Annotated in this window: 97 protein-coding genes, 1 riboswitch and 3 other annotated features (1 of these 101 cut by a window edge); of the genes, 22 read left to right on the top strand and 75 right to left on the bottom strand. The window is 30.8% G+C overall.

All coding sequences use genetic code 11. The features are described 5' to 3' along the window. Both J3477_RS23300 and J3477_RS23295 read right to left on the bottom strand, forming a co-directional pair. Positions 1-416, bottom strand: partial view of a leucyl aminopeptidase gene (locus tag J3477_RS23300; RefSeq protein WP_206872638.1) — the beginning only. It extends 1,069 nt beyond the left edge of the window; the window shows 416 of its 1,485 coding nt (coding positions 1-416); its start codon is at positions 414-416; its stop codon lies beyond the left edge, outside the window. Between the two features lie 169 nt (positions 417-585). Continuing rightward, positions 586-1,413, bottom strand: coding sequence for a VanW family protein (locus J3477_RS23295; RefSeq protein WP_206872637.1), 828 nt, complete (start codon positions 1,411-1,413; stop codon positions 586-588). A gap of 276 nt (positions 1,414-1,689) precedes the next feature. On the opposite strand from J3477_RS23295, the gene J3477_RS23290 reads away from it, so the two are divergent. After that, positions 1,690-2,589, top strand: a complete 900-nt coding sequence (locus J3477_RS23290) for an alpha/beta fold hydrolase (protein ID WP_206872636.1) — start codon at positions 1,690-1,692, stop codon at positions 2,587-2,589. Between the two features lie 99 nt (positions 2,590-2,688). On the opposite strand, the gene nrdG is transcribed toward J3477_RS23290, so the two are convergent. The 4 genes from nrdG to J3477_RS23270 form a co-directional block, all read right to left on the bottom strand. Next, positions 2,689-3,198, bottom strand: coding sequence for an anaerobic ribonucleoside-triphosphate reductase activating protein (gene nrdG, locus J3477_RS23285; RefSeq protein WP_206872635.1), 510 nt, complete (start codon positions 3,196-3,198; stop codon positions 2,689-2,691). 32 nt (positions 3,199-3,230) lie between these two features. Next, positions 3,231-3,878 (bottom strand): HD domain-containing protein, encoded by a 648-nt coding sequence (locus J3477_RS23280; RefSeq protein ID WP_206872634.1) that lies wholly within the window; start codon positions 3,876-3,878, stop codon positions 3,231-3,233. Positions 3,879-4,198: 320 nt separating this feature from the next. Next, positions 4,199-4,939: an NADPH-dependent oxidoreductase gene (locus J3477_RS23275; RefSeq protein ID WP_206872633.1), complete on the bottom strand. Its 741-nt coding sequence runs from the start codon at positions 4,937-4,939 to the stop codon at positions 4,199-4,201. A gap of 208 nt (positions 4,940-5,147) precedes the next feature. Beyond that, positions 5,148-7,268: an anaerobic ribonucleoside triphosphate reductase gene (locus J3477_RS23270; RefSeq protein WP_206872632.1), complete on the bottom strand. Its 2,121-nt coding sequence runs from the start codon at positions 7,266-7,268 to the stop codon at positions 5,148-5,150. A 308-nt stretch (positions 7,269-7,576) separates the two neighbouring features. On the opposite strand from J3477_RS23270, the gene J3477_RS23265 reads away from it, so the two are divergent. Then, positions 7,577-8,605 carry a DUF3048 domain-containing protein gene (locus J3477_RS23265; RefSeq protein ID WP_206872631.1) on the top strand — a complete coding sequence of 343 codons (1,029 nt, stop codon included), beginning with the start codon at positions 7,577-7,579 and terminating at the stop codon, positions 8,603-8,605. Positions 8,606-8,779: 174 nt separating this feature from the next. Here the strand turns inward: J3477_RS23265 and J3477_RS23260 are convergent, their stop codons facing one another. After that, positions 8,780-9,892 (bottom strand): sensor domain-containing diguanylate cyclase, encoded by a 1,113-nt coding sequence (locus J3477_RS23260; protein ID WP_206872630.1) that lies wholly within the window; start codon positions 9,890-9,892, stop codon positions 8,780-8,782. A gap of 252 nt (positions 9,893-10,144) precedes the next feature. Here J3477_RS23260 and J3477_RS23255 point away from each other — a divergent pair, with 252 nt between their 5' ends. The 5 genes from J3477_RS23255 to J3477_RS23235 all read left to right on the top strand — a co-directional run bounded on the left by J3477_RS23255 (position 10,145) and on the right by J3477_RS23235 (position 13,162). Continuing rightward, positions 10,145-10,987, top strand: a complete 843-nt coding sequence (locus tag J3477_RS23255) for a DegV family protein (RefSeq protein WP_206872629.1) — start codon at positions 10,145-10,147, stop codon at positions 10,985-10,987. 8 nt (positions 10,988-10,995) lie between these two features. Further along, entirely contained in the window at positions 10,996-11,448 is a 453-nt protein-coding gene (locus tag J3477_RS23250) for a PadR family transcriptional regulator (protein ID WP_206872628.1), read from the top strand. 288 nt (positions 11,449-11,736) lie between these two features. Beyond that, complete coding sequence (locus J3477_RS23245) at positions 11,737-11,946, top strand: hypothetical protein (RefSeq protein ID WP_206872627.1); 210 nt, start codon at positions 11,737-11,739, stop codon at positions 11,944-11,946. A 29-nt stretch (positions 11,947-11,975) separates the two neighbouring features. After that, a riboswitch (TPP riboswitch) is annotated at positions 11,976-12,077 on the top strand. Between the two features lie 77 nt (positions 12,078-12,154). Further along, positions 12,155-12,859, top strand: coding sequence for an energy-coupled thiamine transporter ThiT (thiT, locus tag J3477_RS23240; RefSeq protein ID WP_206872626.1), 705 nt, complete (start codon positions 12,155-12,157; stop codon positions 12,857-12,859). Positions 12,860-12,871: 12 nt separating this feature from the next. Next, a complete protein-coding gene (locus J3477_RS23235; RefSeq protein ID WP_206872625.1) occupies positions 12,872-13,162 on the top strand; it encodes an MTH1187 family thiamine-binding protein in 291 nt (96 codons plus the stop codon). 48 nt (positions 13,163-13,210) lie between these two features. Here the strand turns inward: J3477_RS23235 and J3477_RS23230 are convergent, their stop codons facing one another. From J3477_RS23230 to J3477_RS23185, 10 genes are all read right to left on the bottom strand, one after another. Next, entirely contained in the window at positions 13,211-13,399 is a 189-nt protein-coding gene (locus J3477_RS23230) for a ferredoxin (protein ID WP_206872624.1), read from the bottom strand. A gap of 177 nt (positions 13,400-13,576) precedes the next feature. Beyond that, the gene (locus tag J3477_RS23225) at positions 13,577-14,419 is read right to left on the bottom strand and encodes an Mrp/NBP35 family ATP-binding protein (protein WP_206872623.1); all 843 of its coding nucleotides are present in this window, start codon (positions 14,417-14,419) and stop codon (positions 13,577-13,579) included. Positions 14,420-14,436: 17 nt separating this feature from the next. Next, positions 14,437-15,270 (bottom strand): YhfM domain-containing protein, encoded by an 834-nt coding sequence (locus tag J3477_RS23220; protein ID WP_308483214.1) that lies wholly within the window; start codon positions 15,268-15,270, stop codon positions 14,437-14,439. 161 nt (positions 15,271-15,431) lie between these two features. Further along, positions 15,432-16,016: a hypothetical protein gene (locus J3477_RS23215; RefSeq protein ID WP_206872622.1), complete on the bottom strand. Its 585-nt coding sequence runs from the start codon at positions 16,014-16,016 to the stop codon at positions 15,432-15,434. 140 nt (positions 16,017-16,156) lie between these two features. Next, positions 16,157-17,467, bottom strand: coding sequence for a DUF7922 domain-containing protein (locus J3477_RS23210; RefSeq protein ID WP_206872621.1), 1,311 nt, complete (start codon positions 17,465-17,467; stop codon positions 16,157-16,159). A 391-nt stretch (positions 17,468-17,858) separates the two neighbouring features. Further along, positions 17,859-18,710, bottom strand: a complete 852-nt coding sequence (gene rsmA, locus J3477_RS23205; protein ID WP_206872620.1) for a 16S rRNA (adenine(1518)-N(6)/adenine(1519)-N(6))-dimethyltransferase RsmA — start codon at positions 18,708-18,710, stop codon at positions 17,859-17,861. Between the two features lie 4 nt (positions 18,711-18,714). Next, positions 18,715-19,269, bottom strand: coding sequence for a ribonuclease M5 (gene rnmV / locus J3477_RS23200; protein ID WP_206872619.1), 555 nt, complete (start codon positions 19,267-19,269; stop codon positions 18,715-18,717). Positions 19,270-19,470: 201 nt separating this feature from the next. After that, positions 19,471-20,490 carry a resuscitation-promoting factor gene (locus J3477_RS23195; protein ID WP_206872618.1) on the bottom strand — a complete coding sequence of 340 codons (1,020 nt, stop codon included), beginning with the start codon at positions 20,488-20,490 and terminating at the stop codon, positions 19,471-19,473. A 309-nt stretch (positions 20,491-20,799) separates the two neighbouring features. Beyond that, positions 20,800-21,579, bottom strand: coding sequence for a TatD family hydrolase (locus J3477_RS23190; RefSeq protein WP_206872617.1), 780 nt, complete (start codon positions 21,577-21,579; stop codon positions 20,800-20,802). 156 nt (positions 21,580-21,735) lie between these two features. Continuing rightward, a complete protein-coding gene (locus tag J3477_RS23185; protein ID WP_206872616.1) occupies positions 21,736-23,259 on the bottom strand; it encodes a DUF445 family protein in 1,524 nt (507 codons plus the stop codon). 276 nt (positions 23,260-23,535) lie between these two features. On the opposite strand from J3477_RS23185, the gene J3477_RS23180 reads away from it, so the two are divergent. Further along, on the top strand, positions 23,536-24,219 hold the full coding sequence (locus J3477_RS23180) for a Crp/Fnr family transcriptional regulator (protein ID WP_206872615.1): 684 nt from the start codon (positions 23,536-23,538) through the stop codon (positions 24,217-24,219). 248 nt (positions 24,220-24,467) lie between these two features. On the opposite strand, the gene metG (J3477_RS23175) is transcribed toward J3477_RS23180, so the two are convergent. The 4 genes from metG (J3477_RS23175) to J3477_RS23160 all read right to left on the bottom strand — a co-directional run bounded on the left by metG (J3477_RS23175) (position 24,468) and on the right by J3477_RS23160 (position 32,807). Next, positions 24,468-26,096, bottom strand: coding sequence for a methionine--tRNA ligase (metG, locus tag J3477_RS23175; RefSeq protein ID WP_206872614.1), 1,629 nt, complete (start codon positions 26,094-26,096; stop codon positions 24,468-24,470). A gap of 134 nt (positions 26,097-26,230) precedes the next feature. Continuing rightward, entirely contained in the window at positions 26,231-28,165 is a 1,935-nt protein-coding gene (gene metG / locus J3477_RS23170; protein ID WP_206872613.1) for a methionine--tRNA ligase, read from the bottom strand. Positions 28,166-28,332: 167 nt separating this feature from the next. Further along, positions 28,333-28,576 (bottom strand) — a binding site (T-box leader). Between the two features lie 58 nt (positions 28,577-28,634). Continuing rightward, positions 28,635-29,396, bottom strand: coding sequence for a DUF1189 domain-containing protein (locus tag J3477_RS23165; RefSeq protein ID WP_206872612.1), 762 nt, complete (start codon positions 29,394-29,396; stop codon positions 28,635-28,637). 192 nt (positions 29,397-29,588) lie between these two features. Continuing rightward, positions 29,589-32,807 carry an SNF2 helicase associated domain-containing protein gene (locus J3477_RS23160; protein ID WP_206872611.1) on the bottom strand — a complete coding sequence of 1,073 codons (3,219 nt, stop codon included), beginning with the start codon at positions 32,805-32,807 and terminating at the stop codon, positions 29,589-29,591. A 300-nt stretch (positions 32,808-33,107) separates the two neighbouring features. On the opposite strand from J3477_RS23160, the gene J3477_RS23155 reads away from it, so the two are divergent. Further along, positions 33,108-35,969, top strand: coding sequence for a penicillin-binding transpeptidase domain-containing protein (locus tag J3477_RS23155; RefSeq protein WP_206872610.1), 2,862 nt, complete (start codon positions 33,108-33,110; stop codon positions 35,967-35,969). 44 nt (positions 35,970-36,013) lie between these two features. On the opposite strand, the gene J3477_RS23150 is transcribed toward J3477_RS23155, so the two are convergent. The 7 genes from J3477_RS23150 to J3477_RS23120 all read right to left on the bottom strand — a co-directional run bounded on the left by J3477_RS23150 (position 36,014) and on the right by J3477_RS23120 (position 42,002). After that, complete coding sequence (locus J3477_RS23150; protein ID WP_206872609.1) at positions 36,014-37,621, bottom strand: ABC1 kinase family protein; 1,608 nt, start codon at positions 37,619-37,621, stop codon at positions 36,014-36,016. A gap of 55 nt (positions 37,622-37,676) precedes the next feature. Beyond that, positions 37,677-38,039, bottom strand: coding sequence for a phasin family protein (locus tag J3477_RS23145; protein ID WP_206872608.1), 363 nt, complete (start codon positions 38,037-38,039; stop codon positions 37,677-37,679). 19 nt (positions 38,040-38,058) lie between these two features. Beyond that, a complete protein-coding gene (locus J3477_RS23140) occupies positions 38,059-38,499 on the bottom strand; it encodes a hypothetical protein (protein WP_206872607.1) in 441 nt (146 codons plus the stop codon). Between the two features lie 140 nt (positions 38,500-38,639). Further along, on the bottom strand, positions 38,640-39,884 hold the full coding sequence (locus J3477_RS23135; protein WP_206872606.1) for an aminopeptidase P family protein: 1,245 nt from the start codon (positions 39,882-39,884) through the stop codon (positions 38,640-38,642). A 119-nt stretch (positions 39,885-40,003) separates the two neighbouring features. After that, positions 40,004-40,444 carry an ACT domain-containing protein gene (locus J3477_RS23130; protein WP_183279349.1) on the bottom strand — a complete coding sequence of 147 codons (441 nt, stop codon included), beginning with the start codon at positions 40,442-40,444 and terminating at the stop codon, positions 40,004-40,006. A 395-nt stretch (positions 40,445-40,839) separates the two neighbouring features. Beyond that, entirely contained in the window at positions 40,840-41,127 is a 288-nt protein-coding gene (locus J3477_RS23125) for a hypothetical protein (RefSeq protein ID WP_206872605.1), read from the bottom strand. A gap of 143 nt (positions 41,128-41,270) precedes the next feature. Next, positions 41,271-42,002 carry a LytR/AlgR family response regulator transcription factor gene (locus J3477_RS23120; protein ID WP_206872604.1) on the bottom strand — a complete coding sequence of 244 codons (732 nt, stop codon included), beginning with the start codon at positions 42,000-42,002 and terminating at the stop codon, positions 41,271-41,273. A gap of 450 nt (positions 42,003-42,452) precedes the next feature. On the opposite strand from J3477_RS23120, the gene J3477_RS23115 reads away from it, so the two are divergent. Beyond that, positions 42,453-43,793 carry an MATE family efflux transporter gene (locus J3477_RS23115; RefSeq protein ID WP_206872603.1) on the top strand — a complete coding sequence of 447 codons (1,341 nt, stop codon included), beginning with the start codon at positions 42,453-42,455 and terminating at the stop codon, positions 43,791-43,793. A gap of 85 nt (positions 43,794-43,878) precedes the next feature. Here J3477_RS23115 and J3477_RS23110 read toward each other — a convergent pair whose 3' ends face one another. The 5 genes from J3477_RS23110 to J3477_RS23090 form a co-directional block, all read right to left on the bottom strand. Next, positions 43,879-44,091 (bottom strand): hypothetical protein, encoded by a 213-nt coding sequence (locus tag J3477_RS23110; RefSeq protein ID WP_206872602.1) that lies wholly within the window; start codon positions 44,089-44,091, stop codon positions 43,879-43,881. A gap of 236 nt (positions 44,092-44,327) precedes the next feature. After that, positions 44,328-45,998 carry a putative ABC transporter permease subunit gene (locus J3477_RS23105; RefSeq protein WP_206872601.1) on the bottom strand — a complete coding sequence of 557 codons (1,671 nt, stop codon included), beginning with the start codon at positions 45,996-45,998 and terminating at the stop codon, positions 44,328-44,330. Next, positions 45,991-46,716: an ABC transporter ATP-binding protein gene (locus tag J3477_RS23100; RefSeq protein ID WP_200270152.1), complete on the bottom strand. Its 726-nt coding sequence runs from the start codon at positions 46,714-46,716 to the stop codon at positions 45,991-45,993. Before J3477_RS23100 ends, J3477_RS23105 begins: the two co-directional genes overlap by 8 nt. A gap of 255 nt (positions 46,717-46,971) precedes the next feature. Further along, positions 46,972-47,496 (bottom strand): spore maturation protein, encoded by a 525-nt coding sequence (locus J3477_RS23095; protein WP_206872600.1) that lies wholly within the window; start codon positions 47,494-47,496, stop codon positions 46,972-46,974. Between the two features lie 9 nt (positions 47,497-47,505). After that, entirely contained in the window at positions 47,506-48,081 is a 576-nt protein-coding gene (locus J3477_RS23090; RefSeq protein WP_206872599.1) for a nucleoside recognition domain-containing protein, read from the bottom strand. Between the two features lie 214 nt (positions 48,082-48,295). On the opposite strand from J3477_RS23090, the gene J3477_RS23085 reads away from it, so the two are divergent. Further along, positions 48,296-48,478: a hypothetical protein gene (locus J3477_RS23085; RefSeq protein WP_183279358.1), complete on the top strand. Its 183-nt coding sequence runs from the start codon at positions 48,296-48,298 to the stop codon at positions 48,476-48,478. Between the two features lie 468 nt (positions 48,479-48,946). Here J3477_RS23085 and J3477_RS23080 read toward each other — a convergent pair whose 3' ends face one another. From J3477_RS23080 to J3477_RS23070, 3 genes are all read right to left on the bottom strand, one after another. Then, entirely contained in the window at positions 48,947-50,287 is a 1,341-nt protein-coding gene (locus J3477_RS23080; RefSeq protein WP_206872598.1) for an MATE family efflux transporter, read from the bottom strand. 1 nt (position 50,288) lies between these two features. Beyond that, the gene (locus J3477_RS23075; protein ID WP_206872597.1) at positions 50,289-50,732 is read right to left on the bottom strand and encodes a MarR family winged helix-turn-helix transcriptional regulator; all 444 of its coding nucleotides are present in this window, start codon (positions 50,730-50,732) and stop codon (positions 50,289-50,291) included. A 235-nt stretch (positions 50,733-50,967) separates the two neighbouring features. Beyond that, entirely contained in the window at positions 50,968-51,654 is a 687-nt protein-coding gene (locus J3477_RS23070) for a M48 family metallopeptidase (protein WP_206872596.1), read from the bottom strand. Positions 51,655-51,980: 326 nt separating this feature from the next. Between J3477_RS23070 and J3477_RS23065 the strand changes: the two genes are divergently transcribed. Beyond that, positions 51,981-53,189, top strand: a complete 1,209-nt coding sequence (locus J3477_RS23065) for a DUF5050 domain-containing protein (RefSeq protein ID WP_206872595.1) — start codon at positions 51,981-51,983, stop codon at positions 53,187-53,189. A gap of 20 nt (positions 53,190-53,209) precedes the next feature. Here J3477_RS23065 and J3477_RS23060 read toward each other — a convergent pair whose 3' ends face one another. Next, on the bottom strand, positions 53,210-54,208 hold the full coding sequence (locus J3477_RS23060; protein WP_206872594.1) for a LacI family DNA-binding transcriptional regulator: 999 nt from the start codon (positions 54,206-54,208) through the stop codon (positions 53,210-53,212). Positions 54,209-54,738: 530 nt separating this feature from the next. Here J3477_RS23060 and J3477_RS23055 point away from each other — a divergent pair. Continuing rightward, positions 54,739-55,032 (top strand): rhodanese-like domain-containing protein, encoded by a 294-nt coding sequence (locus tag J3477_RS23055; protein ID WP_206872593.1) that lies wholly within the window; start codon positions 54,739-54,741, stop codon positions 55,030-55,032. Positions 55,033-55,519: 487 nt separating this feature from the next. Here J3477_RS23055 and J3477_RS23050 read toward each other — a convergent pair whose 3' ends face one another. Continuing rightward, complete coding sequence (locus tag J3477_RS23050) at positions 55,520-55,666, bottom strand: hypothetical protein (RefSeq protein WP_206872592.1); 147 nt, start codon at positions 55,664-55,666, stop codon at positions 55,520-55,522. A gap of 579 nt (positions 55,667-56,245) precedes the next feature. Continuing rightward, entirely contained in the window at positions 56,246-59,353 is a 3,108-nt protein-coding gene (ileS, locus tag J3477_RS23045) for an isoleucine--tRNA ligase (protein ID WP_206872591.1), read from the bottom strand. 169 nt (positions 59,354-59,522) lie between these two features. Beyond that, positions 59,523-59,782 (bottom strand) — a binding site (T-box leader). Positions 59,783-60,390: 608 nt separating this feature from the next. On the opposite strand from ileS, the gene J3477_RS23040 reads away from it, so the two are divergent. Then, positions 60,391-60,615, top strand: coding sequence for a (2Fe-2S)-binding protein (locus J3477_RS23040; RefSeq protein WP_183279367.1), 225 nt, complete (start codon positions 60,391-60,393; stop codon positions 60,613-60,615). Positions 60,616-60,719: 104 nt separating this feature from the next. Here the strand turns inward: J3477_RS23040 and J3477_RS23035 are convergent, their stop codons facing one another. The 9 genes from J3477_RS23035 to J3477_RS22995 form a co-directional block, all read right to left on the bottom strand. Then, on the bottom strand, positions 60,720-61,325 hold the full coding sequence (locus J3477_RS23035; RefSeq protein ID WP_206872590.1) for a CHAP domain-containing protein: 606 nt from the start codon (positions 61,323-61,325) through the stop codon (positions 60,720-60,722). A gap of 27 nt (positions 61,326-61,352) precedes the next feature. Then, complete coding sequence (locus J3477_RS23030) at positions 61,353-61,973, bottom strand: DUF1643 domain-containing protein (protein ID WP_206872589.1); 621 nt, start codon at positions 61,971-61,973, stop codon at positions 61,353-61,355. 170 nt (positions 61,974-62,143) lie between these two features. Further along, the gene (locus tag J3477_RS23025) at positions 62,144-62,377 is read right to left on the bottom strand and encodes a hypothetical protein (RefSeq protein ID WP_206872588.1); all 234 of its coding nucleotides are present in this window, start codon (positions 62,375-62,377) and stop codon (positions 62,144-62,146) included. 300 nt (positions 62,378-62,677) lie between these two features. Then, a complete protein-coding gene (locus J3477_RS23020; protein ID WP_206872587.1) occupies positions 62,678-63,079 on the bottom strand; it encodes a hypothetical protein in 402 nt (133 codons plus the stop codon). 27 nt (positions 63,080-63,106) lie between these two features. Then, complete coding sequence (locus tag J3477_RS23015; protein ID WP_206872586.1) at positions 63,107-63,844, bottom strand: LytR/AlgR family response regulator transcription factor; 738 nt, start codon at positions 63,842-63,844, stop codon at positions 63,107-63,109. Between the two features lie 180 nt (positions 63,845-64,024). Further along, positions 64,025-64,405: a hypothetical protein gene (locus J3477_RS23010; protein WP_206872585.1), complete on the bottom strand. Its 381-nt coding sequence runs from the start codon at positions 64,403-64,405 to the stop codon at positions 64,025-64,027. 43 nt (positions 64,406-64,448) lie between these two features. Beyond that, the gene (gene floA, locus J3477_RS23005; RefSeq protein WP_206872694.1) at positions 64,449-65,411 is read right to left on the bottom strand and encodes a flotillin-like protein FloA; all 963 of its coding nucleotides are present in this window, start codon (positions 65,409-65,411) and stop codon (positions 64,449-64,451) included. 45 nt (positions 65,412-65,456) lie between these two features. Continuing rightward, positions 65,457-65,948 carry an NfeD family protein gene (locus J3477_RS23000; RefSeq protein WP_206872584.1) on the bottom strand — a complete coding sequence of 164 codons (492 nt, stop codon included), beginning with the start codon at positions 65,946-65,948 and terminating at the stop codon, positions 65,457-65,459. A 131-nt stretch (positions 65,949-66,079) separates the two neighbouring features. Further along, on the bottom strand, positions 66,080-66,982 hold the full coding sequence (locus tag J3477_RS22995; RefSeq protein ID WP_228731350.1) for a sensor histidine kinase: 903 nt from the start codon (positions 66,980-66,982) through the stop codon (positions 66,080-66,082). A 332-nt stretch (positions 66,983-67,314) separates the two neighbouring features. Between J3477_RS22995 and J3477_RS22990 the strand changes: the two genes are divergently transcribed. After that, complete coding sequence (locus J3477_RS22990; RefSeq protein WP_206872583.1) at positions 67,315-68,490, top strand: class I SAM-dependent rRNA methyltransferase; 1,176 nt, start codon at positions 67,315-67,317, stop codon at positions 68,488-68,490. Positions 68,491-68,713: 223 nt separating this feature from the next. Here the strand turns inward: J3477_RS22990 and J3477_RS22985 are convergent, their stop codons facing one another. The 4 genes from J3477_RS22985 to J3477_RS22970 form a co-directional block, all read right to left on the bottom strand. Further along, positions 68,714-69,661 carry a PucR family transcriptional regulator gene (locus J3477_RS22985; protein WP_206872582.1) on the bottom strand — a complete coding sequence of 316 codons (948 nt, stop codon included), beginning with the start codon at positions 69,659-69,661 and terminating at the stop codon, positions 68,714-68,716. Positions 69,662-69,673: 12 nt separating this feature from the next. After that, a complete protein-coding gene (locus J3477_RS22980; protein ID WP_206872581.1) occupies positions 69,674-70,783 on the bottom strand; it encodes an ABC transporter ATP-binding protein in 1,110 nt (369 codons plus the stop codon). 82 nt (positions 70,784-70,865) lie between these two features. Next, complete coding sequence (mnmL, locus tag J3477_RS22975) at positions 70,866-71,807, bottom strand: tRNA modification radical SAM protein MnmL/YtqA (RefSeq protein WP_206872580.1); 942 nt, start codon at positions 71,805-71,807, stop codon at positions 70,866-70,868. Between the two features lie 405 nt (positions 71,808-72,212). Then, positions 72,213-73,310: a hypothetical protein gene (locus tag J3477_RS22970; RefSeq protein WP_206872579.1), complete on the bottom strand. Its 1,098-nt coding sequence runs from the start codon at positions 73,308-73,310 to the stop codon at positions 72,213-72,215. 180 nt (positions 73,311-73,490) lie between these two features. On the opposite strand from J3477_RS22970, the gene J3477_RS22965 reads away from it, so the two are divergent. After that, positions 73,491-74,540 (top strand): YkvI family membrane protein, encoded by a 1,050-nt coding sequence (locus J3477_RS22965; RefSeq protein ID WP_206872578.1) that lies wholly within the window; start codon positions 73,491-73,493, stop codon positions 74,538-74,540. A gap of 309 nt (positions 74,541-74,849) precedes the next feature. Continuing rightward, positions 74,850-75,740 carry a radical SAM protein gene (locus tag J3477_RS22960; protein WP_371876616.1) on the top strand — a complete coding sequence of 297 codons (891 nt, stop codon included), beginning with the start codon at positions 74,850-74,852 and terminating at the stop codon, positions 75,738-75,740. A 99-nt stretch (positions 75,741-75,839) separates the two neighbouring features. Here the strand turns inward: J3477_RS22960 and J3477_RS22955 are convergent, their stop codons facing one another. The 12 genes from J3477_RS22955 to J3477_RS22900 all read right to left on the bottom strand — a co-directional run bounded on the left by J3477_RS22955 (position 75,840) and on the right by J3477_RS22900 (position 93,770). Beyond that, positions 75,840-77,018: an MFS transporter gene (locus J3477_RS22955; RefSeq protein WP_206872576.1), complete on the bottom strand. Its 1,179-nt coding sequence runs from the start codon at positions 77,016-77,018 to the stop codon at positions 75,840-75,842. Positions 77,019-77,377: 359 nt separating this feature from the next. Then, positions 77,378-79,660: a sensor histidine kinase gene (locus J3477_RS22950; protein ID WP_206872575.1), complete on the bottom strand. Its 2,283-nt coding sequence runs from the start codon at positions 79,658-79,660 to the stop codon at positions 77,378-77,380. Then, positions 79,632-80,333 (bottom strand): response regulator transcription factor, encoded by a 702-nt coding sequence (locus J3477_RS22945; protein WP_206872574.1) that lies wholly within the window; start codon positions 80,331-80,333, stop codon positions 79,632-79,634. Before J3477_RS22945 ends, J3477_RS22950 begins: the two co-directional genes overlap by 29 nt. Before the next feature lie 293 nt (positions 80,334-80,626). Next, entirely contained in the window at positions 80,627-82,414 is a 1,788-nt protein-coding gene (locus J3477_RS22940; RefSeq protein WP_206872573.1) for a heme NO-binding domain-containing protein, read from the bottom strand. A 228-nt stretch (positions 82,415-82,642) separates the two neighbouring features. Continuing rightward, positions 82,643-84,004 (bottom strand): peptidoglycan-binding domain-containing protein, encoded by a 1,362-nt coding sequence (locus J3477_RS22935; RefSeq protein WP_206872572.1) that lies wholly within the window; start codon positions 84,002-84,004, stop codon positions 82,643-82,645. A gap of 107 nt (positions 84,005-84,111) precedes the next feature. Further along, positions 84,112-88,029, bottom strand: a complete 3,918-nt coding sequence (locus tag J3477_RS22930; RefSeq protein WP_228731352.1) for a S8 family peptidase — start codon at positions 88,027-88,029, stop codon at positions 84,112-84,114. 102 nt (positions 88,030-88,131) lie between these two features. After that, on the bottom strand, positions 88,132-88,821 hold the full coding sequence (locus tag J3477_RS22925) for an XRE family transcriptional regulator (protein WP_206872570.1): 690 nt from the start codon (positions 88,819-88,821) through the stop codon (positions 88,132-88,134). Further along, the gene (locus J3477_RS22920; protein WP_206872569.1) at positions 88,822-89,187 is read right to left on the bottom strand and encodes a DUF3783 domain-containing protein; all 366 of its coding nucleotides are present in this window, start codon (positions 89,185-89,187) and stop codon (positions 88,822-88,824) included. A gap of 38 nt (positions 89,188-89,225) precedes the next feature. Then, positions 89,226-89,738, bottom strand: coding sequence for a peptidylprolyl isomerase (locus tag J3477_RS22915; RefSeq protein WP_206872568.1), 513 nt, complete (start codon positions 89,736-89,738; stop codon positions 89,226-89,228). 345 nt (positions 89,739-90,083) lie between these two features. Beyond that, positions 90,084-90,353, bottom strand: a complete 270-nt coding sequence (locus tag J3477_RS22910) for an STAS-like domain-containing protein (protein WP_206872567.1) — start codon at positions 90,351-90,353, stop codon at positions 90,084-90,086. 314 nt (positions 90,354-90,667) lie between these two features. Next, positions 90,668-91,444, bottom strand: coding sequence for a glutamate racemase (gene murI / locus J3477_RS22905; RefSeq protein ID WP_371876615.1), 777 nt, complete (start codon positions 91,442-91,444; stop codon positions 90,668-90,670). Positions 91,445-91,682: 238 nt separating this feature from the next. Beyond that, on the bottom strand, positions 91,683-93,770 hold the full coding sequence (locus J3477_RS22900; protein WP_206872565.1) for a glutamine synthetase III family protein: 2,088 nt from the start codon (positions 93,768-93,770) through the stop codon (positions 91,683-91,685). A gap of 390 nt (positions 93,771-94,160) precedes the next feature. On the opposite strand from J3477_RS22900, the gene J3477_RS22895 reads away from it, so the two are divergent. Next, on the top strand, positions 94,161-96,068 hold the full coding sequence (locus J3477_RS22895; RefSeq protein WP_206872564.1) for a type I glutamate--ammonia ligase: 1,908 nt from the start codon (positions 94,161-94,163) through the stop codon (positions 96,066-96,068). 347 nt (positions 96,069-96,415) lie between these two features. Further along, on the top strand, positions 96,416-97,534 hold the full coding sequence (locus J3477_RS22890; protein ID WP_206872563.1) for an HD-GYP domain-containing protein: 1,119 nt from the start codon (positions 96,416-96,418) through the stop codon (positions 97,532-97,534). Between the two features lie 264 nt (positions 97,535-97,798). Here J3477_RS22890 and J3477_RS22885 read toward each other — a convergent pair whose 3' ends face one another. The 3 genes from J3477_RS22885 to carA form a co-directional block, all read right to left on the bottom strand. Beyond that, complete coding sequence (locus tag J3477_RS22885; protein ID WP_183279395.1) at positions 97,799-98,074, bottom strand: YciI family protein; 276 nt, start codon at positions 98,072-98,074, stop codon at positions 97,799-97,801. 315 nt (positions 98,075-98,389) lie between these two features. Continuing rightward, positions 98,390-101,599: a carbamoyl-phosphate synthase large subunit gene (carB, locus tag J3477_RS22880; protein WP_206872562.1), complete on the bottom strand. Its 3,210-nt coding sequence runs from the start codon at positions 101,597-101,599 to the stop codon at positions 98,390-98,392. 33 nt (positions 101,600-101,632) lie between these two features. Next, positions 101,633-102,682, bottom strand: a complete 1,050-nt coding sequence (gene carA / locus J3477_RS22875; protein WP_206872561.1) for a glutamine-hydrolyzing carbamoyl-phosphate synthase small subunit — start codon at positions 102,680-102,682, stop codon at positions 101,633-101,635. 1,051 nt (positions 102,683-103,733) lie between these two features. Between carA and J3477_RS22870 the strand changes: the two genes are divergently transcribed. Continuing rightward, positions 103,734-104,252, top strand: a complete 519-nt coding sequence (locus tag J3477_RS22870) for a hypothetical protein (RefSeq protein WP_206872560.1) — start codon at positions 103,734-103,736, stop codon at positions 104,250-104,252. A 223-nt stretch (positions 104,253-104,475) separates the two neighbouring features. On the opposite strand, the gene J3477_RS22865 is transcribed toward J3477_RS22870, so the two are convergent. The 3 genes from J3477_RS22865 to hisS all read right to left on the bottom strand — a co-directional run bounded on the left by J3477_RS22865 (position 104,476) and on the right by hisS (position 108,488). Continuing rightward, positions 104,476-105,099 (bottom strand): DNA-3-methyladenine glycosylase, encoded by a 624-nt coding sequence (locus tag J3477_RS22865; RefSeq protein WP_206872559.1) that lies wholly within the window; start codon positions 105,097-105,099, stop codon positions 104,476-104,478. A gap of 99 nt (positions 105,100-105,198) precedes the next feature. Continuing rightward, the gene (gene tyrS, locus J3477_RS22860) at positions 105,199-106,410 is read right to left on the bottom strand and encodes a tyrosine--tRNA ligase (protein ID WP_206872692.1); all 1,212 of its coding nucleotides are present in this window, start codon (positions 106,408-106,410) and stop codon (positions 105,199-105,201) included. 317 nt (positions 106,411-106,727) lie between these two features. Continuing rightward, positions 106,728-106,987, bottom strand: a binding site (T-box leader). Between the two features lie 187 nt (positions 106,988-107,174). Continuing rightward, complete coding sequence (gene hisS, locus J3477_RS22855; protein WP_206872558.1) at positions 107,175-108,488, bottom strand: histidine--tRNA ligase; 1,314 nt, start codon at positions 108,486-108,488, stop codon at positions 107,175-107,177. A 487-nt stretch (positions 108,489-108,975) separates the two neighbouring features. Between hisS and J3477_RS22850 the strand changes: the two genes are divergently transcribed. Then, positions 108,976-109,209 (top strand): DUF2164 domain-containing protein, encoded by a 234-nt coding sequence (locus tag J3477_RS22850; protein ID WP_206872557.1) that lies wholly within the window; start codon positions 108,976-108,978, stop codon positions 109,207-109,209. Positions 109,210-109,398: 189 nt separating this feature from the next. Here the strand turns inward: J3477_RS22850 and J3477_RS22845 are convergent, their stop codons facing one another. The 5 genes from J3477_RS22845 to J3477_RS22825 form a co-directional block, all read right to left on the bottom strand. Further along, positions 109,399-110,586 (bottom strand): ABC transporter permease, encoded by a 1,188-nt coding sequence (locus tag J3477_RS22845; protein ID WP_206872556.1) that lies wholly within the window; start codon positions 110,584-110,586, stop codon positions 109,399-109,401. Continuing rightward, the gene (locus J3477_RS22840) at positions 110,583-111,269 is read right to left on the bottom strand and encodes an ABC transporter ATP-binding protein (RefSeq protein WP_206872555.1); all 687 of its coding nucleotides are present in this window, start codon (positions 111,267-111,269) and stop codon (positions 110,583-110,585) included. The genes J3477_RS22845 and J3477_RS22840 overlap by 4 nt, the downstream gene beginning before the upstream one ends. Beyond that, a complete protein-coding gene (locus tag J3477_RS22835) occupies positions 111,247-112,338 on the bottom strand; it encodes an efflux RND transporter periplasmic adaptor subunit (RefSeq protein ID WP_228731349.1) in 1,092 nt (363 codons plus the stop codon). The genes J3477_RS22840 and J3477_RS22835 overlap by 23 nt, the downstream gene beginning before the upstream one ends. Positions 112,339-112,504: 166 nt before the next feature. Beyond that, positions 112,505-112,984 carry a stage II sporulation protein M gene (locus J3477_RS22830; protein WP_206872554.1) on the bottom strand — a complete coding sequence of 160 codons (480 nt, stop codon included), beginning with the start codon at positions 112,982-112,984 and terminating at the stop codon, positions 112,505-112,507. A gap of 45 nt (positions 112,985-113,029) precedes the next feature. Continuing rightward, positions 113,030-113,665 carry an ATP-binding cassette domain-containing protein gene (locus tag J3477_RS22825; protein WP_206872553.1) on the bottom strand — a complete coding sequence of 212 codons (636 nt, stop codon included), beginning with the start codon at positions 113,663-113,665 and terminating at the stop codon, positions 113,030-113,032. A gap of 272 nt (positions 113,666-113,937) precedes the next feature. Between J3477_RS22825 and J3477_RS22820 the strand changes: the two genes are divergently transcribed. Further along, entirely contained in the window at positions 113,938-114,189 is a 252-nt protein-coding gene (locus J3477_RS22820; RefSeq protein ID WP_206872552.1) for a hypothetical protein, read from the top strand. The last annotated feature ends 1,154 nt before the right edge of the window (positions 114,190-115,343 follow it).

The following is a 115,343-nucleotide window of genomic DNA, read 5'->3' as shown; positions in this document are numbered from 1 at the left end:
TTTTTTTCACTCTTGTACTTATTAAATTTATATGAGCTAAGTCCAGCGCCCTCAACCATGGCTTTTACCACTAAGTTTAATTCAACTTTGTCCGTATCTATAAGTCTCATGAATACTTTCTTATTTTTTAGTTCTGTAGCTTTCTTTAAAGCTTTTCCTATAGCTCTTCTAATTTTTTCTCCATCGATAGCTTCTTCTTTTCCCAAGCCAACTAAAACCATATCCTGAGTTTTGCCATCTATTGTTCTAACGAAGTTATATATTTCACCGAATTTTCCTAAAAAGCTTCCTTTGTTTTTAGCATATTCTAATATAGTATTTACATCACTATTAGGAGTCTGTAATCTATCTTCAAAAAGAGAAATTATAGCTGCCTCACCATCAGTGCATCCAAATTTTTTAAATCCAATATTCATTGCTTTACACCTCTTTCTTGATAATAAGTTTACTTTTTAAATACAAAACTTGCTTCCTTAATTATAATTAAGATTATTATAATCATCTATATTGAATCATTATTACTTAATAATATACCATAAATAGATAATTATAGATAGTTGTAGCAGATTTTAATATAAAATAATTTTATCGTTTAATTAATTCGCTGTCTATATACTTACTATCGTACATAACCTTTGAATGATTTTTTATTAGCAATCTCTCTTCAATTATGTTACCATCAATTTTATTAATTATTCTCCTAAACACTTTGTTATTCCTATAATAATCATTACCTTCTATAGAAAAGTGCGCTTCTTTTTCAACTATATGATACGAATATTGCTGCTCATGTAGGCATCTTAATTCCCCACATAAATGAGTATCTGTAGTATATGTTATTATTTGATAAGTGTTGTTGGTGTTATTTTTAACTTGATAATCAAGGTAATTGTATACTATAGATGTACCTGTCCCAAAAGGAAGAGCTCTATTATAGTCTGGGAATAGATCGAATTCATTATGATGATGATGCTCTACTATAGTAAGATCACTATGAAGAACCATCCAATGTATCAGATTTGTAAATTGGCACATTCCTCCACCTACTCCACTGCTTGTACCGCTATTATTTATAGTAAGTCCTTCTAAATAGCCTTTTGCTTTAGTGCATTTCCCTACAAGCTTCCAAAATGAAAATGTCTCCCCAGGCTTTATCAAGACACTATCAATTTTTGGAGTTGTCAGCATTAAATTGGTTGCCTTATTTTCTTGTAACGTCTGATCAACGTTACCAAGCTTTCTCCTTATTAATGACTTATGTTCATATACCAATACTGGAAGTTTACTATAACTTTTTTCCTTTGCATATATTTGTCCACCAAACCACCATTTAATATACCTTTTAATTTGTTCTTTACATACGGAAATTCTATATGTTAAAGGACTTATCTCACAAAATAACCTTCTACCCATTTTAATTTATAACCTCTCTTCAATATACTTACAAGAATTAATACGTATCATTTCATAAAAAGTTCTGTTATGTTAATCATATACTATTTTACTTTATATTCCAATTAATTTTAAGCTTATCCCATATTTAGACGATTATTTAACTACATCATATAAATTTGGTATAATTAGCTTATACTAACTTTATATGATATAGTTCTAATGCGTTATTAAACAGTACTATCTAGTACATATACATGAATTTTCATTTTTAATTATTACTCAGGAGGATACTTGATGAAACGTTGGTTAAAATCAATTAGTCTAATTATTATATTATCGCTTATATTAATTCTTGCCATAAATTATCTTCAAACATTCATAATTGATAATTCTCTTGAAGCGATACCAAATAACATTGCTAAAATAGATAATGTAAATATAAATTATAAAATCACTGGGAACCAAAGTAACCCACCTATATTATTAATACACGGATTATTCTCATCTTCTGATGATTATAATAGTTTAGCAAAAAGGCTATCAGATAAATATAGAGTAGTTTCAGTGGATTTAATAGGCTTTGGATTGTCAGATAAAAGAGATGACTTAGATTATAATACAAATACTGTCGCCAAGTTATGTAAGGACCTAATGAATAACCTAGGATACAAGAAATTCTCTGTATTAGGTCATTCCATGGGTGGTGGCATCGCACTATTGATGGCGCTTAATCATCAAGATTCTATCGATAAACTTATACTAGTAGATAGCACTGGTCTTGGAGAACATATTCATATTAATCCTCCAAAATTCATAATAAAAGCAGGAATGCTAACTTATTTTCCTCAGCTTGCTATGTATAGTCTCAACTTTAATAATCTTAAATATATCAACTATGATACCTTTGAAAAAAATTTATACTATAATAGACAATTAGATAGTAACACAGTACAAAAGTTATTGAATAATTGTAAATCCATTGATAATTTAAAAGATAGGTTGAAGGATATACACTCTAAAACCTTAATAATTTGGGGTGCTAAAGATAATGTTTTACCTGTAGACAATGCCTATACCTTTAATGATGAAATCAAAGACAGCAAGTTGTCTATAATATCTAATTGTGGACATATGCCATTTGCAGAATCAGAAGATTTATTTGTAAATGAACTTCTCTCATTTATGTCAAGTTAGTACAATCACTAATAATAAAATTTTATAATTTCCTTTAAAGTAAAGAAACCATTCAAATAAAATGGTTTCTTTATGCATATTTTAGCTTATTTAATTATGCTAATATAAAGTTATAATTTCGTCACCACTCAGTGAACTCTTAACATCTATAACTCGTTGATTTGATGAACCTCTATATTTTATACTTTCATCTCTTAATGTTATCTCAAATCTTCCATCAACCAATACATCTATATTATTTATAAGCCTATCCCAGGCTTCATTATCTTTTAGGTTGCTTAATATGTATTCAAACTTATAGCCAGTATAGCACCATATATTAAGTCCTAGAGCTTTTATTTTTTGCGCCATATAAGAAAACTTATCTGCTTGCTCAAAAGGATCGCCACCACTAAAGGTTACACCGGTTATTATTGGATTGCTTTTAAGATCTTCTATAAGCTCATCCATGTTTCTTAGCTCTCCACCATCGAAGTTATGGGTTTCTGGATTAAAGCACTCCTTACAATTATGTTTACATCCCTGAGAAAAGAAAACTCTTCTTATTCCTGGACCATTTACTAAACTTTCATGTATTATACCTGAAAGCCTTATCATATTATCTTCCATTACTAAATCAACACCTCAACTTTTTTTGAGCACTATAGCTCTCCATTCCACTCTTTGTAAAATTGATCTAAAAATAGCTGCATAAACTTATGTCTTTCATCTGCTAGCACTTTTCCACGTTCTGTATTCATCATATCTTTTAGCAGAAGAAGCTTTTCGTAAAAATGGTTTAGAGTGTTACTTTCACTATTCTTATATGCATCAAAACTATCGTGCATTTCATATCTTACATTAGGATTGTACATCTCTCTTCCTTTAAATCCGCCATAAGCGAAAGCTCTTCCAACTCCTATAGCCCCTATAGCATCTAATCTATCTGCATCTTGGACTATCATACCTTCAATGGAATTCATTTGACCAACAACTTTCGCTCCTTTAAAGGTTACATTATCTATAATATAACATACTTTAACTATAGTCTCCGAATCTACATCTAACCCTTCGAGCCATAACTTCGCAGCTCTACTACCTGCCTTTTCATCTCCATCATTAAACTTCCAATCAGCGATATCATGTAGCAATGCAGCTAATTCAACAATGTCTTTATCGCATTTCTCAAACGCCGCTATATTTTTAGCATTCTGCCAAACTCTATATATATGCCACCAATCATGGCCACTTCCCTCACCACTGAACTTTTTTTCTAGCATTTCTGCAGTTTTTTGTATTATTTGCGTCATTACTTACCTCCATTTTTATCAGGAAATTTAGTATTGTGTAAAAACCTTTGCTCTTAACCTTGATAATATAAAAATAATAAACATCAATTATTACTACATACTAAATTATAATATATATTGCTAATTAAAACATATGCCAACAGCTAAATAATTTTTTCCTATAACAAAACTTAATTATCTTTAGATTTATCTAGATTATAATTTATTAAAAAATAAAAACTCGCTTAAGCGAGTTTTTAAATATATGCATTTCCAAATGCATGTTAGAAAGATCTAATAGTCTATATATTATTTTTCACAAATTAGCTACTTATCTAATACTATTTATCATTCTTAAATCCTTGTTGAGCCATAGTATCCTTAACCTTAGGATAATAGACAGTTTGATATAAAGAAGAAGTTAAATCACTCCAATTACCTTCCTGCTCTCTTCCTATTTCTTTAAGATATTTTTCCATATACTCATCATACTCATCTATCTTAGTTCTTAATACTTCTTTATTATATCTATCTATATGCTTAAATGTTTCAAATGGCAATCTAGGTTTTTGTTTAGATTGATTGTCTGCATACCCTAGAACTAATCCACATACTGGGTAAGTAAATTCAGGTAGCTCCAAAAGATCTATAACCTCTTCTGGATTTCTTCTTATACCACCAATAGGAACTACTGATAGCCCTAATGACTCAGCTGCTATAATTGCTGCTCCCATAGCTATACCAGCATCAAATACGCCTGCTGCAGTGCCTTCAACACTTTCGTGGATAACCTGCTTTCTTCCATGCTTCTCAGCACCTAAATTCGTTTTATAAAAGTCCATTACAAATACTAAAAATACTGGCGCTTTATCTACATACACTTGATTACCAGTCACTTCGGAAAGTTTCTTTTTCTTTTCCTTATCTCTAACTACAATAATTGATGTCTGTTGCCCATTGATAGAATTTGGCATAGCCTGAGCAGCTTTGAGTACTTCATCAACTAATTCTTCCGATATATCCTTATCCAAGTACTGTCTTATTGATCTATGTTGTTTTATTATATTTATAGTTTCGTTCATATTTACACCTCTTCAGATAATTATTGTCTACTAATATTATATATCAACAAAATTAAATTGTAAACAATCTATTATATTATAAAACGAATAAAATTTTCCTATTAAAATAGAAGTCATGCATATATAGGAATACATATCCTTACATGCATGACTTCTCTATTAATCAAAATCTACAAATATTATCTTTTTGAACCTTATATCAAAATTTTTATTTTTCTATAAAGTAATTATGCTTATGATTCTCAGTATGAGTAACTCTGTCTTCTCTCTCCTCATACTTTCCTGGACCAAATCTTTCATCAAGGCTTAAGTAACCTGTAACTCTTGAAACACCTTGTATATCATGACTTCCACAACTTGTGCACTTTGACTCGCCATTATTTAGATAAGTTCCACAGTTCTTACAATATCTTATATGGAAGTTTATGCCTAAGTAACTAATGTTGGTGTTCTTATATGCATAGTTAAGTATATTCATTATAGCTTCTCCATCAGGAGTTCCATCTACTTCAAGATATGATATATGTCCACCATTACAAATCTTATGGTATGGCGCTTCTATCTTTATCTTATCTATTATTGATATAGGGAATCCTACTGGCACATGATAACTGTTTGTATAATACTCCTTATCAGTAACCCCTTTAACTATCCCAAATATCTTTTGGTCTTGCTTTATGAACTTTCCGCTTAATCCTTCTGCCGGAGTAGCGTAACAGCTCCAATTAAGGTGAGTCTCTTCTTTTAGCCTATCAGTATATTCTCTGATATATGATACTATTTTAATACCTAGTTCTGTTGTAGCTTCATCTTCACCATGATGCTTTCCAACTAAAGCAATTAAAGTTTCAGCAAGTCCTATGAATCCTAAAACCCAAGTTCCTTGTTTTAGAATCGGTTCAATATTATCATCTGGACTTAAGCCCTCTGATCCTTTCATAAGTCCTTGACCTGCTACAAATGGAAGATCTTTAACTCTTAAGTTTTTAAGAACTGAGTATCTATGCATTAGAGATTCTTTAGCAAGTTCCATTCTACTTTGAAGTATTTCGAAGAATTTATCAACGTTTCCTTTTGCTTGTAGTCCTATTCTTGGCAGATTTATTGTTGTAGGGGCAATATTACCTCTTCCCTTACAACCATGATCACCATTTATATTATTCATAAGATATGTTCTACATCCCATTGTTGCAGGCATATATCCCTTATCGTAATACTCTTTGTTAAAATCTGCATCTATATTCATAAATGTAGGATTCATTCTTTTAGCAGCTACTCTACATGCTAATTCAAAAAGATAGAAATAAGGATCTTCTTTTTCCCTATTAACCCCTTCTTTAACTCTAAAAATTATGTTAGGGAATATAGGTTGCTCTCCTTTTCCTAACCCCTTCTCATATTCAAGTAAGAATATTTCACATACAAGTGCAGCATCTTCATTATAAGGAATTCCTAGATTAATAGATGAGAATGGCACCTGAGAACCTGCACGAGAATGCATTGTATTTAAATTATATACAACACCTTGCATAGCTTGATGAACTCTTTCTCTAAGCTTCGTGTCTACAAGTTTTTCAAGTTTCTCTCCTTCTATTCCATACTCTATAAGCTCTTCCTTAATTTCTTGCCTAGTTGGTTCAACAAATATTGACATGTCATTATCAAAATCAGGATGTGATTGTCCTCCAAACATATCATTTTGAGTTGACTGAAGCAATATGCAAGAAAGCTCTGCTGCTGTCTCTATTCTTCTTGGATTATTAATGGTTCCATATCCAGTGTTAAAACCATTTTCTAATATTTCTTTAGTTGGTATATGTAAGCAGTTTGTAGTCAAATTATAACTGTCTAAATCATGATAATAAACATCACCATTTTCATGAGCTTTTGCCAAATGCTTCGGCATTGAGGCAAGGTTATGCCACTTATTTGATTCCGACGCTATTCTAAGTAGCTTTGATGAGAAATTATTTCCTACATTTGCATTATCTCTATCTGTTTCAACTCCAATTTTCCCAATTGCTCTCATTAAGTCTGATTTTATTTCTCTGACTTTAGTTCTTTCGTTTCTGTAAGTTGAATATGCTTGCGCTATATTCTTAAATCCATTATCACTTAAAGCCTTTTCAACTAAGTTTTGAATTTCTTCTACAGTGACATTTGATTTTCCAGACATTTCGATATAATTGATCACCTTTTGAATGGTATCAATTACTTGACTCTCTTTTAAACTTTGACCAATTTCTTCTGCTGCTCCCTTAATAGCTTTCCCTATCTTTTGAGCATTGAAGCCAACCCTTCTTCCATCGCGCTTCACAACATCTAGCACATCGACGACCCCCATTACACTATATCTTGTACTGACTTATTATACTTCACTAGAAATTTAAAGGCAATTCTAAATTAAACTTTATCTTAATAATAGCAAAGTATACGTCATTATATCTCTTATTTTTAAACTTTTTTACAGTATTTCTAATGTTGACATTAGGAATATTTAAGAAAATACTGGCAAATTAATATCACTATTTTTGATTTTCGTCTAAGTTTTAATAATATTAATAGGTTGTCGCATATATATTTAAATATAATGTACAAGCTTATATGCTAACCACATTAAATTGAGGAGGTGAGTTCATGAAAAAAATCACTTTTATTATACCCTTGTTATTATGTATTTCTATAGTAGGTTGCAGTTACACTGATACGAAATCTAGTTCCACTAAACCTTTTAAAAGAGAATCTCCACCTGTAATTGACGTTTCAAGCAACGATACTGTTACAAATGATTGTTGCTATACTGGCGAAAAATTAACTGAAACAGAGAAATCTAATATTCCTTTTATGGCCATAATAGAGAATTCAAAAGATGCAAGGCCTCAGAGCGGTTTAAGTGAGGCCGATATCATATTTGAGACTATGGCTGAAGGTGGAATACCAAGATTCATAGCATTATTTCACAAGAACACCCCTAAACAGATTGGTCCTATAAGGAGTGCCAGGCCTTACTTCTTATCTATTGCTGAGGAATATAACTTACCTTTTGCCCATTGCGGAGGAAGCGATGAAGCTTTATCAACTATAAAAACTGACTCTTCTATAAAGAGCATAAATGAAATAGTCAACGGGTCATATTTTTATAGAGATACCTCTAGAAAAGCTCCTCATAATCTATATACTTCTGCTGACAAGATACGTAAGTATATAACTTCTAAAAATATAAAAGCAGATATAGCATCAAATCTTTCTTTTGACAATTCCTTTTGGAAAAATAAAGATTTATCTAATGCAACTGTAGTAAACTTAAAACTGAATAATTTCTATGTAACTAATTATAAGTTTGTTAACGGTAAATATGAGAAGTATATGGATGGCGTCAAATCTATCGATAAAAATAATAATTTACCTCTTACTTTTTCCAATATAGTTGTACAACAAACCCCTATAAAGATTCAATCTGATAATCTACATTTAGATATAGCTATGATTGGAAAAGGCTCTGGGTATTTATTTTCCAATGGTAAAGTTGAAAAAATTCTCTGGTCAAGAAGTACTTCTAATACCCAAACTGAACTGACCACTGAGGATGGCAATAAAGTTTATTTATCAAAAGGTAACACAATATGGCATATAATTGATAACTCAGTCACACCAGCTTATAATTAAAAATCCCTAAGGAAACCTTTTTCAATATCTGTCTTTGCAAATCTACATGAAATAAATTTGGTACTTTCCTATACTATAAAAAAGTTGACGAACTACATATTCGTCAACTTTTTTATTATAAATACATATACTATCTTTTATCACTTAAAAATATTTCTAGATATATAAAATTGCTTACGTACACTCATTTTTGCACTTCTTCTCTCTTTTGTCTTCATACATATTTCTATCTGCTATAGACAGAATTGCATCTATACTTAAATTATTTACGCCATCTATCTGAACTAATCCGTAACTAAAATCTATGCGATTCTTTTCTGTACAGTTTCTTAGTAAGTAATCTTTTATGCTCATGATTTTCTCTATAGCCTGCTTATGTGTACTATTTCTAAAAAGTATTACAAATTCATCTCCTGACATTCTGGCATAGAGGTCATTGTTATTCAAGTTAACCCTTAAAGCATCAGACATTATTATAAGTGCCTTGTCCCCCTCACTATGGCCATAATTGTCATTGATAAACTTAAAATCATCTAAATCTATAAGAGCCACCTGTGATATATGTTTTTTTCTTTGTATCTCTAGAATTTCTCTACTAAAGTAGTCTTTGAAACTCCTTCTATTATAAAGATTTGTAAGCTCATCATGCGTTGCTATATATCTGAGCTGCTCTTGAGATAGGAAATTTTTAAGAGCAAGCTCAAGTTCATGATTTATATATTTCATTTTGCTGATATCAGCTTTGTTAAACAAGGCATCAGGTGCAGTACTATCTAAATTCACTATAGCTACGACTTCATTATCTATATAAATAGGTGAAAATAAAACACTTTTGATATTAGTTCCCTTCTCTAATAACTGAATTTCACTAGATATACTATCATTGAATATATCTTCTTTGTCATTGAATGGCATTTTAAGAATACAAATATCTGCTAGTCTATTATACTTATAAAGATACACATCTTCTCTTTTTATCTTCATGTTAAATAGATCTTTGGGATATCCTTTAATAGCCCTATAGTGAAAATAATCATCTTCTTCTAATACTAGCACACTGCCTCTATTAGCTTTGCTAATTATAGACATTGCTGAGTCCAGCATAATTTCATACACTAAACCTCGACTATCAGTAGTGCTTATCTTTTTTCCCATACTATATATTTCTTTCTTTATTTCTTCTATCTGCATAATATTATTTTTCAGTTTAATATTTCTTATAATAAGAAATATTATAAAAAATAATTGAAAAGACAATACTATATATATCAGAAAATCTTTTTTCAAAATCTTCACCTCAAAAATAAACTCAATATAAAAAACTTAAAATTATAATTAGCTTTACGTACAACCTGCTCCTATAATTATAATTAATTTTTTATTTTTTTTAAATATCTGATTGAATAATTTAATACTTATTCAAAGCGATATATGTCTAATATCCAAATGAGCAATTTTTTTTCTTCAACTATATCAGTATTGATATAGTTATCACTTGTGATATAATTTAATCATAATAGATCTGAGGAGGAATATACCTTGCAAAAAATAGCTTTAATTACTGATAGTGGCTGTGATTTAGATACTGAAGTTTTAAATAAATATAATATGTTTTTTTTACCTTTAAGAATTATATATAAAGATAATGATTACCTAGACAGGCTAGAAATAACCCCAGAAGAGTTATATCTATCTCTTGAAAAAGAAATACCAAAAACATCACTTCCTGATGGACAATATATAGAAAATACCTTGAACCAAATTGAAGCTCAAGGATATACACATGCTATATCTATAAGTATATCATCAGGGCTTTCTGGCACTGCAAATAGTTTAAGAATAATAGCTGAAAATCATCCAAATCTAAAAACATATATCTTTGATTCTAAGACATTAAGTATGCCTCAAGGTTCTATAGCTTTAATAGCTGCAGAGATGATAGAATCAGGTAGTACTTTTGAAGATATAATCGAAGTTCTACCAAAAATTAGAGAGAAAACTGATGGTTATTTTACACTTAACACCTTAGATTACTTAAAAAAAGGTGGAAGAATTGGAAAGGTTTCTGGAACTATAGGCGAAATGTTAAACATAAAACCAATAATTTCTATAAATGATGATGGTATTTATTTCACTCATTCTAAGGCAAGAGGTAGAAAGCAAGCTATAGGTAAGTTAAGAGAAATATTAGATGAGCATCTAAGTGTCGCTAAATGTAAGGTTTGGATACTACAAGGTGGTGCATTAGATGAAGCAAAAGCTTTCTTTGAAGTTGTAAAGGATTTACCAAATATAACTCATATAAGTATATCAACTATCGGGCCAGCATTAGGGGTACACGCCGGACCTGGACTCTTAGGCCTTGCTATACAAAGGGATTAGTCATTATAGTGGACGAATTTAAATTTAGTAACATAGAAGATATAAAAGCTGAAGAAAAACGCCTGTATGAGGAATATAAACAAAAGCTCAATGAGCTAAAAAAAGTTCAAAAAGAAAAAGAGGCCGTAGGACAAGTACTCACTAAAGGTCTTCTCCCAATATACGTTCTTTATATATTAAGTTTAGCTCCTACAAATGGAAATGATATATCTCATAAAATAGGAGAAAGAACTAACGGCTTATGGGTTCCTAGCACTGGCGGAATATATCCTTTACTAAAGAAGTTTGAAAAAGAAGATCTTATACTCGGCGAATGGGATGATCCTAAGAAAAAATTTATGAAAATTTACACTCTTACAGATACAGGTTTCAAAGAATTTAATAACAGAAAATCTCTCCTAAAAATTAAGATAGAAGAAGCATTAGATGTCTTTAAAATAATTTATTCTGATTTATACTAGAAGTATTTATAAAATCAGACTCTCAACTTTATGTACTGATTTTTCGTCAAAATAAAAAAAGTAAGGCTTTTATAAGTCTTACTTTTTTATTCTTTATAAATTTATAATTCAATTAGATAAGGCTATGTTTAAGAATATTGTTGAAATTAATTGGTTATACAGTAGACGCTATATGCCTGAGCTATTAGAATTAAATGATTTTTTCAGTATAAATATTTATTAAAAGTAAAGACTAGTGTTTATAAAAAGGTTTTTTAATGTATATAAATTTAGTAAAGAGGTGATCTTTTGAAAGGAAAAGTTTTAGACATGAACAAAACCGATGCCTTCATATCTTTAGAAGATGGCAGCACTATAGACCTAGATGTATCTCGACTGTCTCAAAATGTTAAAGTTGGTGATACCGTTGATATACCCATAACTATGAGAAATTCTGTTGATATAAATTCATTCTCCCATGATAAGTCTAACAGCAATAAACAAATTGATTTTTTCTAAAATTTGGAGTATAATAATCCTAAATTAAAACAGTGTGCTAGGGGTGCCTTAAGGCTGAGAGATGACTTCGTTCATTAACCCTCATACCTGATCTGGATAATACCAGCGTAGGAAAGCGTTATTGATAGTATATCAACCGTATTCCAGTTCTGGAATACGGTTTTTTTCTCTCACTTTTCGCTCCTTAATCACTAAAAGGGGGATTATTATGATTAATTACTTTAATCAAATTATCAAAGACTTTTTTGAAGGGCTAGCTAAATTTGGCAGTCTGCCAAAAAATGTAGTAGATATCTTTACAAATCCTATGAATGTTATAGCCTTATTAGGTTGTGCAATATTGATAGGAGTTTTTGCAGCATCAAGGAAAATTAAATTTGATGCAAAACTTATAGCAAGAATCGCTTTAGCACTTGCTCTAGCTACTATTCTACAAGCACTTAAACTGTATCATTTTCCACAAGGTGGTAGTGTTACTCCAGGAAGCATGATTCCTATAATACTTGTCGGGCTAATTTATGGTCCATCCGTTGGACTGTTAACTGGATTTTTATATGGTCTAATAAATCTTCTTACTGATCCTTATATTGTTCATCCAGTACAATTACTATTTGATTATCCTTTAGCTTTTACCGCTCTTGGTTTATCCGGTTTCTTTAAAAACAGTAAGGCTCTAGGTTCAAGCACAAAATTGTTAGCATGCATAGTTGCAATTTTCGGAAGGTTCTTATGCCACTTTATATCTGGAGTTGTATTCTTTGGTGAATATGCACCTGCTGGTACATCTGTATGGATATATTCTTTAACTGTGAATGGATTAATAATGGGTGCAGAGGCAATCATCTGTATTATAATACTTTATTTTCTACCAGTTGAAAGGCTTGTTAAACAAGCTTCTCTAAGCTCATATTAACGAGGTATTAATATGGTTATAGCAGATATCGCAGTAATGCCCTTAATTCCATGTGTAAATGAAGATGAGATGTATAAAGTAGTAGATAAGGTAATTGAGTATATAGAGCACTCAGGCTTAAAATATGAAATAGGTGCCATGAGTACAACCATTGAAGGTGAATTTGACAAAGTATTTGAAGTAGTAAAAAAAGCTCACAAAATACCCTTTGACTTAGGAATAGAACGTGTAGTAACCGTAGTTAGATTTGATGAAAAATATGGCGGTATTTCAATTGATGAAAAACTAAAAAATCATAGGTAATGCAGTAAAAAGGCAGTGCTAAAAAGCACTGCCTTTTCAATATAACACTTATTCTACTGCAATTGCATTTACAGGGCAGCCTTCTTCAGCTTCCTTAGCTGAATCCTCTACTTCTGTAGGAACATCAGGATTTACTGCAGCAGCTTTTCCATCATCCTCCATATCAAAAACCTCTGGACAAATAGATGGACAAAGTCCACATCCAATACAAGTATCCTTATCAACTTCAGCTCTCATAAAACTTCCTCCTCAAAAATAATTAACATCTATATTATCTCCTAAAGGTTTCATTTTATGTCTATTAAATGATAAATTAGCAATAAAACTTGAAGCTCTATATAATAGCTTAATTAAAGACTTGTGTTGAAATTAATTGGTTAACCATCCGATGCTTTAATGAGCTTACGCCAAGAATTAATATAGTGCTGAAAATAACAACTCATATAAAGCATTATCAGCTACATAACCTTCTGCTTTTCCTTCTTCTAAAGCCTCAGTTAAATCAACATTTATCGGTAACTCACATATAAGTGGCAGACCTAAGTACTCTGCATGCTCTTCTGCAGATTTTTTAGAAAATACTCTCATCTTTGTACCGCATCCATCGCATTCTATGTAAGACATATTTTCTACAACGCCTTTTATTTGTACCCCAACTTTTTCAGCCATGATAACAACCTTCTTAACGATCATTGAAACCATATCTTGAGGAGTTGATACAACCACAATTTCTGATATAGGAAAACTTTGCATTACCGTAAGAGCTATGTCACCAGTTCCTGGTGGCATATCTATCAGCAAATAGTCTAAATCATCCCATACAGTATCAGTGTACATCTGATTTAAAACTCCAGTTACTACAGGGCCCCTCCATATAACAGGCTGAGCTTCTTCAGCTGTAAGCAAATTCATTGATATTACCTTTATCCCCATCTCTGTTTCAACAGGAATAAACTTAAAATTGTTATTATCATCTAATGGTATCATTTGTGCTCTCTTTTCATTGATCCCAAAGAATCTTGGCATTGATGGCCCTGTTATATCAGCATCTAACACTCCAACTTTATACCCCTTTTTTCTCAAATGAGTAGCCATTATACCAGTAACAGTAGATTTCCCTACTCCGCCTTTTCCACTTATAACACCAATTATATTTTTAATATTTCCATATTTAGGCATAACCTTAACGCATACATTTGTACCGCTTTTAGCACTTGAACATTTATCTTTACTTGAACATGTTGAACAATCTCCCAATTATAGTACCTCCATTTTTACCAAGTATCTGGTTTTTTATCTAATACGTTTATTTGCCATGCATTAAAATCATCATACTTACAATCTACATAGTAATTAGTTTGAGAATTATCTTTTTTATTTGTTATAGTTACTATAGTTTTAAATGTTTTAGTCTTATATCCTTGATTCTTAACGCTAATTATTACATTAAACTTATCTGAGTTTTTATCTACCAACTCACCATTTGAAATTATAGATTTTATATCTCTTTTGAACTGCTCCAAATCAGTAGATAATATGTACTGTGCACAGTCTCTATCATCAGAAATATCTATACCTACGCTTCCATCATCTTTCATCAACCCATCCTTACTCTTTTTTATAACCTCTAATATAGAAGAATAATAAACATTTTCAAATTCTCTAGGCTTTCTTATAAAAGATAAGTTTTGTATTATATCATTATCTAATCGCTTTGGAACTACGTATATAGATTTATCATCATAAAAGTTGCCAGTTTTCTTGTCATATATACCAACAACATAATTAAATTTCTTTACTTCCTTTCCCATTTGCATCTCAAATACATAATCTGGCGCAAGAGTGGATTTTTCATTTACTGCTTTTGCAGAAGATAATAAATCATATATCTCTGATATGGTACTTTTGTCTGTTACAACAAATCTAAATCCGGTATCTCTAGTGCTCTGAATAACTATTTTATCAACTTTATTTTGTTTTATATATTCGAAATCTTTATTTTTATTTCCAAATTTACTTTGTATTGCTTCAGTTACACCGCATGATACAAATAACGCTGACACTAAAACAAATATCATTAATAAAATAATGCTCTTTCTACTATTCACTTTGTACCAAACTCCCTTATAGATATAATAATTATAATTAAATTCATTCTCAAACTAAGAACAATACATAAAGGAGAAGTTTTATACTTCTCCTAACTTACTCTAACTTAAATTATAATACTATAGGGTTACTAACTCAACCATTAATTTATATCGTTGCATTATTTATTCTGGATAAAACTCTCTACAATAACATCAAATACAGAATTTAAACTTTCCTTATATTTATCTTGTCCTATGCTAAAATCCACCTTGAAAACTATTCCGTTTGCTTCACTAACATAGTATGTATTGTGGTATACTAGTTTTCCTTGATTTAGTTTTTCCTTATAGTCAATCTTTCTGCATTCTTTGTCTTTTATCTTTGTACTTACTATCTTATAGTCTAATATTTTTTCATTATTCAGCCTAGCTTTATCTTCTCCAGATATCTTGTCCAAGTTTTCTTTTGAGTTTAATAGTTGAGCATATCCTATTACCCCTAATTCATCATTTTTAAAGTTATTGGAGTAAATTATATAATTTCCTGGATACGATTTCTGTTCTGCAACCCACTCGCTAGGCAATTTATACTGATACTTCCCATCATTTATTGAGTATTTTTTGAAATCAGTTATATTACTGTTCATTAAAGACACTATCCTCAATCTATCATTAAACCCTATTTGGACTACAAAAAGTACTGCCATAAGACTTATGAGAATCAGCATAACTCCCAATTGCTTTTTGTTCATAAACGCTTTCACTTTTTACCCCCTGTAATATAGCATTTTATACTTTAGTATATTATAGGTACAAGCCTTTTATTACAAAATTAAGGTGGTGAAAAGATAAACTATTACACTTATTTGTTATAAGCAGTTTATCAAACTACACCACCTTGATTCTATTTCATTGGTACAACTATCATGGAATTTTTAAAATCATAGAACATTAGCCAATAACCATAATCCTTACCCTTTTTAGAATAAGGCATCCAAGTTACGAATCCTGACTTACCGCCATATGGTTGCTCTAACTTATCTTTAGTTCCAGGTACTGCATAAACCAAGTACTTAACTCTACCCTCATCATCACATTTAAATCCAGTCATAAAGTATCCATATTTTTTGATGTATGGATAATAATTTATCATAGGATAATATACTACTGTGTATTTATTGTAGTTTGATATGTTGCACATAACGTCTAAATCCTTCACTGGAACCTTGTACCACTTACAGTACTTTATGTCTCTGAATCCACCAACCTCTTCAAAGTCCTGAACAACACCTTGGAAGAACTCTCCTATACTACCTCTTATCTCGAAGCTGTTTTCTATATCTTCATCGCTTTCTTTTACGTCAACAATAGATCTTTCATATTCATCAAATTTATGGTCAGTAGAATCTTCTTGATCTTCTCTATCGTTTATTTTATCTAAGTAATTCTCTACAGACTCATCCTTTAGCGTACTTCCATTAGTTTCATCTTCAACTCTATTTACTTCTTCTTCTACTTCTAACTTTTTATCAACTTCTTCAACAACTACCTTATCTTCTTGTAGAACTATTTCTGGTTTTCTAGGGTCTTCTTTAATTTCTTCTAAAATCGGTTGCTGTAACATTCCTTCTACTTCTTCTTTGATTTTTACTTTAACTTTTTTATCTTGCTCGTACTCAATTTTTTTATGTTCATCTTTATGATGATGTTCATCTTTACTACTTTCTTTTACTTCTACCTTTTGTTCTACTTTTTCTTCTACTTTCATTTCTGTCTTAATCTTTGCATTGATCAATTTATAGGTTTTCCAATCATCACTTGGAGACTCCCCATTCATAAACCCACCTAGTACAAAGGCCAACTTTCCATCCATTTCTTTTGCAAGAGCTGCTCCTGAGACTTTATCAAATAATATTCCTGCTCCACCAACATCATTTGCTAAATACTCACAACTTGTCTCAGCCTTACCTTGTTCAGATATGTTCACAGGTCCTAAGTTTATTAATTGCTTATTATCTTTCTTTGAACAGATAAGGATCATGCACAACTTCCCATTATCTTTTTTTAAGTTCTGCGCATAGAAGGTTATCTTGCATTTATCATTTTTAGCCTCAATCTTTGCATAGCCTGACAAAGGCTTATCAGATGATACAGAATGACCTCTTTCATCTTCTTGAAGTATAATAAAACTCCTATATAATTTTCCGTGTGACAACTTAATAGTCCCTCCACATTATATTTATTCCTTATATTATATGTGCAAAGTCTTATAATATGATTGAAAAGGCTTCTATACAGTTGTCCCATTTTAAAAAGAAAAAAGTCGCTGAGGCGACCTTCTTCAGCGAGCTTTTTTTGCGCATCTGCCTTTCCGAATGGATATGAGGAAAATTTGGCAGGCGAATAAGTTTTATTTTTTTACTGTATAGCCATAAAAAACTTCTAAAACCACTTAAATGTCTGTATTTACCCAGTTTGAAAATCATATATCTTTCTATACAGTAAAAAACCTCTGTTCTATAACAGGGTTTTTCTAAAAGATTAAGTAATTTATTTGTATTAGCACGCTTAAAGCTTAATTAAGCATTTTTATGTATACATATCTCTTAACTATTATTTTTTTCTTCATATATTGAATCACTAAGCGCTGCAAATTCAGCAATACTTAAAGTTTCGCCTCTTCTTTTAGGGTCTATTCCACTATTTTCAAATGCCTTTTCCATATGCTCTTTTGATAGACCTACACTTTTAACAGTATTCCATAAGGTCTTTCTTCTCATATTAAATGAACCTCTTACCACCTCAAAAAATAGTTTTTCGCTTTTCAAATCTACTCTAGGTTTTTCAAGTCTATCTAACCTTATAACTATTGATTCAACCTTCGGCCTTGGAATAAAGCAATTAGGTGAAACATATCTTACTATCCTTGTATCGCAATAGTATTGCACAAGAACAGATATAGAACCATATTCTTTACAATTAGGTTCTGAGTTTATTCTTTCTGCAACCTCTTTCTGAATCATTATTGTTAGAGATTTAAAGTTGTACCCTTCATTCAAAAGTCTTACAATAATTGGAGTAGTAACATAATACGGAAGATTCGCTACAAGCTTTACACTCTTCTCTTCACCTATCAACTCATTAAAATCAACTTTTAATGCATCTTTATGAATTAACTGAAACTTTGGGTTATCTCCAAGTTCATTTTGTAGTATCGGTACTAGTTCATCATCTAGCTCTATTGCAATTACCTTCTTTGCCTTTTTAAGAAGTTCTGCTGTTAGAGTCCCAACTCCTGGACCTATTTCTATAACTAAGTCATCCTCAGTTATTTCAGCTCCATCAACAATGTCCTGTAACACTGAATCATCTACAAGAAAGTTTTGTCCTAAACTTTTAGTAAACTTAAAATTATACTTTTTCACTAATTCTTGTGTCTTTATATCTTTTATATCCATAAAATTATTCTCCTATACTTAACTTTTTATCAACCTTTTTCATAGCTTCCACAAATTCTTCTTTAGTTATTCCATAATTATTTAATCTGGAAAGTAGTTGGTTTGCATTCCCGTACCCAATGCTAAGTTCTTTACCTAAAAGAGCTCTCCTATTTTTAGAAGCTCCATCACCAACTAATTTAAAATATAAAAGATCTTGAATACTAAACTCTTCCCTTTTTTCCTTTTGATTTGCCTTTGCTTCAGTTAATGCTCTTATTATAACCTCAGGAGTGGCATTTTCTACACCAATGTCACCATCCTTTGTTCCGTCTTCCCTTGCTATATAAGCATGTTTTATTCCTTCTACTCTCTTAGATATTATGCGTCTTATCTTTTCACCAGCAAAGTCCGGATCAGTTAACACTATTACACCTTGTCTTTTCTGTGCTTCTTTAATTCTATTTATAACCTTAGCGTTTATCCCAAATCCACCTACTGCTATAACTTCTGCATCTACAGCCTTTTTTACAGCAGTAACATCGTCTCTTCCCTCAACCACAATAACTTCTTTTATCACAAAAAGACTTCCTTTCCTTTTTAAATCATAATCTTAATTTAACCAGTTACGCTTCTTCTGTCAACTTTATAGGATCTTTTATTAAAGTTCTATATTAAACTACTTGTTAATAATAAATCTATTATGAATCAAAATACTATCCATATCCGAATTGCTTACAAAAGAAAATAGAGATAACTAGCCGTTATCTCTATTTCTTCATTATCCCTGACCTGGATAAGCAATAATATAAACATCTACGTTTCTTACACCCCACGAATTTGCATCACTACTTGAATTCATATAAAGATCTACCCTATTATTTTTAATTGCACCGCCAGTATCATGTGCAACAGCAAACCCATAACCAGGTATATAAACCTTTGTTCCTAAAGGAATTACCCTTGGGTCTACCGCAATAGTACTAGTTCCATTTGCATTTCTCTTAGGTGTGTTGCCTGTAGCTGTACTTCCACCTCCAGTGTAAGCAGTTGCTAACACTGAAAGTTTTTTCTTATAAGCAATTGAATCTCCTCTAGACAGCGCAAGAGTATTCATCGTACCCTTGACAACTACTTTATTCTGAGGATCCTTTACCACTTTTTCAGCTACTACTTTCTTACTTACCTCTTTGCCATTTTCAACGATAACTCTATAAGTAACTTCTTTTTCTCCAGGAACACCTTCCTGAACCGTTTTTACAACGCTTCTGTCTAGATTGTCATCATTATTGACAACAGTACTATAATCCAACTGTTGACTTTCCTTTACAACCTTAGACTCCACTCTTACAACTTCTATTTTCATTCCTGCTGTTATTTGGGTGTTTATTGCTGGAGATATCTTGTCGTATTCTGCAAGTTGTATCCCTTCAGCACTCAACATTTCATTTACGTTACCTTCGGCGGTTTGTATCTTTAGCTCTTTTCCATCAACTGCAACCTCTACATCAACTGCCTTTGTTATATTAATCTTTATATTACTCTTCACAGATTGATCTAAAGATGGTTGAATTTTGTCCTTAGGGCCTAGAACTATACCGTTATCGTGTAATGCCCCTTTAACAGTCCCTTTAAATGTCGTTAATGTCTGTTCATTACCGTCTATACTAACTATTACAGTCTTTCTCATGTTGCATATCACTATAACCAAGCTTGTTGCAATAACAAGCCCCAACACGATTTTTGCCTTAGGACCATTAGAAAAAATCTTTCTTAGATTGATTTTCATTTTTTCTACCATTTATTTTCCCTCCTTTGGCAAGAGCGTCTGTAGCATTATAACTTAAAATATCGATTTTTGTCAAATTTTAACCTCTTGCTTTTTTTGTTGACTGTCTAGAAATGCACCATCTGCATATTTTAAAGTAAATAATAATTAAATAAAATGAGAGCATTAGTGAGGAAACAGTCACTTTGGGGAGTATTTACAGATAAATGGCCCAAGTTTATTACTATATATATATATTAAATTCATCTTTTAGTTATTACTATTATTTTTATTTTCTGTTCCCATAATATGTAAAACCATAGAATATATTTTACCTTATTCCTATAGTTTTAGCAACTGTTTAATATTTTTTATAAATTGATCATTTATTTCTTTAGGATCTAATCCTTTTATATCTGCTAATTTTTCAACGATATATCTGATATAATCTGATTGATTTCTTTTTCCTCTAAAAGGTACTGGAGCCATATAAGGACAGTCTGTTTCAACTAACATCCTATCTAAAGGTACCTCATTAGCAACTTCTAATATCTTCTTAGCATTTTTAAAAGTAACTACTCCAGTAAAACCAATGTAGTACCCAAGTTTCAAACACTCCTTAGCAAATTCCACACTACCAGAAAAACAGTGTACTATACCTTTTACATTCATAAATTCCTTCATAATTTCTAGGGTATCTCCATGTGCCTCTCTGTCATGTATTATAACTGGTAATCCAAGTTCTTCTGCTAGCTTCATATGTGCTCTAAACACATTTTTTTGAACTTCTCTTGGAGGATTTTCTTCCCAATAATAATCTAATCCTATCTCTCCAATAGCTTTTACTCTTTTATTCTTGGCTAATTCCTTTATTCTTTCAAAACTACCTTCATTAAATTCATCAGCATTTTCTGGATGTATCCCTACTGCAGCATAAAAAATATCATATTGCTCTGATAACTTAACTGACATTTCAGCACCGTATAAAGAAGAGCCGCAATTAAGTACTCCGATTACACCGTTGTCTTGAATATCGGTTATAACCTTTTCTCTATCATCATCAAAGGATTTATCATCATAATGCGCATGGGTATCAAATATGTTAAATGCGAAATCACCCATAAATAGCCACCTCTCAAAATTTAATATATAAATTATTACATAAGATGTACAAGCTGTCAAACTAAGTTTTCAAATTATTCCATCAATTTGATCACATGTAAAACCATGTTATATCTAATTATTACCATATTTATATATATTTATACAATTATCTCATTAATTTCCTATACCCAACAGTATTGTCAGTAAGATTCCTAATCCCCCTCCTAAAGTTGGCCCTAGCCATGTAAGGGTAGAAAGTTGCCTCCTTGCTATATCCACTATTATTTTTTCAGCATAATCTACCTCCAAGAAATTGATTTGACCTTCTATAATTTTTGGGGTATCAATTATATGTATAATATTAGAACCTTCTTCATTAATGAATTTATCATATATGCTTTCCATTAAATTATATACTTCATTATTAAGGCTTCCATCATAACTATATAGCAACTTTGTTATTGAAGTATTAGATACTTCTTTAATAAGCACATCTGTAGCACTATATATCTTTTCTTCAAATGTTCCACTCATAACAAATGTTTTAATCGCACTTTTTATGTATTTTTCTATTCTATCTTCATAATTTTCAGCTAAAAGTATCAATATGTGATGATACGATTCAAAGCCATCTATCTTATCTAAAATCAGTTTTAATCCGCCTTCTAATACATCAGTAATTATTAGCTTTTCCACTGCTGAAGCAAATAATATGTCTATTAAGTTTTTTCTTGAATCTTGTGGAATGTCATAAAGTACATCTTTAACTTGCTTTTCTCCAAAGCTATAGATCATGGTTCCTATACAAGAAACCAATAAAATCTTATTATCATCATCTTCAAGATAACCGTCTATGACTTGTATAAACTTATCATAAACTGAATCTACATTTAAAACCATTGATACTAATGGATTCATGCCATACAAAACATCATTTTTTATTGCTTCTTTAAGCTTTTCCACTACTTTATCTTCCCTAAGTATAGATTGCAACTGCTTAGAAATAGCATTTCTTTCATTATAAATATATGTATTTATGGAACAGAAAACTTCTAACGGAACAATATCTTCTACCTTCATACCTTCACTAACCAAATACTCTAATGATTGATTAATATTATTATTAATATATTTCGCAATTTTAGATTTATCAATTACTTTTGGTATGTCATTAAGTACGTTATTGTAGAATCCATTTCCTGAAAACAATTCTTTTAGCATATTAGGTTTTTCTAACAAGGTTATATTAATTTCATTCATAATTACTTTAGATACTGAATCTATAAATTCTTCATTTCTAACTTTACTAAGCGCATACTTTGATGCTTTAACTTGAAGTCTAATCTTTAATTTTTTGTAATACTCTCCAATCTTATTTTCTAGAACTTCACCTATACTTTTATCCAGACTCTTAGCAGTGCCTATCTTTTCTTCAATCATATTCTTTAAGTGCTTTTTTATATTATCATCTCCTAGAGCACTTATAATAACATCATTAGTAAGAAGATGATTTCCAACAGTTTCGCCAACACTTCTAGAAATCCTCGCTTTTTCTTTAGGTATAAGCCCTGATTTAAAAGGTAGCTTAATACCAAATAGCCTTTTTTCATAGTGTGTTCTGAAAAGCATTTGTATAGCTACCCAATTTGTTATATATCCAACTATAGCTCCTATTAAAACTCCAAAAAAGTATCTCATATTAATCCTCCCTTACTAGAACTTATGAATTGAAGTTGTATATGTATATTACTTTAGTTATAATAACTATAATATATAGATGAACCACTTCATAATTAAATTTATATTTTCAAATTCTCCTCTAAGAACCCATAGGAGTTTTGAAAATAGATTTCTGATTGAAATGTTTCATCTTTAGATGAACTAAGTTTTACATATGATACTTTTTTATAAACTTTATCTTGTAAATAGTACATCTATTATGATTAACAATTATTTTGTATGGTTGGTGATATTATGAATGACACAGGTTCAATAATTATAAAGCTTCAAAAATGCAAGTTATTCTCACATTTTACAGAAGAAAATCTTAAATCAATTTTATCAAACAACAAAACATCTCTGAAGTCTTATACTGCCAATGATGTTATATTTATAGAGGATGAACCTTGCAATCATCTTAGTGTAATATTATCTGGAAAAATTGAGATACAAAAATTTGATTCAGACGGTAATGTTCTAATTGTTTCGACCATGGAAGATGGAAACGTATTTGGTGAAAATCTATTATTTGGAGATAGAAACCAATACCCTATGTCAGTTATATGCAAAGACGTTTCTGAAGTACTACATATATCAAAAGAAAAGGTATATGAACTTTGCGAAACAGATCACATTTTCATGTTGAAATTTTTTAGGATTCTTTCAAACAAAGCAGTTGCCCTAAGTTCAAAGCTTAAGCAAGTGAGCATGAAATCTCTCCGTCAAATGATCTGCCACTTTCTAATGGTTAAATATAATAAGTCGGAAATTTCTTTGATTCAATTGAATATGACTAAAAAAGAGTGGGCTGATAAACTTGGTGTTCAGAGACCATCTTTGTCTAGAGAACTAATTAAAATGAAAGAAGAAGGACTTATTGACTATGACAGAAAATCAATAACCATATTAGATATTGAGGCTATTGAAGCTGAAAGTTAATAGATCAGTTCATAATTTCTTTATTTTTTTGACATCAAATCGACATATTAGAGGAGTATATTTATATATGTAAAGTAGCTAAGCGCTAAATAATTTACCCCTTAAAACCATTTATAAATAGGCTAAAGCCCTTGAAAGTTTGTTCCCCTTACACAGACTTTTAAGGGTATTTTTTTACTGTATAGGAAGTATACAAATTTAAAACTATTGAAATCTAAAGATTTCAATAGTTTTAAAAGTTTTTAAGCTTATAGCCTTCCAGATTTTAATCTCATTACTTCATAGTCAATTGTCTTTTTATCAATTCTTTCGAATAATAATTCCAAATCATTTAACTTAATATCTTTTAACTCCTGAAAACTCCAATTAGCTTCTTTTATACCTAAAAATCCTCTGAGCTTTTCACACGAAAAAGGTATTATTGGATTTAATAAATTAGCTAGATTAACTATAATCTGAACACAATTATATAAAGTTTGTCTACACTTCTCTTCGTCTTCTTTAATAGTTATCCAAGGAGTTTCCTCATCAAAGAGCTTATTTCCCCTTTTCACTAGAGAAAATATTGTATTTATTGCATCTTTAAATTCACCATTTTCAATGCTTACTCCAGCATTTTTATACGTTTCCTCTATCTCTCTCTTTATTCTAGGATTTAATCCACAATTAGTTATACTTCCTTTATAATTTTTGTGGATGAAAGTTAATGTTCTGTTGATAAAATTACCGAATCCGCCTAAAAGTTCACTGTTATGTGAATTAATAAATTCCCTCCATGAAAAATCAGAATCCCTCTTTTCAGGCCCATTAACCATCAAGAAATATCTTATAGAATCCGGATTGTAATGTTCTATTATATACGGAACCCAAACAGCCCAATTTCGGCTGGTTGAGAACTTTTTTCCCTCCAGATTTAAATATTCACTAGAAATAATTCTAAGATTTACATCATCAAACCCAAGAGCAAAAAGTATTGATGGAAAAATAACGGTATGAAATGGAATGTTGTCCTTTCCATGAATTAAATAAATCCTACTATCCTTACTGTTCCAGTATTCATCAAGTAAATCTTTATTTCCGTTACAGCATTTAAGTGATGCAGAAAGATACCCCAGTACTGCTTCTATCCAAACATATATCTTCTTATCTTCAAAACCTTCCAAAGGAACATCAATTCCCCATTCTAGATCTCTTGTAACTGCTCTATCCCTTAGACCTTCATTTATATATCTTTCTGTCAGTTTTACAGCATTATCTCTCCATCCATGCTCTAAACTTAATAATTGCTTTAATTTATTGCCAAAGTTTGAAAGCTTAAAGAAAAGATGTCTACTTTCTTTAACCACAGGCTCTGAACCGCAAATTTTACACTTTTTATCTATTAGGTCTTCTGGATCTAGTATTTCAGAACATTGCTCACACTGGTCCCCTCTAGCTATTCCTCCACAATGTGGGCATATTCCTTCAATATATCTATCTGGAAGAAATTGATTACAACTTTCACAGTAAGTTTGCGCTACCAACTTTTCATATATATATTCATCTTCGTATAACTTCTTTATATAATCCTTTACTACCTTATGATGATTTATACTATCAGTCTTGGCATACAAGTCATATGATATTCCTAAAGAACTGAAGCAATGTTCAAATTCTCTGTGATAGTAGTCTGCAATCTCTCTAGGAGCTTTCTTTTCTTCTTTTGCTTTAATTGCAATAGGTGTTCCATGACAGTCGCTGCCAGAAACAAATATAACTTCGTCTCCTTTTGCTCTATGATATCTCGCAAGTACATCTCCAGGAATTACAGATGCTAGCCTTCCTAAATGTAATGATCCATTGGCATAAGGCCAAGAATTTCCGATAACTACTTTCATTAATATAAGCCCCCTTTATTAATAAACTCCTTATTCAATTACACATAAAGCTAAGTTATTGCTATTACGATTAACTTAAGTTAAAAACTCGCCTAACTATAGACGAGTTTTTAGTAATTTATAGATAAAAAATTTTATCTAACAACACTTCCTGTTTCAAGATTGCCTGGATCAACTACAAACAGCTTACCATCATCATCGGTAGCAGCTGCAAGAATCATCCCTTGTGAAAGCTCTCCTCTTAGTTTTACAGGTTTTAAGTTTGCCACAAGCACTATACTTTTACCAACAAGTTCTTCTGGTTTATAGTACTGAGCTATACCTGATACCACTTGTCTTTCTTCCCCACCTAAATCAACTTTTAGTTTCAATAGTTTTTTTGCACCTTTTACAGGTTCACAGCCTATTACTTTTGCAACTCTTAAATCTATTTTCTCAAAATCTTCAATAGTTATTTCTTCTTTTATTGGTTTCATTTCTTTCTTTTCTGTAGCTTTTAACTGCTCTTGTCTTAATGCTTCTAATTCAGATAGTTTAGCCTCTACATCTATTCTTGGGAATATAACTGCTCCTTTATTAACCTTAGTGCCTGCACTAGTTCCATCAAAAGCAGATAAACTATTCCATGTAGTTACTTCAGAATTTATTTGTTCATTAATCTTACTGCTAGTTGTTGGTAAGAATGCTGATATCATAACAGAAGCAAATCTTAAACTCTCTACAAGATTATATAAAACCGTTCCTAATCTCTCTTTCTTACTTTCATCCTTTGCAAGTATCCAAGGAGTTGTTTCATCTATATATTTGTTAGCTCTTCCTATCAAATCCCATATTGCCTCTAATGCTTCTGGAATCTTAAGATCATCAATTGCAGCTTGAACTTTAACTGGAGTAGCTAAAGCTAAATTTATTAATTCATTATCAATATCTTCCTTTGCAGTTGGCGCAGGTATTACACTATCAAAATACTTCTCTATCATAGTGATAGTTCTTGATAAAAGATTTCCTAAATCATTTGCAAGATCTGAATTTATCTTCTTTATAAATATTTCATTATTAAATAATCCATCAGACCCAAATGGTATCTCTTTAAGAAGATAGTATCTTACTGGATCCACTCCGAAGCTGTTTACAAGAGCTACTGGATCAACTACATTTCCTTTTGATTTTGACATTTTTCCACCATCTACAAGAAGCCAGCCATGACCAAATACTTGTTTAGGTAGTGGTACTTCAAGAGCCATAAGCATAATTGGCCAGTAAATTGTGTGGAATCTTAAAATATCTTTTCCAATTAAATGTACATCTGCAGGCCAAAATCTTTCATACAATGATGTATCTTCATTGCCATAACCTAAAGCTGTTATATAGTTTGAAAGCGCATCTATCCATACATATATTACGTGTTCGTTATCAAAAGTTACTGGTATTCCCCAGTTAAAACTTGTTCTAGAAACACAAAGATCCTGTAACCCTGGTCTTAGAAAGTTATTTAGCATTTCATTTTTTCTTGATTCCGGCTGTATAAACTCTGGGTGGTCTTCGATATGCTTTATAAGCCTATCAGCATACTTACTCATCTTAAAGAAATAAGCTTCTTCTTTAGCCTTTTCTACAGGTCTTCCACAATCCGGACACTTTCCATCAACAAGCTGAGTTTCTGTCCAGAAAGATTCACATGGTGTACAGTACCAACCTTCATATGAGTCTTTATATATATCACCTTGATCATATAATTTTTTAAATATATCTTGAACAGCTTTTATATGGTAATCATCAGTGGTTCTTATAAATTTATCATAACTTATGTCCATGATTTCCCACAGACTTTTTATACCTGCAACTATTTCATCAACATATTCTTTAGGTGTAACCCCTTTTTCTTCTGCTATTCTTTGAATCTTTTGTCCATGCTCATCTGTACCTGTAAGGAACATCACATCATATCCAGTAAGCCTTTTAAATCTCGCAAGAGCATCTGCTGCTACTGTAGTATAGGTGTTCCCTATGTGTAAATTTGCAGATGGATAATAAATTGGTGTAGTAATGTAATATGGTTTTTTGCACATATTTATTTCCTCCTAATGTATATTATTTAGTTATAGTATTTCCTCTATTATTCCATAAATCTTTATTATGATAAGAATAATTTTAAAAAGGAAGTTCCCTCTCAAGTTATCTTGTTATGATAAAAATTTATAAAACAAAAAACCTCTGCATAGACAACTCATGTCCATGCAGAGGCGAATTCACGCTGTACCACTCTACTTCATATCTATCTCACAATAGATACCTTAATAAGTGACTCCACTAAAAAGTTTTTATCACCTTGCAATATAACGGTTGCTACCGTACCTTCTTAAAAATTCAGAAAGCCTGCTCCGAGTCCATATTCATGAAACTTTTTGTCACTGGCTTTCACCTGGCCCAGCTCTCTTTTAGACAATCCATATCATTACTCTTCTCTTCAATGCATTTAAATTATTTCTATATATTATATTAGTTTACATTAAAAACAATGTCAATAATTTTCTTATTTTATAATCCATCAGCTAGTTCTTGTAGTTCACTTTTATTTATACCTTTAATCCCCAAGAATAAATACACAAGTCCTAACACAAATAAAAGTATACTTGAGCCTGTAAAGCTTATTCCAAATAGAGAAAATAGTGCACTTATAGCTACAGAAGGCGTTGTAGCGTATAAGCTTAGTTTAAATCTTTGTCCAAAAGTTGTTTCACCCTTAAATATTGTTCCTATTATCGCAACAATCAAAGCTCTAAAATACAAACCTATTACGAATCCAAAAGCTAATATTGCAAACATAGCACTTGATATAGCACCATGAGAATCTAAAATTCCACCAATATCGTTTTTACTAAAATCCATGTTTAAGGTAGAATATTTTTGTTCTAAAACAACTGTTCCTTCCGATTTAACTATTACAGTATCTCTACCAAAGATTAGGCCTGATTTATATTTATCTGCCAAAAGCTTTATATCTGAAGTATTATCTAAAACAAAAGTCCCACTGTCTCTAACTATTTCAGAATTTTTATTGTTAGAAATCTCTAGCTGTCCATTTTTAATTTGGAAGTCTGGAATCTTTTCATTATACTCTATTGATAGGTCCTTCATTGTACTATTTACCTTGTAAGCAGGATATGCAAATGCTACTATTGAAAAAACTAACGCTAGAATTATACTATATAAGAATGACTTTCCAGCAGACTGCTTTCTGAAAATAGCATAACTCTTAAAATCGTAAAAACTTTTGATAAATCCCTTAAAAATATTCATTATTATACCACCCTTTTTCTAAATCTATACTATCATTCTAGACCAGAAAACTTAAGTTCATCTTAAGATAAGTTAATATCTGTCTTAAACTTACATATTTGTTACTATATTTGAAATGCTTCAAAGCTCCCATCAATAAATGTGGGAGCTTCAAGCTTACCATTAATAATCAGCCATAGTTACTACTATGATTTATTTAAATAAATCCTTAAGATTCTCTAACGACATCTCCTTAAGTACATTGTATTCATTGATATCTTCACCAATTATCTTCTCTATAACTTTTTTCTTTCGTCTTTGCAAGTCATATACTCTTTCTTCTATTGTACCTCTAGTTATGAGCTTAATTACTTCAACGGTATTTAATTGACCAATTCTATGAGCTCTATCAGTTGCCTGCTCTTCTATTGCAGGATTCCACCAAGGGTCATAATGCACCACAACTTCAGCACCAGTTATATTAAGTCCTGTTCCTCCAGCTTTAAGGGATATAAGAAAAACTACAGAATCTCCATTGTTAAATTCTTTAACTAATTCTGTTCTCTCTCTTATAGCAGTGTCGCCATCTAGATATAGGTAATCTATGTAATTGTCTTTTAAATGAAGTGCTATATTTTTTAACACTGTTGTAAACGAAGAAAACACTAAAACCTTCTTACCGTTTCCTCTTGCATTCTCAATTATATTCATTAATGCTTCTAGCTTACCATTTTGTCCTTTATATCCTTCTACTAGGACTGAAGGATCGCTACAGATTTGTCTAAGTCTTGTTAACGCTCCAAGAACTTTAATCTTTGGCACATCTATGCCTTGTTTTTCAAATTCTCTTAATGCCGCCTTTGAGTAAGCTGCATATATTTTCTTTTGCTTATCTATCATATCTACAGAAATCGAATACTCAATTTTAGGTGGTAGTTGCTCTAAAACCATATTCTTTGATCTTCTTAGTATAAATGGTTTTATCTTTCTGTTCAGTTCTTCTAAAGCACCAGTATCTCTATCCTTCATTATAGGAGACTCATATCTAGTGGAGAAATTCATCTTATTCATAAGATATGAAGGCATTACAAAATCAAATATAGACCACAAGTCTCCTAGATTATTTTCTATTGGAGTTCCAGTGAGTGCAAATCTTGTGGTTGCTGTGATTTTCTTTACACTCTTTGCATTTTGTGAATTATAATTTTTTATATTCTGAGCTTCATCAATTATACACACAGAAAATTCTTTATCATCATAAAGTTCTATATCTCGTCTTAAAAGAGCATATGAAGTCACAATAGCATCATATTGCTTATATTCATTAAGGATACTCTCTCTAAATCTTTTGTCACCTTGAATCACTGCAACCTTCATATCTGGTGCAAACTTTTCAAATTCATCCTTCCAATTATATACTAAGGAACTAGGTACAATTATTAAAGAAGGTTCTTTCATCTGCAGAGAAGACAAGAAAGCTATAGTTTGAAGAGTTTTACCAAGTCCCATTTCATCAGCAAGTATACCTCCAAACTTAAAGGAATGAAGCATATTAAACCATTTAAACCCATCTTTTTGATAATCTCTCATTACAAAATCAAATTTGTCTGGCATATTAAAATCAGATATATCCATACTTTTAGTCTTTGAGTACAACCTATCAAAATCTATGGTATTTTCTATGAATCCTAGATTATTTTTTTCTATAATGTCTCCTATGTAATATCCTTTATAGGTTGGAACCTTGAAGCTACCACTAGTAAGTTCATCTTTTTTAACCTCTGCATAATTAATTATTTCTTCTAGCGCTTTTAATTCTTTCTCCTGAAGAGTTATGAAATTACCATTTTTAAGTTTATAATATTTCTTTTTCTGTTTTATGGACGTAAATATATGCCATAATTCTCTGTTATCAATACCTTCTATTGAGAAGTATATTTCTAATAATCCTTTATCACTTATTCTAATGGCTCCCTTATAGCTATTAGGAGTATATACCTTTAAACTCTTAAAACTCTCCGAATAGTATACCTCTCCAAGATCCCCCAAGGTTACTACTCCCCATCTTAAGAATCCTACTATCTTTTCTTCATCTTTTAGAACCAATCTTTCTTCAGAAACAAAACCATAACTATATACCTTCTGAAGAATTTGCTGTTCTTTTATTCTATCTCTAATAACCTCTTTATAATCATCTGTTTGTTCAAAAGAATCAAACTCGTCTTCACCGTAGCAAAAGTGCACATCTAAAAATATATCTTCATTATCCCTATCAATATAAAACTTAACTTTTAAAGGCAGTACACTAAGTTCTCCCTTAGAAATTTCATCTATATTTACAGTACCACTATGCTTGTTTAACATTGGTAACACTGTAGACATAAGATTATTTTTATCTCCCTTACCAAAGGTTATATAATCTTCTTTCTTTAAAATATCAATTATAGGTCTAAGAACTTTTATACTTTCCTCATCAGGAAGATATATATTATTATTTAAATATAAAATATCACCTTTAGAGGTTAACGCTTGTGGTATACTTTCACCATAAGATAATCTTATTGTATCTTTATGAGAATTTAATACAAAATTCATAGGATTATTTTCTTTAACAACCCTTACATCACTATATTCCCGGCCATTAATTGTGCAATCAACACACTCATCACTCAATATGCTAAGAACTCTTTTTAATTGAGTTAAAGATAAATACACTCTTCTGCCTTCTATCAGTCTCATATTGGGTGTAGTGTAATTATATAAACTTCTAGTGAGCCTATCGTTCTCATCTATTTCTTTAATAACATCTATAATAGCTTTGTGTTTATCAGAGAATAGATGAATGTCTCCACAAAAATCGAAATTCTTAGCAACACTTATCTTTTTCCTATTGTCATAAGCATCTAAAAAGTCTTTTATATCTCTTACTAAAAAATGCTTTTCCCTGCCAATTTTAATTTCCATTGAACTTTCAACTAAGCTGCTTTTATTAAACTCAAGCTTAACCTGTAAATTAAGCATTTCTTTTTCTCTACTCTTACCAGATAATAAATTCATTTCACTAATAATTCTTTGAACTTGAATATTACTTTTCTCATAAGCTATGTCTTTCTGCTTTTCTCTAAAATATTTTACCATTACAGCAGCAATATGTTCACATATACCTTTTCTTCTATAATCATTATGAAAGAAATTACAGTTGCAATTGAAGCTTGTAAAACCAACATTGTCATTTAGAGAAATACGTATATTATATCTATCTTTATTAACTTTTGACTTAACAAAAGTTTCTATAAAATATGAATTAACTCTATTGCCTTCTGAAGATTTTATATTAATAGCGAATTCCTCAACTAGCCCAGCTTCATAATGTTGTATTCCTTTCAAATATTGTTTTTTGTCACCGTAACTTAATATAGATTTTTCTTCCATAATTATAGCTATTCTCCGTTCTAAGTTTTATATCATATTATTTTCTTATTTTACAAAAACTTAAGTTATATTGCCTTGAAAATCATACATTTACGCCCTTCATATATCTTTAACAGCATTATACTTTGAATAAAGAAAAAAATATACTAATTATTTGATGAATATTTCTAGATATTATTCTAAAAATATACTATTGTTACCAAATAACTCTAGAAAAATATCGTATTTTATGTAAGAATAATAATTATTAAATATAGTATAATTTTCCTTTTAAAATAATAACTTGAAAGGCGGTATTCTATGAGGGAAAAAAAAGAGAAAAAATTTAAGCTATTTAATAGATTTAATTCAATCATAATTATTATGCTTATTATTTTTGTATGTATAATATCCAGATTGATATATCTTCAAATATTTAAATATGATTATTACACTGACAAAGCTAATACACAGGCTAGAAGATCTCTCCCTGAAAAAGCTCCTAGAGGAAAGATCTATGACTCAAATGGAAATATATTGGCTGATAATAAAACTGTATATAATCTTACCTTCACTACAACTGATGACTCCTCCAAATATTTTTACGATACTATGAAAACGGTATTTAAATTATTAGACGAGCGAAAAGATGAACAACAAGACAATTTCAATTTAAAAATAGATAACAACGGTAAACCATATTTTGATTTTAGTGGTAATTCAGACGATACAAAGAAAGCTCAAGAAATACGATTTAAAAGAGATCGTGGACTTAATGATGTCGCAAAAAGAAGTATTCCTGAATTAAAAAACAAACAAGAACTTACAGATGCCGATGAAGATAAAATAAATCAAGAACTGCTTAAAATCAATGCTGAAGATACTTTTAACTACCTTCTAAAATTTTATACCATGTATGATATATTAAACCCAACTGCTAAAGAAAAACAAAACTATAAACAGTACTATACAAATAAAGAAATAGCAGACGTGTTGCTGAAGAAATACTCTATAAAAGATTTAAGAAGGTTTATGATTGTTAAAGATGCCATAAAGATGCAGAGTTACTCTGGTTTCAAACCAGTTACTATAGCATACAATATCCAAAAGGATAGTTCCTACATATTCTATCAAAAGCTTAGTGATCTACCTGGCATAGATATATCTGTAGAGCCAATGAGAACCTATCCCTATGCAACTGACTATAACTTAGCCTCTGGAGTAATAGGTTATGTATCCTCTATAGATAGCAGCAAGAAGGATCGCTATGAGGAAAAAGGATATGATCTATCCACTGACCTAATTGGTAAAGCAGGCATTGAATCCTCATTCGAGTCTGTTCTTAAGGGAAATACTGGAGAAACCGTAGTAAAGGTAAATTCTCAAGGCAGAAAAACAGAAGAACTCTTTAAATCTGAATCTAGTCCTGGAGAAAATGTATTTTTAACCCTAAACAAAAACATCCAATACTCCGTAGAACAAACCCTTAAGGATAGATTAAACTATGTAGCTACTCAATATGTTGATCAACAGGAAAAAAAGAGCAACTTCAATGCTACAAGAGGAGCTGCCATTGTACTTGAGGCTAAAACTGGAAGAGTACTTGCTTTATCAAGTTATCCTGGATACGATGCAAATATAATTTCTGACCCTAATGCACTTACTCCTGAAATATCTAAACAATATTTCTCACCTGACTATGATAAGCTTGGTCAAGAGTTTATCAATAAGCATCATTTAAATAAAACCGTAGATGAGTTATTTCCAAAGGATAAGAATGGTGTTAGACAGGATAAGTATGATCTTTTACCTAAACCATTTTATAATTATGCTACCATGGGACTAATCCCACCTGGATCTACGTTCAAACCTCTAACTTCATTAGCAGGACTTCAAGAAGGAGTTATAGACTCACGAACAACAGTTAACGACAGTAGTCAAGTTTATACAAATAAACTATTAGGGACTCAGCAGTTTAAGGATGATGGAGTACATGGTACTGCAGTAGACATAAAAAAAGCCCTCGCAGCTTCCTGTAATATTTTTTATTACGAGACTGGAATGAGATTGTATGAAAAGAATGGAACTAATATAACTGCACTAGATAGCCTCGCAAAATACGCTTGGCAGCTTGGTATGGGAAACGATCCAAACAGTAAAACAAAAGGAAGCACTGGAATAGAAATTGGTGAAAGCTTTGGTCAAACTTATAATTATCAGTATAATAAGGATCAGACCTTAATGTATGGAAGATTTGATCTTGTAGAGGCTCTCGGAGCAGGAAACTATGGAGGCAGAAGTTTTGTTGCTCTAGACATAGGTAATAAAGATGATGATAGCGATGAATTAAAAGCAACAAAGCAAAAATTCAAAGACTACATTTTTGATTATCTAAAAAATAATAAAGGTTCTACCCTTACTGGAGTAAACCAATTTATAAAAGGCTTAGATCCTCTATTGGATCAGCTTCAGAAGGATTCTAAGATATTTAGTGATAACATAAAAAAATATAATGAATCAGGCAAAAAATATTCTAATGCTAATGTAAAAATTGCTATAGAACAATTCATCTATAATGAAAACGCTCTAATCAATACACCTGCCCAACTAGTTTTAGCTTCCATAGGACAGGGCGTTAATAACTTTTCTATAGTTCAAATAGCAAATTATCTAGCTACAATAGTCAATGGGGGAACAAGATATAAGGTTCATTTAGTAGATAAAATAACTGATTCAACTGGCAAAGTAGTTCAAGAATTTAAACCTGAAGTACTAAATAAAATAGATATAAGTCCTACTAACTTAAACTTGATAAAGAAAGGTATGGAAATGGCAAATACAGATGATTTAGGTACTGCAAGTTTAGTATTTAAAAACTTTCCAATCCCTACTGGAGGTAAAACAGGTACTGCTACCTACAATGAACAGCTTCAAGATCAAATAGGAAGAAGTGCTTATGGAGTATATATCTCTTGCGCTCCTATAAATGATCCTGAAATTGTTGTTGCTGTTGTAATGTATGATGGAGCACATGGTTTCTTAGGTGCCGATGTAGCAAAGGCTGCTTATGAAACATATTTTAAAGATAGACTTCAAAAAGATTATCCGAACTATCAGCCAGCTTTCCCTTATACTTTTAACTCACCAGTACCTGATAAAAAAGACGATACCGTGACTAAATAAAAAAACAGTCTATATCATGAAATCATCTTATGATATAGACTGTTTTATTTTAAGTTACCTGACCTTATTATAGATATTAGAAGCCATAAAGCAAAAATCCCTGATGCAAAATACCCCGTTATTCCTATAATTGATATATCTCTTATTCTAGGTCCAACATTAGAGCCAGTTATTATTGATGATCCAATAATCATTCCTGCTACTATGAGACCGAAAACTAATCTATTTATCATCTTATTTAAATAATCCACAGATTTTCCCAAATCAGGAATCTGAAGATTAACCTTAGCTCTCCCTTGTATTACACTATCAGAGAGTTCAACTAGCTTTGAAGGGATTTTAATGCTATCTCTTAGTATAGAATAAGCATTAATTGCAAAATCATCACTAGTCAATTTATTTAATATATAATATTTATTCTTAGACTTAACAAAAGGTATAGCCACATCTAATATATTCATATCTGGAGCAATCTCAGCTATTACTCCCTCCAATATAACCATTCCTCTAACAAGGATCACAAGTTCAGTTGGTAACTGTATATTATTTCTTTCAGCAATATCAAAGACTTCTCTTAGCAGAGTTGATATTTTTATATTTTTCAGAGATGTAGATAGGTAATTTGATAGTAAATATTCTATATCGGTATATAATATATGTTTATCTACCCTATCTTTTTTTACTCCTACGGTCATTATAAAATCTATTATCTTATCTATATCTTTTAGAGCGATAGCAACCATTGCATCGTTAAGAGAATCTCTTATAGAATCTGCTAATTCTCCCATAAGCCCAAAATCAATAAAACATATCTTCCCATCTCTTATGAGAAGGTTGCCAGGGTGTGGATCAGCATGAAAGAATCCATCATTAAATATCTGTTTACAATATGATAGAGCCAGTTTTTTTGCTATATCTGTACGGTCATATCCTTCTTTAACTATACTATATATATCATTAATCTTAAAACCTTGTATATTCTCCATAGTAAGTACTCTTGTTGAAGTAAATTGTTCAACAACATACGGTACAGACACGCACTTAACTTCTTTATTTAATTGTCTAAATCTATCAATATTATCCTTTTCTCTTTCAAAATCCAACTCTTTGCCAGTTGCATCCATAATTTCATTCAATGCTTCTACTGGATCGATAAGCATACCATTAAATTTTGTCTTAGTTAACTTTACAAGTCTCTTTAGAATAGATATATCAAGTTCCATCTTTTCACGAATATTTGGTCTTTGAATCTTTATAACAACTTCTCTTCCGTCTTTCAAAACCCCTTTATGTACTTGAGCAACTGATGCTGATGCTAGAGGGACGCTTTCTACATATAAAAAAACATCATCCATGCTTAGGTCAAACTCCTCTTGAAACACCTTTGCAATAACGCTAAAAGCCTCCCAAGGTACTTCATCTTGTAGTTTAGAGAGTTCTTTTGTATATTCTTCATCTAACAAATCAGTTCTTGTACTGAGTATCTGACCAATTTTTATAAAAGTTGGTCCTAGTTCAATAAAAGCTTTTCTAAGATTTTCAGGAGACTTATTATCAGACGGCTTCATTGCACTATTAACCAAGAAACCAAAGCCATAGTAAGCAAACACCTTTATTATTTCCCTAAACCTTTTTAGCGTTTCTTTTCTCATAGTTCACCTCAATGTTATAAAGGTAAATGGAGGTTAATAACCCCCATTGTTTTATTTATTCTTCTTTGCCCTCATCAAGCTTTTCCATAAGTTCCGAAAGTTTAGACTCTAAAAATTCAACCCTATCCTTTAGACTGTCAAATTCCATTCTAGTAGGAATATCTCTATCCTTTAAATCTGAATTTAACTCTTGTTTAGTAAGTGGTCTAATATCATCAATTTTGTCCATAACCTTATTAGTTGTAGTTGAAGCTTTTCCTTTAAAATCTCTCATTAACTCTTCCGATAATTCTTTACCTTCATCTACTGTTATTTTTCCCTTTTCGACCATTTCATTTACGATCTCATTAGCCTTTTCATAAGTGGTTGCTACTGCACCCACTCCAGCTAGCATAACCTTTTTTAGTTCATTAAACATATAACCATCTCCTCATAAATCAAGTTTTCATTTTAAACTCATTAGAGCATTTTCTACAAGTCACAACTATCTTCCCTTTTCCTTTTGGAAGCCTTAACTTTTGACTACAATTAGGACATTTTACTATTTTGTAATTTTTTCTTTCGTTGTACCACGCAGATGCCTTATTTCTATAATTGCCAAAACTAAAGCCTTTATTACCATATGAACTTCTATTTCCATAATTATTTCTATTATTAATCAACTTTCCTAACTTACTTCTTAAAAAGCTTTCAAATCTTAGTGCCTCGTTGCTCCTTTTTGTTATATCTCTTGAGAAAGCTCTGTAAAAGCCATATCCTATCAAAAGCAACCCCAACCCATACGTAATCACATTATGCCATAGAGAAAACATTAGTCCTAACAAAACTAATATTTTAGACAAAAGATCAAAACCATATCTTCCCTGAAAAAAGCCCATAAAATTTCCTCCTATAAGCAAGCAGCTAAAAGTTTCATATATTTAAAACCACTTAGCTGCAATTCATCTCACTTGTTATATTATTTATTTGTAATATAAATTTATCATATTGTATTAATTGATATTATATATTTGAAGTTTTATCTATTACTCATAAACCTCTCAATATCTTCCACTGATTTTATCATAGCTTTAGTAAGAACCTCATTACCATTTTTTGTTATTAGCACATCATCTTCTATTCTTACCCCAATGCCTTCCTCTTCTATATATATTCCTGGTTCTACTGTATATACCATACCAGGTCTTAAGTCTACATTTCTCTCACCAACATCATGTGTATCTAATCCTAGTCCATGACCTATACTATGCCAATAGTAGTTTTTAACATCTTTTTTATCTTTTATAAGTCCTAACTTAATACATTCTTCTGCTATCAAATCAGTAGCTTTATTATTTATTTCCCGGAAATTCACACCTGGTTTTAATGCCTCTATGATTGCTTCATTAACTCTAAGTACAGCTTCATAAACAGCCTTTTGTCTTTCAGTAAACCTTCCGCTTATAGGAAAAGTTCTAGTAATATCTGCATTATAATAATTATATTGAGCACCTAAGTCGAATAATATAAGATCATCTTCATTTATAGTACTATTATTTTCAACATAGTGCAGAATTGTTGCATTTTTCCCTGCTGCTGCTATTGTCTTAAATGCAAAATCTTTAACACCATTTTTCTTTAAATGGAAGTCAAAGTATGCTTCAAGTTCATATTCCTTTAAACCTGACTTTGCATTTTTCATAAGTGAGTTTACACCTTCTATAGTTATATCAATGGCTTTTTTCATCTCTTCAATTTCTTCAGGAGCCTTTATAGTTCTAAGCTCTGAAATTAATCCATACGCATTTTTTATAGTTATATAAGGATATCTTTTTGATATATCCTGGCCAAACTCTTCTGATATGGTAATTCTGTCTTCAAAACTTCTTCTTTCCAAGTCTAGATAAAAAGCTTTTACCTTTCCTGAAGATAACTTTTGATTTATAGTGCTATTAAAATCTTCTAAATATAAAACTGTTTCAATCCCTGACAGCTCAATAGCTTCAGATTCTCTTACAGTCTTGCCAACCCATTTTTCTTTAACTGGATCTGGTTTTTGTATAAATAAAATTTCCTCTTCAACCCCATTTGCTTTGAAAAGCACTACCTTATGTTTTTCTTCATTTATTCCAGTAATATAATAGAAATTTCTATTTGGAGTAAATGGATATATTTCATCAGCTGTTTTTTTAGGTGCTTCTCCAGCTAAAAGTACAACCATTGCTCCATCTTCAAGTTTATCAAAAAGTCTCTTTCTATTATTTATAAAAATATTTTTCTTCAACCAAATCACTCCTCTTGCAATTAACTTTAACTATAAGTAACCAATCAATATCCCAATTAAAATTTCTGAATATTTAAAGTTAACTGATAATCTTATATTTATTGTAATTATATCACAAATTATTCCATAGCAAATAGTTTTACCTTAATAACCCCTTTTAAACAATCTATTTGCTTTATTAGTGCTTTTACATCAATTTCAAGTCCAGATATGTCAACAGTTATGGTGGCAATAGCAATCATATTCATAGGTATGTCTTGATTTATTGTAAGAACATTACCCTTCATCTCTGCTATCTTATCTAAAACCTTCGATAATATTCCAGCCTCGTGACTCATGCTAACTGCAAGAGTTATCTTTTTTGAATTGATACTTTCACTCATCGGGAACACATGATCTTTATACTTATAGTAAGCACTTCTACTTATCCCAACTTGCCTTATACCCTCAGTAATATCCTTTACTTCTCCTGTATATAAAAGTTCATTTACTTTTAAAACCTTTAAGAATATTTCCGGAATCACTCTTTCACTGATCACATAGTATATATCCCCTGCCATATGCTCCACCTTCTTTATATTATATATTTACAATTATAGCATATAAGGACGATATTTAACAAAATTCATATATATATCAATTTAAATCTTATATTTTCTTAATAAATTTCCACATTTTTTATAAGATTAATTTTCATATACAACAAAAAAGCCTCTAATACATAAAAATTCTCGTAAGTTATACGCCTACGAGTTACTCTTGATTGGATATTTTATAGCTTTTATAGATTTGTTGATGTTTCTTTTTTCTATGCTATTAAATTATAAAATAATAATAAGCAACTATCACAAAAGTAGCTAAAACATTGAGTGATAAATTTAATAATGCTTTAAGGCTTGACATATTTACCTCCATTTTTCAATTCTAAAATTAGATCAAATAAATATTAAGTTGTCTATCCATAAAAACAAATACTTATCAATGCATTTGCTAATCCAAATAATACTCCATAACTAATATAACTGAGATTATACTTATCATTTATTAAGGTAATTACCATAAAAGTACATATAAAAGCAATTCCGCTGTACATGCTCTTTCTTTTCAATCTATTGATGAACCTCTGTATAGGAATGAATAATTTTAGAATACTCCTATTTAATGTAGAAAATATCTTTGAAAAAATAACTGTTGAAAGGGTTACTGTAATCATTAATTTTAAACATAACACAAATATTTCCATACTATACCTCTTAATCTTTTAATTTTACCTACGCCATAATAATACTAACTTAATGCTATCAAATTAATATAGGTATTGATATTTTTATATACTGAAACATACAATTTCACTTCTAACCGGATCGTAAGCTATATAACTACTTATCATGTTTTAATTTTTTCTAATAAATCTTTTACATAAGTTTTTGATAAGTAACAAGTCTGTCCATTTTTCATATAGATAAGCTTTTCTTTCTTGTTTACTAAATCAATATTATCCGTATTCACAATGAAAGATTTATGGCACTTAATAAAGCTTTCATCTAAACATTCCTCTACATCTTTTAACTTACTATAAAATTCTTTACATCTATTAATACAGTTAACCTTAAGTTTATTTTTAATTGCCGTAGTTTCAAAGAATAATATGTCTTTAAACTCAATCTTTGTTATAGACTTTCCATCTCTTATTATAAAAAACTTTTTATTTTCGTCTCCCCCAAGAGACCTTTTTTGTATCTTTATTAAAGCATCTTTTAAATCCTTAAACAGATTGTCTCTCGAATCCTTAACTAAATAATCAAAGGCTTCTACCTTATATTTAAATGTTAAGTAGGCAAGCTCCGAATGACTAGTGATAAATATTAAGTAAGATTGTGAATCCTTATTTCTTATTTTATCAGCCAATTCTATTCCGTTTATGTTAGAATTAAGATTTACATCTAATATGTATAACTTAACTTCTGAACTTTCATCAGCAATCTTTAAGACATCATGAGGGCTATCTGTAGACATATAAATATTCATCTCTAGATTATTTTCTTTTATTATATAATCTATATTCCTCAATATATCTATTCTTTGCTTCTCATCATCTTCACATAATATTATATTCATATACTTTATTCACCAGCCTTTCTTGCACTCTTAACTTTAATTATGTTACAGTATTTAACTTAAAGACATAACGCCATATATTATTTATATCCCTATAGCTTTCCTGTATGATTTCTAAGGATACGATAAAAATTAATCAAGAAGATAAGGCATAAGTAATTATCTTAAAACTTAAAAATAGTATAAGTAAACTTCAAATATACAGACTTTATCAATGTTAATCCAATACAATTATATTAATAATTTTATTATATGTAAATATATGTTACACTTAGTATCACCATTTTATAAATCAAAGCTCTATGATTCAAATTTATAGACTACTCTTCTGGGTCTTAACTAGCTTTATTGGTATCTCTTAAACTTCAACAATACGTTTAATTTAACTCCACCACTTAATTATAAGTACTGTGATATAATTATTATGATTTTTTATGAGAGGAGAGTTATATGAAAATATATAAAAATACTATTATAGATGTATTGAATATAGCCTTACCGGCAGTAGGTGAAATGATTCTGTATATGATGATTGGTGTATTTGATACTATGATGGTAGGAAAATATGGTGGCAATTTAGCTGTAAGCAGTGTAGGACTTGGCAGTGAAATAATATATACCTTTTCTAATATACTTGTGGCCAATGGAATATCAATAGGTATATCTTCTTTGGTTGCAAGAAAAATAGGCGCTAACAAGCTTGATATGGCTGAAGAATACGCAACTTTGGGCTTTTTAACTTCAGTAATAATTTCAATATGTGTTTTTGCTTTTCTTTTCTTTAGTTCCTCATTGTTGTTTAGAATAGTAGGGGCTGAAGAAAATATCATACACCTAGGTACTCCTTATATGAAAATAGCCTCTATAGGCATTACCTTTAATATGTTTATGAATAGCCTCAATGCTTCCCTAAGAGGCTCTGGAAATACTAAAACACCTTTAATAGCTTCTATAATAATAAATATAATAAATATATCTTTAGATTATATTTTAATCTTTGGTAAGCTTGGCCTACATCCTATGGGAATTATGGGCGCAGCAATTGCAACTACTTCTGCACAAATTGTAGGTTTTATTTTTATACTATTTTATATGTACAGATATTCTGAAATAAAAGTAAGATTTAAATATATAAGGCAATTAAACTATTCAATGTTCAAAAGTCTTATGACTTTGTCCATTCCTTCCGCGCTTCAAGAGGGCGCTTTTAGTATAAGTAGGCTTTTAAGTAATTTCTTTATAGTTTCCTTAGGAAGTTTTGCTTTCGCAGCTAATCAAATAACAACATCTATAGAATCAATATCCTTTATGCCTGGATGGGGTTTTGCTGTTGCAGCCACAGCCTTAGTTGGAAAAAAAATTGGCGAAAGAGATTATAAAAAAGCCAAAGAATATGCTTATTGTTCTATATTTTTAGCTACACTTATTATGCTAATCTGCTCCATATTATTTTTAGTTATTCCTAGATTTTTAGTTTCTCTATTTATAGCCTCAAGTGAAAAATTTGTTATAAACGAAGCTATTATTTGTCTCATGTTAGCATCAATAGAGCAGCCATTTATGGCTTTATCTATGGTTGCAGGAGGAGTTTTAAAAGGTTCAGGAGATACTAAGACACCTTTTAAAGTATCTATGTTCTCCAGTTGGGCCATTAGGCTTCCTCTAATGTTTATAGTAATTCATATCTTTAAACTGCCTGTTACATACGCTTGGCTAATTACAGGTATACAATGGGTCGTTGATGGTTCTATAATCTTCATATTATTTCGAAGACGTTTTAGTGCGTTATAGATGAATTACTTCATAATTAACTTAATAGAAAAGGATACTAGAAATAAATTTCACTTCTAGCATCCTTTCTTAACCTTTTTAGCAGTCAATCTTTTTTAGTTTCAACAATTTTTTTGTATATCGAATATATTCCAGATACGATGATACCCAGTACTCCACCTAAAGAGAACCCTAGAGGAGGGTTACTTATAAAGAAACCCAGAATCAGTCCAATAGTAGTGCCTGATCCTATACCGTATGCTAAATATCTTATATCATCATCTGTAACTGATAAAAGTTCTTTTAATTTCTTTTCCATAAACTCACTCCTCTAGATCTCGGTAAACTACAAAACTAAAACATCTAACTTTCCTTTTACAGAATTCCTAGCTCAACTATTAATTTATGCATGCACGAAAATCCCCAGAAGCCGAGATTTTCGAACAAGTATAAACTAAGTTTCGCTATATAAACTCTTTATATATATAGACGTAGAAAAGATACTAAAAGTTTCATCATTTTTATATTCTTAACAAACATTTAACAAATGTATTTTTAATCTGTTAGGTTGCTAAACATCTTAACACCTACAGTACTTAGTATTTTATATAATACAATATTTAATACCAAAGTTATTAATGCCAACGCAAAATATGATATTAAATAATTTGCACCTATAAATATAGTTGCTACTGCTCCAACTCCACCAATAACTAACCCTATAAGTACACATTTTAATGGGTTCAAATTTTGTTTTACAGCCTTTTGCTCATCATCCCAAACAAGCTTTGGCGACTGTAGATCAATCAATATTCCCAGCATTGAGAACATAAATATCTCCAATATTGCTAGAATGAATATCAACAATAGCAAAGTAATTGGCACACCAACAACTATACCTGCTATCATAAACATAATCACTAATAGACTATTTATTAGCACTGATATTAATACCTTAGCCATAATTTGTGTCATAAAGCTTACTGGCAAGAACTTTGATATATAAAGATTATCACCTTCTCTTGAAATAGAAGTTGATGCTGTAGGGTTAGTTGCAGTAAAGAAGATAACAACTGCAAAAGCCACTCCGATTATTATGTTAAAACTATGTGTATCAGCTAGTACTGATTTAGCGGTCTCATTTATCTTACCTATTCCACCTTGAGCAATCATAGGCATAGCAAAGGCAACAGGTATTATTATAACAGTAGAAATACAGTTCAAAAGATATGCTGGTGTTCTAAATAAAAGTAGAAGTTCTTTATTGAACCAAGTCATAAGCTGAGACTTTTCTTTTGTGCTCTTATCCAATGCTTCTTTCTTTAATTCTTTTCTACCACCAAAACTTTCGGAATTTCCAACTGCGCCCTTAAGGTATAATTTATCAGCAATTACTATAAACACAACCAATGCTAAAGCATTAATTAATACAAATAAGACTAGGTTAACAGCCATCTTTGAAGTGCTTTCTGCTATTGTGGCATAGGTTCCTATTTTTGCTGTTATAAAAAAGCTAGAAAGCCCAGCTACTGCTGAATTCTTATTTGCAATTAAGTTATTTATAAGCTGCTGTGCATCCCCAGATGAACCTGCTCTTGATCCTAACGTATTTGAAAAGATATTAATTCCTACAGCTATAAATATAGCTATTAGACCAGTTACAACTCTAAAGGCATCTTTATGCTTTGCAAGGTTTGTGAATCTCATAAGTAGCATAGCTATAAGCGAGCAATATGTCACTGGCAATATAGGCATAAATATAAAACATATTATTGAAGCTAGATAGAAGCCTATACCTGCTCCAGTCTTAAAACCATATATACCTATTGCAGGCAATAATACAAATACTTGTATCATATATTGATATATTATTACAGTTATAAACTTAGCCAAAGATATCTCATGTGCTTTAAAAGGAAGTGGCAGTACAAAATCTATATCTTTTGAGAAATAAAAAATACTTATTACAGACATTATTCCAAATATAAATATTACTACAGAAATCAAGTTATATGCCATACCAATTAAAAGCCCTTCTTGATTAAGCTGATGAAGAACTTCGAATATACCAAAGGTCATTCCTCCAATACCAAACATTATCATTGGTACAGTAAATAATAAAATTAATGCATTTACTATCTTAGAATTAGTTTTTCTTTTACATCTTCTTGTATTTCCAAAACCTGTTTTCAAGAATATCTTTGTTAATAATAGTACTCTATTCATTTTCAGTCATCTCCAAGAACATCTGCTCTAAGGACTCATTAGTTTTAAAGTGCTCTTTCATCTCAGTTAAAGTTCCACAGAACAGTATTTTTCCTTTATTTATGATTGCAACTCTATCACAGACTTTTTCAGCCACATCTAGTACATGGGTTGAAAAGAATACACTCTTGCCTGAATTTGTGTGTTCTCTCATCATTTCTTTTAGTATATATGCAGATTTTGGATCCAACCCAGTAAGAGGTTCATCTAATATCCACACCTCCGGATCATGTATTAAAGCTCCCATAAGCACTATCTTCTGCCTCATACCATGAGAATAGGACTGTATCTGATCGGTTAGGGCTGTAGACATCTCAAATCTCTTTGAAAGTTCTTCAATCTTTTTCTTTCTCTGCTCCTTTGGAACATTATAAACATCAGCCATAAAATTAAGGTATTCTATACCTTTTAATCTCAAAAACATATCTGGACTATCTGGTACATAAGCAAAATGCTTTTTAGCTTCTAGTGGATTATCAGTTATGCTTATACCATTTATCTTTACATCACCTTTACTTGGAGCTATTATTCCAGTTATCATTTTTATAGTGGTGGTTTTTCCTGCACCATTAGGACCTAAAAATCCAAATATCTCTCCATCGTTTATCTTAATATCTATACTGTCTACAGCATTGTTTATCTTGTTGTAGCTCTTAGAAACATTCATTATTTCAATCATCTTTATCTCCTCCTTTTATAGAAAAATTTTACCATACTTATCTTAATTTGACCTTAAGATTATTAAAATCTATCTTAAATATATAGGCATGTTTTCAACAAATTATACTTATTTTAAAAATTTAATTTATAGTTGCTATTAATGCGCCGTATTTAAATTATAAAACAAAATACTCCGTCACCAATAATTGTGATAAGCCTATATTTATATTGCCTATCATAACAAATTAGTATCGAAGTATTCTTTGATAGATATTTAGAAAAATAAGACCCTTACCACTGTAACAGCAACTATAATAGCTGTGAGATCTGCCATCAAAGCAGCCCATAATGTATGTCTTATCTTTTTAATTCCAACTGCTCCAAAATATACAGTGATTGTATAAAAAATAGTTTCAGTACTTCCCATTATTACGGAACCAACCAATCCAATAAAACTATCCGGTCCATATTGTTTTAATATATCTGTAAGTACACCAAGAGCTCCACTCCCTGAAAGAGGTTTAACCAATATAAGAGGGATAAGTTCCTTTGGTAATCCTATAATAGAAGCTACTGGTGCTAAGATATTATTTAACATATCTAAAAGCTTAGCTTCTCTAAATATCTTTACTGCTATTATCATTGATAATAGATATGGGAATATTCTATAACATACATGTAATCCTTCTTTTGCTCCTTCTACAAACCATTCATAAACTTTTCTTCCCTTTATCATTCCGTAGATTAAAATAACTATAAATATTATTGGTATTATGCTTTTTAATAGATAGTTAAACATAAAATCCTCCTAGAAGTATTTTTGCAGAATCTTGCAACAAGTAACCCCCATTATTGCTGCACATCCTGTAGCAATAATGGTCGGTATTATTATTGCACCTGGATTACTCGAACCAGCTGCAGCCCTTATTGATATTACTGTAGATGGCACAAACTGAACACATGCTGCATTTATAACCAAAAACAAAGCCATATCATTTGAGGCAATGCTTTTCTTAGGATTAAGCTTGTCCATTTCTTCCATAGCTTTAATCCCAAAAGGCGTAGCAGCATTAGATAAGCCTAGCATATTTGCTGTTAGATTCATAACTATTGAACCTAAAGTTTTTTCATCTCTAGCCGCATCTTTAAATAAAAGCCTTAATATCGGTTTTAGTAGATTTGCTAATACATTGGTTAATCCGCTCTTCTCTGCTACCTTCATAGTTCCGCACCAAAAGCACATCACACCCAAAAGACCAAGAAGCAAATCTGTTGTTGATGCTGTTGAATCTACTATTGCTTTTGAAATTAATTCTCCATTTCCAGTAAATACACCTACAGCTATTCCTAAAAGTAACATGAAAAACCATATGTAATTAATCATATATTTCCTCCATTTCATATTTAAGATTTTCAAGCAACTTTTGATAATTAATCAATTCATATAAGGCTGGAACGCACTTAATCATGAATTGATAGATTTAAATCTGTCACCCTTCACATCTATACAATATATGCCTTGCACTGATGGTTTAGTAATGATAACATTAAACTGTACCTTATAATATTTTTTATGACTGGAACAAAGGAGATTACTTATGGATGAAAATAACCTTAAGCTTGCTCAACAAGATATCGAGGAAGCATTAGCAGCTGTAGAAGAAATCGAAAGAAGTATTGACGGAAATGAATCTACCGATGGACTTAAAAAGAAATTTATTAAGTTAACAGAAAAAGTTCAACAGCTTGAAGATATATTAAAAACAGAAGGAATCATATAAAAAAATTCGCTAAAGCGATCTTCTTCAGTGAATTTTTTTTTGCGCATCTGCCTTTTCTGAACGTATGTGAAGAAATTCTGGCAGGCGACATATTTTTCTTTTTTATTCTTTAACTTATACTATGTCTTAAGTCTGTTCGCATAATTATCAACAGATATAATTGAGATATAATTTCCTAAAGAATAAAAAAAATTAAGACCAGATAAATTCTTAAAAAGAATTTATCTGGTCTTTTTATGTTAAGATACTATGTTGAAATTAAGTGGTTAGTCATCCGATGCTTTAATGAGCTTACGCAAAGAATTAATATGATTTTTTCATATTCCATGGCTAAAACTGTAAACTCACTACGTTCGAACAGTACAGTTTCCTTACGCCATTCCATCTGAAAAAATCATTTAATTCTAATAGCTCGCTCATATAGCATCTCCTGCATAACCACTTAAATTTAATAATATAGCTATCAAATTACTCTTTCAATGACTTTACATCTTTATAAAATACAATTGCTGTTATAAGTGCTGAAAGTCCGTCAGATATAGGACCAGCAAGCCAAACGCCAGTAAGACCTAAAAATGTAGGAAGTATAATTAATAACGGTATTAAAAGTATTACCTGTCTTAACATACTTAAGAACATTGCCATTTTAGCCTTACCTATACTTTGAAAGTAATTTGCACTTATAGCCTGAAATCCTATTACAGGCAACATAAATAAGAATATTCTAAGACCGTTGCTACCTACTCTTACAAGCTCTTCATCGCTGTTAAATATAGTTATTACAAAGTGAGGAACGATCTCTACTACTAAGAATCCAATTACAACTATTGCTGTTGCTGCTATAGATCCTTTCTTTACAGCTTCTTTAACCCTTGAATATTTCTTAGCTCCATAGTTGTAACCTATTATAGGTAATGAGCCTTGGTTTATACCGAATATAGGCATCATGAATATCATTGCTACAGAACTTATAATTGACATTGCAGCTATAGATACATCTCCTCCATAAGTTCTTAAGGCATTATTAGATATAATTTGAACAACACTCGCAGCTATTTGCATTGCAAAAGGAGAGATACCTATTGCAACTATACTTAATACAAATTCTTTCTTTAACTTAAAGTTTTTAACTCTAAGCTTTAGTATACTATTTCCTTTAGTGAAATATCTTAATATCCATAGCATAGATACAAACTGTGCAATAACTGTAGCAGCAGCTCCACCCCTTACTCCTAAATGAAGAACAAAAATAAATATTGGCTCTAATATAGTATTTATTATAGCCCCAATAAGCATTGTAAACATAGCTATTTTAGGATTACCGTCCGCTCTTATAGAATGATTTAAGCCAAATCCAAGCACATTAAATATAGAACCTATAAATATTACCTGTATGAATTGCTTTGCATACTTTAAGGTCACTTCACTAGCTCCAAATGCATTTAATACTGGATCCATTGTTAAAAGCCCTACTATTGTTATAATTACACCAGTTATAATCAAAAGCATAAAAGCATTTCCTAAGATGTTTTCTGCCTCGTCTTTCTTTCCCTGTCCAAGTCTTATGGATATAGCCGTAGCTGTACCTATTCCTACTAACATACCAAAAGCCATTATAATAGTCATTATTGGAAGAGTTATTCCAACCCCTGTTAATGCATCTTTTCCTATTCCAGGAATATTTCCTATGAATATTCTATCTACTACATTGTAAAGTGCATTGACTAGCATTCCTATTATAGCCGGTACTGAAAATTTTAAGAGTAGAGACCCTATATGTTCTTCACCTAATCTCTTTTGTCTATCCATGTTATTTCTCCTTTCCTGCACATATCCTTTGATTTTTTGCGATCTTACTCATTAGCTCAAGAGCCATTTTTTTCTCGTCCTCAGTTAAATCAGAAGTAAGTTTATCATTCCAATCATATAAAATATCTCTAATATGCGGTTCAATTTCCTTTGCTTTATCAGTTACAGATAACTTATACGCCCTTCTATCAGAAATATCCTTAATTCTTACTACATATCCTTGTTCCTCAAGCTTCTTTATAGCTCTGGCTGTAGTTCCTTTATCTATATGTAGCATCTCAGCAAGCTCTTCTTGGCACATGCTTTCATGTTTATACAGCTCTACTAAAAACATAAACTGTCCATAACCTATATTAAACTTTGATAATTCTTTAGTAATAAATGCACTACCCAATCTATATAACTGAGATATATAACGTCCAAGCATCTTATCTTTCTTATTCATAAAAATTCTCCTATTATACTGGATACAATTTTTCGATGCAAAACTTAGTATAATAAAAAATAGTTGCAAATGCAACTACATAATTATCCAAATATTAAAAGAAAACGTACTCACTTTAAAATTATTTTTTTCTATAAATGAATAACTTCACATTTAAATTTATATTTTCAAATTCCCCTCTCAGAGCCCAGAGGAGTCTTGAAAATAGATATCGGATTGAAGTGTTTCATCTTACTTACCAATTACAATATTTTGAACTATTGTTTTTAAGAAAACTCCTTCTCTGTTTATAATCGGGTATTATCTCTCCAACTAACCCCCAAAACTTCTCAGAGTGATTCCTTTGAACTAAGTGACATAACTCATGTATTATAACATAATCAATAACTTCTTTAGGCATAGAAATCAACCTTATATTATAATTTATGTTGTTTTTACTTGAGCAACTTCCCCATATGGTTCTAACATTTTTTATATATACTTTATTTATAGTTAGTCCTAACTGCTTTGCCAAATCAGATGTTCTTTTAGTTAAGTACTCAGTACCCTCTTTTCTAAACCACGCCATCATAAGTTCAACTCTTACTTTTTCATTCTCTTCACTGTTGTTAAATTGAGAACTCATAATTGTAAATTTAAATTTATCCCCATCAAATTCTAATGAATTTCTTATTCCCTTAATAATTTTTATTTCATATGGCACACCCATATAATAAACGTTTTGCCCTTCTTTATATGTTAGCTTGTTAGCTTTCTTACCCATTACCTTCCTATGTGTCTCTTCAATCCATACTCTATTCTTATCAATGAGACTATCTATGTATTGCTTCGAACAATTATAAGGACATTTTATGATTATTCTATCCTCTTTTACTTCTATCGCTACGGTCTTTCTTTTAGATCTTATTAACTGATATTCCATCTTAATCTCCTGCATATATCGATGTACCATTTCATAATAAAATTTATATTCTCAAATTCTAATCTAAAAATCTAGAGGAATTAGAAAATAGACTTCTGCTCAAACCAATACATCTTTAGTAATAATTTAAATTTACCTTAATGATACTTTTTCATATCATAATAGCATATAAGTTTATATTTGAATATGAGGCTTACTGGCTGTACAATTTTATTATCACAAATAAGTTAAATTTTGAAGTAAGAATTCATATAATAAATAATATCTTAGAAGGATTTACATAAAATGGCTAGAATAAGTAATTATAACTTTACTGGAGGTAATATATGAAAAAACGTTTTTTTATCTCAGCTGTAATTATACTTATTATATCAGTTATTACTTTTTTCTCTATTTCTTATAAAAATACAAACAACAATGATAAACCAAAGGAGCAAACCACTAAAAACAATCCCCAGGAAACAAAAAGCACTTCTTCGAATACTAGCGCCCCTGCCACTGCTGTTGAATCTCTTAATAGCAGCCTTAAATTAACTGATAGTGGACTACATAACTCAGTAGATAATATTAATTCTTTAAGCAATTATATTAATGGTGGCTTTGTAAGATATTCTAATAACTTCTTATTTATATCACCTTCTGTAACACTATCTTACGACTCTCCCTTAGTCTATTCAATGGAGGATGGAACCACCTTCTTTAAAAAACTAAATGATATATCCAACGCTTCAAGTATAAACATAATAAATAATAATGTTTACTATAAATCAAATTCCATTTCTGCATTAATGAAAACCAATATATCGACTCATGAAAATACTATACTAGCAAATCAATGTGGCCCTTATTATATATATAATGATTGGATTTACTTTATTAGCCCAAGCGATTGTTCAATCAAAAAGATGACACTTAATGGCGACTCACTTACAACAATAAAATCTGATTTATCAAAAGATAAAAATTGGTATCCAGAGGATCCTTCGACCTTATTTATTTATAATAATAAAATTTATTATTCTGATATGGTTACCTATGGAGACGAGCATAATTTAAAATGGAGAAATGAAATTTACTCAATGAACTTAGATGGCACAAATTTAGAAAAAGTCCTGGAAGACAGAACCTCTTCATTTATTTTATATGAAAACTCTATTTATTACTTTAGAAGCCTAGACGACACTTCATTAAATATAGATTTAGTGAAATTTGATTTATCAACAAAGAAATTTTCAATTTTGTCTAGTTTTTCAAACGCAGGTATAGGCAACTTTAATATATATAATGACAATTTATATTTTATAGGCATTTATCCACATGACAGCTCTAAACCTACAGGTTTTGACATGAAACTTGAAAAATACAATTTAACCACTAAAAAAACCTCTATTATATCAAATTCTATAACAACCTTTGGAAAAATATTTATATTGAATGATAGAATTTTCGTTCTGCCAGTAGGAGTTACTGATAAAAACTCATATTTATACTATTCTATTAAAACGGACGGAAGTGAAGAAAAATACGTAAAATAAAGCATGCCTTTCGGCATGCTTTATTTACAACTATCTCTCACGATAAGCTGATGATCAAGTACATAATGACCTTCTTCTATAGTCTTTTGATTGATAAGCTTTATAAGCATTCTCATTGCAATTGAGCCCATATCATATACTGGCTGAGAAATTGTTGTTAGCTTTGGATAAAATACTGATGCTGCATAAATGTTATTGAACCCAATAACGCTAACATCATTTGGAACACTGATGTTATTTTCTCTTAATGCATTAACAGCACCCATTGCAATTTCGTCAGAAGCACAAACTATAGCATCTGGTCTATCTTTGCTTTGCAAAATGTGTAATACACCTTCATGACCTGTTTTAGTCTTTAAGGTATCAAAGTACAAATGCTCTTCATTAATAGATATATTGGCATCTTTAAGTGCATTCTCGTAGCCTATATATCTGTTACTCCATGCATTATTTGTATCTTTTTTTATACCTATAAATGCAATTTTCTTAGCACCTTTGTCCAATAAGTATTTTGTAGCGTCATATGTAGCTTTAGCATTATCAATTGTAACACTTGGTAATTGGCCTTCTTTATCTTTACTTTCTACTAGAACAGTCTTTAGATCAAGTTCATTTACTAAATCTACAATCTCATCATCTAAAGAACTACTCATGTAAAGAACACCATCAACCATTTTTTCTTTAAGAACTTTTAAGTATTCTTTTTCTTTTTCAACATCTAAATCAGAGTTACATAGTATTACGTTGTAATCATATATGTTAGCAACGTCTTCTGCACCTCTAACTATTTCAGGATATATCTGACTTGATATATCTGGTATAAGAATACCAATAGTTTTAGTCCTTTGTGTTTTTAAACTTCTAGCCACAATATTAGGTCTATATCCAAGCTTCTTTATTGCATCTAAAACTTTCTTTTTAGTCTCTTCATTAACAACATCGATGTCATTTAGTACTCTAGAAACAGTTGCAATTGAAACTCCCGCTTCCTTAGCAACATCTTTAATTGAAACTGACATTATCCATCAACTCCTACTATGAAATTGTTTCAATAAAAAATATTATAATGGCAAAATTATGGTATTACAAGGAAATATACTCCATTACTCTAGTTTATTTTTTATTTTATGTAAAAAAAATTAAATTACTCTTACTTAAAACGTTTTCTATATTCTATTATATGAAATATAAGGCAAAAATTCAATTATTAAGTTAATCTTTGTAATTTTATCCATTTTTATATTTAATTTGTTTATTTATATACTAAAAATTTCAAATAAATTTCTATTTATTATCTTTACATATATTTTCGAAACATAATATGCAATCTTTACATTCTAAGTTAAATATTTTTAATTAGCTGTCAAATATTATAATAACCTTTATCTAACAGCCTATATTATAGCTTCTAACTTCTGTTGTAAATTTATGCAGATTCAAACATTTTATATATAAATAAAACTTAAGCTCTACCGATTAACTATTGAATATTGTTATATAAACAACTTTAAAATATAATATATAATTATATATTTACAGGAGGTTTAGTATGAACAAAATAAATAATAGAGAAGCCAAAAAGCTCATCTTAAGTAATGACGATATCTTACTACTAGATGTGAGAACAAAGGAAGAGTTTGAAGAAGGTCATATAGAAGGTGCAGTTCTTATACCAGCTGATAAGCTTCCTTTTAGATATGAAGAAATACTGGAATATGAGGATAAGCCAATATTAGTTTATTGTCAAACTGGAGGTAGAAGTCCGATGGCTACTAACTTCCTTGAGGAAAACGGATTTTCAGACATTTACCACATGTATGAAGGTTTTTCTCGTTGGAAATAACTTTTACATAATTTAATAGTTAAACTTGTGTTCCTATAAAAAGCTACCAAACTAAATTAAATAACCAAGTCACAATAGCATAAAAGCTTTATACTTTCTTAATAAAATGAAAAAGGGGCTGTCGCATTAGCAATTTAGTGCGATATCCCCTCTTATTTTTTTATCAATCTTTTTTATGTGTTTTTTTGCTATGCTTTACGCCCTTATTATTTGCCTTCTTCTCCTTTTGCTGCTGGTTTGAAATAGAAGGATCTTGTTTTTCACTCATATTATTATCACTCCCAAATTAAGAATTAAATCGTAACAACATATTATAATTTTCTTCAATTTAGGAATTATAATACTATGAAATTAATAGCAAAAATATAATTGCACTCACTCATCTAGCCCTTTTAATATTAAAGCCTTCTTATCTATATCTACAAAAGCATTAAAATCTTCACTTCTACACTTTTGTAGTGCAGACTTATAAAATATATTAAAATATTTAATGGGCTCTAGTTTGATATTCCACCAAATACTTTCCATCTTCCTCAGTTACATTTAATACTTTAAACCCCTTCTTAGCTAGTTTTTTAGATGCCTTTTTAAATTGCTTTTCATTCTCATATGATCTTTCAGTTAACTTCTTCACAAATTATCATTCCTTTCTCATAACATAAGTATTTCAATGTATTTAATATTCTCTCCTTATTAAAGCTATATACTAACATTAAAGTTCAAGTAATTTTATCCAATAAATTGTATATATAATATGATATATTATTTACATTCTATTGACTTTATATCTTATTATCAGATTCTATTATTTTAAGTATTCTTACTTTTACATTTAAATATACTCATGACAGCATTCTTGTATGTCAATAGATTTTCTTTTTTCAAGGTTATTTTATCTCTCTATAAATACTAATTTTCAACTTCAATCTTCATCTAATGCATATAAATATCGAAACGCTGTCCCCCTGTGTACGCATGTTTAATATCCAAAATTATCCTCTATTCAATATATTTTAAATATTATTTTGAAAGCATAGATATACTCTTAGTGTACAAGAGAAATATTTAATTGTTCTTGTACAAAGTGATGGTTCTGTAAGTCTAATTGTTGCTTACGGCTATTAATCTTCATAAAGTAAAAGTAGCTGCCGCATTAGCAGTTAAAAAACACTAATGCGACAGCCACCTTTATACATCTCTCCAAATAACTAGATTATATTCTTTCAACAGCTAAATCAAGTTTTTCTCCGTTTATATTGCATTCTGAATATTTGAATTCAACATTATAGGCTATATCCATTGTTAGAGTTTCTTTCTTTATTGTCTCCGCAAACTTTTTAACTACATCTAATAACATATCATTATTTGCAACATAAAGTTTTATCTTATCTGATACTTCAAAACCACTCTCTTTTCTCATGTTTTGTATCTTAGATATCATTTCTCTAACATGACCTTCTTCTCTTAATACATCTGTTATAGTTGTATCAAGAACTACACCAACTTCTCCTTCTCCAGCAAAAGCAAATCCGTCTAACCCTTGCATAGTTACTAGAAGATTTTCATTGTTAAGTTCTATTTCAGTACCATCAACATTTATAGTTTCAGTACCTCCATTTTGTATCTTTTGAGCTAATTCCATTTGATTTTTCGCAGCTATCTCTTTTCTTATGCCAGGTATCATCTTTCCATAAGCTTTTCCTAGCACAGGAAGGTTAGGCTTTATTTCAAAATTAACATGCTCTGATAAATCAGCTCCAAATACTATTTGCTTTATATTTAATTCATCTTTAACTATATCACCATAGTATTCAGGTAATGACTTAACTGAAACTAGCATTTCTGAAAGTGGCTGCCTGTTCTTTATATTAGCTCCATTTCTTGCACTTCTTCCAAGTTTAACTATAGAGTATGCAAGTTCCATTTCTTCTTCTAGTTTCTTGTCTACAGCAGTAAAATCTGCTAATGGCCATTTGCATAAATGAACACTTTCTTCAGCAGTTTCATCTAAGCTTAATACAAGACTTTGATATATATTTTCACTCATGAAAGGTACAAATGGTGCTGATATCTTACTTAAAGTAACAAGAACCTTATATAAAGTAGTGTATGCACCTATCTTATCGTCGTTTAATTCTGTAGTCCAGAATCTAGCTCTATTTCTTCTTACGTACCAGTTTGAAAGTTCATCTACAAAGTCTTCAAGTGCTAAGGCAGCTTGAGTTACTCTGTAACCTTCTAAATTATCTTCTACATTTTTTATAAGTGTATTAAGCTTTGATAATATCCATTTATCCATAACATTATCAGACTTGAACTCACTATACTTTGTAGCGTCAAAGTTGTCTAAATCAGCATATAGAACATAGAATGAATAAACATTCCAAAGAGTGCTTAAGAACTTTCTTTGAGTTTCTTCTACATCATCCTTAGAGAATCTTGTTGGTAGCCAAGGAGCACTTGATGTATAAAAATGCCATCTTGTAGCATCAGCTCCTACTGTATCCAAAACATCATCTGGAGCAACTACATTACCCTTTGACTTAGACATCTTAAGTCCCTTCTTATCAAGAACATGACCTAATACTATACAATTTTCAAAAGGATTTGTATCAAATATAGCAGTAGATATGGCAAGTAATGTATAGAACCATCCTCTTGTTTGGTCTACAGCTTCTGAGATAAATTGAGCTGGGAAGTTAGCTTCAAATAACTCTTTATTTTCAAATGGATAGTGATGTTGAGCAAAAGGCATTGAACCTGAATCAAACCAACAGTCTATAACTTCAGCAGTTCTCTTCATTTCTTTTCCACAACAGCTGCACTTAAGCTTCACCCCATCTATATATGGCTTATGAAGTTCTATGTCATCTGGAACATCAATTCCCTTTTCCTTAAGTTCTGCAACGCTTCCTATAAGTTCTCTGTGGCCACATTCACATTCCCATATTGGAAGTGGTGTACCCCAGTATCTATCTCTTGATATACCCCAGTCTATAACATTTTCAAGGAACTTACCAAATCTTCCTGTTCTTATGTTGTCTGGGTACCAGTTTATCTTATTATTGTTTTCCAAAAGCTTATCTCTTAATGATGTCATTCTTACAAACCAACTAGCCTTTGGATAGTAAAGTAGTGGTGTATCACATCTCCAGCAGTGTGGATATGAGTGAGTATGCTTTTCAGCTTTATAAAGTGAGTTCTGATCCTTAAGATAATTTAGTATCTTTTCATCAGCTTTCTTAACAAATATTCCTGCAAATGGAGTAACTTCGTCAACGAATTTCCCTTCTGCATCTACAAGATTAATTAATGGCAACCCATTCTTTTTTGCCACTAAATTATCATCTTCACCATAAGCAGGTGCTATATGAACTATTCCAGTACCATCTGAAAGAGTTACGAAATCACCATGTATAACAAAGAATGCTTTTTCTTCTGGTTTATGGAACGGCATTAGTTGCTCGTATTCTAAACCTAATATTTCTTCACCCTTAAACTCTCTTACTACTTCATAATCATCTGAAAGAACTTTAGCTACTAGCTCCTTAGCTACTATATAAACTTCATTATTTTGCTTAACTTCAACATAATCATAAGCTTTATTTATAGCAAGACCCACGTTAGAAGGCAATGTCCAAGGTGTTGTTGTCCAAGCCATTATATACTTGTTATCTTCACCTTTAACTTTAAACTTAACAAAAGCTGTATTGTCTTTTACATCTTTATATCCTTGAGCAACTTCGTGTGATGAAAGTGAAGTTCCACATCTTGGACAGTATGGCATTACTTTATGACCTTTATATAAAAGATCCTTATCCCACATTTGCTTTAATGCCCACCATACTGATTCTATATAAGAATTATGGTAAGTAACATATGGGTTTTCCATATCAACCCAATAGCCTATCTTCTTAGACATATCTTCCCACATACTTACATAAGTAAATACCGAATCCTTACAAAGCTTAACAAACTCTTCTACTCCATGTTCCTCTATTTGTTGCTTTCCTGATATTCCAAGTTTCTTTTCTATCTCAAGTTCAACTGGAAGCCCATGAGTATCCCATCCAGCCTTTCTTATAACCTTGTAGCCTCTCATAACCTTATATCTTGGGATTATATCTTTTATAACTCTTGTTATGATATGGCCAACGTGAGGTTTTCCATTTGCAGTTGGAGGTCCATCATAGAAAGTAAAATACTCTCCTTCTTGGTTTGATTCAAAGCTCTTTTTTATTATTTCTTTATCTCTCCAGAGCCCAGCTACATCTCTTTCCAGTTCAACAAAACTTTTTGAAGAATCTAGTTTTTTATACATGCTTTTTCCCCTTTCATAAATGGTCAAATATAATTTGGCCACATTAATGTTAAATATTGTGTTTCATTAAAATATCTATAGTATTAATGCATATATCTACTCTTTTTCAGATTGAAGTGCTTCATCTTTAAATCGCCTAATTAACGGTGAAAAATAAAAAAACTTCATCCCATAGGACGAAGTTATATTCGTTATACCACCTTAAGGCGACGCCATATAGATCTACATATTGTATAAATCTAAAGCTCATTTTCGAGTACATATATACTCTATCCTTTAACGCAGGATGACGAGATAAGCTTATTAATGCAAAACACTTTCAGCCTCCAGCTCCTAGGTGATTTTCATTAAGTATATACACGATTTTTCACCAACCAATCGCTCTCTATAGTAGCGTACTTAAATACTTGCCCTAATCATTGCTTTTCAATGTAAAAATTATATCTCAGCTTGAAGTTATTGTCAACATGGTTTAAATTGTTCAGTTTGTCTATGCTTTTACAAATGAAAACATTTACTTAAATATTATCCAATATTATTATAAGTGATATAAAATAACTCTTTACAAAATATAAAATATGAGTTAATATAATACTTGTAATCATAATATTTAGAGGTGTTTTAAATGTTAATGTATATTTTTAAAATGTTAATTTTTAGTATTATAGTTTTTTCTATGGTGTTCATTAATCCTAATGGTGTATTTAATTTGTTTTTTTAGACATATCTCATATTAAATTTTAGATATTTTATTTGTGCCTTAATATAAATTATATTAACATGGATATAATTAAATATATTAGATGTAATGTACTGATGTGTATATCCATAATTCTTATTAATGTAGATTAATTGAATTTAGAATATATTTTTAAGACAAATAATACATGTACATATCATCACTATTCAGGATATAAAATTTTATTTAATAATTATTACTAATTACTATTGACTTTCAATTCACGTAGTGGTTTAATATAGTTAATAAGATTTTCCATCCCCTTGAATAGTCATCCTTAAAATGTGGAGGATTAAATATGGAAAATAACTTAAATCAAGAAATTTTAGATAAGTTAACAAAAGTCTGTTTATGTAAGGCCATCCCCAGGTCTAAGATAAAAGACGCTATAAGAAAAGGAGCTCGTACACCAGATGAAGTTACTAAAGCTACTGGAGCACGCACCGGTGGCTGTGGTGGTAGACGATGCACCCCTAAAATTCAAGAATTGATAGATGGGTATTTAGACGAACAATGGCATTAATTCCCCTTAATTGTTCATTCGTTATTATTTTTATCTCCCTATCGCACATAAAAAGATCACTGAAGAAATTCACTTCAGTGATTTTTTTCGTATTATTATTTATTTTAGTTTTCTTTTCTGAGCCAACCTGAAACCCCTTTTCCAGCAGCTATAACCGGTTTATCATCTTTATAGGTTATATTTAGTTTTTCTCTAGGTTTTCCATAAACATTTTGCTGTACTATCTCAATATAATCCGCTTCAACCTTGCTTACTATTGCCAGATGACCATACTCACCTTTAGTAAATACAATTATATCATTTATTTTAGGTTTGTCTCCCTCACCATTCTTAAACTGCGTCAGCATCCTAGTATTATTAGTGCTTCCATTTTCTATTTTATCATCAAAATAATCTTTAGCATTTCCTCCACCTGGGATGCTTATACCTAATTTATCGTAGTAAAACCTATTAATAAACTCTACACATTGCCATTTATATCCGTAAACGTAACCATTTTTATTTTTGTTTACGCCATATTCTTGTGCTCCATCTTTGCCATTATTATATATTTGTATCCCCTGATACGTATCTACTACTTTTCCAACCTCACTTCCAAACTTATACATAAGTCCAGTAACTATAGATACAATACTCCCAATTAATAACACTCCTATTATAGTTAAAGTCATTATTTTTATAATATTTATATTTTTTTTCTTATAATACATATAATCCTTTCCAAAGTGTCATCACTTTTACCATTGAAATTCTATTAACGGATCTTGTAAGTTCCAATTGACACAATGTCTAGGGTACCCTTTCTTTGTAAGGTCTCCTACTATATAAAGCTTCTTTTCCTCACTACTTATTGAATTTATCTCTCTTATAGTCTTTAGGATATACTCAACTCTTAAGTTATATATCGATTCTATTTCTTTTAATACTTCTCCCCAACCTAATATTATATAATCCGATTCCTCAATGGATTTTCTTATGATATCATCGTTCTTTATTGTGGCTCCATTTGACTCAAAGAGGTCATCATTTCCAGTAACAAAACACTCTCCTCTATTCTTAAAAGAGTTCTCTATACTATTTCTATCGTACTCAATTGTAGTAAACAAATTTACTATATTAACTTTTATCACTGGCCCAAATTCTTCTCTCTTATTATCAATATATTTCAAAACTCTTTGTATTAATTTATCACATTTAAAATCATTACAAGTCTTTGGTGCCCTTCCTATTACAAGTATGCTGTTCACCCCTTTTTTACTTATTGGGAATGTAAGCTTATAGCATCTATCATTATCATAGTCCTCCAATATCTCCATGGAGCTTTTACAAACAAATCTAGGATATTTACTTTTTTGCATCCTCCAAATCCCCTTTTTTATATTTTGTAAAGCTTTATTAATACATATTTATATTTATATGAATATATACCAATAAACGTTAAAATGCATTTTAATGTTTATATTTAAATTTCTAAAGAATAAAAGAAGCTATGCATGATTATTTTAATATCATACATAGCTTCTTTTATTCACATTTTACCTAGCATATCTTTTACTATATTTACTTGCCTTATAGATAAACCTAACTCCTCACCAATTCTTCTAGGATCCATACCTTCATGAATTAGTTCCTTTACTTTTTGAAGCATATCAGAATCAGTTATTACATCTTCAACAGCATTGGAATCTCTTTGGCTCACATCTTTTAAATGTTCTTCAATTTTATCATCAAGATTTAATTCTTTCATCTTATCCCAAACCATATATAAAAAACCTCCCAAGAATGACTTTAATGTTAGTATATCTCGGGAGAACTTTTTTATTCTTTATCAATTTATAACTCAATTATATCTGCTGATAATTATGCGAATAGACCTAAGATATATTATAAGTTAAAGAATAAAAAAAGAACACTATGCCGCCTTCCAGAATTTCTTCACATACGTTCAGAAAAGGCAGATGCGTAAAAAAATCCACTAAAGAAGATCGCTTTAGTGAATTTTTTATTCTTTATCAATTTATAACTCAATTATATCTGCTGATAATTATGCGAATAGACTTATTTACAATTCTTCGTCACTTTGATCTTCTGATAATCGTTTAATTAGCACATACCCTATTACTCCAGGTATTGCAATTGAAATAGCAGCGCTTAGCAGCGTCATTCCAGTGATTCCACCTGAAACAAATGTATTAATCGCATGTGCCACTCCCAATCCTATAAAAACATATATAGCTATTTTATTCCATAAAAATACTCCTATAATAGCGGCTACTGTAAGTACTCCTAAAACAGTTGCAATTGCCATCGATGTATTGCTAGTAGCAAATTGCTTTGATAGTTCTGGTGATAATGTTTGATTTAATTTATTTATTGGAAATGTAAATACACTAAATATTGCCCCTATAAAATATAATACTAAGATTCCTGTTATTAAACAGCCTCTTTCTCTTGAACTCTCCATGTGTCGCACTCCTTACTTAAACCATTTTTATAAACTAAATATTTTTTTTATATCTTCATATTTTTCATGAGTTAACAAAGCATCTCTATCTGTATCCTTTAGTTTTACTACATATGTCCATCTTCCATAAGGATAAATTTTTGAAATCAATGATAGATTTATTATATACGACTTATGACTTCTAAAAAATTGAGCTTTATCTAATTTTTCTTCGATTTCTGAAAGGGTTGCTGAGGTTATAAAATTATCAGATTTCGTATAGATGACTGTACTGTTTTCTTCTCTCTGTACAAGAACAATCTCTTTAGAATCAATAAAACTAACCCCTTCTTTGCTCTTGATCATAAGTTTTTCTAAGCCCTTTTCATGCTTTATTATCTTATCTATTCCATAAGTCGGAGAAGGTGCATTTAGATTTTTAATTCTATCTAAAGTCTGATTAAGCCTTTCAATCTTAAAAGGCTTAACTAAGTAATCAAATGCATATACCTGAAAGGCATCAGACATATATTGCGAATGTGCTGTAGCAAATATGATAATAGTTTTAGGATTAATATCTGATATCTTCTTTGCAAGTTCAATTCCGTTACAATCAGGCATCTCTACATCTAAAAAAACTACTTCTGGTCTCTTCTCTTCAAAAATACCGATGGCAAGTTCTCCTTCTCCAGCTTCACCTATAACTTCAAAACCTTGAACTTTTTCCACCACTTTTTTTATTACTAATCTCATTCCTTTTTCATCATCTACTATTAGCACTTTCATAATTGATCTGCACCTTTCTATATATAGAGTTCCTAGCTCAACTATTAATTTATACATTCTAAAATTCATAGTTGCGTGATTTTCGAACAAGTATAGATTAAGTTTCGACATAGGAACTCTTTAAAGATCTACCACTTCAATACGAATTGAAGCAGTTTATCTGCTTAAGGGAAATAGATATTAAACTCTCCTAAATCCCCTTCTACTTCTCTTACAAACAGGCTTATTTATTATTTCAGAAAGTATTATAGCCTGCTTTAACTTAGAAGGAGTTATTTCCTCGGAAATTCCTTCTATTAGACCTTTTTCTTCTTCCATCGGATTCATATCGACTTCATTAGATCTTAAAACTTCACCATATGAATCTCTTTGGACAATACTACTTTCTATATTAGTTTCATTGTTTGTATCCTGAGTGTATCTTACATCAGTTGTATAACTTTCACTCATCCCAGTTGTCATTAATTGCTTATACTTCTTAAAAGAGCTACTTATACCTCTAAAATCTTCGCTATCAGTTATATTGTCCATAATATCAGATATAATATCCTTTAAATCCAAATCAATCACTCCTTTATGGACTTAATAGAAAGTAATAATTTCATTACTGATTTTCTTTATTAGTCTTTATCTCTTTTTTCTTTTGACCTGAGTCAGATATTGATGATCTCATTCTTGTATCTGCTATCAAATTCTGCATATCATAGTAATCCATTATACCTAGTTTACCTTCTCTAAGTGCTTGAGCCATTGCTCTTGGAACTTCTGATTCAGCTTCAACTACCGTAGCTCTCATTTCTTGTTCCTTTGCTACAGCCATAGCTCTTCTCTCTTCTGCTTTAGCTTGGGCGATATTCTTATCAGCCTCTGCTTGAAGAGTTTGAAGATGTGCACCTATATTTCTTCCTACATCTACATCCGCAATATCTATTGAAAGTATTTCAAATGCAGTACCTGCATCTAGTCCTTTATTTAATACAGTTTGAGATATAGCATCTGGATTTTCAAGAACTAGCTTATGACTTTCTGACGAACCTACATTAGTTACTATACCTTCACCTACTCTGGCAAGAATCGTAGCTTCACCAGCTCCACCAACAAGTCTTTCTAAATTAGTTCTAACAGTAACTCTAGCTTTAACTAATAATTCTATACCATCCTTAGCAACAGCAGAAACATTTGGTGTTTCTATTACTTTAGGATTAACACTCATCTTAACAGCTTCTAATACATCTCTACCTGCAAGATCTATTGCAGCAGCTTTTTCAAAGTGAAGATCGATATCAGCTCTGTGTGCAGCTATAAGTGCATCCACAACCTTATCTACATTTCCTCCAGCAAGATAGTGTGCTTCTAATTGATTTACGTTTATAGTAAGTCCTGCCTTAGTAGCCTTAATAAGAGGTAAAACTATTCTGCTTGGTACAACTCTTCTAAGTCTCATACCTACTAAATTAAATACACTAACCCTTACATTTGCAGCTAGTGATGACACCCATAATCCTAGTGGAACGAAAGTAAAAAATGTTCCAACTACAAAAACAATAATTACAATACTAATAATCATTCTAATGGCAAAAGCGTCTCCCATGATAATCCTCCCTAATATAAATTATTTTATTTTTCTAACAACCAGTTTTGAACCTTGAACTTTAAATATTTCAACCTTAGTATCCTTAGATATATATTCTCCATCTGCAACTACATCAAATTTAACTCCATCAAAATCAGCTGCGCCTGCAGGCCTTAAGTCTGTTATGGTCAAGCCTGTTTTGTAAAGTAAATAATCTAAATCATTAGAGCTTATATATCCCTTATTTTTATGTTGTTCTTCAGTCAATATCAGTGGTTTGAACAACTTTCCTTTTGTAAATGAGTTTAACACCACAGCTAAGAGTATCCCTAGTATCGTTACTATTCCAACAATCATTACAAGTGCTTCTACGAAAGACCTCACTGTAATAAAAACTGCTATTATAAGGCATATAGAACCCGCTATACCTGGAAGCCCAAATCCTGGAACAACCATTTCAATTCCTACAAGTATAAAGCCTATGATTAAAAGAATAATAGTTAATGCTGAAAATGCTGAAAATAAATCCATTTACTTTCCTCCCTTCATCATCCTTTAATCATATTATACAGACCATATTTAAACTCTATAATAGAAAGTCTATATAATATACATTTTTGCTTCTAAAATGTCTCTTTATATTGTTATTTCATCTATGTGCTTTATTCTTCTATCTTAGGTATAGTAAAATAAAATACTGTTCTATCACTACTTGATTCTACCTTTATCTCTCCATTGCAGCTATCTAATATCTCTTTTACTATAAACAGCCCCATCCCATTACCTTCATTGCCTTTCGTAGTAAACCCTTCACTAAATATAGAAGATAGAGTATCTGTTGAAATCTTAGGCCCGTTATTCATTACTGTAAACTTATAATTGTTAACAGTCTCAGTAAGTTCTATAAATAGAAATCTACTATTATCTTTAAGTTGAAGGGCATATATAGAATTATCAACTAAGTTTCCTAATATCCTACATATCTCCCATGCCTTTATAGGAAGTCTCTTTAGCTCTGTCTTTACTTCTATCTCCACCACTATATCTTTTTGTTCAGCCATTTGAAGTTTTGCTTGAAGTAAGGCATTTATAGCAGGTTCTGAAGTTTTAAGCGCCTTACTGAGTTTTATAATGTCTTTGTATACCGGTTCCATATAATTTTTAGCCTCTTCAAACTCTCCTAGCTCCATGAGTCCATATATTATTTGTATATGATTTAAGTAATCATGTCTCTGTTCTCTTAGAGTTCTATTCAACTGCTCCAAATTTCTCATAGACTCAACTAATCCACGCTCTCCTCTTCTGAACAGTATTGAATAAAAACTAAATACTGAAACTAAACTGTTCATGGCTATAATTAGAGCTATTATGTAAATCTTAGTAGTACTATTTTCTATTATATTACTCCCCTTATTAAATATAAGGAGAAAAATCATTAGCATGACTTGTATAACATTCATTAAAGCTGAAATTAGTAATGTCTTTCCTAGGCTAAATCTAAATTTATTAAACTTCATTATAGATATACTCAACCCTTCTGCACAGAATCTTGCTAATAATATCATACCATATTTTTCATTACAATCCAATTTATAGTTTATTTTTTAAGTTGTCCTTCTTTTGATAATCTATATTAAGATGTAAAAATATCATTTCTTAATGAACTTTGAACTTTAAAACTTCTCAATTTATCCCTAAGCCCCCAAAGAAAAGTTGCAAAATTGTTTACTATATTAAAAATTATATCTTTATATAAATTATGTAAAATAAAATATGAATAAAATATATTGTATGTGTTATAATCTTAGAGGATTATATGAAATACTATAACTATATTTCATTATATCAGCAGATTAATAATTAATTGTGACTTCACGGTTACATAAGGAGTGGAAATATGAGCAGTAAGTTTTATTTACATAAAATAGCAAACAAAAAACTATCAGCTGGACGTCCTTGGATATACATAGATGAGATAAATGAATATGATGGGGATTATGAGAATGGTGATATCGTTGAAGTTTACAATGATAGAAGTGAATTTATAGGAAAAGGTTATATAAATGATAGAAGTAAGATAACAATCAGATTGATGACTAAAGATATAGATGAAGAAATAGACATAAACTTCTTCAGAAAAAGATTAAAGAATGCATGGAGTTATAGAGAAAAGGTAATAGATACTTCTAGCTGCAGATTTGTATTTGGAGAAGCTGATTTTCTTCCTGGACTTACAATAGACAAGTTTGAAGATTATTATGTAATTCAAATATCTACCTTAGGAATGGATAAATATAGAGATATAATAGTTAAAGTTCTTACCGAGGACTTTGGTGCTAAGGGAATATTTGAAAGAAGCGATATCGGCACAAGGGAGATAGAGGGCTTAGAACAAAAGAAAGGCTTCTTGACTGAGCCATTTGATACTATGGTTCAAATTACAGAGAACGGAGTAAAATATCTTGTTGATTTAGAAAATGGTCAAAAAACAGGCTTCTTCCTAGATCAAAAGGAAAACAGAAAAGCAATTCATAGAATATGCAAAGATGCAGAGGTACTAGATTGCTTTACTCACACTGGCTCTTTTGCTCTAAACGCAGGAGTAGCAGGTGCTAAGTCAGTTCTAGGAATAGATGTATCTCAGCACGCAGTTGATTTTGCAACAAAGAATTCTGAGCTTAATGGACTTTCTGATGTAGTTAAGTTTGAATGTCATAATGCCTTCGATATACTTCCAAAATGGGCTAAAGAAGACAGAAAGTTTGATGTTGTTATACTTGATCCACCTGCATTTACTAAGTCAAAGAACACAGTTACAGGTGCAAAAAGAGGTTATAAAGAAATCAACCTTAGAGGCTTAAAAATGGTAAGAGAAGGTGGCTTCCTAGTAACTTGTTCCTGCTCACATTATATGAGCGAAGAACTATTAAAGAAAACCATAGAAGAGGCTGCAAGAGACGCCAGAAGACAACTAAGACAAGTAGAATTTAGAACTCAATCTGCAGATCATCCTATACTATGGAGCTCAGATGAAAGCTACTACTTAAAGTTCTTTATATTCCAAGTAATTTAAATATTTGTGTAAAAATATAGCCTTCAAAGCTTCCTCTTAAAGGAGCCTTGAAGGCTTAATTTGTAACCTTGCTTGTAATATCTCTATGTGGTGTAAAATTCGCCTTATAGAAGTTTAAGAAAACAAAAAAGAGCTTCACAAATTAATGAAAGCTCTATGATTTTCAACTTATTATATTATAATTTCACCATTCTTATATTCTGACGGTATGGAAAACTAACACTTAAGCTCTTCTCTCTTTCCAGATAAAGAAAGCTATTATAAATATTGAGGCTTCTTTAAAGTTTCTTATATCATACTCAGTGTCCTTATATATTTTATCTAATCTATATATAAGAGTATTTCTATGTATATATAACTTTTTAGCTGCTTCACTGATATTGAGTCCACAATTAGCAAATTCCTCTATGGTACTTATAATTTCAGAATCAAATTTAGAGAACTTATCCTTAAACTTTATAAACAACTCTTCCTTCATGTTGTCATTTATATTATAGATTACCTTCTCTAAAATGAGTTTATCTGAGTCATATACGGTTTCTTTCAAATCATATTTCTTGCTAAGAGTTATATACAATGCAGCATCATTAAATGCATTTTTTATATCATCAGCTCCACCACTAAAGGAACTATAGCTGATATAACACTTTGTATATATGTCTGAAAGGATAGAGTCCTTCATACTATTTGCATGATCTAATTCATCCTCAAAATTTCCTAAAATAACTATATAATCTTTATAAATCATACTGATTATGTTTTCATCATCATAGGATTCTTTTATTACATTGAGAGCATCATATCTATTTTTACTTAAAGATATAAGAAACAATGTACATCTATTGGATAGAAAGGGCAATGCATTATATAAAGCTTCTGAAGAAACACCCTTTCCTTCCAACATATTAATAACAAGTTGTTCTCTCATAGAGAATATTTCTCTATATTTAGTTTCTATTGAATATTTTAGTAGAGGAATGCACATTTCAAAGCTTTTACTGATTGCAAGCTTAGCTTTTTGCGCTCCAAGCCAAAGCTCCTTTTCTAATAGCAGTGCTCCATCAATTGATATTATTGAATTAAATAATATCGTATTATCGTCTAATGAAAGTTTAAGCTCCACACCACTATTTTCACTCAATCTAGCAAGATAGTCCTTGAAATTGTACATATTATAGCCCTCCTATAAAACTGTTAATTCTGTTTCTTTATCAAATACATGTATTTTATCAACTTCTATTGCGAATTTACCTTTATCTCCAGTTTGAAGTTTAGTGCTTCCATTTACTCTTATTGTCATGTTGTTTCCGTCTTTTGATACGTAAATATAACTTTCAGCACCCATTAATTCTGTAACTTCTACTTTTGCTTCTATAATCGCATTTGGATTTCTAGCAATAAAGTCTGCATCATCATCAATATGTTCTGGTCTTATACCCATTATAACATCTTTTCCCACATAATTGTTCTTTTTTAACACTGATGATTGTTCATCATTAAGAACTATCTTCTCTGTTCCTACAGTAAGAGCTATTTTTCCTTGCTCTTCTGAAACTTTAGCATCTAAGAAGTTCATTTGTGGCGATCCGATGAATCCTGCAACAAATATGTTTGCTGGGTGATCATACACTTCTTGAGGACTTGCAACTTGTTGAACTAGTCCATCTCTCATAACAACTATTCTTGTACCCATAGTCATAGCTTCTGTTTGGTCATGAGTAACATATACAAATGTAGTTTGAAGTCTCTTGTGTAACTTAGATATTTCAGTTCTCATTTGAACTCTTAGTTTAGCATCTAAGTTTGAAAGAGGTTCGTCCATTAAGAATACCTTAGGTTCTCTAACTATAGCTCTACCTAATGCAACTCTTTGTCTTTGTCCACCTGAAAGTGCTTTTGGTTTTCTATCTAATAAATGCTCTATGTCAAGGCTCTTTGCAGCTTCTCTAACTTTCTTATCTATTTCAGCTTTATCTACTTTTCTTAATTTTAGTCCGAAGGCCATATTATCATATACAGTCATATGTGGATACAATGCATAGCTTTGGAAAACCATTGCTATATCTCTGTCTTTTGGTGCAACATCATTAACGATTTTATCTCCGATCCAAAGTTCTCCGTCTGATATTTCCTCAAGACCTGCTATCATTCTTAAAGTTGTTGATTTACCGCAACCTGATGGTCCTACAAATACTATAAATTCCTTATCTTCAATCTCAAGATTAAAATCCTTTACTGCAGTAACATCCCCTTGATATACTTTGTATATATGTTTCAATGATAAATTTGCCATTTGTACTCCTCCTTGTATTTTATATTCTAATTGTAAGCGTTTAATCGCACTTATTCCATACGAGGAAATTACAAAATTAATTTTAGCTATTTGTAGTAAAGTACAAACCCTGGTAATAATGATTCTGATTCATAGTATTATCTATTTCATTCAATATTTCCCACTTCTTCAAACTCCACATTGGTCCTATTAATGAATCTCTTGGGGCATCCCCTGTTAGTCTATGAATAACCATATCTTCAGGAAGCATATTAATTGATTTGCATATAATATTAATATATTGCTCCTGAGAAAGAAATTTCAACTTATCTTGTTCATATAATCTTACTAGTGGAGTTTCTTTAAGCAAGTGCAGTAAATGGAACTTCACCCCATTTACTCCACTATGTGCAATATAATCAACAGTCTTAAACATATCTTGTTCCGTTTCACCTGGCAAACCAAATATACAATGCACAACTACATCAATAGATCTTTCCTTCAATCTCTTAATAGCTTGTTCAAACACCTCAAGTTTGTAGCCCCTGTTTATTAATTTTGCTGTATCATCACTTACAGTTTGAAGCCCAAGTTCAACCCAAAGATATACCTTTTTACTTATTTCCTCTAATAAATCTAGAACTTGTTCATCTAAACAATCTGGTCTAGTGGCAATAGCTATCCCAACAACATCTTCTTGTCTTAAAGCTTCTTCATACTTTTCTCTTAGAACCTCAACTGGTGCATAGGTATTTGTGTATGCTTGGAAATAAGCTATATACTTGCCGTTCTTCCACTTCTTTTGCATCATATTTTTTATATCATCAAATTGAGATGCTATAGAGAAGCATCTGTCTCCCGCAAAATCTCCCGATCCTCTTTCACTACAAAACAGACAACCGCCCTTACTTATAGTTCCATCCCTATTAGGGCATGTAAAACCAGCATCTAAAGATATCTTAAATATCTTTTCTCCAAACCTTTCTCTTAGAAAATAATTCAAACTATGGTAAGGCTTATTTCCCCACATTTTCTTTTGTTCCATATAATCAACCTTTCATGAAAACATAAATAATTTATATCTATTTATATTCTACCCCTTATAAGGCATCCACTTCAATTGTTTATTTATACCTACAAAAAGCCATTGGTTCTAGCTTTCAAATCCTCCTCTCAGAAGCAGAGGAGTTTTGAAAATAGATTTCAGATTGAAGTGTTTCATCTTTAGATACATTAATTTATGGATGTACCAATTCGTAATAAACCTTATACTTTTAAATCTCCTCACCAGAAGCGGTGAAAGTTTTAAAAATAGATTCTGGTTCGAATTGGTACATCTTTATTAAGCTATACATGCTAAAAGTAATATATAATTTTCAAACATGCATAACTTAAGCTTTCATAATTTTTACTTATGTAAATCAACAAAAGTAATGTTATATAAAAATTTCTATACCTTATCTATCTTTAATTCCTTAAAATCAAGCTTATACATTCCTAATACATCCTGTCTTACATCAGTCTTTCCACTTACTCCCTTGACTTCAAAAAACATTTCAGATTTAGTAAATTTAGAAAATACAAGCTCATATTTGTCTACTGGAAATATCTTATCAAAATTAGCTTCAAGCATACTTCCACTTGCTACATTATACGCCTTCAACCTATTAGCCACGTTATTCTCCAAATACTGAACTGCCATATAATTCTCATCTTGAGAAAACATAATCTTTTGTACTATTCCATTATCATATATATCCACAGCTTTAACCTTCTTAGCTAATGGCTTTTTATCAGGATCCCCCTGTTGCTTTTGATCTTGCCCCTCACCACCTCCACTACCGCCACCGCTTTGCGATGATGCTGTTGGCACTGCGTCTTCCACTTCTAATATTCCGACAAAACCTTTATTTCCATCCCTTGTAGATATACCCATTCGTTGCCCTGATATAGTGAAATTAATAGCAGTAAATTCTTTTGCTGGTATTTCCTTTTTTAATATATTTGCTTCATTAGTTTTTGGGTACATATCCTTAGGTAAATCTTTCATAGCAATAACTAGTTTAGCTTTTGGCTCATCCTTAGCTTTTAACTTAATACTCTCTCCTTCACCAAAAGCTTCTACAAGAGTTTCAGCTTTGACTTCGTCTATTTCATATACATCACCTTGCTGCTTTGATACCTTAATTGAAAAGGTATCTATATCTGCTCTAGGAACTCCTTGCTTCAATCTATTTACTTTAGCTTTTATAATTGCGCTTTTACCTGATTGATTTATCTCACTTACCGAAAAATCTACTATAGATAAGTCAGTATCTTGAAGTTCCTGTGTTTTGTTAGCAAGCTTTGAACTACATAACTTTCTAGCATTTTCATAATCATTTCTAGAAAGATACTTTATATAATTTTCTGCAACTCTTATCGCTTGCTTTTCATTAACTAGGCTATCCGAACTAGATCCACTTGAAGAAGTACTACTTTTTTTGCATCCAACTAACATGGTTGCTATAACTAACATCCATAATACAAACATCCTTCTTTTCTTCATAACTTCCCACTCCTTATTATTTATAGATGAATCCCGTTTATTCATGCATATACGTACTATATATAAAATAGCTTTTCCATTTAAGTAAAAACTATTATAAAAATATTCTTCTAACTTTTATGAATAAATAGTGGACAATCTATATATATTTATTATGAATAATCTACATGGAGGGATATCGTGAAAAAGGAAGCCTTAAAGGTTTTTCAGGTAGCTGCAGTATTTATAGGCACAATCGTAGGAGCTGGATTAGCTTCTGGAAAAGAGATAACACAATTTTTTACATCTTACGGATATAAAAGTTTCATAGGTATTATTTTTTGTGGGCTGTTTTACATAGCTATGTGTTCAATAATGGCTAAAATCAGTATAAAATTCAATTTGAATTCATATGGAGAAGTTATAAACGTAGTAAGTCCTAATTTTCTTGGAAAAATAACAGGTGTCATAACCACACTTTATCTGATTTCTTCTGCCTCTATAATTTTGGCAGGTAGCGGAGCCTTACTGCACCAATTTTTCGGAATACCAAAAATTTTAGGTACTTTAATAATGGCTACAGCTGCTTTATTAGCTTTGACTAGAGAAACCTCTGGGCTAATAGAAGTAAACTCCTTTATAGTGCCTTCATTGATATTAGTAATATCAACTATCCTAATTTTATATCTAGTGTTCTATAAAGATGTAGTTACTATACCTCACCTTAAAAGTCTTGGTGCCCAAAAAAGTAACTGGTGGCTATCAACTATACTTTACTCTGGCTATAATATATTGTGCTGTTCAGGTGTCCTTGTGCCTCTAAGTACAGAGATGAAGAAAACCAAGACCATGATACTCGGAATTTCTTTAGGAGCAATAGGCTTAACTCTATTATGCATAGCTATAAATCTTATGCTAATGCTGAATCAACCATATATATATCAGTACGAAATACCATTACTATATATAACTAATAGATTCGGTAAGGTACTGCAGATAGTTCTCTTATGTATAATATGGTTAGAGATGTTTTCTACTGAAGTTTCTGATGTATTTTCAATTTCAAAGACTATAGATAAAGTTCTTAAGATTAAATACGACACTGCTATATTCCTTGTTATTGGACTAGCTATATTAGTTTCACAAATTGGCTTCACCAACTTAATATCTACTTTATATCCTATGTTTGGTGTATTAAGCTTAATTTTTATAAGTCAATGTATTTACTTTTATGTTCGAAAAATGAGATAATATTCAACTTATAAAACCAGTAGATTTTAACAATCTACTGGTTTCCTTTTATCCTTAATTAAAAGTAATATCTACATATACTAAAAACATTTATATTATCTTTATCATTAAGTAAATTTAAACAAGCCCATTATATTAAAGAATGATAAAAATTATTATCTATGATATTATTTAGACATAATCTTTTAATAACATTATCTTTCTATCCTTAAACTGAATATGTTTAAGAATATTATTGAAATTTATAAGTTGTTATTTGATTATTAAATTAAACCATTTTCAGAGGTGTTTATTTTGAGTTATTTAGACATGCTAAAAAGTTGTGAACTTTGTAATAGAAGATGTAAAGTCGATAGATTAAATGGAAATACAGGCTTTTGTAAGGCAGATGACAAAATTAAAGTTGCTAGAGCAGCTCTACATTTTTGGGAAGAACCCTGTGTATCTGGTGAGGAAGGCTCTGGTACAGTGTTTTTTTCTCATTGTAATCTTAGCTGTGTATTCTGCCAAAATCATGAGATAAGTCAGGAACATAACGGTAAAGAGATAAGTATAGAAAGGCTAAGTACAATATTTTTAGATCTGCAAGAAAACAATGCTAACAATATCAACTTAGTAACTCCAACCCATTATGTGCCTCAAATAATTGAAGCTCTACGTATATCAAAAAATAATGGATTAACAATACCAATCCTCTATAATACTAATGGATATGATACGGTGGAGACAATAAAAGCCTTAAATGGATATATCGATGTATATTTGCCCGATTACAAATACTTCAATGAAAAATATGCACTAAAATATTCTACAGCAAAAGAGTATGTAGAGAATATTAATTCATTAATTGGTGAGATGCTTAAGCAAGTTGGTACACCTAAATTTGATGAAAGAGGAATTATTTCTAAAGGTGTGATAGTACGTCATCTTATGCTTCCAGGACTATTATTTGATAGTAAAAAAGTAATTGATGACATATATAGAACTTTCGGAGATTCTTTATATATAAGTATCATGAATCAATACACCCCTATGCATAAAACAGCTAATTACCCTGAAATAAATAAGATTCTTAATCCAAAACACTATGATTCCCTTATTGATTATGCCTTATCTATTGGCGTTAAAAACGGCTTCATCCAAGACTCTGGAACTAGTAGTAAAAGTTTTGTACCTTCTTTTAAAAATGAGGGAGTTTAACGTTGTTAATTAAGCCGTAAATTTATGTAAATGAAACAATTAAAGTCTTAGCCTAACTGGAGATATCTCATGTATGGTTCCAATTAGGCTAAGCTTTTTCTATATATTACTATATACCTTTTCTTTTATAGGTACATTTATTCTTTTTAATATTGCCACAATAATCACACATACCACACAAATAAACGCTATAATTCTAAATAGAAGGAAAATACTAATATGTTCTAAAAGAATTCCTCCTCCTATATTACCTATAAAGTTTCCTATACCACATGCAGCTGCAAAGAAAGTCATAACAGAGGACTTCATTCTCGCTGGAGTAATCTTATTCATATATTGATACGATGATATCAAGAACAATGGATAGGTTACGGACTGCATACCTTGAATCATTATAACGGAAGTATAAGACGTACTTAATGAATCCAAAAAATAGCGAAGCACATAAAACACTAGTCCAATCATAAGTAAATTTAGTTCTCCAAACTTGTTTAACAACTTATTTCCTAAAAACAAAGTAGGTAATTCACTTATTGCAAGAACAAACCATAATATCCCTAGCTTAGAGACATCCCCCCCAGTTTTTTGTATCAATACTGTTATATAACTGCCATTAATACCAAAAGAAATATTCACTATTATTACTGAAATTATAAAAATCGAAAATCTATTATCCTTCATAAGATTCTTAATATCACTAATATCTACCTTACTATGATGAGATTTACTTTTAAAATCAATACTCCAAACTATAATAGCCCCTAAAAACATAGTAATAGAGAATAAAATAAAAGAACTGTTGATACTTGTATACTTTACCGCCTGCGCAATAGTTAGTGCCGCAACTGCATATCCAAAGGATCCCATAAGTCTTACTTTTCCGTATTGAATATCTTTGTTATGCTCTATAATTTCATAGCTATAAGCATCCGACAATGGGTTAATTGAGCTTTGAAACACTAATAGAATAATCATGCTCATCAGAATAGCATAGAACCCATTAACAAAGATAAAAAGATATATAATTAAAGAGCTGAAAAACATAGTTATCAAAATAGAAGTTCTCTTATTAAAATGCTTATCTGTAATCACACCCCAAATAGGTTGTGTTATAACTCCTGTTATCGAATAAACAGCCATGGCAATTCCTATTTGAGTATAACTAAATCCTTTATTTTGAAAATAATATGTTAAAAAAGGATAAAAACAGGCCATTGCCGCAAATTCAAATACATAAAGAAACTTAAGTTTAATGCTTAATATATTAGATTGATTCATATAATCAGCCCCCCCTTTTGTTAGTATTTCATATAAACAACCTCTAAATAAATGGATGCTATGAATTTTACTTTTTTATATAAGCTCAAAATCTGATATAAAAAGCCTATATTTGCTACTGATTTGCATTAGATATTTCCAAGTTAAATTATATAACACTTATACATAAGTACAATGGAAATAATAATAAATTGTATCAATACAGTACAAAGTATAAAGCCTTCTCTTAATCCTTAATTTTGAGAAAGAATGCACATAAGATAAGAGAGATCCTATCAGACCTCTCTTATCTTGTATTTTTTGTGATTATATATATCATATTTATAAATAAAATTATTGATTTACTTATAACTTCTCACTTACTCAAATTCTTCAAACTCAATATTAGCTTTAAAGAGATCTCCGTCTATTTGTATATTGAAACTCCCGTTCTGTAATTCTATTAAGCTTTTTGCTATAGCTAATCCTAAGCCAGAGCCTTCTGTATGTCTTGATTGATCTCCTCTTTTAAATCTTTCTAATATCTCTTGCGGGTCAATATCTAACTCATAGGCTGAAATGTTTTTCATTGATATCTTTATCTTACCATCTTCATTATTTACAGTTATATAAACCCTTGTTCCACTCAGAGAATAATTAATAATATTATTTATTAGATTTTCGAAAACTCTCCAAAGTTTTTTGCCATCAGCCATTATATATATCTTACGCTCTGGATATGCTACCTTAAAATCAAGCTCAGCCTTCTCTATCTTTTCTTCAAATTCAGCTAAAGTCTGCTTAAGAAGTGATGTTACTTCAACCTTCTCTATATTAACTTCTAAGGATCCACTAGCAGCCTTTGATGCCTCAAATAAATCTTCAATCAACACTTTAAGTCTTTGAGACTTTCTATCAAGAATATCAATATAGTTTTTCATATCTTCTGGAGATCCATTATTTCTCTTTAATAAGTCCACGTAATTTATTATAGAAGTGAGTGGAGTCTTTAAATCATGAGAAACATTAGTTATAAGTTCAGTCTTTAGTCTTTCACTCTTAACCTCACTTTCAATAGAACTCTTTAGCCCTGCTTTCATATTATTTATATTATTCGCAAGCTTAGACAAATTTCCTTGACCTCTTATATCAATAGTATAATTTAAATCTCCATTTGTTATCTTTTCAGCTCCCACTATAATCCTATCTAAAGCAATAAGCTTCTTAAATATATAAATTGAAATAAATGCAGCAAAAGCTAATATTATGAGTAAAGAGATAAAACCTATCACTAAATGATTATCTATATAAATTCCCGTAATCATTGATAAAGGCAACAGAATAAATAAAGTAATACATACCACTACAATAGCTTTAAAGAATATACTTCTCATATAAGTGAACTCTCTAACATATATAACAGCCTTTTTTAATAATCCATATACTTTCCATGATAATGCTTTCTTCACCATCTCTTGTCTTTCTTGCTTATAAAATATAGGTAGTATAAGCTTTGTCAATATAATTAATGTAAGTGCAATACCTACTATATCTTCTATTTCTACTAATGAGATTACCTCTGATTTTCTATATGGATAATATGCATAGTAACTCATCAAAATTGCAATATTCAAAACAAGCATAGCTATAGCTCCAATGGCTCTAACTTCAATTGACAACCTTCTAAAACTTATCGCATCTTTATCTATAAACTTTATACGATATATAAGCATACCTAATGAAATTATAAAAATTACAAGTGCCACTACAACTACTATTGCCTCATTAATAATCTTCACTTTTAAATTAGAGAAATCTCTATATGCAAAATATATTGCATCACCTTCAGAAAGTTTTTCTGGAACTGACATATATATTGTTAAATTTGAATTACTAACCCTGCCAACTAACGGACCAAAGTATCCTTCTCCACTATTATTAGCTCTAATCTCTACATTACAATCATATATATTGTTATATTGATTTAAATCTGAATCTTTGTTGCCATACACTTTTAAGTAAAAACCTGTACTGTCTTTAAAACTAGCCTTTATATTGTTAGGATCATATTGTATATTAGCTTTAGTTGTACCACCTTCACCATCTACTAATACATATTTTATGTTTTTAAAACCATCTACTCTTTTTCTTATTACTTTTAATGTCTCTAAGCTTTCATTAATAATATCTTTTTTTAAGCTATCTGTATTATTTATCTTTGAGTTATAGTCTTCTTTTAAATTTTGTAGCTTTTTATTGAGTTCTTCTTTTAATTTATCTGCTTCATCAAAAGCACTCTCTAAATTTGAATCACTAATTTTATTATTATATTCATAAGTTAATTTATTTGATTCTTCATGTAATTTATTTACTAATTCTTGTCTTTTAGCTTCAATTTCATCTGATGATATATTTTTACCATATTCATCACTTTTAATATATTCTTCATTCTTATATTTCTTTTCTAAATCAACAACATCAGAATTAAAGTTACTTATTATCTCCATGAAACCTTTAGTCTTATAAAACCCACCTTTTTCAAGAACCTCTTTATTAGTTGCAGCATCAACAGAAACAATAAGAACTGATGCTATTGAAAACATGGCTAATATCAATAAAACCTCTCTTATTAACTTACTTTTGTTTATCAATCTTATACCCAACTCCCCACACCACCTTTAAATATTTAGGATCCTTAGGGTCAATTTCAATCTTCTCTCTTATTCTCCTAATATGCACTGCTACTGTATTATCAGCGTTATAACTAAACTCGTTCCATACTTTTTCGTATATTTCATCTATTGAAAACACCCTATCTGGAGTTGACATTAAAAGATTTAATATCTTATATTCTCGTGGAGTCAGCTTGATTTCTTCTCCATCTACTGATACAGTTTTATTTACCCTATTAAGACACAGACCTCCCGTACTTATTTCATCTTTATCTAAAGCTTCGTAATTCCCTAGTTTTAAATACCTCCTAAGCTGAGATCTCACTCTAGCTATGAGTTCTAAAGGATTAAAAGGTTTTGTCATATAGTCATCAGCTCCCATATTAAGACCCATTATTTTATCAACATCTTCAGACTTAGCTGATAAGATTATAATTGGTATATTTCTTTCTTTTCTTATATTAAAAGTTGCCTTTAAACCATCCAATTTAGGCATCATAACATCCATTATTATTAGATGAACATCATTGTTCATCAACATATCTAAAGCTTCCATTCCGTCGTAAGCTTTAAGTATATTTAATCCTTCATTACTTAAATATATCTCTATAGCATCAGTTATTTCTTTTTCATCGTCAACTACCAAAACATTATACTTGTCCAATTTTTATCCCCCTATTAATACATTTCTACAATATTATACCATCCAAATCCCCTCCTTATAGCCCTTCTTTAATATTACTCCCTAAATCTTACAGATTACTTATCATATTTCTTAAATTTTTCTTACAAAAAATAAAAAAGCTCACTGAAGCGACCTTCTTCAGTGAGCTTTTTTAACGCATCTGCCTTTCCGAATGCATATGAGGAAAATTTGGCAGGCGGCATAAATTTTATTTTTTACTGTTTACCCTAAATAGCTATTCTAAGCTCTTGTATTGAAATGTTTCATCTTTATTATATCTTATACTTAGCTAATTCTTTTTTAAATATGTCGATTATACCTTCAATTTTTCTAATACTATCTATAGTTTTGTCTATTTCCTTTTTATAATCTTCAATACTTGCACTTACAGTTTCTGATGCAGCTGCATTTTCTACTGCAATTGCAGCTAAGGAATCTATACTCTTAAACATTTCTTGTATAGAATCTGCTTCCCTATTAAGAGCTTCTATAGAACTATTTATAGCCTCTGAAACATCTTGTATTGAATTTTTGGCTTCAAAACTTATGTCTTTAACATCCTTAAGTGCTGAGGTTTCTTTTTCAAGAACCTTGTATTGACTATCTATGTTATCAACTAACCCGTTTATATCGGTGGCAAAAACATCTAGATTTTGATTAATTTCTCTAACTGCTCCCTTAGATTGCTCAGCTAACTTTCTTATAGATTCAGCAACTACAGCAAATCCTCTTCCTTGCTCCCCAGCTCTAGCTGCTTCTATAGAAGCATTTAAAGCTAAAAGATTTGTTTGTTCCGAAATTCCAGAAACTATTGATACAATACTAGTAATGTCTGATGCCTTTTCTTGAAGTTTTCTTCCGCTTTCTTTTACTCCCATGAAGGATTGCAGTGTATCATTTATATGAGTACTCGCTCTCTCTACATGTTCATAGCTATCTTCAATTTTTATAACAGCTTTATCTAATTCAGTCTTATTTCTGTTTTCACTGCTAACTAAAGAATTTATTTCCTCTATGTTTTTATTAATCTGAGTTAACAAGTTTTCTGTATTTATATCCTGTTGAGTGGACATCTCTGCAACTTGTCCAGAAAACCCGCTGATTTCTTCTGTTGTATATCTCATAGATTCTGTAATCTGGAACATGTCCTTCGAAAACACATTCATCTCATCAGTTACACTATTAAAAGATGTCAAATCTTGAGACCACATATCTTTAACATTTGTTATACTATTAAAAATGTCTTCAAATATATCCTTTGATTGTAACTGTAGATTGCTATACTTTCTTTCTGCCATAGCATTAAGTTCATCTATTATAGCTTTCTTTGGTGCAAGCATCATGTTTGTAAATAAAGCAGATATGACAGCCGCAACCCCAGCCACTATAACTCCATTAGTTACTCCAGACATGATAATACCTATTATTGCAGTGATTATAAAAGTAGGTATTGCGGATTTTACTCCTATATTTTTTACAAATCCAAAGGATAACAATTTGTTCAGTCTATACTTCTTTTTATTTAATATCTCATACTGAAAAGTTAGTTTAAGAGACAATGAAGTTTCTGTCCTTGCTACCTCTTCTATAGATATTTCTTCACCAAATTTTTTAGCGCTACCATTTAGTAATCCCTGAAAATAATCAAACATACCTCTTGGAGAATTGTATACAAATACAGCTTGATTTTTACTTACAGGCTCTAATTGAAAAGCGGGAGGTTTAGCTCCAGAAAATTTTCTCATTATTACCGCATGTACATCATTCATTGCCTTTAGAAATGTGTACAAATTTAATTTTCTAAAAAAAGCTGGGTAATCATTATAGAAAGTTTCTATATTATTTTCACCCAATATATACCAAAGCTTGCTTAGATTCATCTGCTTAGCTTCAGCTATGTACTTTATTACATTGCCTATAACTTTATCATCTACATTTTCAAGTGGTGTAAAAATCCTCCCACTATCCCATGTGACATTTGTCATAGCCCTATCTACAATTTCATTACCATAAAGCCTTCTACATGTTTTAAGCCAAGTAGAAACTACCGTTCCCTTCATAGTGTTCCTCCCTCTAACTAATAACAGTTATTCATTAGCTACATTATACTATTATTATCGTCAAATAAATAGCTTTATTTGATAATAATTCGCCAATATTCTTGTTTTTTATTGTAATTTTAACATCTTTATCCTAAATAAAAATAGACGCTAATGATTCATATAAAGAAAAGTGCAAACTATATAAAAGCTTACACTTCTCTTTATCTCTATAAAAAATCAGCATTCTTAAAACAAATCATCAAAGTAATTTACATAAGGCACATCATCGCCTCTATAAATATTCGATGTAGTTGGTGGGAAAAATATTCTTTCTATCCCAGCATCATTCCTTGCAGATGTTGAAGCTCTTAATTCAGCAATCTTTGTTACACCAACGTACACATCAGATATTTTATACCATGTAGCATAATCAACTACACCAGTCTGTGGAAGACTGAATATGCTTTGGAATACTCTAACAGACTCTGCTGTATTTGGACCATAATCTCCATCTACAGAAAGCTTAGGAATTAATGGATAATTCACTGAAATTCTATTTAAATAAGTTTGAACAGTTCTAACAGGCTCTCCTTTAGATCCTATCTTAAGAGGATACCCTGGATATGAACTTGGAATACCTTTAACTTCTTCTGCTGTTACTAATTCAAGATCTGAACCATAAAAATTAGTTAGTATTTGAAATGGAGTTCTTCCTTCATCCCCAAGATACTTACTTCCCCATTGAGTTAACCAACCTGGGCATTGAACATTCTTTCCATCGCAATACTGAGTTAATAATGGTTGTCTTCTGCCAGGTCTTTTAACATAAGTAGCAAATATTTCATCAGCTATTCTCTCTATATTATCAAATATGTTCCTTCCGTAACTAAATGCGTGGTCAAAAGCTGTAGAACTGGTTATATCAAAGTTTTTTCCTTTTCCCCTGTACCATTCTGTATAAATCCTATTAAGCGTAAAGGATATTATGCAAAACAAATTAGCTCTAATCGTATTATCGGACCAGGTAGGAAAAATCTCAGAACTAGCAACATTCTTTATATAATCTTTAAATCTTACTGTGTAGTTTGGCGCAGATGCATCATTTGGCCCCCCTTGATGAACCACTACGAATTCCGGAACTACTGGTTTGCTTAAAACTACTCCACTACTTGGTGGTGGAAGTGGTTTCTCTGGGTCTTCTGGAATCTTGGGTGGGAAGTTACCTACAAGTTTATTAGGTTGTATCAGTATAATGTTTTCTCCCTGTCTTGTGTTTGATGTTTCACTCAGATTACATTTCTGGTATGCAACTTTATCTGGATATATCTGACATCCTTTTATAAAAAGCGGTTCAAAACCTGCTCTTTCAACTTTTAAATCTGCCAAACTATAAGGAATTTGGTTATTAGGCGCCTGGGAATACTGTAATGGAGGGGTATCCAATTGTATAACTGGTGTCAACCCAGCTGAGTCAGTACTTAGCTGCATAGTTTGAGCACTCGGAGAAGCAAACTCTCCAGTAGGAGTGATAGTTATCCTTACGTTATCTACAGGAATGTAATTATCTCCCTGAAAACATTGAATTTTCAAATTTCCCTTAAATGGCATTATATTACTCCTTTTAAATTTTTCTTTACTATAATATGCTCTTAGCAAAGGTTTTGTGAATATGTCATCTCGAAAACCAACTTAATATATATTTCTCTAAGCTAATGCTACTTTTTAACTTTAGGTATCCTAATTATTAAATTTCCTTTATTGAATTCTACAAATTCATTATCTTCTCTATACTTGTCATCATATAACAATTTTTCATCCCTATTTTCGTTACTTTCCTCTATTCTATTATTTTGTTTATTAAAAGCTTGAACTTCCGAGTCTGCTTTAACATTAAAGACACTTCTTATATTATCGAATACACCTTTCATGTTTAACATTCCATACCCCCATTGAGGGTTAGGATACACATCTCCTTCTCTTTTGGTAGCTCCTCTATATAAATAAGTTTTTATATTAGCAGCATACATAGTAGGATCATTCTTCTCAACGACACCCCATTGTAGAAGTAAAGCACAGCATCCAGCGGTAACCGCCCCTGCTACACTTGATCCAGAGACAGTAACGGTTCCTCCTCCAACATCAGTAGTTAGTGCGTTTACACCACCTGCAGCGATATCAGGTTTTACTCTATTATCTCTCGTATAACCTCTACCAGATTCTCCTACAGTTGCATTATTATTTTGGTTATAATAAGCTACCGATATTACTCTTCTTGATGTAGAAGGAATTGTAAGTGTAGTATATTGATTGCCACTTAAAAACTTTGTATCAGGAGCTAATAAGTCTCTTTGAAGAAGATACGCATCATATCTACCATTAACTACAAGATCTCCATTCAATTTAAACTGCCATATTCCTTCTCTTATATCTTGTGCCCTAATTACAATTCTTTCATCTCCTGTAGTATTTTCTGGTATAGAATACTCAACCGTCATCTTAGTTCTCTCATACACAAAATTTATTTCACTAGTTTGTTTTAGCTTAGGTGGTATTCGTTGAATAATTTCACCCGAAGGTGATACAATTGACAGCGAAAACTTATCTGGTTTACCTATCCAAATCTCAAACTGAATATTTCTTTGATCTCTTCCAATTCTTAATTCAATAATACTGCTATCCCCTGTCTTAGCTAAAGTTCCAGTTGTATGTGTATCTGCTTCAGCTTGATTACCAACAGTGGTTAGCACAATAATCCCTCTCACTTTTGCCACTTCATCAATATATCTTTCTATAGTTGCATTCCCATCATGTGATCCTAAATTCGTGCCAAGTGGCAAATATATTACCATAGGCCTTCTAAGACTTATTGCTACATTATATAAATACTTTACAGCTAATAGCACATCAACATTACCATACCTGCCAGGAGCCTGACCATATGCAAAAAAGTAATCTAAGGAACCTTGAGGTGCTTCTTTAACCTTTACAACAGCTAATGTAGCCCCAGGTGCTGCACCAACAACTGCTGGATTCTTACCTCTTGCAGCTGCAAGTCCCGCCATGTGAGTACCATGTCCTATTTCATCCTTAGAAGGAACTATTGCATATGGATCACTTCCAGCTCTTTTAGCTTTTATTGCACTATTTATTTGTTGTTCTGTATATTCCGTACCGAAAGGGAATCCTATTGGTATACCATTTGGTGTTTGTATAGTTTCATCCCATATCCTCAATATCCTTGTAGTATCATCTTCTTTTATAAATTCATCATTTAGATAGTCTATTCCACTGTCTATAATACCAATAATTACTCCTTCTCCATTTAACGGAAGATAGACATTATTGTGAAACAGAGTAGCATCGGCCGCTTCTACTGGTGAGATTGCAGATAATGTAAATATCCTCCCTGTATCTATATTTATTACTTCTGGCACATCCTTTACAATAGTATTTATTTTATCTATTGGTCCTACGAGCACAGCATTGTATTCATCCAAAATCAGTACATCAACATCACCATACTTCTTGATGGCATTTTTTATGTCACCTTGATACTCTATTGCAAAATACCTATAGTTAGGATTTAAAAACAAATTACCATCCGGTCCTGCTATAGCATTACTTACACCTGTTGAACTACCACCTTGTTGATTACTCTGCAACTGACTAACGCCTTGGCTCATGCCAGGTGTTACTTGTAAACTTCCAGTCTGCTGATTTCCTACTGATCCAGTTGCACCTATAACATTTTTCTCTGTATTTTGTCCAATTGCTCCTTGCTGAATACCAGACTGCTGCCCTTCAAAGGTTAGGCCAGTGCTCCCTGTAATATTTGAAGTACTTATTTGACTTCCAGTATTCACCCCAGTTGAAGTTTGATTTTTTTGTCTTTTTTCACTATCTCTCATATAACCTCTCCCTTCGTGCGACGCTCTTAGTAAAGTTAAAGCATCATATGCACATATAGTGCCATATCCCCAACTAGGATTAGGATAAGCAACATCTGTTCTTTCTCTTTTAGCTGATCTCATAATGTAATATTTCAATCTATCTCCAAATAGAAAAGGGTCATTTCCATTTACAATGCCCCATTGAAGTAACAATGCACATATACCAGCCACATGAGGCGATGCCATAGATGTTCCTGTCTTAGAATCAAAACCTCCTCCCTCTACTGGAGCCAATATACCTTCCCCAGGAGCAGAGATATCAGGTTTATTAAACGATACATTTAGTAGTCTTCCCCTACCTGAAAAAGGAGATAAATTGTTAGTTTTGTAGTCATAGCTGCCTACTGATATAGCAGCCTCTACAGTAGCAGGTATTCCTAAGGTGTTAAATACATTAGGTTGTAAAAACCTAGTGCTAGGATTTAAGGCCTCAGTTATAGGTAACCATATGTCGTAAAGCCCTCTATACTGATTTAAAGTTTTTAATGTTATAGTCCATTCACCTGCACTTAAAGTTTCCCCTACAGGTACAAGACTTATAGTTATTTCCCCTGCAATGTCAAATGGTCTAGGGCCTGTATTATATATCAGACACCTATTGCCACCAACTGTTGTCTCCTTATATCCTTCACTTAAAATTATTTCACCAGTTCTTATACCAGATGGAGTGGTTAAAACAAGGGATAAATTACTAAGAAGGGGCTTATATAATTGTAATGTCAATGTTGGTTCTCCCTCTGAAACAGAAAGAGATATATTTATCTGCTCTCTAAGTTCTCCACCTACATGATGAGCTGCTTCTCCTTCATTCCCTGCTGCTATAACTACAGCTATTCTTTCTAAAGTACAAACTGTCTGTATATACTGTTCAAATAAACTAGTACCATTATGTGCACCATCATTTGTGCTTAAGCTAATATTTATAACTAAAGGTTTTTTCAGCTCATTTGCTCGATCAATTAAAAATCTTATTCCTCTCATTATTTGGGTACTCAAAGCATAGTTAGCAAATCCATACCTAGTTGTTTTTACCATAGCTATAGAACACTCATATGCCACCCCGTAGTATTGTCTATTTATATTTCCTCCAGCACAGGCTATACCAGCGACATGGGTTCCATGACCTATTGGATCTGTGACATCAACTACAGCTAGTGGATTACTTGAGCGCAGAGCTTGATTTATCATATTTCTATCATATACTTTTCCTTGCGCTGTAAGATCATATATATAATCTATTCTAGTAGTTCCATCCTGATTTCTAAATGCTGGATGAGTATAATCTATACCTGTGTCTATAAAACCTACTAACACCCCTGCTCCAGTAACATTATATTCACTATATACTTGTGGAACACATGCCGCTCTATTACTATTCACATCCGAGGTGAACAAAACCTTTGGCAATTCGGCGTATTGAACACCTTCTAATTCAGAAATCCTATTAATATCCACAGCTTTAATTGTTACTATCCCAAAGCCAAACCCTAGATTTTCAAGCTTTCCTCCGATTTTATCCACAGATTGCACAACTTTATCCACATTATCCCCAAATAATACAACAACCTCTATACTACCTTGGTTTATCTTTTCATTCTCCGATATCTTTGATAGTTTTCCTATTAACTCATTTGGTACATTAGCTAATAGATTGAGTGTTGCGTCAACTTTACCGCTATCTATAGTAAATTCCTCCTAAAAATATCTCCATATACTAAGTTATTCAAAAAATAATAGAGTAATGCTCTGCATTACTCTATTACTTAAGAAAAATTCGTTCATATTTTATAAAACTATTTCAAGTTTGTCTAATTTTCCTATTAACTTTATGTCTTTAACATTAGCAGTCTCAGTTTTCACTGAGCCTTTATTACTTATCAAAAGAACCTTTGAACTATCTAATTTCTTAACTTGTCTTATAATCCTACTATCATTAAGCTCTATCAAGCATATAGAATTATTCTCAATATCCTTAATACTATGACAAAAAGCTATATCTCCTTCAGTTATTCTAAAACCTGCCATATCATCATTTTCGATTTTTAGATAAAACACCTTATCTACACTATGACCCTCAATCTTATTTGAGTGAAGCACCATTTCCTTGTAGCCATATGTCTTAGTCATAGAATAATCGTAAATAGGAACATTCTTTAAAACTGAACCAAAGGCTTGATTCCAAACCTCATCTGTTTCACCTTTAGGAGCTACTTCAGATTTCTTAGGTTCGTAAACCTTTTTTACAGTTTCTCTTTCTTTCTTCAAATCTTCATCTGTTACAACCATGTTGACATCATTTAGATCTGTATTAAGTACCTTTGCAATCTTTTCTATAAGAGCTTCATTAAGTATTTTTTTACCCATCTCAACTTCATTTATAAACTTTTCTGCGACTCCTAGCTTTTTAGCTAATGTTTTTTGAGTAATACCAGCATTAATTCTAGACTGCTTTATCTTATCTCCTACCCTACTCAATTAAACTCTTCCTTTCTGCTTTTTATACCATTCTCGCTCTTCGATTAGGTGCTCAATTAAGTAACTAAAAGTCCATTCACTAGAGGTTGGCGTAACCACCGCTAATATAGACTCCTTCACTATCGCTCTAACTACTTTTATATATTGCTGTAATTCTTTATCTTCAAAATTGTTAAATATCAGAACCTTCTCTTGCGGCAAGGCTTTGTCTACAGTTTCAAACTTTAAGCCTGAAATTAAGTCTTTAATTTTCATATCAACCATCTCAGTAGTTATCACTATTATCTTATTGTTCGTAAGCTCCAACTGCTTTAATTCTTCTTTTTCTAAGCCATAGGCTAAAATACATTTTTGGTTTTCTAACATTTTAGCTCACCTCCAGTTTAAACTGATATCAACTGTTGTTATAGTGTTTCTGGTTCTCCAAGGTCATCTGCACCTTCAACAGTCACTTTTTCCATAACTTGATCTTCATATGGTTTATCGCTGTAGTCTGTTTTTGTTGCCACAATGCCATCAACTACATCAAGTCCCTCTGTTACTTTACCGAAAGCTGCATATTGGCCATTTAAGTGCGGAGCATCAGCTACCATTATAAAAAATTGACTTCCAGCCGAATCAGGATGACCAGATCTAGCCATTGAAAGAACTCCCTTTGTATGTTTCAAATCATTGTTGAAACCATTAGCTGCAAATTCGCCTTTTATTGAATATCCAGGACCTCCAATACCAATACCTTGTGGATCTCCTCCTTGTATAACAAATCCTGGGATCACTCTATGAAAAATCACTCCATCATAGAATCCTTTTTTAATAAGAGATACAAAGTTTTTAACAGTATTAGGTGCAACCTCTGGATATAACTCTGCTTTTATTACACCGCCCTGTGCCATTTTTATAGTAACTATTGGATTCATAAATAATTCTCCTTTCAAAATACGGAAATATAATCTATAGTATTGACATTATTTCCTTGTTAAATTCTACATAGGTAAATTATATAATATTTTGTACTGTAATATCAATAATTCTATAATGTACCACTTCATAATAAACTTTATATTTTAAAATCATAATTTTACTTTTTACTGTTTTGAAATAAAAAGCATCTGAAAGCACTGAAATATATAGGTTTAATAGTCATAAAAATTATATACTGGCCTTTACAGTAAAAAAGTAATGGAGCATATTTAAGTTATCCCCCTTAAACATGCTCCATTACTCACGCAATATTTTAAAAAATAGTATATTCAATTTTACGATTAATTAAATGTTGTTCCTCTAACAACTCTTGAATAATCCTTAAAATTTGACAAGTTTTTAACATTGATATGCGAAATAATAAAGTCTCTTCCATTCTTGTTTATTAAATCTGTAAATAAACAACATAAAAATGTGGTTGGAATTCTTTCAAATCCTTCAAAATCTAACTCAATGTCTTGACCTATATTCTCTTGAATAAACTCTCTTAGCAGTATAGCATCCTCAACAACAAAACTTTCCCCTAAAAACTCTCTAACATTAACTTTCATATGACACACCCCTTGATATATATTGATAAGAATTTGTATTCTTTTTTTATAATTTTCAGATAATTCATCCTCTATATATAATATATCAAGAACTAATTATTTTGTCAATAATTTAACAAAGTATTTTTTATTGTTTAGAATCTATAATTAAAGTATATTTTTAAATAATTATACCAATAGACTTAGGACATAATATTAAGTTAAAGAAGAAAAAAAGAATAATATATCGCCTGTAAGATTCTTCACATACGTTCAGAAAAGGCAGATACTCAAAAAAATCCACCAAAGAAGATTGCTTTAGCGAATTTTTTCTATTATTTCAAGAGTTCATAACTAAGTTCAATCACCTTGTTTTCCTGAAGTGAGTTATATATAGTTATCTCTCCTTTTCTACCTTTATCCCTCAATATACCTCCCTTTCCAAGTCTTCTTCTAAGCTCCTTAGCGGTACCTTCACTTCCATCAATTAATAAAGCTTTATCACCAAGCACCTTAGATATAGCATTTTTCACAAAAGGATAGTGTGTGCACCCTAAAACAACAGCAGATATAGTGTCTTTATCTATATCTATAAACTTCTCACTTAAGAAGCTTATTAATTCTTCTCCGTCAGTAATTCCAGACTCTATAAGCTCCACAAGTCCAGCACAAGGAAGTGGAATTATTTCAGCTTCTTGCGCATACTTCTCCATCAAAGTTTTAAATTTTTTCTCAACAAGGGTCATCGGTGTGGCCATAATTATTATTTTACCATTGTTGCTTAACTCTACTGCCGGCTTCAGTGCAGGTTCAATCCCTATTATAGGAATATGTTTATAATGAGCTCTAAGATCTTCTATAGCTGCTGAAGTTGCTGTATTGCAGGCTATTACTATAGCTTTAACTCCCTTACTTATTAAAAACTCCACAGCATCAAATGTAAGTTTCTTAACTTCATCAACAGTCTTTGTTCCATATGGAGCATTTATAGAATCTCCAAAATATATGTAATCTTCCCAAGGCATATACTCAATAGCCTTTTTCATTACGCTCAATCCACCTACTCCAGAATCAAAAAAGCCTATTGGTTTAATACTTTCATTATTACTCATACTCATCACTCCAACCTATAGTTTCTAAAATTATTTTATTACTTTACAACTAATAAATCTATATATAGTCACAACTTTAATTACTAATTCATACATGTCTACATTCTTTAATTATTGATGGATTAAGCTTCATAATCAAAATTTCATATTCTCTCTACAATAAAAAAAGTTCTCACAATATTAAGCAAATGTGAGAACTCTTTTCTAATTTATATTCAAATAAATATATAATCTTATATTATACGTTGAATAATAATTCACCGTAAGTTGGTAAAGGCCATACATCCTTATCAACTAAAGTTTCTAGTGTATCAGCAACAGCTCTTACAGCTTGCATTTTTTCGAACACATCAAATTTGTAGAAGTGAGCAACAGCATAAGCATCCCCGTCTAAAGCTTGCGCCTTTTCTACTGAAGCTTCTAACTCACCAATATTTTTCTTTAAAGCTACTGCAAGCTCATCTACTTCAGCTAAAAGTTCACTTTGAACTCCAGCACCTACTCCAGCTGCTTTAACAAGGCTTATTGATTGAGCTAAACTTGTTTCAAACTTAATAACTGCAGGTAGTATTTGACGTTTAGCAATTTCAAGAGTTGTTTCTGCTTCTATATTTATAGTCTTAGCATAGTTTTCAAGATTGACATCGTAACGAGCATGCATTTCTAGCTTGCTTAATACACCATGTTTCTCCATCAATACTACATTCTTTTCTGATATATATGCCTTTGTTGCTTCAACTGTTGTCTTTATATTTGCAAGACCTCTCTTCTCAGCTTCAACAACCCATTCATCAGAATAGCCATTTCCATTGAATATTATCTTGTTGTGTTCCTTAACAGTTTCAGTTAATAAAGTCTTTACTTCAGCAGCTAAATCTGCAGCTTTTTCAAGTCTATCAGCAAATTCAGAGATAACTTCTGCAACTATTGTATTTAATACAGTATTGCAATCAGCTATGTTTCCTGAAGAAGGAACCATTCTAAACTCGAACTTATTACCAGTGAAGGCAAATGGAGATGTTCTATTTCTGTCTGTTGGATCTTTAACTAATTTAGGCAGAGTTGAAACTCCTAAATCTAATTCACCAGCATCAATTGATGAAGTAACTTCACCTTTTTCTATTTGTTCAATTAAATCTTGTAATTGATCTCCTAAGAATATTGATATTATAGCTGGTGGCGCTTCATTTGCACCTAAACGATGGTCATTACCAGGGTTAGCAGCAGAAGCTCTTAGTAAATCTGAATATTCGTCAACAGCCTTAATAACTGCTGTTAAGAATAATAAAAATTGAGTATTCTTGTGTGGAGTAGCTGTTGGCTCAAGAAGATTTTGTCCATCATCAGTACTCATTGACCAGTTATTGTGCTTACCAGAACCATTAACCCCAGCAAATGGTTTTTCATGTAATAAGCATACTAAACCATGTCTTAAAGCAACTTTCTTCATAACATCCATTGTAAGTTGGTTAGTATCTGTTGCAACATTTGTAGTGCTAAATATTGGTGCTAACTCATGTTGAGCTGGAGCAACTTCATTATGCTTAGTCTTTACAGAAACTCCAAGTTCCCATAGCTCCTTATCTAAATCCTTCATGAAATCAGATATTCTTTGTTTTAAAGAACCAAAATAATGATCTTCAAGTTCTTGTCCCTTTGCAGGCTTAGCTCCAAATAAAGTTCTTCCTGTATATATAAGATCTGGACGTTTGTCATATAACTTCTTGTCCACGATAAAGTATTCTTGTTCTGGTCCAACTGTAGTTGTTACCTTAGTTGCTGTAGTATTTCCTAAAACTTTTAGAAGTCTTAAAGCTTCTTTTGATAAAGCTTCCATTGAACGAAGTAATGGAATCTTCTTATCAAGTGCTTCTCCAGTATAAGAAACAAATGCTGTTGGAATATATAAAGTTCCGTCTTTAACAAAAGCAGGAGAAGTTACGTCCCAAGCTGTGTATCCTCTTGCAGCACAAGTAGCTCTGCTTCCACCTGATGGGAATGAAGATGCATCTGGTTCTCCTTTTATTAACTCTTTTCCTGTAAACTCTAATATAACTTTTCCATCCTCAGTTGGACATATAAAAGAGTCATGTTTTTCTGCAGTTATACCTGTTAGTGGTTGGAACCAGTGAGTAAAGTGTGTAGCACCTTTTTCTACCGCCCAATCCTTTAATGCTGAAGCAACAACATCTGCAACAGCTAAATCTACAGATACCCCTTCTGCAGCCGCTTTCTTCAATGCTTTATAAGTTGCTTTAGGAAGACGTTCTTTCATAGTTGCATCATTAAATACATTTACACCGTATAATTCACCAAAATTGCTCATCGTAATAGCCCCTTTCGTATTCAAACCTATTTTACACAAAACGTGCCCATCTTTTAATTTGCTATTCAAAATTATAGCACCCTAAATTGCAGTAAACATCAAAATAAGCCCAATCTACACAAAACAACTATTTTTTTGTAAAATCAACAATTTAATACGTATACTTTTTATATTTTTATAAATTTATAACTTTCCTAAAGTTTTTTTATTGATTCTCTTGATTTTTAACTATCATTTCATTGACACTATAGGTTTCGTTATAATACAATTTTTCTATGATATAAATGTTATTTTATCAATTATTTAGCCTTAGATATTCACTAAAATTTTGAACGAAAGGAAGTGAACCAGTGCTTACTTTTCTATTATTTAAAGTAAGTGCACATAATTATGGCAAAAAATCTTATTTATACTATTCCTACTGATAAACACAATAAAGAGGACTTATTAGCTTTGTTAGATTCCCATCCAGAGATAAAATTTGTATCAATTGTAGGTATTGACTTATCCGGCAATGATACAGACGAAAAAATCCCAGTAAGTCTATTCAAAGATGATATAGAATCATTTTTAAACGGTACTGCTGTTCAAACCGACGGTTCATCAGTTGTTCTACCTGAAATAGCTACATTAAATAATGCTAAAGTTGATATGATCACAGACTTAGATGCAAATTGGTTTGTTGATTATAATTATGAATTCATAGATTCTGAAACTGAAAAGCCAGTTGGAACTTTAAGAATTCCTTGTTTTCTTCATCATGAAGGAGTTGCTGTTGATTCAAGACACATATTAAAATCTGCAGTTGACACTTTTAAAACAACACTATTAGACATATTTGCAAAGAAACCAGAAACACTTAAACCTTTCGGAATAACCTTCAATGATATAGATCAAATTGTAATTACTTCTGCTACTGAACTTGAATTTTGGGTTAAAACCCCTAATGATAAAGTTGAAACAGAAGAGCTTTCAACTTCTCAAATACTACAAGAACAGTATTGGACTAGAACTAAGGGAGTTGTAAGAACAGCCTTAGAACAAAGCTTAATATTAATGGAAAGCTATGGTTTTGAGCCAGAGATGGGTCATAAAGAGGTTGGTGGAGTTAAAGGAAGATTTGATTCTTCAGGAAACTTCAATCATGTAATGGAACAGTTAGAGATAGATTGGAAGTATTCAGATGCTATGCAATCTGCAGATAATGAATTATTCATAAGAAATCTCGTAAAAGAAACCTTTAGAAGAAATGGCCTTGATGTTACTTTCCTTGCAAAACCAATTGAAGGAGTAGCAGGAAGCGGAGAACATACTCATCTTGGAGTTAGCGTTAAACTTAAAGATGGAAAAAGAATCAATCTATTCGCTGCAACTAAAAATGATTTCTTGAGTTCTATAGGTTATGGCGCTATAATGGGCCTTCTTAAAAATTATGAAGTTGTAAATCCTTTTGTTTCTTCAACAGCTGATTCTTTAAGAAGATTAAAACCAGGTTATGAAGCTCCAGTTTGTATAGTTACTTCACTAGGGCACAGTCCTGAGGTCCCATCAAGAAACAGAACTATTTTAGCTGGTCTTGTAAGAGATCCTCATACTCCTTTAGCAACAAGGTTCGAACTTAGAGCGCCAAATCCTCATACTAACACTTATTTAGCACTAAGTACATCTTACTTATCTATGCTAGATGGTATATTGTATGCTTTAGAAAATAATAAAACAGAAGAAGAGTTACTTGCTGAACTTTCCAAAAAAGCAGGTGAAACTACTGATTATCTAGAGAAAGATAGAGCATATAGAGCTGAAGAAGATGTTTTTGAAGATTTCACTCAAGAAGAGAGAGATGAATTCTTCGGAAAAGCACCTGCTACAGTTTACGAGAACTTACTAGCTTTAGATAAATACCCTGAAAAAGTTGAAGCTTTAAAGAGAAACAATGTATTTACAGATAAACTTATAAATAGCTTTAGACTTGGAGTAACCAAGAGATGGACTACAGAAATAACTAGCAGAGTAATTTCTGAATATGCTAGTGAAATAAGAAGCTTTAAATCTCTACACTCACTTGATAAAGCACTAGACTTAGATATATCAAATTGGATGGCTATAAATGACTTAAGACATTATATAATGAAAGATAGCTACACAAATAAAAGTCTATTCACAAAGATTAAAGAAGCTATAGTAGCTGACGATCTTGAAGCTGCATCAAACCTACAAATAGAATTAGACGATAAAATGTCTTTATTAAGATATTTATATAATTCCTATAAGAAAAATTTATTAGATATAGACATTTAGATTAATAATAATTAGAATAAAAAAGAAACCTATAATATTGTTAGGTTTCTTTTTTTACTGTAAATAAAAGCATAAAATCTTCAATCTAGCTAAACCGTTTGATTTCAATGATTTAGCATAACTTTTTAGGTGATACAGTAAAAAAACAAAACTTATCCACCTATAAGTTTCATCATATTCATTTGAAAGGCAGATGCGCAAAAAGCTCACTGAAGAAGTTCACTTCAGACTTTTTTATCTGGTAACTTAAAATTTATTAATTATGTGAATTTTTAATAAAAGTATAGAAGACTCTTTGCTATGTTTGTAGTATAATTGACTATATATCTTAAGATGAGGTGTAGGAAATGAGACTAGTTCCTATTGAATGTGTAAGAGATGGTTGTTATTTAGGTAAAACTTTATTTGATGAAAATGGACGGACTCTTTTAAAAGAAGGAGTTAAATTGTCGACTCCTTTGATTAAAAGGATAAAAGATATACATATTTATTCGCTGTACATAATGGATGAATATAGCGAAAAGGAAATTGATGACATAATAAGGCCTGAGCTAAGACAAAAATCAATATCTTTAGTTAGAGAAACTTTTAATAATGTAGAAAGAATATACTCAAATCTTCACAATTCATCATTGAATAAAAACAAAAAGAATATCCTTCTAAAACAAAAAGAAGAATATTTATCCTCTATTCATGGGCTTGCTGAAGAATTATTAGAAAATATACTTTCCAATAAAAACATAATGATAAATTTGGTTGATATAAAAACTATGGATGCCTATACTTATCAACATTGCGTTAACGTTGCTATATTATCTCTAGTTTTAGGTATTGGTCTTCAGCTTCAAAAACATGAACTACTAGATCTTTGTATAGGTGCCTTGCTTCATGATATCGGAAAAGTCTTTATACCAAAAGAAATACTTTTAAAGGAAGGCCCTTTAAGCTACTCAGAATTCGAGATAATGAAAGATCATCCAAAAAAAGGATATTCTTATCTAAAAACTGTACATAATATATCGTCTTTCTCTAGAATGGTAGTATTACAGCATCATGAAAGAGAAGATGGACTCGGTTACCCTGATGGCAAAAAAAGTTCAAAGATTAATAAGCTTGCTAAAATTGTTGCAGTAGCAGATGTTTACGATGCATTAACTTCTGACAGACCATATAGAAGAGCTCTTTGTCCAAATGAAGCTTTTGAATTTATACTAGGAAATGCTGGTTCTATGTTTGATTATGATATAGTTAAAGCATTTACTAAGATACTAGTACCTTATCCGGAAGGCACTTTAGTAAAACTAAGTAATGGGGATATCTGTGCGGTAGAAAGCACGCCTCCTGACTATCCACTTAGACCTGAAGTTAAAGTTATTAAAAGCTCAAATGAAGCTTCTGTTGGTTCTTTAATAAGTCTAGTTAAGGAATTATCCTTAGTTATATTATCAATTGAATATGAAGTTTAAATAACCTATGTAATTAATAGACCAAAAGGCTTTTTATAATGCACTTATATGTATTATAAAAAGCCTTTTTATTCTTTATGAATTTATAACTCAAATATATCTTTAGGTAATTATGCAAACAAACTTAAGACACAATATAAGTTAAATTTGCATTTAACTGAATTCATTTAATTAATATAACGCTCATTTGATGACACATTTATCAACTATATTTATAACATTATAAGCCTTGAAAAATCCCTATGGTGTAATATTGTTAAGTCATTAATTGTTTAAAGCTATATAGTTATTGCTTAATATTTCAAATGAATAAAAATCTGTGCCTACAAAAGGATTATTGTTTATTATTTCTTCAGCTTCTTGAAAGCTATTTGCTTGAAATATAAAAGTCCCTCCGTTTTTATTATAGGTTCCAGCACATAATAAATATTTTGATAGATTCATCTCTCTATACTTTGCATTGGTATCTTTAATTCTTTTCTTCTCAACATTATCCAACTTATAGTTTATCTTAACAAATATTCCACCATTTTTTTTCATCTAATAAGTCCTCCCTTTTTCATCCTTACCTAATCATATGAGCTTGTACACAATTTTATGCATTAATTCTTCTCGAACATACGTTTGATTATATTGTAGCGAACATGCGTTCATATGTCAATATATTTACTTATATTTTTCAACATATTATTCCATATATTTTATACACTCTATGTTGTATTTTAAAGAATATTGTAAAACAACAGCCTTTAAGGTAAAAAGATTGCTGAAGCTAACAGCAAAAAAACACCTAGGTAAACCTAGATGTTTTTATTGCAATAAGATTAACTTGAAATAATCTCACTCTGGTAAATATTATTTTGCCATATTGAACACTTCAAGATTTCTTTCTTCAACCTTACTTGTTTTAACTTTCACTAAAGCATTAAAGGTATCTAATGCTGTAATAACTCCTATATTTCTTTCTATAGCTGCTCTTCTTATATGGAAGCCATCTCTTTTTGAGTCATTACCTTTAGTTGGGGTATTTATAACTAAATCAACCTCTTTATTCTTTATAACATCTATAATATTAGGATGATTTTCATTTAGCTTTCTAACTTCTCTAGCATCTATACCTGCAGATCTTAAAAGTTCAGCTGTACCTGAAGTCGCTATAAAATCATATCCAACATCAGAAAGTGCTTTTGCTATTGGAAGGAATTCTTTTTTATCATGCTTATTTATAGTAGCAAGTACAGTACCCTTTTTCTTACTTAGAGTATACATATATGCCCCTACAAAACCTTTATATAAAGCTTCCTCTAGAGTTCTACCCACTCCTAATACTTCACCGGTAGATCTCATTTCTGGTCCTAGAGATACCTCAACCTTCGGAAGCTTTTGAGTGGAGAACACTGGAACTTTAACAGATATTAAGCTTGGTTCTTTGTATACACCAGTTCCATACCCTAAATCCTTAAGTTTAGCTCCAAGCATTATTCTAGTAGCTATATCTACTATAGGCACTCCACTAACTTTACTTATATATGGTACTGTTCTTGAAGCTCTTGGATTAACTTCTATAACATAAAGCTCACCCTTAAACTCTATAAACTGTATATTTATCATTCCTTTTATTCCTATAGCAAGAGCCAATTTATTAGTGTATTCTAATACTTTATCTTTTATGTCTTGACTTAAATTTTGACTTGGATACATCGTTATACTATCACCTGAGTGCACCCCAGCTCTCTCCAGATGTTCCATTATTCCAGGTATTAGAACATCTTCTCCATCAGATATGGCATCAACTTCTATTTCTCTTCCCATAAGATATTTATCTATCAATATAGGATTCTTTCTATCTTTTTCGAAAGCATTGTTTAAATAAAACTTCAACTCTTCTTCATCATGAGTTATTTCCATACCTTGACCACCAAGCACATATGAAGGTCTTACAAGTACAGGGAAGCCAAGCTCTCTTGCTTCATTTACGCCTTCTTCAACACTCCAAATTCCTTTTCCTTTAGGTCTAAATATACCTAATTCTTCAAGTAAAGCATCAAACTTTTCTCTATCCTCAGCTAAATCTATCTGATCCGCTGTAGTTCCTAAGGTCTTTATATTTTTTTCTTTAAGGAACTTGGCAAGCTTTATAGCTGTTTGCCCACCAAATTGAAGTATTACGCCTTCTGGTTTTTCTTTTTCAATTATATTAAATACATCTTCTTCTGTTAATGGTTCAAAGTATAATTTATCCGATATATTAAAATCTGTACTTACAGTTTCAGGATTATTATTTACTATTATTGTTTCTATACCAATATTTCTAAGTGATTTTACGCAGTGAACTGATGCGTAGTCAAATTCTATTCCCTGCCCTATTCTTATAGGTCCAGATCCTATTACCATAACCTTTCTTCTATCACTTACTTCAACTTCATCATAAGTTTCATATGTTGAATAATAGTATGGAGATAAGGCTTCAAACTCGCCACCGCAGGTATCAACCATCTTATATACAGGTTTTATATTCCATATATCTCTCAATCTATAAATGTCATCCGGTGAAACTTCTAGAAGATCTGCAATCCCTTTATCCGAGAAACCTTTCTTCTTAAGTTTATATAGCCATTCCTTATCTAAATCACCTATTTTAGAGATTCTTAGTTTTTGCTCTTCATCAACCATCCACTTAAATTTTTCTAGGAAGAATAAATCAACACCTGTTATTTCAACAATTTTATCCATTCTATAATTTCTTCTAAGCATTTCCGCTAAAGCAAAAATTCTTTCATCATCAGGTGTTATTACTATCTCTTTTAATTCTTTCATAGAAAGTTCTCTAAACTTTTTAAACTCTAAGGAATACTTTCCTATCTCTAAAGATCTTATTCCCTTAAGAAAAGCTGATTCGAAATCGCTTCCTATAGCCATTATTTCTCCTGTAGCCATCATCTTAGTTCCTAAAGCTCTATCCGCACTTTTAAACTTATCAAATGGCCATTTAGGAATCTTAACAACTACATAATCTAATGAAGGTTCAAAACATGCATAGGTTTTTTGAGTTACTGCATTCTTTATCTCATCAAGGGCATAACCTAATGCCAGCTTTGCAGCAACCTTAGCAATAGGATATCCAGTTGCCTTAGAAGCTAACGCTGACGACCTTGAAACTCTAGGATTTATTTCAATTACTGCATATTCAAAGGATTGTGGGTTAAGTGCAAACTGAACATTGCAACCCCCTTCTATTCCTACCGCGTTTATTATATCTATAGAAGCACTTCTAAGCATTTGGTATTCTTTATCGGATAAAGTTTGACTAGGCGCTACAACTATACTATCACCAGTATGTATTCCAACAGGATCAATATTTTCCATATTACATACTGTTATGCAATTTCCGAAGCTATCTCTCATAACTTCATATTCTACTTCTTTCCAACCCTTTACACTCTTTTCAAGCAATACTTGACCTATAGAGCTTAACTGTATACCTAATGATAGAATTTCTTCCAGTTGTTCTTCATTATTAGCTATACCACCACCAGTTCCCCCTAGGGTATATGCCGGTCTTACTATTACAGGATAACCTATTGTTTTAGCAAATTCCTTTCCAGCCTTTAAGTCCGTTATTATCTCACTCTTTATAACAGGCTGGCCTATTCTATGCATCATCGCTCTAAATAATTCTCTGTCTTCTCCTTCTTTTATACCTTCGACAGAGGTACCTATAATTTTTACATTGTATTTATCTAGTATCCCTTTATCATAAAGTTCAACAGCTAAGTTTAGACCTGTTTGTCCGCCCATTCCCGCTAAAAGACTGTCAGGTCTCTCTTCAGCTATAACTTTCTCAACAAATTCTATAGTCAGCGGTTCTAAATATACCTTATCCGCAACTTCAGCATCCGTCATTATAGTGGCAGGATTAGAGTTTATTAGAACTACTTCTAACCCCTCTTCCTTAAGTGCCTGGCATGCTTGAGTTCCTGAGTAATCAAACTCTGCTGCCTGGCCTATTACTATCGGACCTGAACCTATTACTAGTACTTTTTTAATATCTTTTTTAATTGGCATAATGGCTACCTCCTAAGTGTTCTTCACTAATAGTTACTCTGCAAATTTTATGAACTCATCGAATATATAGTCACTATCTTTTGGTCCTGGACTAGCTTCTGGATGGAATTGTACAGAAAAAATAGGTAAAACTTCATGTTGCATCCCCTCTATAGTTCCATCATTTACACTTATATGAGTTGCCCTTACGTCCTTTGGCAGTACATCCACATAATAGCCGTGGTTTTGAGAAGTGATATAAACTCTATTTTTATCAATATCTTTTACCGGATGATTACAACCCCTATGTCCAAACTTAAGCTTCTTAGTTTTTCCTCCAAGACTTAGAGCTAATATCTGGTGTCCAAGACATATACCTACTATAGGCTTCTTTCCAACAATGTTCTTAACATTCTCTACTATATCTGATAGATCTTCTGGATCTCCAGGTCCATTTGATAAAAACACAAGATTTGGATTGACCTTCAATACTTCTTCTGCTGAAGTAGTAGCAGGAAAAATTGTGACTCTGCAATTTCTTTTTACAAAGCTATTTATTATATTTTGTTTAACACCAAAATCCATTATAGCTATATGTTTTCCACTTCCATAAAATTCATAAGTTTCACTTGTTGTAACATTAAAAACCGCATCTTTATTTGAATAGAGCTCGGTTTTCTTTAGAGCCTCTTCTGAAGAGATTTCATCTAATGTTATTACACCCTTCATCGTTCCATTTTCTCTTAATATTTTAGTAAGAGCTCTTGTATCTATTCCTTCAAGTCCAATTATTTTATTATTATTTAAAAAAGTCTCTATTTCTAACTCACATCTAAAATTACTTGGTGAAGCACATCTTTCTCTTACAATAAATCCTTTAACCTTAGGATAAGAAGACTCCATATCTTCAAGATTTATTCCGTAGTTTCCGATCAAAGGATAAGTCATAGTAACTATCTGTCCATAATACGATGGATCTGTAAGTACTTCTTGATACCCTGTCATTCCAGTATTAAATACTACCTCTCCAACACTTTCTTTTAGATATCCAAAAGCTTTTCCTTCAAAAACAATACCATTTTCCAATATAAGCTTTGCTTTCATTATAGTCCTCCTTATAATCCTTTAGGGAAAATACACTTGTACAAGCGAGGTTCCTGCCGAACTTACTCATGTATATTTATTAAATCATATTGCATAAATATTCGTCAATAACAATTTATGCATGTCTTTTATGATTTATTCTAATAGTAACTGTATACTTTTGCTTTGCTCTATAGGAGTCTGTTTTAAATATGCATTTAACCTTTCTATAAACTTTACTCTTTTTTGATCACCGCTAAAGATCACTATATAAAGCTCAACCCACTTATATATAATTTCAAGGATTATTGCATATAGATCTGTTATTAAGTTTATACTCGGTGAAACAAATATTGTATAAGCTTAACCTATTTAAACAAAACAAAAGGATATCTAAGAGATTAATAAAAAAACACTAATCTCTTAGATACCCTATATATTCAGCAGGATATTCAATTATAATCAAAGCTATTTGTTTAATTCCATGACAAAAAACGTATGCCATATAATCATACCCCTTTCTGGCCTCTCTGGACCAATTTAAAGTGTATTATCTACCTTATTATTTGTTATTTATATCTATTCTAGTTTAACCTATAGTCCATGTCAAGAAATAAAAGTTTTTTATTTTTCTTGAAATGATTAAAGATTACCCAAATGAGTAATCTTTAACCATTAACAATATTATACCTTGCCTATAGGTATTTGTAAGTTAAAATAACTTACCTTGTACTCTTTTTGTCCTATTGAGTCCATTATATTATTATCTATAGCAAGCATTTTGTCAATGTGATTATTATTATATAAATAAAGTTCCTTGCAACAAAGATAAGATTTAATTGTATATTTATGCATTTAATTTAGCGTTTGAGCACTTTTTTCCATAAAAGTAAGGTTTATATTACCCATTAAGTTAAGTATATTGTCTTAATATTTAGTAAAAACCTATATACTTTCATTTATTAATCTAGCCTATATACTAATAAGCTAGCTGCTTTTTTAATATTTTGTAACTTAAGTAGTATAAATTTCATATTCTTATAAAGAGATAAATTTTTAAAGGGAGATCAAAATGGATTTCTTTAATAATGATTACTTCAATCCAAATAGTCACTTTAGATTTTACGACGACGGAAGCAGTATAGATGAAGTTGGTGAATATGAAGTTGATGTTAGTTTTACTTATGCTCCAATATATGAGAGTTTAGAAGAGGATATGAGAGGCCCCTCTGATAGACCAACTCCACCTCCAGCTCCAGTAAATACACCTCCTATGGCTCCTCCACCTTCATTTAACCCTTCAAAGAACGACCCTAAGGCTAAAGTTCTTGCAGGCTCTCAATATTCTGAAGGACCTCAAGCTTATGGAGGACCACAAGTTCCAGGCGGTAATACAAAAGCAGTAAGTCCAGTATCTATACGTCCTTGCCTTTTTAGATACACTTATATATGGCAAAATAATGGAAAATCTTATTGGACTTATCTGACATCAGTAGATCGTTACTCAGTTTCTGGATGGAGATGGATGTTCTATAGATGGGTATATTTCGGCATAGATATAAGAAGAATAGATACATTTATATGCTATTAAATAATTATAAGGAGAAGAATATTTTTTTCTTCTCCTTATAAGCTTTAGTTTTTTATTATTATATATATGCAGATCCAATTCTAGTTTTTAAATCATTCCAATCAACAACATCATTAAACAAATATCCATTCCATGTCTTCTATACCCTGACAGTAAAAAATATATCCTGTTTCCTTATCAAAAATAATTATAGGACTCATATAATCACCAGCCTATTTATATATTACTTTTTAGAAATCCACTTATTATCCTTGATATAGAATCTCCAAGGGAAATGCACAGCTTCTTCTGCATAGTCTATACCGATTCTAGTAGTTTCAACAATATCCTCATCTGAGATGTTTTTGTTATTTAATGACTCTTCCAAATATAACTCATCATTTTCCGTCATATCTACCCAATTATCTTGTTTGTTTATTCCAAAAGCAATACATAGCTTTGATGGGCCATTTGTAAGTGCCTTCATTTGAGCATTAGTTAAGGATTCAATTGTTTTATTAAATCTCCTTTTAGCCATTTCTTCAATACCGTCTACAGGCTCTATTGCTCTTATGAGTACACCTTCTGCAGTTCCTTCTTCTTTTGTTATTATATTAAAACAATGGTACATTCCATATATAGAAAAAACATATACAATTCCAGGAGGTCCGTATAGCGGCTTAACCCTCTCTGTCATTTTGCCTCCATATGCATGGGAAGCCTTATCTATAGCACCGATATAAGCCTCAGTTTCAACTATTATTCCTTTTAGAAATGTTTCTCCTACCTTCCTTACTAACACTTTTCCTAGAAGTTCTTTAGATACTGTAATTGCATCTCTTGCATAAAAGTCTTTACTTATCTTCATAATACTCTCCCGTTGGCTCAAGGATAATTGGCATTGTCCATATACTATCATTAAAAATATAAGTTTTATGATTAATTATTCCCTATAATCAAGTAAATATTATATGAGTTTTACTTTTACAAACCTTAATTTACCGATTTGAATTATATCTCCATTACCTAACGAAACCTCAAAGCTATTGATAACTTTCTCTCCATTTATCTTTACTCCACCACCAGTTATAAGCCTTTTAGCATCATTCTTACTCTTACATAAACCTTTTTCAAATAAAAATGAAATAAAATCTTTATCTAAGAATTCAGCCTCTACTTTAAGTTCTTCTACATCTTTAGGAATACTTTTTTTCTGAAATATATTTATGAATTCTTGTTCTTCTTGTTCAGCGGCTTTTTCTCCATGGTATAAGCTAACTAATTCTTTAGCTAAGCTTATCTTAACATCTCTAGGATTTACCTTACCACTATTTAGTTTACTTTTAATTTCATCAATCTTATCTGGATGTATATCCGTAGTTAGTTCAAAGTATTTGATAATTTTTTCATCTGGTATGGACATAGTCTTTCCAAATATATCTTTAGCCTCTTCATTTATGCCGATATAATTTCCTAAACTCTTGCTCATCTTTTCTTTTCCATCTACACCTTCAAGTAAAGGCATAAATATAGCAACCTGGCTTTCTATATCAAAATCCCTTTGAAGCGTTCTCCCCATCAGTATATTGAATCTTTGATCTGTACCACCTAATTCAATGTCTGCTTTTAAACTTACAGAATCATAAGCTTGCATCAAAGGGTAAAAAAACTCATGAATAGAGATACTTTGATTACTCTCAAACCTCTTCTTAAAATCATCTCTTTCAAGCATTCTAGCCACTGTTGACTTTGCTGCTAGATTTAATACAGCTTCAAAATTCAGCTTTGAAAGCCATTCACTATTAAATCTAACTCTTGTCTTCTCTTTGTCTAATATCTTAAATATTTGCTCTTCATAAGTTTTCGCATTTTCTATAACCTGCTCTTTAGATAATTGTTTCCTGGTTTTTGATTTCCCCGTAGGATCACCTATCATTCCTGTAAAATCTCCTAAAACTATAACAGCTTCATGCCCAAGCTCTTGCATCTGTCTTATCTTTCTTAACACAACTGCATGCCCGAGATGTATATCTGGAGCTGATGGATCTAATCCAAGCTTAATAACCAATGGTTTATCTTCTTTAATTGATTTTTCTAGTTTTTTTCTTAAATCAACTAAGCTTATAATCTCGTCCGCTCCTTTAGAAATTATTTTTATTTGCTCTTCTATATTAATCATGTCAATCAAATTAAGTTCAAAAAGTTAGCTCCTTATTTCAGTTAAAAACTGTTTTTTATTATAAAAAGAATTAACTTTTACTTAACTTCCCTCCTAAATTTATTTAATTACTTTCTAAAATTTATTCAAATTAAACCACAAGCCCAATACTTCGTGGAAATAAAAACTTCATATCAAATAAATGTATACCCACATAAATGAATGAGCTTAATTTAACCAAACCTATTTATAAAATTACCTGCAGAATAACTTTATAACATTAATGGTAAACAAAAAATTTGCTAAAGAATAAAAAAACTCCCGCCATCTAGATTGCTCTAGAGGGCGAGAGTATAAACTTCGCGGTACCACCTCAATTTATTAATGCCTTACGACAATAACCTTTTCGAGTACGATGTAAAAACATGATACTCTAGCGCTATAACCTGCGCAGGATAGGGAAAACAGCCTACTACCTTATAAGGATTTGGTGTTCAGCTCATAGATGTATTCAAAATAAATTCTTTGCTTCTTCACACCAACCAGAAGCTCTCTTAAAAAGAAATATATTCTTACTCTTTCTACTCATAGCCTTTTTTATATTTTTTTATATATTATACTCAAGCATAGAAATTTATTCAACTATTTTTTTGAATAAATTACATAAAAAGTTTTTTAGAATCTTACAAACCCGCATTAATACTATATATTTATATAAATTTATATTTTTAAAATTTTATAATTATATAAACATAAGAATTTTTCTTATTACCACCATATATTTTTTACTTTTTCAAATCCTCTATAACTTCATCAACAGACTTTTTAGCTTGCTCTCCTGAAAGCATTGATTTTACAGTCAATACATTATCCTTTATCTCGTCATCTCCTATTAATATTACATAAGGAATTCCTAATTTATTTGCATAGTTCATCTTCTTTTGAAGCTTACCGCCCTCAAAATACACTTGAGTTATTATTCCAGCTGCTCTTAGCTTGTTTGCTGTTTCTAAGCTATAATTTAAGTCTTCATTCATCGGTATTATGATAACATCACAAAGAGTTTCTCTACCCTTAGATCTTAATAGTTTTGCCTCTCTTAACTGATAGAACAATCTAGTTAAGCCTATGGATATACCAACTCCAGGGAGCTTCTGATTTGTGTAGTACTCTGCTAGATTTTCATATCTTCCTCCAGAACACACTGACCCAATGGAAGGATAATCATCTAGTATAGTTTCATACACAGTTCCAGTATAATAATCTAATCCTCTTGCAATCTTTAAATCAATAATGTAATTCTTTTCTGGCACACCAAAGCAGCCTATATATTCTATTACTGACTTTAATTCCTTTAATCCATCTAAGAACACTTCATCTTCTACACCAAGCTGTTCTAAGGAATTAATAAGCTCAGTATTATTTCCTGAAAGCATTATAAATTTCATTATGGAAGTGACTTGTTCTTCACTTAGAGTGTTGGAAAGCTCATTTCTCACACTTTCTTCTCCAATTTTGTCTAGCTTATCTATTATTCTTAGAACCTCGCCAGCCTCAGCTATCCCTAGAGAGCTAAAGAAACCATTTAATATCTTCCTATTATTTATTCTAATCTTAAAGTTTTCAAAGCCTAATTCTTTAAATATGGAATATATAACGGCAGGAATTTCAGCATCATTTACTATACTTAACTTTCCATTGCCTATTATATCTATATCACATTGATAGAACTCTCTGAATCTTCCCTTCTGATTTCTTTCTCCTCTATAAACCTTCCCTATCTGATATCTTCTAAAAGGAAAATTTAATTCACCCATGTGTTGTGCTACAAATCTAGCAAAAGGAACTGTAAGATCAAATCGTAAAGATATATCCGTATCCCCTTTGTTAAATCTATATATTTGCTTTTCTGTTTCTCCTCCGCCTTTAGCAAGCAAAACTTCACTCTTCTCCATAATCGGGGTATCCATTGGTGCAAATCCGTATTTCTCATAATTCTTCTTTATGGTATCAAGCATAAAATTAAAATCAATTTGATCCTTTGGAGTCAGCTCCATAAATCCAGGTAATATTGATGGTTTAACAAAATTCTTTTCCATTTCTTCTCCTCCTGTTAATATTATTTGTTTGGAAAACAAAAACACCCACTAAGGATTTATACCTAGGTGGGTGTACTATTTATCCCTCAAACACCATAGATACAAAATCCTCAACAAGATTAGACCTGTATCTGTGGTTTTTTTAACCAAGAACAAGTCTTCTATCTATGGTAATGTAGTTTTACTTGTGAATTAAAACTTATATTAATCATAAATCACTATCTCCAAACTTAATTTCCATTATCTTAACATATTAGAATTTAATATTCAAGTTATAGATGTACCACTTCGAAATAAAATTTAATCATAGAATATTAATCTTATATTGATTCTATAATAATCAATATCTTATAATTATATACAGATTTTATTAAAAGTGATCATCAAAAATAATTTTTTAAATATATATCAAACTAAAGATCATTTATTAGTTTATTTAAAAGGACACTAAATCCAATATACTTTCATTTTAAAGGAGAAAAGAAGATTGAGAAAAGAAAAGAAAATCACACTAAGCAAAGAAAAAAGAGAGTCAATGATTTCATCCATACAAGAATTTTTCTATAATGAGAGAGATGAGGAAATCGGAAACCTAGCTGCATCTTCAGTATTAGATTTCATCGTTGAGGAGTTATCTTCCGAGTTCTATAATCAAGGAATTAATGATGCCTATAGATACATGAGCGAAAGAACGGAAGATATGCTTGGACTTCAAAAATAAGAAATTAATCTTATAATTCTCAACAGCCACAATATATATACAGGTTTTAGACTTATGCTACGTAATAAATTAATAAGATTACATTATAAAAGACTACTTACTTCTAAGAGTGTATAACTTAGTACGCATTAGAAACAAGCAGTCTTTCCATATATTCACGACATTATTATTAAATGCAGGCTAATATTTTTATTTATATATAGCCTTGATAGGATCCAATCTAGACGCTCTAATCGCTGGAATTATTCCAAAAATTATTCCTACAGTCACAGATGTAAAAGACGATCCGATCAGTATACCTGTAGTTAGTAGAGGTTTAAACGACATAAATAAGCCTACAATTAATGCAATTCCATATCCACCACCAATTCCCAAAATGCCACCAATACTAGTAATAAATATTGACTCAATCAAAAATTGCAGTAATATTGTCTTAGGTTTTGCTCCTATTGCGCGCCTTATACCAATCTCCCTTTTTCTCTCTGCCACAGATACATACATTATATTCATTACGCCTATTCCTCCAACAAAAAGCGAAATTCCAGATACAACAGCAATAAATAATGTTAATCCTCCTATTATTTTCTCAAATGCTTTCATAACAGATTGAGGATCACCTTGGATATATTTCCCTCTTAAATCAGGATGTAAGCTTTCTAGTTCCTTTTTTATCTCATTAAATACTGTACTTACATTATATTCCTGCTTTATTTTAATATCTATTGATGATATAGCTATATCATCTTCAAAATTCTTCATAGCAAACGATGGAATATAATCATACCCTAATGACAATCCATTAATGTCTTTGTTTTGTATTCCAATTACTTTAAAGATTTCATTTCCAATTTTTATACCTTTTCCAATTGATTGTGATAAATCCTCACCAAAAAGAGCCTTCGCATGATCTTCTGTGAGAACTATAACATAATTATTAAATTCATCATCTTCTTTAATAATAGTATCACCGAGTTCCAAGTTTAATTTTTCGTTATTATATTTATTTATCATCAATGATGTTTGTTTATCAAAAAAATTGGCCATCTCACTAATACCTAAGGATATTCCTAATCCCCCTGTGCTTTGACTAACTTTCTCTACTCCATCAATATTTTCTAACGTTTTAAAATCACTCTGTTGAAAAGGCGTAGACATATTGACAGTATTTAGATCATCTGGTTCAAAATCTATAGTAACAGTATTGATGCTTACGTTCTTAGTAGATTGATTTACTTCTGCTTTTAACCCAGCTCCAATAGATAAAATAACAACTACAGAACTTATACCGATTATTATCCCTATCATAGTTAAAAAAACCCTAAGTTTATGTGCACGTAAGCTTAAAAAAGCACTATATAATAATTCAACTAAATTCATAGATTATCCTCCTCACAGAAGATTCCCTCTTTAAGATAAAAACAATTAGTTGCATACTTTCTTAAATCACCATCATGAGTTACCATTATTATCGTCTTGTCTAACTTATTTAGGTCATATAACAAATCAATTATCTGAGATCCTGTCTTCCAATCAAGTGCTCCAGTCGGTTCATCCGCAAGAATTAAATCTGCTTTTGTTACAAGTGCTCTTGCAATTGACACACGTTGTTGTTGTCCCCCAGATAGCTCACTTGGGTAACTATTAAACTTATTCTCTAAGCTAACATCTCTAAGACTTTGCTTAACCATATCAATTCTTTCATTTCGTGAATATCCACCATGATAGAGTAAAGGAAGTTCAATATTTTGGGCTACATTCAAAGAATCAATAAGATGAAATTGTTGAAATATAAAACCAATATTTCTATTTCTAAAAATTGAACGATCCTCTTCATTTAGTTGTGTTACATCTTGATCTTTAAACTTATATGTTCCATCATTAAAATTATCTAGTAACCCAATAGTATTTAATAAAGTTGTTTTTCCACTACCTGACTTCCCCATAATTGTTACAAATGAGCCTTTATTAACAGAAAAATCAATCCTTTTTAATACTTCATATTGATCTTTATCATTTTCATACCACTTACATAATCCTTTAATTTCTAATAGTTGTGGCATCTACATTATCTCCTTCCTTAATGCTACTGGTTGGATTTGCAATAACCTTATCACCAAATTTTAACCCACTTTTTATCTTGGCATATGCCTTATTATAACTTTCATATTCAATATTAGCCTTGCTTAGTTTGTTATTATCTACAAGCCATACGTATGTATTATTATTATCATTAACAATAGCTGAAACAGGAATTCTAGGCACTTGATTTTCAGCAATAGTTATTCCTTGAATATGAAACCCCTGATAAAGATCTTTTTGCATATCTATACCTATATGAACACTATAATGTGAAATATTGCTATTAGATGCTCCTTGAACTCCACTAGCCCCACTATCTGTAGATGTTTGTACTGCGCTTTCAATTGGAGTGTTACTTATAGAATTAATTGTACCTTTTGTTTCTTCATTTGTTCCATATATATTAATATCAATAGATTGTCCAATTTTTAATTTCAGTATATCCTTTTCACTAACATTTGATACAACCTCCATTGTTTTGTTAGTTATTGTTAATATACACTTATTGGAATCAGGTGAAATTTGTACATTACCATCAAATGGAGCTGTAACAACTATATACCTTGCATCTTTCACCGAATTTATTTGTTGTTTCAAATTGGTTTGCTGTTGATAATTTTGATTAATTTGTGATTGTAATTCTACTACTTTACCATTCGCTGAATCATCTGTTTGAGACTTATCTGTTATACCTACTTGTTTCTTAAGTTTACTTTCTTCATCTTGTAGAGTTTTGAGTTGATCAATATATGTTTGATATTCTTGAATTCTCTGATCATTTTTATAAGTGTATAAGTTTTGACCCTTTTTTACATCCTGGTTATTACTAACACTTATTTTGTCAAGGCTTCCTTTGGTCGAATCTAAATAAAAATTTTGTTGTTGTACATATCTTACTTCACCATCCAAATATACATTTTGAGGTGCCGTTATTGTATATATACTATAATTTGATTCACTTTTAGTTACGCTTTTTTTAGAATCACATTCATTAAGCATTAAAATACTAATACTCATCAATATCGCAATAATCAAAAGTCTTTTTTTCATAATATTCCTCCAATGTATGTATTATAATTATAAATGCAATTTTTAAATTTATTCTATATACTTCTAATGTATGGATACATATCGTAACTAGAAAAAACATTTCATTATAATAATTCCATGATATGCTTAAATTAATACTTAATAAAAATGCTGAATTATCATGGATTTAGCTCTTTGATATCATTGATTCTATTATTCCTGCAATAAACATTAAAATAAATGAAGTAATTAATACAATTAAGATTTTTTGTATATCCAATTTATTAGTTTTTAATTTAACTTTACAGTATATTATATACAAAGGAATCAAGCCAATTGATGAAGCTAAAACCATTGCGGGTATTTCAAACATACCATGCGGAATGATCTTAGTAAAAAACTCGTAAACTGTGCAATGAGCTAATGATAATCCTAGTATAATACCATTTACAATTAAATATAATACAGTCGTAATGCTGAACGTTATTAATCCTGATATACTAAAGACTAATGCACTTGAATTATGCAAAATTAATTCTTTTGCAGACATAAATTTGGGTGAAGACTCGAAAGAAAAAAAACTACCATCCAAATTGTAGAGTATAATTCCTAGAAGCATGGCTAATAAATAAATTGTGCTAGACACACATACTAGCTTTTTTAACAAATTATCACCTCATAATTGAAATAAATTTTTAATTATAATCTAAAACTAATATTTAATATACTGTTTAATATTACCATCTTCTATGACAATCTGCTTATTACATAAGTTGTTTACTAATTCTATATTATGAGAAGTTAATATAATTATTTTTTTCTTCTCTTTAACCATTCCTTTTAGTATATCCACAATTAAGTCAATAGACTCATTATCAATTCCATTAAAAGGTTCATCTAATAATAGTATTTGAGGATCATCCACTATAGATAACAAAAAAGATAATTTTTGTCTTGTTCCCAATGATAATTCTTTGATTAGGGTATTTCTATATTTATTTAGATTAAGGATATTAATTATTTCGTCTATAGCCAAGGATTGTCCTTTATTTACAGAACATATACTCATTACTAAATATAACATCTCATCAAAAGTTAATAACTCATACAGAAACGTATCACTCTCCATATATGAAATTACATGTCTATTTTTTACACTTAATGGTTCCTCATTTATAAACACTCCATCACTAGGTAGAATCCCCGCAATTATTTTTAACAAGGTTGTCTTTCCTGATCCATTAAGCCCTGTAATACCTAAAATATCAGAGCTTTCCACAGATAGATTAATATCTTTAATCGAAAAGTTATCATAATTAAAGTTTAATTTCTTTATCTTTAAATTCATATTAAATGCCTTTCCATCCTAACCATATTTTTTTACGGAATAGTTGTTTTAAAATTATTAATAAAATACTAAATATAATAATTAATACAAAACTAATTACTAAATAATAAATTGTAATTTGAATTTTTTTTACATAAACATAAGCAAACATTGGAGTTGAAATACAAAATATTATAAAAAACAAACTTCCTCCAAATATGCTTTCATATATAGCAACTTCCCAATTATTGGATAAATCTTCGTTTTTATTAATCATAAAATTAGGACTAATTATGTTACAGATTAAGGATCCTAATGAATTTACTAATGCTGCAAAAAACACAATTATAACTAACAATATTTTTTCAAAACTAAAATCTATTATAATGAAAGGCATTATTATAATAAAATTAAATGTTGCTGATACTATGGAATTAGTTATAAATTTCGATTTTAATAAAATGTCAATATTATTATTAATTATACTATATCGTATAATTGGTCTATCAAATTCAACTCTACTTTGTAGTCCTAAGAAGACATAGATAAAATTATTTTGTAATATTATATTAATAACCAATATGTAATTTAGAAGTATCAATACTTCATTCATTTTATATATCTTTAGAGATAAAACTATGCCAAACAATAAACCAATTATTTTTATTCCATAGCTTATGAAAAAAATAAGTTTATTTTTTTCTCTTAGAAAAATATTAAGCTCTTTGAATATAAAAATATTATATTTATTCGTATATTTATTCAAAAAAACTCCTAACCTTTTATAACTATTTTTTAAACCAATCGATTTTGGCAGGAATATATTCATTTTAAAAACACCAAAATCAATCATTGCTACAATGAGAGTTATGATATTGATATAAAACACCAAGCTTTTTAACATAAATGAATATTTTTCTATATATATATCATGTTTGCTTAAATTGCAATACAACACAACTGCAATGAAACCTATAAAAAGATACAAAAAACAATTAAGTATATAATATATAACTTTATCAAAATAACAATCCTTTATGTATATAATAGTTATAATGAAAATCCTTATAACTAAAGGAGTAATAAAAATTATGCTAAAATTTATCGCAAGATTAAGTAAATTGTTGTATTTATATATTATATAGAGTGCAATATTGAACCCTATAAAATTCGGCAACATAACTAACACATGTGAATATAGATATTTACTTAATATTTTACTTAATAAAATTTTACTAGAATATTTCATGTACTTTTTGTAAAACTTAAAATCATTTTTTTTAAATAAATCAAAATATTCCTGTGCTATTTTTCTAAATGAAAAATAGCACATAAATATTAAAGAATATAAAATGCATACTTTTTCTATTAAATCATTATTATTGACATACTCCTTAAAATATAAATCTACAGATAAATATATACCTAAGAAACATACAGTCAATATGCAAAAAAACGAACAATATACTTTTATTAGCCCATTAAGACTTATATCTTTATACTTAAATCTTTGCAAAAAATTTCTACACTCTAGCAAAGAAAATAATAATATAGATTTCAACATATTTTTAACCTTTCTTATTAATAGACATCTTTATGGTTAAAAATGCTTCTATAATGGTTAATAACATAAATAATATTGAACCTAAAAAGAAAAAGTTCGACCCTATTGTCATTTTTAATGCAAATTTTAGTAACA

It is taken from the genome of Clostridium zeae (genome assembly GCF_017312485.1).
GTDB lineage: Bacteria > Bacillota > Clostridia > Clostridiales > Clostridiaceae > Clostridium_AR > Clostridium_AR zeae.
The sequence above is the reverse complement of the archived record's forward strand: the minus strand, read 5'-3'. Positions and strand labels throughout refer to the sequence as shown.

Excerpts from the sequence above, each read along its gene's own strand:
- J3477_RS23295 (WP_206872637.1), bottom strand. The coding sequence starts at position 1,413 with ATGGGTAGAAGGTTATTTTGTGAGATAAGTCCTTTAACATATAGAATT.
- J3477_RS23290 (WP_206872636.1), top strand. The coding sequence starts at position 1,690 with ATGAAACGTTGGTTAAAATCAATTAGTCTAATTATTATATTATCGCTT.
- nrdG (WP_206872635.1), bottom strand. The coding sequence starts at position 3,198 with ATGGAAGATAATATGATAAGGCTTTCAGGTATAATACATGAAAGTTTA.
- J3477_RS23280 (WP_206872634.1), bottom strand. The coding sequence starts at position 3,878 with ATGACGCAAATAATACAAAAAACTGCAGAAATGCTAGAAAAAAAGTTC.
- J3477_RS23275 (WP_206872633.1), bottom strand. The coding sequence starts at position 4,939 with ATGAACGAAACTATAAATATAATAAAACAACATAGATCAATAAGACAG.
- J3477_RS23265 (WP_206872631.1), top strand. The coding sequence starts at position 7,577 with ATGAAAAAAATCACTTTTATTATACCCTTGTTATTATGTATTTCTATA.
- thiT (WP_206872626.1), top strand. The coding sequence starts at position 12,155 with ATGATTAATTACTTTAATCAAATTATCAAAGACTTTTTTGAAGGGCTA.
- J3477_RS23235 (WP_206872625.1), top strand. The coding sequence starts at position 12,872 with ATGGTTATAGCAGATATCGCAGTAATGCCCTTAATTCCATGTGTAAAT.
- J3477_RS23230 (WP_206872624.1), bottom strand. The coding sequence starts at position 13,399 with ATGAGAGCTGAAGTTGATAAGGATACTTGTATTGGATGTGGACTTTGT.
- rsmA (WP_206872620.1), bottom strand. The coding sequence starts at position 18,710 with ATGGATATAAAAGATATAAAGACACAAGAATTAGTGAAAAAGTATAAT.
- J3477_RS23195 (WP_206872618.1), bottom strand. The coding sequence starts at position 20,490 with ATGGTAGAAAAAATGAAAATCAATCTAAGAAAGATTTTTTCTAATGGT.
- J3477_RS23190 (WP_206872617.1), bottom strand. The coding sequence starts at position 21,579 with ATGGGTGATTTCGCATTTAACATATTTGATACCCATGCGCATTATGAT.
- J3477_RS23185 (WP_206872616.1), bottom strand. The coding sequence starts at position 23,259 with ATGAGATACTTTTTTGGAGTTTTAATAGGAGCTATAGTTGGATATATA.
- J3477_RS23180 (WP_206872615.1), top strand. The coding sequence starts at position 23,536 with ATGAATGACACAGGTTCAATAATTATAAAGCTTCAAAAATGCAAGTTA.
- metG (WP_206872614.1), bottom strand. The coding sequence starts at position 26,096 with ATGAAAGTAGTTATCGGAAATTCTTGGCCTTATGCCAATGGATCATTA.
- metG (WP_206872613.1), bottom strand. The coding sequence starts at position 28,165 with ATGTGCAAAAAACCATATTACATTACTACACCAATTTATTATCCATCT.
- J3477_RS23165 (WP_206872612.1), bottom strand. The coding sequence starts at position 29,396 with ATGAATATTTTTAAGGGATTTATCAAAAGTTTTTACGATTTTAAGAGT.
- J3477_RS23160 (WP_206872611.1), bottom strand. The coding sequence starts at position 32,807 with ATGGAAGAAAAATCTATATTAAGTTACGGTGACAAAAAACAATATTTG.
- J3477_RS23155 (WP_206872610.1), top strand. The coding sequence starts at position 33,108 with ATGAGGGAAAAAAAAGAGAAAAAATTTAAGCTATTTAATAGATTTAAT.
- J3477_RS23150 (WP_206872609.1), bottom strand. The coding sequence starts at position 37,621 with ATGAGAAAAGAAACGCTAAAAAGGTTTAGGGAAATAATAAAGGTGTTT.
- J3477_RS23145 (WP_206872608.1), bottom strand. The coding sequence starts at position 38,039 with ATGTTTAATGAACTAAAAAAGGTTATGCTAGCTGGAGTGGGTGCAGTA.
- J3477_RS23140 (WP_206872607.1), bottom strand. The coding sequence starts at position 38,499 with ATGGGCTTTTTTCAGGGAAGATATGGTTTTGATCTTTTGTCTAAAATA.
- J3477_RS23130 (WP_183279349.1), bottom strand. The coding sequence starts at position 40,444 with ATGGCAGGGGATATATACTATGTGATCAGTGAAAGAGTGATTCCGGAA.
- J3477_RS23125 (WP_206872605.1), bottom strand. The coding sequence starts at position 41,127 with ATGGAAATATTTGTGTTATGTTTAAAATTAATGATTACAGTAACCCTT.
- J3477_RS23120 (WP_206872604.1), bottom strand. The coding sequence starts at position 42,002 with ATGAATATAATATTATGTGAAGATGATGAGAAGCAAAGAATAGATATA.
- J3477_RS23115 (WP_206872603.1), top strand. The coding sequence starts at position 42,453 with ATGAAAATATATAAAAATACTATTATAGATGTATTGAATATAGCCTTA.
- J3477_RS23110 (WP_206872602.1), bottom strand. The coding sequence starts at position 44,091 with ATGGAAAAGAAATTAAAAGAACTTTTATCAGTTACAGATGATGATATA.
- J3477_RS23105 (WP_206872601.1), bottom strand. The coding sequence starts at position 45,998 with ATGAATAGAGTACTATTATTAACAAAGATATTCTTGAAAACAGGTTTT.
- J3477_RS23100 (WP_200270152.1), bottom strand. The coding sequence starts at position 46,716 with ATGATTGAAATAATGAATGTTTCTAAGAGCTACAACAAGATAAACAAT.
- J3477_RS23095 (WP_206872600.1), bottom strand. The coding sequence starts at position 47,496 with ATGTTTAACTATCTATTAAAAAGCATAATACCAATAATATTTATAGTT.
- J3477_RS23090 (WP_206872599.1), bottom strand. The coding sequence starts at position 48,081 with ATGATTAATTACATATGGTTTTTCATGTTACTTTTAGGAATAGCTGTA.
- J3477_RS23085 (WP_183279358.1), top strand. The coding sequence starts at position 48,296 with ATGGATGAAAATAACCTTAAGCTTGCTCAACAAGATATCGAGGAAGCA.
- J3477_RS23080 (WP_206872598.1), bottom strand. The coding sequence starts at position 50,287 with ATGGATAGACAAAAGAGATTAGGTGAAGAACATATAGGGTCTCTACTC.
- J3477_RS23075 (WP_206872597.1), bottom strand. The coding sequence starts at position 50,732 with ATGAATAAGAAAGATAAGATGCTTGGACGTTATATATCTCAGTTATAT.
- J3477_RS23070 (WP_206872596.1), bottom strand. The coding sequence starts at position 51,654 with ATGGAATATCAGTTAATAAGATCTAAAAGAAAGACCGTAGCGATAGAA.
- J3477_RS23065 (WP_206872595.1), top strand. The coding sequence starts at position 51,981 with ATGAAAAAACGTTTTTTTATCTCAGCTGTAATTATACTTATTATATCA.
- J3477_RS23060 (WP_206872594.1), bottom strand. The coding sequence starts at position 54,208 with ATGTCAGTTTCAATTAAAGATGTTGCTAAGGAAGCGGGAGTTTCAATT.
- J3477_RS23055 (WP_206872593.1), top strand. The coding sequence starts at position 54,739 with ATGAACAAAATAAATAATAGAGAAGCCAAAAAGCTCATCTTAAGTAAT.
- ileS (WP_206872591.1), bottom strand. The coding sequence starts at position 59,353 with ATGTATAAAAAACTAGATTCTTCAAAAAGTTTTGTTGAACTGGAAAGA.
- J3477_RS23040 (WP_183279367.1), top strand. The coding sequence starts at position 60,391 with ATGGAAAATAACTTAAATCAAGAAATTTTAGATAAGTTAACAAAAGTC.
- J3477_RS23035 (WP_206872590.1), bottom strand. The coding sequence starts at position 61,325 with ATGTATTATAAGAAAAAAAATATAAATATTATAAAAATAATGACTTTA.
- J3477_RS23030 (WP_206872589.1), bottom strand. The coding sequence starts at position 61,973 with ATGCAAAAAAGTAAATATCCTAGATTTGTTTGTAAAAGCTCCATGGAG.
- J3477_RS23025 (WP_206872588.1), bottom strand. The coding sequence starts at position 62,377 with ATGGTTTGGGATAAGATGAAAGAATTAAATCTTGATGATAAAATTGAA.
- J3477_RS23020 (WP_206872587.1), bottom strand. The coding sequence starts at position 63,079 with ATGGAGAGTTCAAGAGAAAGAGGCTGTTTAATAACAGGAATCTTAGTA.
- J3477_RS23015 (WP_206872586.1), bottom strand. The coding sequence starts at position 63,844 with ATGAAAGTGCTAATAGTAGATGATGAAAAAGGAATGAGATTAGTAATA.
- floA (WP_206872694.1), bottom strand. The coding sequence starts at position 65,411 with ATGATTATTAGTATTGTAATTATTGTTTTTGTAGTTGGAACATTTTTT.
- J3477_RS23000 (WP_206872584.1), bottom strand. The coding sequence starts at position 65,948 with ATGGATTTATTTTCAGCATTTTCAGCATTAACTATTATTCTTTTAATC.
- J3477_RS22995 (WP_228731350.1), bottom strand. The coding sequence starts at position 66,982 with ATGATATTATTAGCAAGATTCTGTGCAGAAGGGTTGAGTATATCTATA.
- J3477_RS22990 (WP_206872583.1), top strand. The coding sequence starts at position 67,315 with ATGAGCAGTAAGTTTTATTTACATAAAATAGCAAACAAAAAACTATCA.
- J3477_RS22985 (WP_206872582.1), bottom strand. The coding sequence starts at position 69,661 with ATGTACAATTTCAAGGACTATCTTGCTAGATTGAGTGAAAATAGTGGT.
- J3477_RS22980 (WP_206872581.1), bottom strand. The coding sequence starts at position 70,783 with ATGGCAAATTTATCATTGAAACATATATACAAAGTATATCAAGGGGAT.
- mnmL (WP_206872580.1), bottom strand. The coding sequence starts at position 71,807 with ATGGAACAAAAGAAAATGTGGGGAAATAAGCCTTACCATAGTTTGAAT.
- J3477_RS22970 (WP_206872579.1), bottom strand. The coding sequence starts at position 73,310 with ATGAAGAAAAGAAGGATGTTTGTATTATGGATGTTAGTTATAGCAACC.
- J3477_RS22960 (WP_371876616.1), top strand. The coding sequence starts at position 74,850 with ATGCTAAAAAGTTGTGAACTTTGTAATAGAAGATGTAAAGTCGATAGA.
- J3477_RS22955 (WP_206872576.1), bottom strand. The coding sequence starts at position 77,018 with ATGAATCAATCTAATATATTAAGCATTAAACTTAAGTTTCTTTATGTA.
- J3477_RS22940 (WP_206872573.1), bottom strand. The coding sequence starts at position 82,414 with ATGAAGGGAACGGTAGTTTCTACTTGGCTTAAAACATGTAGAAGGCTT.
- J3477_RS22935 (WP_206872572.1), bottom strand. The coding sequence starts at position 84,004 with ATGCCATTTAAGGGAAATTTGAAAATTCAATGTTTTCAGGGAGATAAT.
- J3477_RS22920 (WP_206872569.1), bottom strand. The coding sequence starts at position 89,187 with ATGTTAGAAAACCAAAAATGTATTTTAGCCTATGGCTTAGAAAAAGAA.
- J3477_RS22915 (WP_206872568.1), bottom strand. The coding sequence starts at position 89,738 with ATGAATCCAATAGTTACTATAAAAATGGCACAGGGCGGTGTAATAAAA.
- J3477_RS22910 (WP_206872567.1), bottom strand. The coding sequence starts at position 90,353 with ATGAAAGTTAATGTTAGAGAGTTTTTAGGGGAAAGTTTTGTTGTTGAG.
- murI (WP_371876615.1), bottom strand. The coding sequence starts at position 91,444 with ATGAGTAATAATGAAAGTATTAAACCAATAGGCTTTTTTGATTCTGGA.
- J3477_RS22900 (WP_206872565.1), bottom strand. The coding sequence starts at position 93,770 with ATGAGCAATTTTGGTGAATTATACGGTGTAAATGTATTTAATGATGCA.
- J3477_RS22895 (WP_206872564.1), top strand. The coding sequence starts at position 94,161 with ATGGCAAAAAATCTTATTTATACTATTCCTACTGATAAACACAATAAA.
- J3477_RS22890 (WP_206872563.1), top strand. The coding sequence starts at position 96,416 with ATGAGACTAGTTCCTATTGAATGTGTAAGAGATGGTTGTTATTTAGGT.
- J3477_RS22885 (WP_183279395.1), bottom strand. The coding sequence starts at position 98,074 with ATGAAAAAAAATGGTGGAATATTTGTTAAGATAAACTATAAGTTGGAT.
- carB (WP_206872562.1), bottom strand. The coding sequence starts at position 101,599 with ATGCCAATTAAAAAAGATATTAAAAAAGTACTAGTAATAGGTTCAGGT.
- carA (WP_206872561.1), bottom strand. The coding sequence starts at position 102,682 with ATGAAAGCAAAGCTTATATTGGAAAATGGTATTGTTTTTGAAGGAAAA.
- J3477_RS22870 (WP_206872560.1), top strand. The coding sequence starts at position 103,734 with ATGGATTTCTTTAATAATGATTACTTCAATCCAAATAGTCACTTTAGA.
- J3477_RS22865 (WP_206872559.1), bottom strand. The coding sequence starts at position 105,099 with ATGAAGATAAGTAAAGACTTTTATGCAAGAGATGCAATTACAGTATCT.
- tyrS (WP_206872692.1), bottom strand. The coding sequence starts at position 106,410 with ATGATTAATATAGAAGAGCAAATAAAAATAATTTCTAAAGGAGCGGAC.
- hisS (WP_206872558.1), bottom strand. The coding sequence starts at position 108,488 with ATGGAAAAGAATTTTGTTAAACCATCAATATTACCTGGATTTATGGAG.
- J3477_RS22845 (WP_206872556.1), bottom strand. The coding sequence starts at position 110,586 with ATGAATTTAGTTGAATTATTATATAGTGCTTTTTTAAGCTTACGTGCA.
- J3477_RS22840 (WP_206872555.1), bottom strand. The coding sequence starts at position 111,269 with ATGCCACAACTATTAGAAATTAAAGGATTATGTAAGTGGTATGAAAAT.
- J3477_RS22835 (WP_228731349.1), bottom strand. The coding sequence starts at position 112,338 with ATGAAAAAAAGACTTTTGATTATTGCGATATTGATGAGTATTAGTATT.
- J3477_RS22825 (WP_206872553.1), bottom strand. The coding sequence starts at position 113,665 with ATGAATTTAAAGATAAAGAAATTAAACTTTAATTATGATAACTTTTCG.
- J3477_RS22820 (WP_206872552.1), top strand. The coding sequence starts at position 113,938 with ATGTTACAGATTAAGGATCCTAATGAATTTACTAATGCTGCAAAAAAC.